The organism is Pseudomonas sp. App30 (assembly GCF_047947025.1).
Lineage (GTDB): Bacteria > Pseudomonadota > Gammaproteobacteria > Pseudomonadales > Pseudomonadaceae > Aquipseudomonas.
The window spans coordinates 4,620,001-4,735,343 of sequence record NZ_CP133165.1 but is presented as its reverse complement, the minus strand read 5'-3'; the positions used below and the strand labels follow the sequence as shown (position 1 = coordinate 4,735,343).

The window sequence follows — 115,343 nt, the reverse complement described above, 5'->3', positions numbered from 1 at the left end:
CCGCTGTCCGCAGTTCCCAGCGAGTCCTATTTCACTGCGCTGAATCTGGATCGAAATGCGTTGACGCGGCTGTATGGTCTGGTCTGCATCATCTGGTTTCTGATGCAGAAGATCGCCCCACGCTCGAATTGGATCAATTCGGTAGCTGACTTGATTGATACCAAGCCAGCACTGCCGGGGTGCACCTTTGCATCGTTCGGATTGCCTGCCGAATCCGGATTCCCCCGAACGGCTTTCGGGATTTAGCTGCCGCCCGCCACGCCGTGCTGGAGTGGAGTAGACCTGGCGGCAATAGTTACAAGGTGCGTATGCGGTTAACGAGCGCTCGACCGCAACGACGGCAACACCTCACAACTCAACCACCGCCGCAACGCTCGGTTCTCTGGAATCAGGTGATATACCAACAACGCAAACGCCCCGCAGTCACTGACCATCACCCGCTCCCGCGCATGCCCGCCACTCATCAGGGTAAGCGTGCACTGCTGGTCGGCGTCCAGCTTGGCAAGACGATGGTCGACCAGCCCAATGCCCATTAGCCGGCCCAGGTCTTGGGCACATAGCCAGGCACGGTCGTTGATCAGCAGGATGCGGAGGATTCGTTCGTTGCGGTGGAAAACGGTGGGGGTAAGGCAAGACGAGGTACCAACTTCAATTTCCATATGCTTGTTCCATTTGCAACCGATGCAGCTTTTGCCGACATCGGTACAGGGCTAGATCGGCAGGCATAATTACCCGCCACGTATAACGCTCTGCTGGTATTCAGGTCGCTAAACCCGGCCATTTTCATGGCAGGGAAAGCCTATCCCGCACGCCCCACTCCGCGATATCCACCCACTTCCGGTTTTGCTGTAGGACGCTTCCCTACCACCGCATCAGATAGACCAACCTTGTCAACTTGATGCCCGTACCAGGAATGAAAAAGCCCCGGTCTCGCAAGAGCCGGGGCTTTTTGTTACACACTGCCCCGGGCGGGCAGATTGACCTCGTTCATGTTGACCTCTACCATCAGATCCAACACGGCCCCTCTCGGCAACGTCACTTCGTGATGCTGCTGCTGAGGGGTTTTTTAATGGCTGGCATTTTTACCACGATGCTTCCCACCCCTCGTGAAGCCCCATGCGCGCCTCTCTCGAACCGATACTTTGGCTCTGTGGGAACGCCTGCAACTGCTGCTTCATTCGCTGCGGCCAACTGGATCGCGGATATATCACCTGAATCAAATGACGAGTGACACACAGCAGCAAATAACACCGCGCCAAGGCATGCCCTTTCCCAAGAAAATGAGTGACCCATGGCACCTCGGCCGCCTTGGGAAGCTTTGGCTGGTCGACAATATTTCGATTCCACAACCGGCTATGATGCGCACAAACGTTGCGTAGATAATTCAAACTACGTAACCACGAAGCGAAGATCCGACCGTTTGAAATCCCGTATTTGGACGAGATCGCGTCTTGGTCGCATGCCCTCATACCGTCGTACAGCGTGGACATCGTTCCAAAGTCCCAAGCTTCTGCTGCTATCCAAAGCGGTAGCTGCGATCCATACCTGGCTTTGCAGGCGAGAATGAAGTCCTCTCGCGAGCGACTTACCAATTGCTCATGGCGTAGCATCCAATCCTGATGCCTGCTAGCTCCAGTCCTGGGATTGATCCTGCCGCTGAACTCCCGATGGAGAAGATCAGGCTTTGTGTGCGCGAAGGGATGAAGCCCGCCAAGGTAATGACCAATATCAACCCTCAACGCTATTTCAATGCGCTCCAGGGCATCCAAGGCCAATAGGCGCAACTGCTTGTCGAAAACATAAAGATCAACAGCATCCTGAAAAGTGGCACCCGGCCTGAAAACATCGATGTCCACCGGCGTGCCAGTGGCCGTGGCCTTCCCTTCGAGCGAAAGCTGATGAGCCCGGTGGTCGCGTAATGCGTACCAGTACCCGCTCAACCGAAAATAACCTACCCGGCTTAGCCAGCTCACCGCCACAGCTTTGTCTGTGATGATCATTCCCCTTTCGGCCAGGTAGTCCAGCTGTTCATTAAAACTAGCCCAGGAATTACCGTACTTAACCATAGGTGGTTCCTTCCATGCCTTGGGTTACATCTGCCCTATCCAGAATTGCGGTCGGGGGAAACCCTGGTTGCTAAACGCCGCCACTTTGACCGCAGGGAAAGCCTATCCCGCACGCCCCACTCCGCGATATCCACCCACTTCCGGTTTCCCTGTAGGACGCTTCCCTACCTCCACCCGAGATAAACCGACTTGACGCCCGTAGCCGCTGCCGCCAGGCTGCGGCAGCGGCTACACCACCCACCCCAACAGACCACGGACATGGCCAAGAAAACCTCCACCTTCGACGACCTCATCTTCCTCGCCAGCAAGCTCCCCTGGTGGTCCAGCCTGATCCTGGCGGTGGCCTCCGGCGTGTACCTGCACGGCGTGGCCACGGCGCCCATCACGGTGGTCAGCGACCCAGCGCAACTGCAATCGGTGATGACCCAAAGCCTGTTCAGAACCCTGGCGACCTTCGGCCAATTCCTGCTGCCACTGATCTTCGTCATCGGCGCCATCACCTCGGTCCTCGGCCGTCGCAAACGCCGCGAGCTGTTGAACACCGGCCAAGCGGTGAACGACTTCACCTGGCAGGAATTCGAACTGCTGGTGGGCGAGGCGTTGCGCCGCCAGGGCTTCAGCATCGAGGAACGCGGCGGCGCCGGGCCCGATGGTGGTGTGGACCTGATCGCCCGCAAGGAGGGCGAGAAGTACCTGGTGCAGTGCAAGCACTGGCGCACGCTGCAGGTGGGTGTGCCGGTGGTGCGCGAGCTGTATGGGGCCATGGCCGCGGAAGGCGCGGTGGGTGGTTTCGTGATCACCAGCGGCCGTTTCAGCGAGCCCGCGCGTGAGTTCGCCAGCGGGCGCAACCTCAAGCTGGTGGACGGCCGCCAGCTGCGGCGCTGGATTGCTGCAGCGCAAAAACAGACAGTACAGCCCCCCAAGCCTGCCGCTGCCCCAGTGCCGCCCCCCATGGTCGAGCCGCAACCCAAGGCGCCCGCCTGCCCCCATTGCCGCAAACCCATGGTGATCCGGGTGGCGCGCACCGGCCGCAACGCCGGCGGCAACTTCTGGGGCTGCAGCGACTACCCCAAATGCCGCGGCATGCGCGCCATCTTCCCGCAAACCCCGCCCCGTAGCAGCGGCCCCTAGGCCGCGTCCGGCCCCAACGCGCTCCTCAGGCAGACCGTGATGGGGCGGGACGCAGCCTTTGGCAGCTGCTACGGAATATTCAATTGATAAGCATTAGCAAATTTACTACTGTCGTGCCCTGCCCTTTTCAAGCGATCGTGGAAGCCTCATGTTCGAATTGCGCTCCGTCAGCTTCAAAGTCCCTGGCCGCACCTTGCTGCAACCGCTGGACCTGCAGATTCCCCACGGCAAGATGATCGGCCTGATCGGCCACAACGGTTCGGGCAAGTCGACGCTGATCAAGCTGCTGGCGCGCCAGCAGGTGCCCGCCAGCGGTGAGATTGTGCTGGACGGCAAGCCGCTGCCGGCCTGGGGCAACCGTGATTTCGCCCAGCAGGTGGCCTACCTGCCGCAGCAGCTGCCGGCCGCCGACAACCTCACGGTGCGCGAGCTGGTGGGCTTTGGCCGCTACCCGTGGCACGGCGCGCTGGGGCGCTTCAGCGACGAAGACCGCGCGGCGGTGGAGCGGGCGCTGGTGCTGACCCACATCAGCGCCTTTGCCGAACGCCAGGTGGACCTGCTGTCCGGCGGCGAGCGCCAGCGCGTATGGCTGGCCATGCTGCTGGCGCAGAACAGCCGCTTCCTGCTGCTGGACGAGCCCACCTCGGCGCTGGATATCGCCCACCAGGTGGAGGTGCTGTCGCTGGTGCACGACCTCAGCCGCCAGCTGGGCCTGGGCGTGCTGGTGGTGCTGCACGACGTCAACATGGCCGCGCGCTACTGCGACCACCTGCTGGCCCTGCACAGCGGCCGCCTGCTGGCCCAGGGCAGCCCCGCCGAGCTGATGCAGAGCGAGACCCTGGAGCGCATCTACGGCATTCCCATGGGCGTGATGCGCCACCCCGGCGACGGTTCGCTTATCAGCTACCTCGACTCGCCGGCCACTGCAGCGGGTATGGCAGGCTGAAGGCCGCGCCCCGCGCCAGCGACAGCGCGCTGCCCCAGCGCGCCGGGTCGAAGAGCATCTTGCGCATGGCGCTGTAGCAGGCCAGCGACGCCCAGATCATATGCGCCTGGGCCCCAGTGGCCTTGGCCGGCACTGCCTCGTCCACATTCACCACCGGCACCTGCACGCCGCGCCCGGCAAACGCCGCCTGGGCCCGTGCGGCGTTGTCGAACGGCACCACGCCGTCGCGGTCGGTGCCGCACAGCATCATCGGCGTACGCGGAGTCCAGTCCAGGGTGCTGTTGCGCGCCAGGTCCTGCTGGAACGGCGTGTTCGGCTGCTCGACAAAGGCCTTGGCGAACCCGGGTTGGCGCATATCATCGATTGAGCGCAGCTGATTGAACGGCGCCTGGCCGATCAGCGCGCGCAGCCCCAGCGGCCCGGGAAACGCACCCTGCACCGCCTGGGCATAAGGCGCCTTGAACACCTCCTCGGGCTGACCATAGAGGTTGCCGTACACCCGCTGCATGCCCAGCACCGTATAGGCCAGCAGGTACGGCGACAGCTGATTGGGCCCGGCACTGGTGACGCCGTTCCACGACTCGCGGAAGGTGTGCGGCAGGTCATAGGCGCCGGACATCGGCGCGCTGGCCACCAGGTTGAATTCGCCCAGGTGGTCGCGCTCGATGGCGCGCTGGGTGGCCATGGTCACGTGGCCGCCTTGGGAGTAGCCGCCGAGCATCACCTTGCCAGAGAAACTCACGCCCAGCTGCGCACCGGCCAGCCTGGCCGCGCGCAAGGCGTCGACCATGGTGCTGGCCTCTGAGTCGGCGTGCAGGTAGGGGTGGAAGGGATAGTGGGAGTTGCCCAGCCCCAGGTAATCGCTGGCGATGACCACGTAGCCACGGGCGGCGTAGACGGAATTAAGAGGGTAACCGGCGGAAGCGGCGGCCAGTTGCGCCTGTTGGCGATGACGATCGGTTTCGGTACCGCGGGCCCAGCCCAGCAGGGGCGCTGGTTGCTGGCAGGCGGCGCCGTCGGGCACCACCAGCGCGGCGGAGGCGTCGGCGGGTTCGCCCTTGACGCCGATGGTGCGGTATTGCACCGCTACCACTTTCACACCGCAGTCGACCTTGTCGACGAACGTCCTTTGGCTTTCCGTTGCCTGGTTGATCTGCGCGGCGCTGTAGCGCGCCACCTCCTTCACCTCCAGCAGCGTCCCGCGCTGCCCTGCCGTTGCATCCGCCTGGGCCGTTCCTGCGCCCAGCATGGCCAACCACGTGGTTATTGCACACACATATCGAGTTCGATCAGACACTGAAGCTCCTTGGTCAAGCAGTCTTCACGCACCTCTGTAGCCGCTGCCGCCAGGCTGCGCCGGCCCTCTGCCTCGCTGGAGATTTCCAGGGTTCATGGCGGCCAGCGCAGCCTGTCGGCAGCGGCTACGGCGGTGCGCAGAAAATGCGCCGGCATTCCTATGCCGGCGCGCGGCTCTCAAGCGTTGCTGGCGGTGGCGCGCTGGGCCGTCTTCGCCGGCGCACCATCAAAGCTCGACTTGAGATTCTCATGCAGCGCCGTCGCCACCTCCTCCGCGCGAATCGGCAGAATCGACAGCAGCGTATCGCTCAGGCCATGGCTGGACTGGCTGAAGCCCTGGATGAACACCGGCGCCTTCAGGCGCGGGTCGGCCTGCACGCGGTATTCGCGGTTCACCTGGTATTCGTCCAGGTACTCGGCCAGCGGCGCGAGGATCTGCTGGTGCGAGATGCGCTCGTAGCCGGTGGCCAGGATGATCGCGTCGTAGCGGTGCACCTCGGTGTCGCCGGTGGCCAGGTCGCGCAGCACCAGTTCGATACCGTTGGCGTCGGCCTTGGCCGACTCGATCGAGCGCCGGCACAGGAAGCCGTGGCGCGGCTGCCCGGAGACTTTCTGGCGGTAGAAGATCGAGTAGATGCGCTCCACCAGGTTCAGGTCCACCACCGAATAGTTGGTGTTGTGGTACTCGTTGATCAGGCGCTCGCGCTCCAGCTCCGGCTGGTTGAACACCAGGTCAGTGTACTGCGGCGAGAAGATCTCGTTGACGAACGGGCTGTCGTCGGCCGGTTTCAGCACGGCGGCGCGCAGCACCATGTCGACCTGGGCGCTGGGGAAGCTGTCGTTGAGGTCGATGAACGCCTCGGCGGCGCTCTGCCCACCGCCGATCACCGCAATGCGCATGGGCTGGCCGTTGGCGCAGGGCTGCTCGTTCATGCGCTCCAGGTAGCGCGAGTGGTGGAACACCCGGGCGTCGCCCTTGAGGCCCCGGAAAACCTCGGGAATGCGCGGCGTGCCGCCGGTGCTCAGCACCACCGAGCGGGTGTGGCGCACCTGTTCGCGGCCCTGGCTGTCCTGGGAAATCACCCGCAGTTGCTCGATGCTGTTGCCGCTGTGCACCGGCTCCACCGCCAGCACGTTCTCGCCGTAGGCGGACTGCTCGGTGAAGTGCCCGGCCACCCAGCGCAGGTAGTCGTTGTACTCCATGCGGCAGGGGTAGAAGGTGCCCAGGTTGATGAAGTCCACCAGGCGCCCGTGCTGATGCAAGTAATTGACGAAACTGAAGGGGCTGGTGGGGTTGCGCAGGGTCACCAGGTCCTTGAGGAACGAGATCTGCAGCTCGCTCTGCGCCACCAGGGTGTTGCCGTGCCAGCGGTAGTCCTGCTGGCGGTCGAGGAACAGCGCGTCCAGGTGCCGGCCGCGCTTCACGCCCAGCTCTTCCAGGGCGATGGCCAGCGCGAGGTTGGAAGGCCCGAAGCCGATGCCCAGCACATCCAGCGGCGTGCTTGTAGTTACTGTTTGAGTCATCTCGCCAATACCTTTCGATCCATTAGTCGATTGGCACGAACACCCGTGGCGGCCCCAAGGGCGGCGCCAGGCGTATCGCCCAGGAACGGCGTCCCCTGTCGGAACGCTTACCCAAGTGGTGACGAGAAGCCTGTGGGAAAATTTAAACGGCACTCATTCGCGATATCCCCCAACGCCGCCAAGAAATTAATTTTTAAGGTTTTACCCCGCTCGTGCGTCCTATCTGGATATGAATCCCATTTGTGACGACAGCCCAATGACGCAGCCCAAGCCCCCCAAAGGTACGCTCTCCGAACTGTTCAGCCTGCTCAAGCCGTTCTGGCCCATCCTGGCGGTGTCCATCACCCTGGGCATCATGGGCGGCCTGAGCATCACCGCGCTGCTGGCCACCATCAACCAGAGCCTGCACGCCGACGGCCCCGCCGCCGGCACCCTGCTGCTGGCGTTCGGCGGCCTGTGCAGCCTGGCGCTGCTGGGCTCGATCTTCTCCGACATCGGCACCAACCACGTCGGCCAGCACGTGATCGCCCAGCTGCGCAAGGACCTGGGCAGCAAGATCCTCTCCGCGCCCATCGAGCAGATCGAGCGCTACAAGTCGCACCGGCTGATCCCGGTGCTGACCCACGACGTCGACGTCATCAGCGACTTCGCCTTCGCCTTCTCGCCCCTGGCCGTGTCGCTGACCGTGACCCTGGGCTGCATGGGCTACCTGGCGCACCTGTCGTTCCCGATGTTCGTCTGCACCGTGGTGGCGATCCTGCTGGGCACCACCGCCCAGTACTTCGCGCGCCTGAAAGGCATCCGCGGCTTCTTCGAGGCCCGCGAGGCCGAGGATGACCTGCAGAAGCATTACCGCGCCATCTCCGAAGGCGCCAAGGAACTGCGCATCCACCGCCCGCGCCGCTTCCGCGTGTACCGCGACCACCTGCAGAAGACTGTGGAGAAGATCTGCGACATCCAGCTGCGCTCGATCAAGCTGTTCGTGGTGGCCAAGACCTTCGGCTCGACGCTGTTCTTCATCGTCATCGGCGTGGTGCTGGTGTACCAGAGCCTCTACCCCAACACCGACAAGGCCACCCTCAGCGGCTTCATCCTGGTGCTGTTGTTCATGAAGGGCCCGCTGGAACACCTGATCGGCAACCTGCCCATCGTCAGCCGCGCCCAGGTGTCGTTCCGCCGTATCGCCGACCTGTCCGCGCAGTTCGCCTCGCCCGAGCCGCACCTGCTGCTCGAAGGCACGGTGAAACCGGCCACGCCGCTGCAAAGCATCGAACTGCGTGACGCGCGCTACACCTTCCCCAGCGTCGAGGGCGTGACGCCGTTTACCCTGGGCCCGGTGAACCTGCGCCTGAACGCCGGCGAGATCATGTTCATCGCCGGCGAGAACGGCGCCGGCAAGACCACCCTGATCAAGGTGCTGCTGGGCCTGTACGCGCCGCAGCAGGGCAGCATCCTGCTGGACGGCAAGGAAGTGGGCGTGGAAAACCGCGACGACTACCGCCAGCTGTTCACCACCATCTTCGCCGACTACTTCCTGTTCGACGACCTGATGGGCCCCGACGAAAAGCTGCCCGACGAGGCCCACCAGTACCTCGACCGCCTGGAAATCAGCCACAAGGTCAGCATCCAGGACGGCAACTTCACCACCACCGACCTGTCCACCGGCCAGCGCAAGCGCCTGGCCCTGGTGCAGGCCTGGCTAGACCACCGCCCGGTGCTGGTGTTCGACGAATGGGCCGCCGACCAGGACCCGGCCTTCCGGCGCATTTTCTACACCGAACTGCTGCCGGACCTGCAACGCCTGGGCAAGACCATCATCGTCATTTCCCACGACGACCGTTACTTCCATATCGCCGACCGCCTGGTGCGCATGGAACCGGGGCGCATCTACGAAGACACCCGCCAGCAACACCCCGTGGAGGCCTGACAACGCGATCATGCACAGGCGCTCATTCCTGCAACTGATGGGCGTGGCGGCACTGGCGGCAAGCCCGCTGCTCCACGCTCAACCCCAGGCCCGGCGGGTAGCCCCGCTGGACTGGCAACTGGCCGAGATCATGCTCGGCCTTGGCGTTTCTCCGCTGGCCATTCCCAGCCTGGACATGTACCGCGCCCGCGTGCCGCAGCCACCGCTGCCGGCCGGCGTGCTGGACCTGGGCGCGTCGTGGGAGCCGAGCCTGGAACTGCTGGCGCGGCTCAAGCCCGACCTGATCCTGCTCAGCCCCGTGCAGCAGATGGCCCAGGCGCAGTACGCCGCCATTGCCCCAGTGCGGGTTCTGGACGTGCCTACCACCCTTGCGCCCATCCCCCGTGGCCTGGCGGCCATCAGCGAAGTGGGCGAGTGGTTGCACTGCCAGCCCGAGGCCCAGGCCCTGGTGGCTAGCCTCGGCGCCCGCCTGGACGCTGCCCGCGCACGCATCCTCGGCCAGCAGCACCGGCCGATTTACCTGGCAGACATCGACCAGGGCGGCAGCCACGTGCGCCTGTGGGGCCACAACAGCCTGCTGGGCGACGCCCTGGCGCGGGTCGGCCTGGTGAACGCCTGGGACGGCGAACTGGGCCCGGCCGGCTTCGCCCTGGTGCCGCTGGAACAACTGGTGGAACGCCCTGAGGCGCGCATGCTCTACCTGAACTTCGGCAAGGCCAGCCAGCGCTCACTCAAGACCCTGGGCGCCAGCACCCTGTGGAACGTGCTGCCCTTCGTGCGCGAAAGACGCCTGAGCGCCATCCCGCCGACCTACGTATTTGGCGGCACGCAGACTGCGGCGCGCTTCGCCGAGCTGCTGGTGGAACACCTGCCCGCCGACCCGGAGTACGCCCATGGCTAGTTCCGCCCTCGATTACGCCGCCACCAAGACCCGCAACCCGCAGCAGCGGCGCTGGCTGCTGGTGGTCGGCCTGCTGGCGCTGGCTGCCGTGGCCCTGAGCCTGCACGGCCTGCTGCGCCACCTGCCGCCCGGCCTGTGGTGGAGCGCCGCCGTGCACCCCAGCGCCAGCGACACCGCGCAGCTGCTGGTGCACCACGCCTGGCTGCCGCGGCTGGCCGTGAGCCTGCTGGCCGGCGCGGCCCTGGGCCTGAGTGGCGCGCTGCTGCAAAGCATTTTGCGCAACCCGCTGGCCGACGCATCCACCCTGGGCATTTCCGCTGGCGCCAACCTGATGCTGGTGGTGGGCCTGCTGTTCGCCCCCGGCCTGCTCGACCAGGGCCGCACCCTGCTGACCAGCGCCGGCGGCGGCCTGGCCATGCTGCTGGTGTTCGCCCTGGCCTGGCGCCAAGCGCTGGCGCCGCTGGCGGTGGTGCTGGCGGGCCTGATTATTGGCCTGTACTGCGGCGCCCTGGGTTCGATCATGGTGCTGTTCAACCACGAATACCTGGGCGAGCTGTTCGTCTGGCAGACCGGCAACCTGGCCCAGAATGGTTGGGGCCTGACCCGCGACCTGACCTTCAGCCTGATCCCCGGCATGCTCGCCGCGCTGCTGTTGGTGCGGCCGCTGGACGTGCTGCAACTGTCCGACGAAAGCGCGCGCAGCCTGGGCCTGTCGCTGTCCTGGAGCCGCACCCTGGGCCTGGCCCTGGCGGTATTCCTCAGCACCACGGTGGTCAGCCACATCGGCATGGTCGCCTTCGTCGGCCTGGCCGCGCCGGCCCTGGCGCGGCTGCTCGGTGCCCGCCGGCTGCGCCAGCAGCTATGGTGCGCGCCGCTGTTCGGCGCGCTGCTGCTGTGGCTGGCCGACCAGGTCATCCAGAACTTCGCCCCGCTGCTGCCCACTGGCACGGCCACCGCGCTGCTGGGCGCGCCGTTGCTGTTGTGGCTGCTGCCGCAGATGCGCCGCAGCCTGCACCCGCCGCGCAGCACGCCCGATGCCCAGCAGCCCAAACCGCGCCACCCGGCACGCATCCTCGCGGTGAGCGCCGTGGCCCTGGTGGTGTGCCTGGCGTTGGCCCTGACCCTGGCCCCCGGCCCCAGTGGCTGGGCCTTCAGCAGCGTCAGTGAAACCCTGCAACTGCTGCCCTGGCGCGCCCCTCGGCTGTTCGCCGCCATGGCCGCCGGCGCCATGCTGGCCATGGCCGGCACCATGATCCAGCGCACCACCGGCAACGCCATGGCCAGCCCCGAAGTGCTGGGGGTCAGCTCCGGCGCCGCCCTGGGGGTGATCCTGGTGTTCCTCGCCAACCTGCCCCTCAACCCCGGCGTCATCCTGCTGACCGCCAGCGCCGGCGCGCTGGTCACCCTGCTGATTCTGTTGTCGTTCGGCTGGCGGCATGGCTTTTCACCCGAGCGGCTGCTGCTCACCGGCATCGCCCTGGCGACCATCTCCGGGGCGTTCTCCAGCATCATCCTGGTCAGCGGTGACCCGCGCCTGGGCACCCTGCTCAGCTGGATGGCCGGCTCCACCTACCGGGTCAGCGCGCCCCAGGCGGTGGTCGCCTGCGCCGTGGCCGTGGTCGGCCTGGCGATGGCGCCGCTGATCCGCCGCTGGCTCGACCTGCTGGCCCTGGGCCCCAGCACCGCCAGCATGCTCGGCCTGAACCTGGGCCGCAGCCGCCTGGCGTTGCTGACCCTGACCGCGCTGCTGACCGGCGCTGCCACCCTGGTGGTCGGCCCGCTGAGCTTCGTCGGCCTGATGGCACCGCACATGGCGCGCCTGCTGGGCCTGCGCCGGGCACTGGTGCAGCTGTACGGCGCGGCGCTGCTGGGCGCGCTGCTGATGGTGGTGGCCGACTGGCTGGGCCGCACGCTGATCTTCCCCTGGCAGATTCCCGCCGGGCTGCTGGCCACCTTCGTCGGTGGGCCGTACTTCATGTGGCTGATGATTCGCCGCCGGGGTGGCGCATGATCGCCGCCTTCGCCAGCGCCTTTCCCGGGCCACTGGCCGGGGTCGGCGAGTCGCTGGCGCTGGCCGACGGCGCCGCACCGGGCATCGTCCTCAGCGACCTGCTCGACCCGCAGCGCTACCAGCCACCGCTGGCAGCGTTCGCCCAGCGCTACCCCGGCGGCGACACCAAGGCGCTGGTGTCACTGTGGACGCAATGGTACTTCTCGGTGCTGGTGCCGCCGGTGGTCATCCTCGACCTGCTGCAGGACCGCCTGCTGCCACTAAGCCTTGATCACACCCGCCTGCACCTGGACGCCGAAGGCAACCCGCAGCGGGTCGAACTCAGCGACGACGGCCAGGTGCGCCAGCCGCGCTCGGCGTTCGAGCGTTTCGCGCCACTGGTGTTCGACCACCTGGCGCCGCTGTGCGCCACCCTCGCCCAATTCAGCGGCCTGTCGCCACGGGTGCTGTGGAGCAACGCCGGGGTGCGCGTGGCCTGGGCCGTCGGCGTGGTCGCCCGCCACCCCCTGGGCGGCGCCGCACGCGCGGCGCCGGGGCGTGAGCTGCTCAGCGCCAAACAGTGGCCGAACGGCTGCAGCAACCCGCTGTTCGAACCCGTGCGCTTCGCCGTAGCCGATGACGAAACCAGCGCCAGCACCCGCCGCGTGTGCTGCCTGCGCTACCGCCTGGACAGCGTGGATTACTGCCCGTCCTGCCCGTTGCCAGCCAATCGGCGGCAGTGCAAAAAAAAGTGAAAAAATCATTCTGGTTTTGCGCTCGGGCTTCGTCTTATTGGAAACGATTCTTATAAGCTAACCTTAACGAGTGCTAATAATGTTCGAGTTTCGACACAACAAAGGGCGTGAAACACAAGGATCCGGTTTCACCAAGACCCTGTTGGCGGCAAGCCTGGCCCTGGCCGCGTACAGCGCCCAGGCCCTGGCGGCACCGGTGGCCGTGCACATCCCGGCGCAACCGCTGTCCAATGCGTTGATGCAGTTCGGTACCCAGACCAACATGCAGGTGCTGTTCAGCGCCGACTCGATCAAAGGCCGCAACAGCCTCAGCGTTGACGGCACCATGGAGCCACAACAGGCCCTGGAACAGATGCTGCGCGGCACCGGCCTGCGCTACGAAGTGAACGGCAACACCATCACCGTGGGCGCCGCCACCGCCGATGGCAACGCCATGCTGCTGCAGAACGTCAACATCAACGCCGCCGGCGACGGCAGCGGCTACACCCCCGAATACAGCATCGTCGCCAAGCGCACCAACACCGCGACCAAGACCGACACGCCCATCGGCGAGACCCCGCAGTCGATCTCGGTGGTCACCCGCAAGCAGATGGACGAGCAGGCCGTGCAGGACGTCAGCTCCGCCGTGCGCTACACCCCCGGCGTGTTCGGCGAATACACCGGCGCCAACAACACCCGCGAACAGTTCCGCATCCGCGGCTTCTCGCCCTACGTGTTCCAGGACGGCCTGCAACTGCCCTACGGCGAGAGCGGCCAGGGCGGCATGTCCGAACCCTACGGCCTGGAAAGCGTGGAAGTGCTGCGCGGCCCGGCGTCCATGCTCTACGGCCAGAGCCGCCCAGGCGGCCTGATCAACCTGACCAGCAAGATGCCCACCAGCACCCCCTACCACCAGATCCAGGTGCAGGGCGGCAGCTATGACCTCAAGCAGCTGGGCTTCGACTTCGGCGGCCCCATCGACGACCAGGGCGTGTTCAGCTACCGCCTGACGGGCCTGGTGAAGGACAGCGGCACCCAGGTCGACCACGTGCAGAACAACCGCAACTTCATCGCCCCGGCGTTCACCTGGCGCCCCAATGACGACACCTCGCTGACCGTGCTGGCCAACTACCAGCGCGACTGGGGTGGCAGCACCGAGCAGTACTACCCGGAGTCGGGCACCCTGCACCACTCCCAGTACGGCAAGATCTCCAGCGACACCCTGCTGGGTGACAGCGACTTCGACAAGCTGCGCCGCGAAAGCTCGCAGCTGGGCTACCTGTTCGAGCACCACTTCAACGACGTCTTCACCTTCCGCCAGAACCTGCGCTACAGCCAGGTCAACATCGAGAACCGCACCGCGTTCGGCAACGGCTACGTCAACGAAGCCACCAGCCCGAACCTGTCGCGCCTGACCTCGGACATCAAGCGCAACCTGCAGATCTTCAACGTCGATAACCAGCTGGAAAGCAAGTTCAACACCGGCGCGCTGGAGCACACCCTGCTCACCGGCCTGGACTACCGCCGCAGCACCCTGGACAACAACGTGGTGAACAGCAGCTACACCACCACCAACCCCTACGCCGGTGGCAACAGCAGCGGCACCCGCACCAACATCTACACCTCGCGTGACATGTACCAGGTGCAGAAGCAGACCGGCGTGTACGCCCAGGACCAGATCAAGCTGGACCACTGGCTGTTCACCCTGGGCGGGCGCTTCGACTGGGCTGACTCGGAAAGCCACTACCGGCCCGACCGCAGCAACGCCACCAACCGCTACATCGACCAGGACAACCACAAGGGTACCTACCGCTACGCCGTGGCCTACCTGTTCGACAACGGCGTGATGCCCTACTTCAGCTACTCGCAGTCGTTCGACCCACAGCTGAACACCGCGGTCAGCGCCGCCACGCCGATCTTCAAGCCCACCGAGGGCGAGCAGTACGAGCTGGGCATCAAGTACCAGCCGCCGGGCCAGGACAGCTACATCACCGCCTCGGTGTACAAGCTCAAGCAAAAGAACGTGACCACGGCTGACCCGACCAACATCAACAACACCATCCAGATCGGCGCCGCCGAAAGCCGCGGCTTCGAACTGGAAGGCAAGGCCGTGCTGAGCAAGAACCTCGACCTGCTGGCGTCCTACACCTACACCGACAGCGAAGTGACCCGCACCGGTTATGTCACCTCGTCGTACACCGACAAGGGCAACGAACTGCCGTTCACCCCACGCCAGCAAGCCTCCGCGTGGCTGGACTACACCTTCCACGAAGGCCTGATGGACGGCCTCGGCGCCGGCCTGGGCGCGCGCTACACCGGCGACCTGTGGGGCAGCAGCGTGTCCTCGCCATCGGCGGTGTACAACCGCATCGAGACCGGCAACTTCACCATCGTCGACGCCGCCGTGCACTACGACCTGGGCAAACTGTCGAGCAAACTGGATGGCACCAAGGTGGCGGTCAACGCCAGCAACCTGTTCGACAAGGAATACGTGGCCAGCTGCAGCAACTACGCCGCCTGCTACTACGGCCCGCGCCGCAACGTGATCGCGACCTTGAGCTACAACTGGTAAGCGCCCCCTGCGGCACAAAAAAACGCCAGCCCCTTGCGGGGTTGGCGTTTTTTTATGCCGGAGAGAAATTGAAATTTCCTGCCATACATCTGGATTTGCTCGCTCCAGCCTTCTTGTCCACTCTCGCACCGCAAGTTGTACAGCTGTAGCGAACGTGAACTAGACAACGAACCAATCCTGAAAGGTATTTCCTTGCCACTTCACAATATCCATGATGCCAAGAAGTATCTGTCGCGGTTGCTGAGGCAAGTGGCGGCAGGCGAGATCATCACCATTACCAAGGCCGGCAAGCCGATCGCCAAAATCATCCCCTACGATGCCCCGCCCCCTGACCGCATACGACGCATAGGCTTCATCCCTGATCTGGTCATTCCCCCTGGCTTCGACGAGATGGACGCCACTGTTGCCGATTTGTTTTAGAGAAATTCGCTCGACCGGTGGTTGCCGCCTTGGCCACCGCAGCGTCTTGGACGCGGCCGGAGGCCGCTGCTACAGCAACCGCGTTGCCTGCATCGCGACTAAAGTCGGCTCCTACGCTGTGCGGGGTAGGAGCCGGCCTTGGCCGCGATCGGTGGGTTGCGCGCGTCCCCGTAGCAGCTGCCGAAGGCTGCGTCAGGCTTTCGCGTGGAGCGCCTGGGCGAGCACGGCGGTGAAGGTTTCGTAGAGGGGCAGCGCCGCCGGGGTGATGCTGGCCATGCGCAGGAAGTCGTGGGTCAGGTCGGCCTGGCAGTGCAGGGTCACCGGCACGCCGGCGGCGCGCAGGTGGGCGGCGTAGGCCCGGCCTTCGTCAAGCAGCGGGTCGAAGCCGGCCACGGCGATGTAGGCCGGGGCGGTGGCCGCTGGGATCTGGGCGCGCAACGGCGAGGCGCGCCAGTCGCTGCGTTGCTCCACGTTGGGCAGGTAATGGTCGTAGAACCACGCCAACGTCGGCGTCTCCAGCAGGTAGCCCTGGTCGAACAGGTCGGCCGAGGTGGTGCTGCCAGCGGCATCGGTCACCGGGTAGAACAGCATCTGCAGGCACGGCTGCACAGGCAACCCGCCCTGCCCGGCCGCAATCGCCGCCACCGTGGCCAGGGTGGCGCCGGCGCTGTCACCCGCCAAGGCCACGCGGTTGCGGTCCAGGCCCAGGGCCGGCGCCTGCTCCCACAACCACACCAGCGCGTCCTCGGCGTCGTTCACCGCCGCCGGGAACGGCTGCTCCGGCGCCAGCCGGTAGCCCACCGACAGCACCGCGCACGGCGTGCGCCAGCAGAACTCGCGGCACACCTGGTCATGGGAATCGAGGCTGCCCACCACATAACCGCCGCCGTGGTAATACACCAGCACTGGCCATGGCTGGCGGCGCTCCGGCACATCGGCGGGCAGGTACAGCCGCGCCGGCACCTGGGCGCCGTCGCGGCCGCTGAACCGGTGCTCGCTGACCGTCACCGGTCCCGCCACCGGCCAGCCCAGCTCCTGGGTAGAGCGTTCGAATTCGGCGCGCGCCTGCGCCACTGTCTGTTCGTGCATTGCCGGGCGCCCGGCGTCGCGGCCCTCGTCCACCAGGTCGAGAAAGGCCGCCAGTTCAGCGTTCAACGCCATTGTCTGTTTTCCATGCGAAAGAAGGTTCATAGCGCGGCCACCGCCAAGGTGCTGTCCACCAGTTGCTCAAGCTCTGCGCGCAAGGCGTCCATCAGCCCCTGCACGGTCTCGGGGCGGTAGCACTTGCGGCTGTACACGCAGCGCAGGCTGAGGCTGCCGTCGTAGACCTGGCCGATGATTTCCAACCAGTTAGCCAACTGCGCCACCGGGCTGTAGACATCGCCCATGGACTCGCGCGCCGGGGTGAACAAGCCGCCCTCGAAGGTCTGGTCGAACTGCCCCAGGTAGTTGAAGGTGATGCGCGGCTGCGCCATGGCCTGCAACTGCTGGCGCGCCTGGGCGCTGCCGGCGTGGCGCAGCAGGCCGTAGCCGATGCCCTTGTCGGGAATGCGCTGCAGCTGCCGGCGCACACGGCCCACCGCCTCGGCGAAATCACTGCCGGTGCCGGGTTTCAGGTGCACCGGGTACATGGTGGTGAACCAGCCCTGGGTGCGGCTCAGGTCGAGGTCGGCGAACAGGTCCTCGCGGCCGTGGCCTTCGAGCTGGATCAACGCCGAACTGTCGCCGGTCCAGCGGCACAGCACGCGGGCCAGGGCGGTCAGCAACAGGTCGTTGATCTGCGCCTGCAACGCCCCCGGCACACGCTTGAGCAGCGCCTGGGTGCGCTCGCGGTCAAGGTTCATCTGCGCGTTGCCGCGCACGCCCACCAGGTTGCGGCCGCGGGGGTTGTCGCGTGGCAGTTCACGAGGGGCGTCGTCCAGCAGTTGCAGCCAGAACGGCAGCCCCTGCTCGTCGGCGGCCATGGCCTGCAAGCGCTCCACCCACAGGCGGTAGCTGCTGGTGCGCGCCGGCAGGCTTGCCGGCACGCCGCTGACCTGCGCCTGGTACAGCGCCTGCACATCGTCCAGCAGGATGCGCCAGGACACGCCGTCCACCACCATGTGGTGGATCACCAGCAGCAGCTGCGCCGTGCCGTCGGGCAGGTGCATTTGCACCGCGCGCAGCAGCGGCCCGCCGTGCAGGTCCAGGCTGCGCTGGGCGCGGTTGGCCAGGGCTTCGATAGCCTCTGCAGACGCCAGTGGTTCGTCCCACAGCAGTGCCTGGCTGGCGTCATGCTCGGCATAACGCTGTTGCCACTGGCCATCGCCGGCCTGTTCGAAGCGCAGGCGCAGGGCATCGTGGTGCTGCACCAGCGCCTGCAACGCCTGCTCCAGCGCGGCGGCGTCCAGCGGCGCGACCATGCTCAGCATCAGCGCCTGGTTGAAGTGGTGCGGCTCGGCCATGCGCTGCTCGAAGAACCAAGACTGAATCGGCAGCAGGCCGAAGCGTTCGCCGGCGCCCTGGGGCTGGCTGTCCAGCGCCACCGGCGGGGTGTCGCTGTCCTCGGCGCTGCGCGCCAGCAAGGCGTCGATGGTCTGGTAGCGCATCAGGTCGCGCAGCTTGATCTCGATGCCCAGGCCCTCGCTGTTGCGCACCTTGGACACCAGTTGCAGGCTGAGGATGGAGTCGCCGCCCAGTTCGAAGAAGTTGTCGAACACCCCCACCTGTTCGACGCCCAGCACCTGCGCCCAGATGGCCGCCAGCTGCGCTTCCAGCTCGTTGCGCGGCGCCACGTAGTCCCCGCCCTGCCACTGCGGCTCGGGCAGTGCCTTGCGGTCGACCTTGCCGTTGGCGTTCAGCGGCAGCTGGCTGAGCACCAGGATCTGCGCCGGCACCATGTATTCGGGCAGCTGGCTGTGCAGGCTGGCCAGCAGCCGCTCGGCCAGGCCGTCGATGCGCGCGGCGGCCACGTAGCCCACCAGCTTCTTGCCGCCGGCGGTTTCCATGGCCACGACAACTGCTGCTTGCACCTGCGGCTCGGCGCGCAGGCGCGCCTCAATCTCGCCCAGCTCGATGCGGAAGCCACGAATTTTCACCTGCTGGTCGATACGCCCCAGGTAATCGTAGGTACCGTCGGCGCGGGCGCGCACCAGGTCGCCGGTGCGGTACAGGCGCCCGCCCTCCTGGCTGAACGGGTCGGCAACGAAGCGCTCGGCGCTCAAGCCCGGGCGTTGGTGGTAACCACGGGCCAGGCCCTGGCCACCGATGTACAGCTCGCCGCTGGTGCCGGCCGGCACCGGGTTCAGGTCCGGGTCCAGCACCCAGGTGGTCCGCGCGCCGACCCGCTCGCCGATGGGCGCGATGGCTGCGCCGCACGGCGTCTCGGGCGCTGCTTTCCACAGCAGCGGGGTGACCACGGTTTCGGTGGGGCCGTAGCCGTTGATCACGTGCTGCGGCCGCAGGTAACGGCGCACCTGGGCCAGGCTGGCCTCGGGCACCGCGTCACCGCCGAAGCAGTAGATACGCACTGGCGGCGGGTTGTCGTCGCGCGCGCCCTGCTCGGCCAGTTGCTGCAGGTAGGCCGGCGGGAAGGCCACCACGCTGATGCGCTGCTCATGCAAGGCCTGCCAGGTCTGCTCGATGCTCCACGGCTGGTTGTCACGCAGCACCACGCAGCCGCCATGGCTGAGCGGCGTGAGCCAGCGCTCGTGGGCGCCGTCGAAGGCGAACGACATGAAGTGCAGCTCGCGGTCTTCGGGCGTCATCTGGTAGCGCTCGCCGATCGCCTGGCAGTGCATGGCCAGCGGCCCGTGGGCCACCGCCACGCCTTTGGGCAGGCCGGTAGAGCCAGAGGTGTAGATCAGGTACGCGAGGCTGTCGGCGTGCAGCTTCGGTTGCAGCGGCGGCAGGCCGGCGCCGTCCACCGGCAGGTCCTCAAGTGCCCAGCATTCCAGCCCTTCAGGCAGCGGCAAGCGGCCCTGGGTGGCGCGGTCGGTGAGCAGCACGCGCATGCCCGAATCGCGCATCAGGTAGGCCAGGCGCTCCGGCGGGTAATCGATGTCCAGCGGCAGGTAGGCAGCGCCGCTCTTGAGCACCGCCAGCAACGCCACCGGCAGCTCCACCGAGCGCGGCAGGGCGATGCCCACCACCGCTTCGGCGCCGATGCCGGCCTGTTGCAGGTGCTGCGCCAGCACCTGGCTGCGCGACGCCAGCTGTTGGTAGCTCAGTTCATGGCCCGCGCACACCAGCGCCGGGCGCTCGGGCTGGCGCGCGGCCCAGGCGTCGATGCGCTCATGCACGAACGCCGTGGCCGCCGGCTCGAAGCGGTTGGCCGCCTCCAGCGCCAGACGCTCGCTGGCGGTCAGCAGGCCGATGCTGCCCAGCGGCCGCGTCGCGTCCTCAAGCAGGGTCTCCAGCAGGCCTTCCAGGTGCTCGCGCAGGCGCAACACCGCCGACTCGGCGAACTGCTCGCGGCGGTACATGTACTCGATTTCCAGGCCTTCGCCCAGGGTCACCATCAGGTCCATGGCGAAGTCGGTCACGCCAAACCCCTGGCCCACGTCGAAGCGCAGCTCGCTGTTGTCCCAGTCACGCAGCAGGCGGTCCACCGGCTGGTTCTCGAAGACGATGATGCTGTCGAACAGCGCCTGCCCGGCCTGGCCGGACCAGCGCTGAATCTGCCCCAGCGGCGTGTATTCGAAGTCGCGGGCGCGCAGGTTGTAGTCCTGCAGCGCGCGCAGCCAGTCGCCCAGGGCCTGCTCCGGGGCCAGGGTCTGGGCGATGGGCAAGGTGTTGATGAACAGCCCCAGCAGGTTTTCCGCCCCCGGCAGGCTGGCCGGGCGGCCCGACACGGTGGCGCCGAAGGCCACGGTGCGCTGGCCGGTATAGCGCTGCAACAGCAGCAGCCACGCGCCCTGGATCAGGGTGTTGAGGGTCACCCGCTGCTGGCGGGCGAACTGGCGCAGGCGCTCGGTGCGCGCCTTGTCCAGGCGCGAGTACAGCGCGGTATGGCCGCGGCCCTGCGGCGCGTCGACCACGGCCTGGGCCAGCAGCGTCGGCTGTTCCAGCACCTGCAACTGCGCCTGCCAGAAGGCTTGCGCAGCGCTTTCATCCTGGGCCTGCAGCCAGGCGATGTAGTCGCCGTAACGGCCACTGACCGCAGGCTTGTCACCGCCCAGGTAGCGGCGCAGCACCTGGCCGATCAGCAGCGACACGCTCCAGCCGTCCAGCACAATGTGGTGGTAGGTCCAGATCAGGCGGTAGTGAGATTCGTCCAGGCGCAGCAGCAACAGGCGCTGCAGCGGTGGCTGCTGCCAGTCGAAGCGCTGGGCGCGCTCGGCCAGCACGTGCTGCTCGATCACCGCCGGGGTCACGGCCTGGCCGCGCAGGTCGATCTCGCGCACCGGCAGTGGCGCGTCGGTGAGCACCACCTGCAACGGCTGGGCCAGGCCCTGCCACAGGAACAGGCTGCGCAGGCTGTCGTGGGCCTGGCTGACCTCGGCCCAGGCCTGGCGGAAGCGCGCGGCATCCAGGCCCTGGATGCCAATGTTCAGCTGGTTGACGTACAGCCCGGCCTCCTGCACCTCGACGCTGTGGAACAACATGCCCTGCTGCATCGGCGACAGCGGCAGGATGGCCTCCACCCGGGCCGGGTCCAGGTCCAGGGCGTCCAGTTGCGCCTGGTCGAGGCCGGTGAACGGGAAGTGCTCGGCCAACAACGGCGTGCCGGGCACATGGCGTACCTGCTCGGTCACCCCGGCCACGGCTTGCAGCGGGCTGGCCTGGGCCGCCAGCTGCTCCAGGCGCTGGTGCTGGAACAGGTCCTTGGGCGTCAGCTGCAAGCCGGCGTCGCGGGCGCGGCTGACCACCTGGATGGAGATGATGGAGTCGCCGCCCAGGTCGAAGAAGTTGTCGTCCAGGCTCACCTGCGCAAGGCCCAGCAGCTCGGCCCAGATGGCGGCCAGCTGCTGCTCGGTGGCGCTGGCCGGGGCGCGGTAGGCGCGGGCCTGCCACACCGGCTCGGGCAGCGCGCGGCGGTCGAGCTTGCGGTTGGGGGTCAGCGGCATGCGCTCCAGCAGCACGATCTGCGCCGGCACCATGTACTCGGGCAGGCGTTCGCGCAGGGCCTCGCGCAGCGCTTGCGGCTCGGCGTCGGCGGCCACGGCGTAGCCCACCAGTTGCTGGCCGTGCGGCGTGGCGCGCACCACCACGGCGGCCTCGCGCACGCCAGGCTGGGCCAGCAGCAGCGCTTCGATCTCGCCCAGTTCGATACGGAAGCCGCGCAGTTTCACCTGCTGGTCGGCACGGCCGACGTACTCCAATGCATCACCTTCACGCCAGCGCACCAGGTCGCCGGTGCGGTACAGGCGCTGGCCCGGCGCGCCGAACGGGTCGGGCACGAAGCGTTCGGCGGTCAGTTCCGGCCGGCCGTGGTAACCCCGGGCCAGGCCCGCGCCACCAATGTACAACTCGCCGATCACGCCCACGGGCACTGGCACCAGGGCGGCGTCGAGCACGTAGAGCGTGGTGTTGGCCAGCGGCAGCCCCAGGTCGGGGCGCGGCTGCCCGGCGCTGAGCAGGTTGCGCGCCGACCAGATGGTGGTTTCGGTGGGGCCGTAGACGTTCCACAGCGGGCCTTGCAGCGCCAGCAGGCGTGCGGCCAGGTCGGCCGGCAGCGCCTCGCCGCCGCACAACAGGGTGCGGCCGTGCAGGCGCGCGAACGCCGGCTGCTCGCTGAGCAGGCGCCAGGTCGACGGTGTCGCCTGCACCGCGTCCACCTGCTCGGCGTCAATCACCTCGATCAGCCGTTGCGGGTCGCGGGCGGTGTCGCGGTCCACCAGCACCACGCTGGCACCGGTGAGCAACGGCAGGTACAGCTCCAGCGCGGCGATATCGAACGACAGCGAGGTCAGCGCCAGCATCTTCTGCCCGGCCGCCAGGCCCGGCGCCTCGGCCATGCTATGGAGGAAGTTGACCAGGCCGCCACGGCTGACTTCGACGCCCTTGGGCTTGCCGGTGGAGCCGGAGGTGTAGATCACGTACGCCAGGTTCGACAGCAACGCCGCGTGCTGCGGCGCTTGCTCGACCGGCTCCAGCGCCAGCGTATCCAGGCTCCAGGTCGCGCCGCCATGGCCCAGCTGCGCCGCCAACGGCAGCAACGATGTCTGGGTCAGCAGCAGCGGGCTGCCGCTGTCCGCCACCATGTGCGCCAGGCGTTCGGCGGGGAATTCAGGGTCCAGCGGCACGTAGGCGCCACCGGCCTTGAACACCGCCAGCAGCGCCACCAGCAAGGCGTTGGTACGTTCCAGGCACACCGCCACCGCCACGTCAGGGCCCACGCCAGCCGCTTGCAGGCGCACGGCCAGGGCGTTGGCGCGGGCGTCCAGCTCGGCGAAGCTCAGCGCCTGGCGGCCATCGCTGACCGCCACGGCCTGCGGCGTGCGCCGGGCCTGCTCGGCCACGCAGTGTTCGAAGTGCAGCGCCGGGTACTGGCGCGCGCTGTCGTTGACCGACGCCAGGCGCGCCTGCTGTTCAGCGGCGTCCAGCAGCGGCAGTTGCCCCACCGGCAGCTCGGGCGCCTGCAACACGGCCGTCAGCAGGCGGGTGAAATGCGCACTCAGGCGCTGCACCGTGGCGGCGCTGAACAGGTCGGTGGCGTAGTTGAAATTGAAGGTCAGCGAGTCGTCGGCGTTCTCATCCATGAACAGCGACAGGTCGAACTGCGCCGTGGCGCTGTCGCCACTCATGGCTTCCAGGCTCAGGCCGTCCAGTTCCACCCGGCGCTCGCGGGCGTGCCGCTCGTGGCTGAACAGCACCTGGAACAGCGGGTTGTGGCTCAGCGAACGGGCCGGCTGCACAATCTCCACCAGCTGCTCAAACGGCAAATCCTGATGGGCCTGGGCCTGCAACGCAGTGGCCTTGACCTGTTGCAGCAGCGCCGCGAACGGCTGCTCGGCGTCGAGCCGCGTGCGCAGCACCTGGGTGTTGACGAAGAAGCCGATCAGGCCTTCGGTCTCGCCGCGCTGGCGGTTGGCGATGGGCACGCCCAGGCACAGGTCGTCCTGGCCGCTGTAGCGGTACAGCAGCACGTTGAACACCGCCAAGGCAGTCATGAACGGCGTGGCTTGCTGCGCCTGGCTCAGCGCGCGCAGGGCCAGGCCGGTCTCGCGCGGCAGGCGCCAGCGCAGGTTGGCGCCGCGGTAGCTTTGTTCGGCTGGGCGCGGGAAGTCGCCGGGCAACTCCAGCACCGCTGGCGCGCCCTGCAACTGCTGTTGCCAGTAGGCTACCTGGCGCTCGCCTTCAGGGCCGGCCAGCCAGTCGCGCTGCCACAGGGCGTAGTCGGCGTACTGCAACGGCAGCGGCGCCGGGGCCACCTGGCGGTACAGGCTGGCCAGCTCGTCCACCAGCACGGTCAGCGACCAGCCGTCGCTGATGCTGTGGTGCAGGGTCAGCAGCAGATGATGTTCTTCTGCGTCCAGGCGCAGCAGCTGCACGCGAATCAGCGGGCCGTTGTGCAGGTCGAACGGCTCGCGGACCTCGTGCAGCGCCAGCTCGCGGGCGCGGGCCTGGCGTTGCTCGGCGGGCAAGGCGCCGAGGTCGATCTGCGGCATGTCCAGGGCGATGCTGGGGTGAATGCGTTGCACCGCCTGGCCATCGACCGTGGCGAAGGTGGTGCGCAGGGTTTCGTGGCGCCCCACCAGTTGCCCGAAGGCCTCGCGCAGGCGCTCGATGTGCAGTGTGCCACGCAGGCGCAGGGCCATGGGCATGTTGTAGGCGCTGCTGCGCGGCTCCATCTGCCACAGGAACCACAGGCGGCCCTGGGCGTGGGACAGCGGCAGCAAGACCGGGCGTTCGCGGCGTTGCAGGCGAATCGACGGGCTGGCGATGCCGCCCAGGGCGCGGGCGAAATCCGCCAGCTGCGGGGTGTCGAAGACCTGCCGCACCGCCAGTTCCAGGTTCAGTGCCTGGCGCAGGCGCGAGACCATGCGAATCGCCAGCAGCGAGTGGCCGCCCAGGGCGAAGAAGTCGTCGCCACGGCCCACCTCGGCCACGCCCAGCACCTCGGCCCACACCTGGGCCACCAGCACTTCGGTGGCCCCTTGCGGCGCTTCATAAGCGCGGCTCTGCCAGTGCGGTTCCGGCAACAGCCGGCGTTCCAGCTTGCCGTTGGGCGACAGCGGCATCTGCGCCAGCGCGATCAGCTGCGCCGGCACCATGTAGTCCGGCAGCCGCGCGCGCAGCACGTCGCGAATGGCGTCCAGCGCCAGCGCCTCGCCCACCAGGTAGCCGATCAACTGCACGCCCTGGGGCGAGGCGCGGTCGATGACCACGGCTTCGCGCACGCCGGGCTGTTCCAGCAGGCAAGCCTCGATTTCGCCCAGCTCGATGCGCAGGCCACGCACCTTGATCTGGTGGTCGATGCGCCCGGCGTACTCGATCACGCCGCTGTCGCGGTAGCGCGCCAGGTCGCCGCTGCGGTACAGGCGGCCGGCGCCGAAGGGGTTGGGCACGAAGCGCTCGGCGGTCAGCGCCGGGCGGCCCAGGTAGCCGCGCGCCAGGTTGATGCCGCCGATGTACAGCTCGCCGGTGACACCCACCGGCACCGGTTGCAGCTCGGCGTCGAGAATATGAATGGCGGTGTTGGCGATGGGCTCGCCGATGGGCACGGCGAACTGGCCGGGCTCCAGGTGGCAGGTCCAGTGGGTGACATCGATGGCCGCCTCGGTGGGCCCGTAAAGGTTGTACAGCGCCGCCGGGTGCTCGGCCAGGCACTGGCTTTGAAGGTCGTGGGACAGCGCCTCGCCGCTGCAGATGATCCGCGTCAGGCTCGGGCAGCCGCCGCGCAGGGCGCCGGCGGCAATGAACAGCTGCAGCATGGACGGCACGAAATGCAGGGTGGTGACCTGCTCGCGCTCGATCACCGCTTGCAGCGCAGCCGGGTCGCGGTGGGCGCCGGGGTCGGCCATCACCAGCGTGGCGCCGGTCATCAGCGGCCAGAAGAACTCCCACACCGACACGTCGAAGCTGAACGGGGTTTTCTGCAAAACCCGGTCGGCGGCAGTCAGCCGGTAGGCCTGCTGCATCCACGCCAGGCGGTTGTGCAGCGCCTCGTGGCTGTTGCCGGCGGCCTTGGGCTTGCCGGTGGAGCCGGAGGTGTAGATGCAGTACGCCAACTGGCCGGGCTGGGTGTCCAGCAGCGGCTCATGGGCGGGCCAGGCGGCGTCACTGCCGTCGTCCAGGCACCAGCGCTCGGCGCCGCCCACCGTCGGCAGGCTGTCGAGCAACGCGCGCTGGGTCAGCAGCAGTTTCACGCCGCTGTCTTCGAGCATGTAGGCCAGGCGCTCGGGCGGGTATTCTGGGTCCATGGGCAGGTAGGCGGCACCGGCTTTGATGATGCCCAGCAGGCCCACCACCAGTTCCACTGAGCGCAGGGCGGCGATACCCACCAGGTCGTCACGGCCGATGCCCTGGGCTTGCAGGCGGTGGGCCAGGCGGTTGGCGCGGGCGTGCAGCTCGGCGTAGCTCAGGCGCTGCTCGCCGTGCACCAGGGCGATGGCGTCGGCGCTGGCATGGCGTTGCTGCACCAGCAGCTCGGGCAGCAGCGCGGTGGCGCTGTAGTCGCGGGCGGTGGCGTTGAAGCCATGGACGATCTGCTCGCGCTCGGCCTCGGTCAGCAGCGGCACGCTGTCCAGCGGCTGCGCCGGGTCGGCCAGCAGCGCGTCGATCAGCTGCAGCCAATGGCCGCCCAGGCGTTCGATGCTGCTGGCCTCGAACAGGTCCAGGGCATAGCTGAGCGCGCCGCGCAGGCCGCCCTCGGCGGTGTCGCGGGTGTACAGCTGCAGGTCGAACTGCAGGGTCTCCTCATGGCTGGGCAGCGGTGCAATCTGCAGTCCGGCCTGACCGATGCGCTCCAGCCCGCGGGTGGCCGGCAGGTGGCTGAACATCACCTGGAACAGCGGGTTGTGGCTGAGGCTGCGCGGCGGTTGCAGGGCCTCCACCAACTGGTCGAACGGCAGGTCCGGGTGGGCCTGGGCCTGCAGGGTCACGTCGCGCACCTGGGCCAGCAGCTGGGTGAACGGCGCGCGGCCGTCGAGCTGGCTACGCAGCACCTGGGTGTTGACGAAGAAGCCGATCAGGCCTTCGGTCTCCAGGCGCTGGCGGTTGGCCTGGGGCACGCCGATGCGCAGGTCGGCCTGGCCGCTGTAGCGGTACAGCAGCGTCTTGAAGGCGGCCAGCAACCACATGAACGGCGTGGCGCCCTGTTGCCGCGCCTGTTCGCGCAGGCGTTCGGCGCGCGCCACGTCCAGTTCGAACGCCCACACCGCGCCGCGATGGCTGGCGCGGGCCGGGCGCGGGTGGTCGCCGGGCAGCTCCAGCACCGGGTGCTCGTTGCCCAGCTGCGTGCGCCAGTAGTCCAGCTGGCGCTGGCCCTCGCCGGCTGCCAGCCACTGGTGCTGCCACAGGGCGTAGTCGGCGTATTGCAGCGGCAACGCCGGCCACTGCGGCTCGCGCTCGGCCGTCAGCGCCGCGTAGGCCTGGGTCAGCTCGTCGATCAGCACCTGCATCGACCAACCGTCGGAGACGATGTGGTGCATGCTCAGCAGCAGCCAGTGCTCCTGTTCCTCCAGTTGCAGCAGTTCTGCGCGCAGCAGCGGGCCTTGCTGCAGGTCGAACGGTTGGCGCAGCAGGTGCCCGGCCTCGGTACGGGCATCGGCGGGCGGCACACGGCGGGCCGGCAGCTCGAACGGCCACGGCGCGTCGATTAGTTGCTGCGGGCCCTGGCCGTCGTCCACCAGGCGCGTGCGCAGGCTTTCGTGGCGGGCCAGCACGCGGTTGAACGCCTGCTCCAGCGCCGGCTGGTCGAGGGCACCCAGCAGGCGCAGGCCGCTGTTGATGTGGTACGCGGTGCTTTCGGGTTCCAGCTGCCAGATAAACCACAGGCGCGCCTGGTTGCTGGCCAGCGGCAGGCGCTCGGGGCGTGGCCCGGCCACCAGCGCCGGCGCTCGGGCCCCGCTGCTGTCGCGCAGGCGCGCGGCGCAGTCCTGCAGGCGCGGCGCGTCGAACAGCAGGCGCACCGGCACGTCCAGCTCCAGCACCTGCTTGATGCGCGACACCGCCTGCACCGCCAGCAGCGAGTGGCCGCCGAGGGCGAAGAAGTCATCGTCCAGGCCCACCTGCTCCACACCCAGCAGGCTGGCCCAGATCTCGGCCAGCAGTGCTTCATCTTCAGTCTGTGGGGCGCGGTAGGCGATGCTGGTCCACTGCGGCTCGGGCAGCGCGTGGCGGTCGATCTTGCCGTTGGCGTTCAGCGGCAGGCGCTGCAACAGCACCAGCCGCGCGGGAATCATGTAGTCGGGCAGATGGCGTTGCAGATGGGCGTCGATGGCAGCCTGCAACTCGGCGCTGTCCTGGCCTTCCAGGTAGCCGATCAATTGCTTACCGGCCGGCGTGTCGCGGGCCACCACCACGGCGGTGCCGACGCCGGGCACTTCGCGCAGGCGGGTTTCGATCTCGCCCAGCTCGATGCGGAAGCCGCGCACCTTCACCTGCTGGTCGATGCGCCCCAGGTAATCGACGGTGCCATCGGCGCGCACGCGCACCCGGTCACCGGTGCGGTACAGGCGCCCGCCCTGGCTGAACGGGTCGGCGACGAAGCGCTCGGCGGTCAGGCCCGGGCGCTGGTGGTAACCACGGGCGACGCCTTCGCCGCCCAGATAGAGTTCACCTGAGACGCCCTGGGGCACCGGGTTAAGGTCCGCGTCCAGCACGTGCAGAGTACGCGCGCCCACGCCGTGGCCAATGGGCGCGTAAGGCGCGCCGCACGGCAGCTCGGCCGGAGCTTTCCACAACAGCGGGGTGACCACGGTTTCGGTCGGGCCGTAGCCGTTGATCACGTACTGCGGCGCCAGGTGCTGGCGCACGTGGGCCAGGCTGGCCTCGGCCACGGCGTCGCCGCCGAAGCAGTAGATGCGTACCGGCGGCGGGTTGCCGTGCACCGCGCCATGCTCGGCCAGCTGTTGCAGGTAGGCCGGCGGGAACGCCACCACGCTGATGCGCTCCTCGTGCAGGGCGCGCCAGGTCTGCTCCACGCTCCACAACGCGTCGTCACGCAGGAACAGGCTGGAGCCGTGGCTGAGCGGGGTCAGCCAGCGTTCGTGGGCGCCGTCGAAGGCGAATGACATGAAGTGGAATTCGCGGTCGGCCGGGGTCATTTCATAGCGCCGGCCAATGCCGGCGCAGTGCATGGCCAGCGGGCCGTGGGCCACGGCCACGCCCTTGGGCTGGCCGGTGGAGCCGGAGGTGTAGATCAGGTACGCCAGGCTGCCGGCGTGCAGGGCCACCACGGGGGCGGTGTCGGGCAGCACGGCGAGGTCCAGCTGTTCCAGGGCCAACGCCGGCACGCCGGCAGGCACCGGCAGCGCATCGAGCAGGCTGGCGTGGCTCAACAGCAGGGCCATGCCCGAGTCGGCCATCAGGTATTCCAGGCGCTGGCGTGGGTAGCTGGCGTCCAGCGGCAAATAGGCGGCACCGGCTTTCATCACCGCCAGCAGCGCGACGATCAGCTCGGGCGAGCGCGGCATGGCCACGCCCACCAGCGTCTCTGCGCCCACGCCCTGGGCGATCAGGTGGTGGGCCAGGCGGTTGGCGGCGCGGTCCAGTTCGGCGAACGTCAGGCTGCGCCCTGCCCCGCTGACGGCCGGGGCGTCGGGCTGGCGGCGGGCCATGGCGGCGATGCTCTCGTGCACCCAGGCGCTGGCCGCTGGCAGCGGCGCATCATGGGCCAGGGCGGTGCTGCCGCCGTCGCCTTGCAGCAAGGCGCCCAGCGCCGTGTCCGGGGCGTCGACCGCGGCGTGCAGCAGGCCGGTGAACGCAGCGGCGATGCGGGCGATGGTGCTGGCGTCGAACAGCGCCTGCGGGTAGGTCAGCAGCGCGTTCACCGCGCCGGCCGGGGTCTCGATGACGTCCAGCACCAGCTCGAAATTCACCGAGCACTCGGGGTTGCTGAACGGCTCGATGCGCAACCCACCCAACTGGCGCTGGGCGTCGACGGTCTGCCGCTGGTGGTTGAACAGCACCTGGAACAGCGGGTTGCGGCTCAGGCTGCGGGTGGGCGCCAGGCTCTCCACCAGTTGTTCGAAGGGCACGTCCTGGTGGCTTTGCGCGTTGATCAGGGTGTCGCGCACCTGGTTCAGCAGGTGCCGGAAGCCCTGGCGACTGTCCAGGCGGGTGCGCAGCACCAGGGTGTTGACGAAGAAGCCCAGCAGCGTCTCGGTTTCGCGGCGGTTGCGGTTGGCCACCGGCATGCCCACGCGAATGTCGTCCTGGCCGCTGTAGCGGTAGAGCACGGCGTTGAACGCCGCCAGCAGCACCATCGGCAAGGTCGCCCGGGCTTGGGTAGCCAACGCGCGCAGGCCCTTGACCAGGCCGGCATCAAGGCTGAAGTGATGGCGCTCGCCCTGCCCTTGCCAGTCACGGCCGCGCGGGCGGTCGATGGGCAGTTCCAGGGCCGGCTGCTCGTCGGCCAGGGTGGTTTTCCAGTAGTCGAGCTGGCGCTCGGCCTCGCCCGCCTCCAGCCACGAGCGCTGCCACAGGGCGTAGTCGCTGTACTGGATGGGCAGTGCCTGCGGGGCGTGGGCTGGGCCGGCCAGGTAGCCTTTAACCAGCTCGTCCAGCAGCAGGTTCATCGACCAGCCGTCGGTGATGATGTGGTGCAGTGTGAGGCTCAGCAGGTAGTCGTCCGCGCCCAGCACGAACAGCTGCGCGCGCAGCAGCGGGCCGCTGGCGAGGTCGAAGGGTTCGCGGCTGGCGGCGCGGCAGCGGGCCTGCAATTGGTCTTCGCTGACCGTCTCCACGGCCAGCTCGACCCTGGCCTGCTCGGCCGGCAGCACTTGCAGGCGAATGGAGGCGCCGTCCTCGACGAAGCGGCTGCGCAGGGTTTCGTGGCGCGCCACCAGCGCCTGCAGGGCCACGCCCAGCGCCTGGCGGTCGACGTTGCCGCGCAGGCGCACGGCGGTGGCCACGTTGTAGGCGAAACTTGCGGGCTCCAGTTTCCACAGCAGCCACATGCGCCGCTGGGCGTACGACAGCTCGCGCTCGTCACCGGCATGGCTGTGCGCGGGGATGGGGAACAGGGCGAAGTCGACACCGTCATTGCGCAGGCTGCTCAGGAACAGGCGGCGCTTTTCCAGGGGCAGGGCAATGAAACGCTTGGCAAGGGCGAGGGATTGGTCTGGGTTCATCACAAGGAATTCCGGGTTCTTTGTGATTCAAGACGAAATGGGAAGGGGAATCGTTAACGGTTGCGGATGCACAAACGCCCGTAGCCGCTGCCGAAGGCTGCGCTGGCCCCAGAGTACGCTGGAGATCTCCAGCGTGGTTCGAGGGCCAGCGCAGCCTGGCGGCAGCGGCTACGGGGTAATGCGCGTCAAAGGGCCTCCAGGCGGGCCATCAGGTCGTCCAGGTCGGTGGTGGGTTGCGGGGCGCGGGCGGCGTCGACCAGGTCGGCGAGCTCGGCGACGGTGGCCACTTCGAACACCTGGCGCAGGCTCAACGACACCTGCAAGGTACTTTGCAGGCGGGTGAACACCTGCGTGGCCAGCAGCGAGTGGCCGCCCAGTTCGAAGAAGTTGTCGGTCACCCCCACCTGCTCAAGGCCCAGCACCTGGGCCCAGATGTCGGCCAGCAGTTGCTCGGTCCCGGTGCGCGGGGCCACGTAGTCGCGCGGTTGCCAGTCCGGCGCCGGCAGGGCCTTGCGGTCGAGCTTGCCGTTGGGGGTCAGCGGCATGCGCGGCAGCGCCAGCAGTTGCGCGGGCACCATGTAGTCCGGCAGGTCGCGGCGCAGCTGCGCCTTGAGCGCGTCCAGGCGGCTGGCGTCGACACCGGTGACGTAACCCACCAGCTGCTTGCCGTAGGCCGACTCGCGGGCAACCACGGCAGCGTCCGCGACGCCAGCCTGGGCCAGCAGGCAGGCTTCGATTTCACCCAGCTCGATGCGCAGGCCACGGATTTTCACCTGCTGGTCGATACGTCCCAGGTACTCCAGCACGCCATCGGCGCGGCGCCGCGCCAGGTCGCCGGTGCGGTACAGGCGCGCGCCGCTGGCACTGAACGGGTCGGCGACGAAGCGCTCGGCGGTCAGCCCGGGCCGCGCGTGGTAACCCCGCGCCAGGCCGTCGCCGCCGATGTACAGCTCGCCGGCCACGCCAGGCGGCGCCGGGTTGAGGCTGTCATCGAGCACGTGCAGCTGGGTGTTGGCCAGCGGCCCGCCCAGGTCCGGGCGGCCGTGCACGCGGTTCAGCGCCGACCAGATGGTGGTCTCGGTGGGGCCGTAGAGGTTCCACAGCTGCGCCGCCTGTTCGCCCAGGCGCGCGGCCAGTTCGGTGGACAGCGCCTCGCCGCCGCAGAAGAACCGCTTGCCGTGCAGGCGGCTGAAGCCCTCGTGGCTGGCGAGCATGCCCCAGCTCGACGGCGTGGCCTGGATCACAGTGACACCATGCTGCTCGATCACCGCCAGCAGGCGCGCCGGGTCCTTGGCCGCCATGCGTTCCACCAGCACCACGGCGCCGCCCACCAGCAACGGCAGGTACAGCTCCAGCGCCGAGATGTCGAACGACAGCGAGGTCAGCCCCAGCACCCGATCAGCCGCCGTCAGGCCCGGCTCGGCGGCCATGCTGTGCAGGAAATTGACCAGCCCGCCCTGGCGCACCGCCACGCCCTTGGGCTTGCCGGTGGAGCCGGAGGTGTAGATGACGTAGGCCAGGTGCTCGGGGTGCCCCACGGCTGGGCCGTTGTCGGCAGCGTAGTGCGCCAGGCCGTCGAGGTCATCCATGCAGAAGGTCGGCACCTGGGTGGGTGGCAGCGCCGCCAGCAGGCGTCGCTCGCTGAGCAGCAGGCTCAGGCCGCTGTCCTCGAGCATGTGCGCCAGGCGCTCGCGGGGGAATTCAGGGTCCATGGGCACGTAGGCGCCGCCGGCCTTCATCACCGCCAGCAAGGCCACCGGCAAGGCGGCGCCGCGCTCCAGGGCGATGCCCACCGCCACGTCGGGGCCCACGCCCTGCTCGCGCAGGTAGCCGGCCAGGCGGTTGGCCCGGGCGTTGAGTTGCGAATAAGTAAGCTGGCCGTCGTCGGCGATCACTGCCACCGCGTCGGGGCTGCGCGCTGCCTGCGCCTCGATCAACTGGTGCAGGCTGTGCGCCGGGTCGTAGGCCATGGCGCTGCGGTTGCAGTCCAGCACCAGCGCGCGCTGGCTGGCGGCGTCCAGCAACGGCAGCTCGCCCAGGGGCCGCGCCGGGTCTTCGAGCATCGCCAGCAGCAAGGTCTGCAGTTGGCTGGCCAGGCCCTGCACGGCCAGCTCGCTGAAATGGCTGCGGCGGTAGTTGAACGCCAGCTTGAGGCTGTCGCCCAACGACGCCATCAGCGTCAGCGGGTAGTTGGTGTTGCCTTGGATACCCGCGCCCGAGAAACGCACCGGGCTGTCGGCGCGCTCCAGCACTTCGGCCACCGGGAAGTTCTCGAACACCAGCAGGCTGTCGAACAGCGCCTCGCCGTCGCCATGGCGGCGTTGCAGTTCGAACAGCGGCGTGTGCTCGAATTCGCGCAAGGCCACGGCCTGCGCCTGCACCTGCTGCAGCCATTGGCCGACAGGCAGCTGCGGCGCCGGCACCGACACCACCGGCAGGGTGTTGATGAACAGCCCCAGCTGCCGGTCGATGCCCGGCAGTTCCGGCGGCCGCCCCGCCACCGTCGCGCCGAACGCCACCGCCGCCTGGCCGCTGTAGCGTTGCAGCACGATGGCCCAGGCCGCCTGCAGCAGCGTGTTGACCGTGACCTGGCGGCTGCGCGCGAACGCGGCCAGCGCGGCCAGCGGCAGGTGGATTTCATGCTGGCCGAAGCCCTCGCCGCCCTGGGGTTTCACCAGGCAGTCGGCGAGCCGCGTGGGCGCCTCCAGCGCTGCCAGCTGCTGGTCCCAGAACTGCTCGGTGGCCGCCGGGTCGCGGCGCTGCAGCCAGCGCAGGTAATCGCCGTAGCGGCCGGGGCTGGCCGGCGGCGCCTCGCCGAGGTAGCGCTGCATCACCTCGCCCAGCAGCTGCGCGGTGCTCCAGCCGTCCATGAGGATATGGTGGTGGGTGTAGATCAGGTGGTAGCGCTGCTCGTCGCAGCGCACCAGGGTCAGGCGCAGCAACGGTGGCTGGTCGAGGGCAAAGCCGCGGGCCTGGTCGTCGGCAGCCAGGCGGTCGAGGGCCTGGCTGTCGAAAGCATTGCGCCAGTCCAGCACCTGCAACGGCAGGGTCAGGGCCGGCTGCACCCATTGCAGCGGGGTGTCCAGGCCCTGCCAGCAGAAGCCGGTGCGCAGGCTGTCATGGGCGTCCAGCGCCGCTTGCCAGGCGTGGCGCAGGCGCTCGGCGTCCACCGCTTCCACGTCCACCCGCAGCTGGTTGACGTACACGCCGTCGCGGTTGTCGAGCAGTTGATGGAAGAGCATGCCGTGCTGCATGGGCGTCAGCGGCAGCGCCGTGCTGACGCCGGCCGGCAAGGCCGCGCGCTGGGCGTCGTCGAGCACCAGCAGCGGCGCGTCGTCCTCGGTGCTGGCCGCCACGGCTTCAACCACAGCGGCCAGGGCACGCACGGTAGGCTGTTCGAACAGTGCCTTGGGGCTGAACACCAGCCCGGCCTGGCGCGCCTTGCCCACCACCTGGATGGTGACGATGGAGTCGCCGCCCAGTTCGAAGAAGTTGTCCAGCACGCCGACCTTGTCCAGCCCCAGCACCTGGGCCCAGATCTGGGCCAGCAGGGTTTCGCGAGGGCCTTCGGGCGCCTGGTACGCCTGCCCTTGCCAGTCCGGTGCCGGCAGGGCCTTGCGGTCGAGCTTGCGGTTGGGGGTCAGGGGCATGGCGGCCAGCTGCAGCAGCTGCGCCGGCACCATGTAGTCGGGCAGCTGCTGCTTGAGCGCTGCCTTGAGGGCGTTCAGGTCCAGCCCCTCGCCGACCACGTAGCCCACCAGCTGCTGGCCCTGCCCCACGCTGCGGGCAACCACGGCCGCCTCGCGCACGCCGGGTTGGCGCAGCAGCTGTGCTTCGATTTCACCCAGTTCGATACGGAAGCCGCGCACCTTCACCTGCTGGTCGATACGGCCCACGTATTCCAGCTGGCCGTTGGCGCGCCAGCGCGCCAGGTCGCCGGTGCGGTACAGGCGGCCGTGCCCTTGCGGGTCCGGCACGAAGCGCTCGGCGGTCAGGTCGGCGCGGCCGTGGTAACCGCGGGCCAGGCCCTGGCCGCCGATGAACAGCTCGCCGGCCACGCCCTGGGGCAGCGGTTGCAGGTAGGCGTCCAGCACGTACAGGCCGGTGTGGGCGATGGGCTCGCCCAGCCACGGCTGCGGTTGCTGCGGGTCGAGGCGGCGGCGCGCCGACCAGATGGTGGTCTCGGTGGGGCCGTAGAGGTTCCACACGTGCCCGGCGGCGGCAATCAGGCGCTGGGCCAGGTCGGCGGGCAGCGCTTCGCCGCCGCACAGCACCTGGCGCCCGGCAAGCTTTGCCGCCAGCTGCGGATGGTCGGCGAGCATGCGCCAGGTCGATGGCGTGGCCTGGATGCTGCGCACCTGGTGCTGCTCGATGGCCGCCCACAGGCGCTGCGGGTCACGGGCGCTGTCGCGGTCCACCAGCACCACGCTGGCGCCACGGGTCAGCGGCAGGTACAGCTCCAGGCCGGCAATGTCGAATGACAGCGAGGTCAGCGCCAGCATCCGCTCGCCCGCTACCAGGCCCGGTTGCTCAGCCATGCTTTCGAGGAAGTTGAGCAACGCGCCGTGGCTGACTGCCACGCCCTTGGGCCGGCCGGTGGAGCCGGAGGTGTAGATCACGTACGCCAGGTGCTGGGGCTGGGTGACGGGGGCAAGGTCGCTGGCGTCCTCGTCGGCCCACAGCGCCTGGTCACGGTCCAGGCACCAGGTGTTGGGGTGCGCGGGCAGCTCGGCCAGCAGGTGCTGTTGGGTCAGCAGCAGGCGCGCGCCGCTGTCGGCGAGCATGTGGCCCAGGCGCTCTACAGGGAATTCGGGGTCCAGCGGCACGTAGGCGGCACCGGCCTTGAGCACCGCCAGCAAGGCCACCAGCAGCTGGCTGTCGCGCTCGCAGGCCACGGCCACGCGGTCGTCGGGCTGCACGCCGGAGGCACGCAGGGCGCGGGCCAGGCGGTTGGCGCGGCGGTTGAGCGCGGCGTAGTCCAGGGTCTGGTCGCTGGCGATCAGCGCCAGGCTGGCCGGCGCCTGCGCGGCCTGCCGCTCGAACAGCGGCACCAGGCTGGCGGCGGCCAGCGCCGGGCCGCCCTGTACGCCACGTTGCAGCAGTTGCTGGCGCTCGGCATCGCCCAGCAATTGCAGCTCGGCCAGCGGCCGCGCGGCGTCCTCGGCCATGGCCAGCAGCAGGTGCTGGAAGTGCCCGGCCAGGCGCGCCATGGCCTCGCGGTCGAAGCTGGCCAGGTCGAAGGTGAAGCGCAGGTGCAGTTGCTCCGCGAGGTTGACCATCAGCATCATCGGGTAGCTGGACTGCTCGGTGGCGCGCGCGTTGGCGAAACTCACCCCCGCTGGCGCGCCCTGCTGCAGGGCTTCGCTGACAGGGTAGTTCTCGAACACCAGCACGTGGTCGAACAGCCCACGGCCGCTGTAGCCCAGCCAGCGCTGGATGTCGTACAGCGGCGTGTGCTCGTGCTCGCGCAGGTCCAGGTTCAGCTGCTGCACCTGGGCCAGCCAGGCGTCAACGCTGAGCAGCGGCTGCGGCGTGGCCGCCACCGGCAGGGTGTTGATGAACAGCCCCAGCTGCTGTTCGATGCCCGGCAGCTGCGCCGGGCGCCCGGCCACGGTGGCGCCGAAGGCCACGGTGGCCTGCCCGCTGTAGCGGTGCAGCAGCAACAGCCACGCGGCCTGCACCAGGGTGTTGAAGGTCACGTGGCGCTGGCGGGCGAAGGCCTGCAACTGCGCGGTGCGTGCAGCGTCGAGCTGCACCTGCACCTCGGCCTGGCCGCTGTCGCCGTTGCCTTCGTAGGCCAGCAGGTTGGCCAGGTAGGTCGGCTCCTGCAGCTCGCCCAGGTTGGCACGCCAGAAGCTTTCGCTGCTGGGGCGCTGGCCAAGCCACTGGATGTAGTCGCGGTAGGCCGGGGCGCTGCGGCTCGGCGCCTGGCCGGCGTAGCGTTGCAGCACCTCGCCCAGCAGCTGCGACTGGCTCCAGCCGTCCAGCAGCAGGTGGTGGCAGGTCCAGATCAGCTGTTGGCCGCCGTCGGCCAGGCGCACCAGGCGCAGGCGCATCAACGCCGGCCGGCGCAGGTCGAAGCCGCGCTGACGTTCGGCGCGGGCCACCTGCTCGGCGTCCTCGACCGCACTGCCCTGCTCCAGCACCAGGCTGACGTGGCGGTGCACGATCTGCAGCGCTGCGTCGCCCTCGCCTTCCCAGGCAAAGCCGCACCGCAGCACCGGGTGCGCGTCCAGCGCCGCCTGCCAGGCCGCGCGGAACCGCGCCAGGTCCAGGCCCTGCACGTCCACCCGCAGCTGGTTGATGTAGGCGCCAGCGGTGGGCGTGAACACGCTGTGGAACAGAATGCCCTGCTGCATCGGCGACAGCGGGTAGATGTCCTCGATCTGCGCGGCGGGCACCGGCAGGTTGTCCAGCTGCGCCTGGGTCAGGCGCGCCAGGGGGAAGTCCGAGGGCGTCAGGCCGCCGGCGGCGGGGCTGATGCAGTGTTCGATCAGGCTGCGCAGTTCCAGCTGCCAGGCGTCGGCCAGGCCCTGCACCTGCGGGGCGCTGAACCACTGCGGGGCGAAGCTCCAGGCCAGGCGCAGGCAGCCCTCGCTGATGCTGCCGTTGATGCTCAGCCAGTTGCCCGGTGGCGCCTCCGGGTCACTGTTGCGGCCACTGCTTTCGGCGGCCGGGTACAGCAGCGCGTCGTCGCCGAAGCTCTGGTCGAACTGGCCCAGGTAGTTGAAGGTGATGCGCGGCGCCGGCAGCGCGCGCAAGGCTTCGCCGTGGGGCGACAGCCAGGCCAGCACGCCATGGCCGATGCCGCGGTTGGGCACCTGGCGCAGGTGTTCCTTGATGGCCTTGATCGACTCGCCCATGTCGCTGGCAGCCTGCAGGCGCAGCGGGTAGGTGCTGGTGAACCAGCCGACGGTGCGGCTCAGGTCGGCGCCGTCGACCCACTCCTGCTCGCGGCCGTGGCCTTCCAGTTCCACATGCACCGCCGCCTGCCCGCTCCAGCGCTGCCAGGCACGGGCCAGGGCGGTCAGCAGCAGGTCGTTGACCTGGGTGCGGTAGGCCGCCGGGGCCTGGCGCAGCAACTGCCGGGTGCGCTCGGCATCCAGGCCGGTCTCGATCACTTGCAGGTCGCGCTGGCAGGCCTGCGCCTGGGGCGTGGCGACCAGCTGTTCAACCTGGTTGTCGGCCAGCTGCGCCTGCCACCAGGGCAGCTCTGCGGCCAATTGCGCGCTGCCGGCCTGGCGGTGCAGGGCCTCGGCCCAGTCACGCAGGGCGGTGGTGCGCGGCGGCAACTGCGGCCGCGCGCCGTCGGCGAGCTGCCGGCACAGGGCCTGCAGGTCTTCAAGCAGGATGCGCCACGACACGCCGTCCACCACCAGGTGGTGCACCACCAGCAACAGGCGCTGGCTGCCGTCCCACAGTTGCAGTTGCACGGCGCGCAGCAGCGGGCCGTTGAGCAGGTCGAGGCTGTTTTGCGCCTGTTCGGTCACGGCCTCCAATTCAGCCTGGTCGGCCACTGCCATTTGCCACAGCACGTTCTGCCCGGGGGCGGCGTGCTGGGCCTGGCCCTGGGCGTCGAAGCGCAGGCGCAGGGCGTCGTGATGTTCGAGCAGCAGGTGCAGGGCCTGGCGCAGGTGTTCGCCGATGATGGTGCGGTTGAAGCCAAGCATCACCGACTGGTTCCAGTGCTGGCGCTGGGCAATCTGGGTGGCGAAGAAACGCGTCTGGAACGGCAGCAGGCGGCTGGCGCCGGTCACGGGGGCCTGCTCTACCTGCGGGGCTTCGGCCTGCCGGGCCGCCTTGGCCAGGGCCGCCAGGGTCTGGTGCTGGAACAGGTCGCGCGGGGCCAGCAGCAGCCCCGCCTGACGGGCGCGGCTGACCACCTGGATGGCGATGATCGAGTCACCGCCCAGTTCGAAGAAGTTGTCGTTGGCGCCCACCTGTTCAATGCCCAGCACCTGCTGCCAGATGCCGGCCATGACGGTTTCACGCTCGCCCTGGGGCGCCACGTAGGCCTGCACCTGGGCCTGGGGCAGTGGTAGCGCCTTGCGTTCCAGTTTGCCGTTGGGGCTCAGGGGCATCTGCGCCAGGCTGATCAGGTGCGCCGGCACCATGAAGTCCGGCAGGCGCTCGGCCAGCCAGGCGCGCAGCGGCACCTCGACGCCGCTGTCACCGACCACGTAGGCCACCAGCTGCTGCGAGCCGGCCACGCCGTCTACTGCCAGCACCACGGCTTCGCGGGTGAGCCCGGATTCGAGCAGGCAGGCTTCGATTTCACCCAGCTCGATGCGCAAGCCGCGAATTTTCACCTGGTGATCGAGACGCCCCAGGTACTCGATGATGCCGCCTTCGCGCCAGCGCACCAGGTCGCCGGTGCGGTACAGGCGGCCGCTGCCGTCGGCGGCAGGCACGAAGCGTTCGGCGGTCAGGGCCTGGCGCTGGTGGTAGCCGCGCGCCAGGCCGACGCCGCCCAAGTACAGCTCGCCGGCCACGCCAATGGGCACCGGTTGCAGGCGCTTGTCCAGCACCTGGGTGCTCAGGCCGTCGATGGGGCGGCCGATGGGCACGCTGTCGCGGCCGTCGAGGCGGCAGGTCCAGTGGGTGACGTCGATGGCCGCCTCGGTGGGGCCGTAGAGGTTGACCAGCTCGGCGTTGGGCAGCGCTTTCAGGGTGCGTGCGGCCAGGTCGGCGGGCAGCGCCTCGCCACTGCACACAATCAGGCGCAGGCTGGTGCAGCGGGCCACGTCGGGCTCGGCCATGAACGCCTGGAGCATCGACGGCACGAAATGCAGGGTGGTGATGCCCTGCTGGCGAATGCGCCGGATCAGCGCCGCCGGGTCGCGGTGTTCGCCGGGTAGCGCCAGGGTCAGGGTGGCGCCGGTCATCAGCGGCCAGAAGAATTCCCACACCGACACGTCGAAGCTGAACGGGGTCTTCTGCAGCACGTTATCGGCAGCGCTCAGGTCATAGGCCTGCTGCATCCACGCCAGGCGGTTGAACAGCGCGCCGTGGCTGTTGCCGGCGCCCTTGGGCTTGCCGGTGGAACCGGAGGTGTAGATCACGTAGGCCAGGTGCTCGGCGTCCAGCGCGGCCGGTGCCAGGGCCACCGGCTGGCGCAGGTCCAGGGCGTCGAGGTCGAGCACGTCCAGCGCGCGGCCACCCAGCGGCAGCTTGGCCAGCACTCGCGCCTGGGTCAGCAGCAGGGTGATGCCGCTGTCGTCGAGCATGTGCTTGAGGCGCTCGGCCGGGTAGTCGGGGTCCATGGGCACGTAGGCGCCGCCGGCCTTGAGGATGGCCAACAGCGCCACCACCAGCTCCGGGCTGCGCTCGGCGGCCACGCCCACCATCACGTCGGCGCCTACGCCGCGCTGGCGCAGCAGCAGGGCCAGGTGGTTGGCGCGGGTGTCGAGCTGGGCGTAGGTCAGCTGGCGGTCGTCGAACAGCACCGCCAGGGCGTCTGGGCGCAGCGCTGCCTGCTGTTCGAACAGGCGGTGCACCGGCGCGCTCATGGCGTGGGCCGGGCCACCCTGGCTCCAGGCCTGCAGTTGCTCGCGCTCGGCTTGGCCAAGCAGCGGCGCGTCGTCCAGGCAAGCATCGGGGTGGTCGAGCATGTAGTCCAGCAGGTGCTCGTAGTGCCCGGCCAGGCGCGCGATGGTGCTGGCGGCGAACAGGTCGCGGTCATATTCCAGGGTGCACAGCAGGTGCTCGCCCAGGGCCACGTCCAGGGACAGGTCGAACTTGGCGGTGACGCTGGGCAACGTCATCACTTCCACGTTCAGGCCCGGCAGCAGCAGGCGGGTGCTGTCGTCCTGGTTGCGCAGGTTGAACAGGGTCTGGAACACCGGGCTGTGGCTGAGGCTGCGCTCGACCTGCAGGTGGTCGAGCAGCAGTTCGAAAGGATAGTCAGCGTACTCCAGCGCCTGCATGGCCTCGGCCCGCAGGCGCCGGCACAGGTCGCGGGCGCTCAGCGGCTGGCTGAAGTCGGCGCGGTACACCTGGGTGTTGACGAAGAAGCCCACCAGCTCCTGGATCTCGCGCTGGTTGCGCGCCGCGTTGGGCACGCCCACGGCGAAGCTGTCCTGGCCGCTGTGGCGCGCCAGCAGCGCCTGCCAGGCGCCCAGCAACAACACGAACGGCGTGCACGCCTGTTGTTGGCAGAACGCCCGCAGGCGCGCCAGCAGGGCATCGGGCAACTGCACTTGCAGCGACTCGCCGCGGTGGCCCTGGATGGCCGGGCGCGGATGGTCCAGCGGCAGGTTCAGCACCGGCAGGTGGCTGCCCAGGTAGCCGCGCCAGTAGTCGGCGGCGGCCTGGGCGTGGCCCTGTTCGTAACGCTGGCGCTGCCAGGCGGCGTAGTCGGCGTATTGCACCTCCAGCACCGGCAGGCGCGCGTCGGCCTGGCCCAGGGCGGCGGCGTAGGCCACCGACAGGTCGCGCACCAGGATGGCGTTGGACCAGGCGTCGGAGACGATGTGGTGCAGGGTGAACAGCAGCACCTGCTCGCACTCGTCGGCGCACGACAGCAGCGTGGCGCGCAGCAGTGGGGCTCGGTCGAGCACGAACGGAATGGCGGCTTCGGCGCGGATGCGCGCGTTGATCTGGCTGCAGTCGACCTTCTCCTCGCGGTGCAGCTGGAAGCTCACATGGGGCTCGATGACCTGGCGCGGCTGGCCGTCGACTTCGACGAAGCGAGTGCGGAACACTTCATGGCGCTGGATCAGCGCCTGGAACGCCTGCTCCAGCGCCGCCACGTCCACCTCGCCCTCCAGGCGCAACGCCCGCGGCAGGTTGTACTGGGCCGCGGCCGGGTCGTAGCGGTGCAGCAGCCACAGGCGCTGCTGGGAGAACGACAGGGGCGCACTGCCTTCATCGGGACGCCTGGGAATGCCTGGCTCGCCCGCTTCCTCGGCAAGCAGCAGCGCCAGCAGTTCGTCGTCCTGATTTTCGATGAATTGGTTCATGTCGTCCCGTCTCTCGACCGTGTCGTTGGTGTCTTTGAAGGACGAAGGGGGGGTGGGGGAATTTAGGATCTGTGGCCTGCGCTGGCCCATGAGAGCGGTGGTGCTCTGACGGGCCAGCGCAGCCTGGCGGCAGCGGCTACGGGTTACCGGCGGTTAAGCAACGCCTCCCGCTGCGCCGGGCTCAACGCCTGCAACTTCAAGCGCAGCCCAGCCGCTTTTTCCAACTGCCCCGGCGCGCTCTCGCGTTCGCGCAGGGCGGCGGCCAGGGCCACCACGCTGGGGTGGTCGAAGACGATGCCCGGCGGCACTTCCAGTTGCAGGCCCTTGCGGATCGCCGCCACCAGTTTGATCACGGTCAACGAATGGCCGCCGGCCTCGAAGAAGTCGCTGTCGATGTCCAGGCTCTCGCGCCCCAGCAGTTCGGCCATGTGGCCGACCAGCAGGGTCTCCAGGGCGTCGCGCGGGGCGCGGCCACTGGCAAGGTCGGGCTGCACGGCGGGGAGTGCCTGGCGGTCGATCTTGCCGTTGGCCAGGCGCGGCAGGCTGGGCAGCCGCACGTAGCGCGCCGGGCGCATGGCGTCGGGCAGGCGCGCCTCCAGCTGCTGGCGCAGCGCGGCTTCGTCGCCGACCACGTAGGCCACCAGGCTGGCTTCGCCATCAGCGTCGTGCAGCACTTTCACCGCCGCTTCCCCCAGGGCTTGCAGGGTGGCCTCGACCTCGCCCACTTCCACGCGGAAACCACGGATCTTCACCTGGCCGTCGCCACGGCCGCGCAGCTCCAGCGCGCCATCGTGGCGGCGCACGGCGCGGTCGCCGGTGCGGTACAGGCGCTGGCCGGGTTGCTCGGGATCGGCAATGAACGACGATTCGTCGCCGCTCAGGTAACCCCGGCATAGCTGCGCGCCGCCCAGGTACAGCTCGCCGATGGCCCCCACCGGCACGCGGCGGCCCTCCTCGTCCAGCAGGGTGGCGACGTTGTTGGCCAGCACCCCGCCCAGCACCAGCGGGTCACCCGCCACTGCCTGGTAGAGCACGCCGACCGTGGCTTCGGTGGGACCGTAATGGTTGAACAGGCGCGTGGCCGGCGACTGCGCTCGAATGCGTTCGGCCAGCGCTGACGTGGTGGCTTCGCCGCCGAGGATGACCGTGGCCGGCAGCGCCCCGCCCTGGTCGTCGAGCAAGGCAGCCAGGTGCGACGGCACCATCTTCAGGCAGTCGATGCGCTGGGCCGCCAGGAACCGCGCGAAGGACGGCGCGTCCTGCATGTCCTCGGTGCTGGCGACCACCAGGCAGGCGCCCTGCTCGAAGGCGCCGAACAGGCAGGTGTTGCCCAGGTCGGCGGCCACCGTGGAGGTCAGTGCAAAGCGCTGGCAAGCGCGCAGGTCCAGGGCCTGGCTGACCGCCTGGACGTAGTTGTGCAACTGTTGATGCTCGATGACCACGCCCTTGGGCTGGCCGGTGGAGCCGGAGGTGAACAGCACGTAGGCAGCCTGGTGCGGCGTGGGCAGCGGCAGCGCTGCGGCCGTCGCTGGCTGCGCCGCCCAATCCGCCCACGACAGCTGGCGGTGGCCGGCCAGCGCCGCGTCGGCACCGATGACCAGCAGCGGCTTGGCAGCGTCGGCCAGTTGCTGGCGCCGGCCCTGCGGCCACTGCGGGTCCAGCGGCAGGTAGGCGGCGCCGCTGCGCATCACGGCCAAGGCGGCGATCACCAGCTCGGTGGAGCGTGGCAGCGCCAGGGCGACGATGGTCTCGGGGCCGGCGCCCTGGGCGTGCAAGGTGCTCGCCAGTTGTTCGATACGTTGCTCGAGCTGGCTGTAGGTGAGCACGCCATCGGCGCCTTGCAGCGCTGCGGCGTTGGGCGCCACCGCTGCCCAGTGGGCGATGCGCGCCAGGGGGCTGCCTTCGCCGAAGGTCTGCACCGGGCCGGGCAGGCGCGCGTCAGCCACCGTCGGCTCCAGCAGCCGCTCGATGCTCTGATCGAGGCCATCGGGCAGGCGCTCCAGCAGTTGCAGGTACTGCTGCAACAGGCCCTGGGCGTCGCCGGGGCGGTAGTGCCGCAGGTCCGCCGACAGCCCCAGGCCGCTGACCTGGCCGTGGGCGTCCTGGTGCACCTGCAGGGCCAGTTCGAAGGGCGACGGCCGCGCGCCGAGCGCACGCCAGCCTGCCGGCACCGCGGCCTCGACGCTGAAACCGGCCCGCAAGCAGTCGCTGCGCAATTGCGCCGGGGCGTGTTCCTGCCAGCCGCGATGGCTGTCCAGCAACGCACTGCACTCGGCCAGCCAGCGCGCGAACGGCTGGCGGCTGTCGAGGCTCAGCGCCAGCGGCAGGGTCTTTTCGTAGACCCCGGTGCTGGCGGCGAAAAAGTCATAGTCGGCGCGGCAGTCGTGCAGCCAGCCGCCCAGCAGCTGGCCCTGGCCGCCGATGCGTGCCAGCAGCGCCCACCAGGCCGCCTGCAACAGGCTGTCGACGGGCACCTGGCGGCTTTCAGCCAGGGCGATGAGGCCATGCACCTGTTCGCTGCCCAAGGCGCTGAACGCCTGGTCCTGGCCGGCCTGGCCGTGCAGGCGGCGCAGGGGCAATTGCAGCGCCTGCCCGGCACCCGCCGCGCGCAGGTGCTCGGCCCAATAGGCTTGCCCGGCGGGGGCATCTTCGTCTTCAGCCATGGCCTGGCGCCATTCGACGAACTGGCCGAAATGGCCGCTCTCCTCGTCTTCGGCCAGCGCTTCTTCAACCATCAGCCGTGCCAGCAGGCGCAGGCTGCCGGCGTCAGCCACCAGGGCGCTGGCGCGCAGGCACAGGCGCCAGTCGTTGTCGGCCACGGCAAACAGCTGGGCGGCCACCACGTCGCCGCGGCTGAGGTCGAACGCCGGCGGTTCGCCGTGCAGCGCCGCCTGGGCGTCGGCCACGCCGCGCAGATCGGTGAACTGCCAGCGGCCGCTGCCGGGCGCTTCCAGGGCCTGCTGGCGCAGGCCGCGGTAGCCGGGCTGCTGGCTGAAGCGGCAGTTCAGGCTCCACTGCCCGCGCACCGCGCGCTCGAAGCCCTGGCGCAGGGCCTGGGCGTCGACAGCGGCCGCAGCGCCCAGCCACAGCACCTGCGGCTCGCCACCGGCGTCCTGGGCAGCCCGCTGTTCCGGGCTCAGGGCCAGGTGTTCGAGTTCCATCACTTCGCTCATTGCACAGTCTCCAGGGGCGCTTGGGCCAGGGCGGCACGCTCTTGTTGCAGGCGTGCGCGGTCATACATGTCGCCCATGGCGACGACGATTTTGCGCGGCCCCTCGTAGGGGTCGCGGGCGTGAGCGGCGATCATGTTGTCGAGCATCACCACGTCACCCTGCTGCCAGTCGAAACGCACCGCGCATTCTTCGTACAGGCGGCCGAGCAACTCCATCACCTCGTCCTCGATGGGCGTACCGTCGCCGTAGTAGACGTTGCGCGGCATGCGCTCCAGGCCAAGCATGTCCAGCAGGTCGCTGCGCACCTCGGGTTCCAGGCAGAAGATGTGGTGCAACTGCACCTGGTTGAAGAACGAACGCTCGCCGGTCAGCGGGTGGACGATCACCGCCGGGGCACGGGTGCGGGTCTGCAGTTCGTCGTCGCCCAGCCAGCGGTAGTCGATGCCGCCGGCCTCGCAGCGCGCTTCCACTTCGGCGCGGTCAGCGGTCTTGAAGAAGTGCTGCCAGCTGACGTCGAGGTTCTGCAGGAAGGTGCGCACGTACAGCAGGCCGCGCTGTTCGAAGCGCTGGGCGACGTCGGCCGGCAGGCGCCGGTACAGCTCGCGGCAGTCGACGATGGGTGTGCAGCCACCGATGGCCGACGGCAGTTCGCAGAAGAACCACTGCTTGCGCGGCCAGCGGTCCAGGTGCGCGCTTTCGTTGTGGTACAGGATCATCTGCCGCTCGGGGAACGGCGTGGAGCGGTAGGTGTTGCGCCCGCCCTCCTTCTTCGGCAGGTCGCCGTAGGCGCCGTAAAGGCCTGGCTGCAGGGCTTCGGCGAAGGCCTCGAAATCAGCCGGGGTGACCACGCCGAAGTTGCGCAGCACCAGGCCGCCGTGGCGGCGCAGCAGGGCCTCGACCTGGTCACGGTGGGCAGCCGCCCATGCCAGGGCGTCGAGGTCCGGGCTGGCCGGTTCGATCAGCAGCGGGAACACTTTGCCAGGCTCGATGGGCCGGGTCTTGATCAGCTCACGCGGGCCCTGGGGCCTGGCTGCCGGCTGCTTCATGAATTTTTTCAGTTTGTCGAGCTTGTTGCCCATGGCCGGCGCTTCGCGGCCAACGGGGGTTTCGCTGCTATCGTGCACGGTGAACTCCTCCAGCGGGGTGTGGGGCGAGGCAATCGCCAGGGCAATCAGTTGCAGCCAGGCCTGGGCCAGGCGCTGGATGCGAGCGGCGCTGAACAGGCCGCTGGCGTAGGCCCAGCGCACCCGCAGGCCGTCGCTTTCGGGCTCGAGGAACAGGCCCATGTCGAACTTGGAGCTGTGCTCCAGCGCTTCCAGGCGCTGGATGTGCAGGCCGTCGATGTCGAACTGGCCCTTGGGGGTGTTCTGCAGCACGAACAGCACCTGCACCAGCGGGTTGCGGCTGCGGTCGCGGGGCACGCCCACGGCTTCGACGATGCGGTCGAACGGCAGCTGCTGGTGCTCGAAGGTGGCCAGGGCGCTGTCACGGGCCTGGGCCAGCAGCGCCTCGAAGGTCATGCCTGGCACGGTGCGCGAGCGCAGCGGCAGGACGTTGACGAAGAAGCCGATCAGGCCCTCCAGCGCCTGCTGCTGGCGGCCGGCAAGGTCGGTGCCCAGCAGCAGGTCGTCGGTGCCGGCCACCCGGTGCAGCAGCCACTGGAAGCTGGCCAGCAACCACATGAACGGCGTGACCCCGGCGCTGCGGCAGTGCGCCTCGATCTGCGCGTACTGCGCCGCGTCGATGCGCAGCACATGCTCGGCACCGGCGGTGGAAGCCACGGCCGGGCGCGGGAAGTCGGTGGGCAGCGCCAGCACCTTCGGCGCCCCTTCCAGCCGCGCCTGCCAGAACCCGCGTTCGCGGCTGAAGGCGTCGCTGGCCAGCCAGCGTTGCTGGTGGATGGCAAAGTCCAGGTACTGCACCGGCAGCGGCGCCCACTGCGGCGCGCGCTGGGCGCCGAGGGCGCGGTAGGCCTCGGCGAATTCACGGATAAGGATGCCCACCGACCAGCCGTCACCGACGATGTGGTGCAGGCTGAACAGCAGCAGGTGCCGTTGCTCGCTTAGGCGCAGCAAGCGCGCGCGCAGCAGCGGCCCGGCCAGCAGGTCGAAGGGCTGCCGGGCGTCGTCCAGCGAGGCCTGGCGCGCCAGTTGCTCACGCTCGTCCACGGCCAGCATCGACAAGTCGGCGAACGGCACGTCGAGCGTGAGGGCGTCGAGCACCTGGGTGTGCGGGTCGCCGTTGTCGTCCTCGGGGTAGTGGCTGCGCAGCACTTCATGGCGCGCCACCAGCAGGTCGAGGGCGGCCACCAGCCGTTGACGGTCCAGCGGGCCGTCCAGTTGCAGGCGGCCGCTCATGTTGTAGGCGTCGGACTGGCCGCCGCTGAGGCGGTCCACCACCCACAGGCGCTGCTGGGCCAGGGACAGCGGCAGCACACCCTGGCGCGGTTCGGCGGCCAGCGCCGGCAGTGCAGGGGCAGTATCGCCGGCCAGCGCGGCGATGCGCGCGGCCAGCTGGTCCAGGCGCGGGGTGTCGAACACTTCGCGCAGCGCCAGGGCCACGTCGAACTGCTCGCGCACCCGCGCCACCAGCTGCGTGGCCAGCAGGGAATGCCCGCCCAGTTCGAAGAAGTGACCGTCGCGGCTCACGCCTTCCAGCCCCAGCAAGTCCTGCCACAGCTGCGCCAGGCGTTGCTCATGGGCCGTGATTGGTTGCTCGCTGCTGCGGCTGTGCAGCACCGGTGCCGGCAGCGCCTTGCTGTCCAGCTTGCCGTTGGCCGTCACCGGCAACACCGCCAGCAGCTGCCAGTGGGCCGGCTGCATGTAGTCGGGCAGCCGGCGCGCCAGGTCGGCCTTGATCGCGTCCAGCGTGGCGCCTTGCGCCAGCACCACGTAGGCCAGCAACTGGCCCGCGCCGAGGATCACCGCGCACTGCTGCACTGCGGCATGGGCGGCGATTTGCGCCTGCACTTCGGCCAGCTCGATACGGAAGCCGCGCACCTTGACCTGATGGTCCTGGCGGCCCAGGTACTCCAACTGCCCCTGGGCATTCCAGCGCACGCGGTCGCCGCTGCGGTACAGGCGCGAGCCCGGGGCGCCGAAGGGGTTGGGTACGAAACGCTCGGCGCTGTGCCCGGGCTGGCCCTGGTAACCCTGGGCGAGGCCTGCGCCGCCAATGTACAGCTCACCCACCACGCCCACTGGCAACGGGTTGAGGTCGGCGTCCAGCACGTGCACGCTGCTGCCGGCCAGCGGGCGCCCCAGGGGTGCCCGCGCGTTGAGGTCCTGCACCACGCCAGCCAGCACGCCGACGGTGGTTTCCGACGGCCCGTAGTGGTTGAAGATGCGGCAGGCCGGGCGCGCCTGGGCGATGCGCTGCAGCAGCGCCGGCTCGCAGGCCTCACCGCCGAGAATCAGCGCATGCCAGGGCAGCGCCGCCGCCTCGTGGCCGGCCACCAGCAGGCTGTGCAAGTGGCTGGGGACAATTTTCAGCACCCCTACCCGGTGCTGGCTGAGGTAGTCGGCGAACAGTTGCGGGTCGCGGGCCTGGTCGTTGTCCAGCAGGTGCAGGGTGCGGCCGCTGCACAGTGCGCCGAACAGCACGGTGTGGCCAAGGTCGGCGGCCACGGTGGAGACCATGGCCATGCTCGCCTCGGGCGCCAGCGCCAGGCGTTGCAGCAGGCCTTGCACGTAGTTGGCCAGGGCGCCGTGGCTGATGACCACGCCCTTGGGCCGGCCGGTGGAGCCGGAGGTGAAGATCAGGTAGGCCGGTTGCAGCCCGTGGCTGACAGGCTGCACCGCAGGCACGGGCTCGGTGGCGGCCAGCAGGTGATCGAGGCGAACCAGCGGCAGCGCCAGCTCGGGTTGCTCGGTGCAGGCCAGCACGCGGCGGGCCTGCAGGTCGGCGCAGATCTGCTGCAGCCGCCCGATCGGCGTCTGCGGTTCCAGCGGCACGTAGGCGCCACCGGCTTTCATCACCCCCAGCAGCCCTGCCACCAGCGCCGGGCTGCGACCGCACACTAGCGGCACGCGCTCGCCGGGCTGGCAGCCCTGGGTCAGCAGCGCCTGGGCGACGCGGTTGGCGGCCTGGTCGAGCCAGGCGAAGGTGTAGGCCTGGCCGCCGTGCATCAGGGCGATGCTGGCGGGCTGCTCGCGCACCTGCTGGTCGAACAGCTGCAGCACCGACGCTTGCGGCTGCTGCAGTGCTTCACCCCACTGCGGTGGCGGTGCCTCGCCCTGCAACAGGTCGAGATCGGCCAGGCGCAGCGACGGCTGTGCCAGCACTTGGCTCAACACGGCCAAGTAGTGCTGTTGCAGACGCGCTACCGTGGCGCGCTCGAACACGTCGGCGCTGAAGCCCAGGCTGGCGAGAATCTCGCCGCTGCCGCGCTGTTCGGTGCTCAGGGTCAGGTCGAATTTCTGCGCACGGCGCTCGCGTTCCACCAGCACCATCTGCACCTGCTCATCCAGCCGCCGCGCGCCCAGGGCGCCCTGGCGCTGATGGTTGAACAGCACCTGGAACAACGGCGTGTGGCTGGCGCTGCGCTCGGGTTGCAGGGCGTCGACGAGCATTTCGAACGGCAGGTCCTGGTACTGCTGGGCCTCCACCGCCGTGGCCTGCACCTGGGCCAGCAAGGTGGCGAACGGCAGGGCGCCGCTGACCTCGCTGCGCAGCACCTGGGTGTTGACGAACAGCCCAACCAGCGGTTCCAGCTCGCTGCGGTTGCGCCCGGCCAGGGGCACGCCGACCTGGATCGCCGGCTGGCCGCTGTAGCGGTACAACAGCGCCTTGAACGCCGCCAGCAGCACGCTGAACACCGTGACCCGCGAGCGTTCGGCCAGTTGTTCCAGCTGCCGGGCCATGGCCGTGGGCAGGGCAAATTCGAGGCTGCCGCCGCGCTCGCTGCGCTGCGCCGGCCGTGGCCGGTCCAGCGGCAACGCCAGGGGCGGATGCTCGTCACCCAGGCGCTGCTTCCACCAGTTCAGTTGGCGGTCGCCCTCCCCCGACTCCAGCCAGTGCCGTTGCCATTGGGCGAAGTCGGCGTAGTGCAACGCAGGCGCCGGCAGTTGCAGTGGCGTGCCCTGGCGCAGGGCCGGGTACAGCTGGGTCAGTTCCTGGATCAGCAGGTTGATGGACCAGCCATCGGCGACGATGTGGTGCACCGCCAGGGCCAGCACCTGCTCGCCCGCCGCCAGCTTGATCAGCGCGCCGCGCAGCAGGCAGTCGCGGGCCAGGTCGAAGGGCCGCGCGGCTTCGGCGTCGAGCAGTTGTTCAAGGCGTATCTCGCGCTCGCCCACCGGCAGCGCGCTGAGGTCCCAGCGCGTCAGTTGCAGCGGCGCTGGCGCCAGGATCTGCTGCACCGGCACCCCGGCTTCGGCCTGGATACGGCTGCGCAGCGGTTCGTGGCGGGCCAGCAACTGGTCCAGCGCCGCCTGCAACGCCGCCTCGTCCAGCGGCCCGGTGAGGCGCAGGGCGCCGGGGATCACATAGGCGGCGCTGGCGGGCTCCAGCTGTTGCAGGAACCACAGGCGCTGCTGCGCGTAGGACAGCGCCAGCGGCGCGTCACGGGGCACCCGTGGGATCGGCAGCTGGCGGAACAGGTCGATGCCCTTCTTGGCCATGACGGCCGCCAGCGCCTTGCGCTGGGCCAGGCTCAGGGTTTGCAACGATTCGAGCACCTTGTTCATGAGTCGCTCTTCTCGGCGGCCAGCAGGGCCAGCTCTTCTTCGGACAAGCCTTGCAGGCTCTGCATCAGCGCCAGCACCTCATCGGCCAGGGCGTCCTGGTCGGGCAGCGCCTCGCCGGCGTCCAGGGCTGCGGCCAACGCTTGCAGGTCGGCGGCTTCGAACACCTGGCGCAGGTCCAGGCGCCGCTGGAGTTGCACCTCGATACGCGAGGCCAGCTGCGTGGCCAGCAGCGAATGGCCGCCCAGCTCGAAGAAGTTGTCGTGCAGGCCCACCTGCTCGACGTTCAGCAGGCTCTGCCAGATCCCGGCCAGGGCCTGCTCGGTGACGGTACGGGGCGCCACGTAGGCCTGTTGCAACCAGGCGTTTTCGTCCAGTTGCAGGGCGCGCTGGTCGAGCTTGCCGTTGGCGGTCAGCGGCAGGCTGTCGAGCTGCTGCAACTGCGCCGGCACCATGTGCAGCGGCAGGCTGGCCTTGAGCTGCTGGCGCAGCTGCAACAGCGCCTGCGCAGCGTCGGGCCACGGCTCGGCGGCCACCACGAAGCCCACCAGGCGCTGTTCGCCCTGGGCGTCGGCACGCAGCAGCACGGCGGCGTCGCGCACCTGGGGCTGGTCGCGCAGGCGCGCCTCGATCTCGCCCAGTTCAATGCGGAAGCCGCGCAGTTTGACCTGGTGGTCGATACGCCCCAGGTACTGCACCTGGCCGTCGGCGCTAAAGCTGGCAAGGTCGCCGGTGCGGTACATGCGCGCGCCCGGGGTGGCGCTGAAGGGGTCGGCCATGAAGCGTTCGGCGCTCAGGCCGGGGCGCTTCAGGTAGCCACGGGCCAGGCCCGCACCGCCGATGTACAGCTCGCCCACCACGCCCGGCGGCACCGGTTGCAGGCTGGCGTCGAGGAAGTACCAGGCGAGGTCCGGCAGCGGCAGGCCGATGGGGCTGGCGCTGCTGCGCAGGTCGGCCTGGGTCAGCTCGCGGAAGGTCACGTGGACGGTGGTCTCGGTGATGCCGTACATGTTGATCAGCCGCGGCTGGCGGTCGCCGAAGCGCGCGAACCAGGGCTGCAGGCTGCTGACTTCCAGGGCTTCGCCACCGAAGATCACCGTGCGCAGCGCCGGCAGGCCTTCAGGGCTGGCCAGCAGCGGCACCATCAGTTGGCGGAACGCCGAGGGGGTCTGGTTGAGCACGGTCACGCCCTGCTCGCGCAGCAGCTCGGCGAAGGCCCGTGGCTCACGGCTGACGTAGTACGGCACGACAACCAGCGTGCCGCCGTGCAGCAGCGCGCCGAAAATCTCCCACACCGAGAAGTCGAAGGCGTAGGAGTGGAACAGCGTCCACACGTCGCGATGGTCGAACGGCAGCACCGCCTCGCTGGCCTGGAACAGCCGCAGCACATTGGCGTGCTCGATCAGCACGCCCTTGGGCGAACCGGTGGAACCGGAGGTGTAGATGCAGTAGGCCAGGTGCCGGGGGCCTGCCGCCGCGGGCGGCGCGGTGTCGGGGTAGCCGTCGCTGGCGAAGCCCAGGCGCTGCACGCCGTCGACCACGGGCAGGCGCTGTTGCAGGTGGTCCTGGATCAGCAGCAGGGCGATGCCGCTGTCGGCCTGCATGTAGGCCAGGCGGTCGGCGGGGTAGTCCGGGTCCAGCGGCAGGTAGGCGCCGCCGGCCTTGAGAATCGCAAGCAGGCCGACGATCAGCTCCAGCGAGCGCTCGGCGGCCAGGCCCACCAGCACGTCGGGGCCCACGCCCTGCTCGCGCAGGCGCCAGGCCAGGCGGTTGGCGCGCTGGTCGAGCTCGGCGTAGCTCAGGTGCTGGTCGTCGAAGCGCACGGCTACCGCAGCGGGATGGCGGCGGGCTTGTTCGGCGATCAGGCCGTGCAGGCTTTGAGTGACTTCGAAGGCCTGGGGCTGTGGGTTCCACTGCGCCAGCAGTTGCGCTTGTTCGTCCTCGCCCAGCAGCGGCAACTGCGCCAGCGGCTGTTCGGGTTGCGCCACCAGCTGCTGCAGCAGCGCGCGCCAGTGGCGGGCCAGTTGGGCGGCGGTGGCGGCGCTGAACAGGTCGAGGCGGTAGGTGAAGGACGCCGACAGCTGCTCGGCGCGCTCCACGGTGTGCAGAATCAGGTCGAACTGGGTGGCCAGGGCTTCCTGGCCCAGGGCCTGCACCTGCAGGCCGTCGAACTGCACGTCGTCGTTGAACCACTGGTGGTCGAACGCGACCTGGAACAGTGGGTGTTCGCCCGGCGTGCGCTGCGGTTGCAACGCTTCCACCAGTGCATCGAACGGCAGGTCCTGGTGGGCCTGGGCCTGCAAGGCGCGTTCATGCACCTGGGCCAGCAGCGTGCTGAACGAGGGGTTGGCCGACAGGTCGGCGCGCAGCACCAGCAGGTTGACGAAGCAGCCGATCAGCGCCTGGGTGTGGGCCTGGTTGCGGTTGGCCACGGTGCAGCCGACGCGCACGTCGGGCTGCTGGCTGTAGCGGTGCAGCAGCACCTGGAAGCTGGCCAACAGCACGGTCGGTAGGGTCACCCCATGGCGCTGCGCCAGGCGGCGCAAGGCCCAGGCCAGGGCGGGCTCCAGGGCGATGGCCAGTTCGGCGCCGGCCAGGCTGGGTTGCGCCGGGCGCGGCTGGTCAGTGGGCAGGGCCAGGCGCGGGTGTTCGTTACCCAACTCCGCCTGCCAGTACGCCAGTTGGCGCTGGGCCTCGCCGGCCGCCAGCCAGTCGCGCTGCCAGGCGGCAAAGTCGCGGTATTGCACCGGTAGCGCCGGCAGCGTGGCCGGGCGCTGCTGGCGCAGGGCGTTATAGTGCTCGGCGAGTTCGGCCAGCAGCAGGTTCATCGACCAGCCGTCGGCGATGATGTGGTGCAGGGTGAGCGCCAGGCGCCAGCTGTCGGCGCCCAGCGTGGCCAGGCTGGCGCGCAGCAGCGGGCCCTGGCGCAGGTCGAACGGCTGGCGGGCGCTGCTGGCCTGGCCGTCGAGGGTCAGCGGCTCGATGGCCGTTTGCAGTGCCGGCAGGACCTGCTGGCGCACCTCGCCGCCCTCCTCGACGAAGCGGCTGCGCAGGCTTTCATGGCGCGCTACCAGCTGGTCGAAGGCCTGCTGCAGCGCGGCCTGGTCGAGCGTGCCCAGCAGCTGCACCGCGCCGTGGATGTTGTAGGCGTGGCCTTCAGGGTCGAGCTGCCATTGCAGCCACATGCGCTGCTGGGCTGGCGACAGCAGGCCTGCGGCGCCATCGCCGGCGCGGGCGGCCTGGGTGCTGGTGGCCACGGGCTGGCGCTGCACCAGGGCGGCGAACTCGGCCAGGGTCGGCGCTTCGAACAGGTCGCGCAGGGCCACCTCGCGACCCTGTTCGTCGCGCAGGCGGGCGAGCATCTGCACGGCGGTGATGGAGTTGCCGCCCAGGGCGAAGAAGTTGTCCGCGGCGCCCGGCTCGATGCCCAGGCAGTCTGCCCACAACGGGGCAATCAGCTGCTCGCTGGCGGTCAGCGGGGCGCGGGCCTGGGCCTGTACCTGGCCTTGTTCGCCCAGGCGGTCGATGGCGTAGCTGTCGAGGCTGCCGTCCTGCAGCATGGCGCGGCAGGCGGAGCGTTGCAGCTTGCCGCTGGAGGTCTTGGGCAGCGCGCCGGGGTTGAGCAGCGCGACCACCGCCGGGGCTTCCTGGCAGACCTGGGCCACGGCCAGGCGGATGGCCTCGGCCAGGGCCTGGGCGCTGATCTTGTTCTGCGTGCCGCGGCCGATCTCGGCGGCCACGCCGATGGCCTCGCGGCCCTGGTGCTCGATGGCGAACACCCCTACCCGGCCCTGGCGCACGGCGGCCACGTGGGTTTCCACGGCGCGTTCGAGGTCCTGGGGGTAGAGGTTCTGGCCACGCACGATGAGCATGTCTTTCAGCCGCCCGGTCACCCGCAGCTGGCCCTGGACCAGGCTGCCCAGGTCACCGGTGCGCAGCCAGGCCTGGCCGTCAGCCTGCACGAAGGCCTGGGCGCTGGCCTCGGGGTTGCGCCAGTAGCCCTTGGCGATGCTCGGCCCGCTGGCCCAGATCTCGCCCACCTGGCCGTCGGCCAACGGCTGGCCGTGCTGCGGGTCGCAGATGCGCACGGCGTGCCCGGGCTGGGCGCTGCCGCAGTCCACCAGCGGCGAGCCCAGGCCCGCCTGCAAGCGGTTGTCGGCCAGCGCCTGGCTGTCGAATTCGTCCACGGCGATGCCCTGGCCACGTTGGCTGCCGGTGACGAACAGGGTCGCCTCGGCCAGGCCGTAGCAGGCGAAGTAGGCGCGTTCCTGGAAGCCGCAGGGAGCGAAGCGCTGGGCGAAGCCTTGCAGGGTCTCGCGGCGGATGGGCTCGGAGCCCGAGTACGCCAACTGCCAGTGGCGCAGGTCGAGCTGCGCCAGCGCCGCGTCGGCGACGCGCTCAGTGCACAGGCGGTAGGCGAAGTCCGGGCCGCCACTGAGGGTGCCCTGGTAGCGGGTCATGGCCTGCAGCCAGCGCACCGGGCGCTCGAGGAAGTGCCGCGGCGACATCAGCACGCAGGGCACGCCGCTGTAGATGGGCTGCAGCAGGCCGCCGATCAGGCCCATGTCGTGGTACAGCGGCAGCCAGCTGACCAGGGTGTCCTGGGCGTTGATGCCGAAGCCGTGGGCGATCAGGCGCTCGTTGGCCACCAGGTTGCCGTGGCTGACCTGCACGCCCTTGGGCCGCGAGGTGGAGCCGGAGGTGTATTGCAGGAAGGCGATGTCATCGGCAGCCAGCAGCGGCATCTGCCAGTCGGCGGCCATGCTCGCTTCCACCTGGTCCACGGCCAGCACCTGGACCTTGCCGGCGAAACTGTCGCCCAGCAGGCCGGCCACCGTGGAGTCGGTGAGGATAACCTTGGGCTGGGCGTCTTCGATGATCGATTGCAGGCGCTGCAAGTGCTGCGAGCGGGTGGATTCCGGCGGGTAGGCCGGCACCGCGATGACCCCGGCGTGCAGGCAGCCGTAGAAGCTGGCCACGTAGTCCAGGCCACTGGGGAACAGCAGCACCGCGCGCTCGCCGGCCCCCGCCTGCTGGCGCAGCCACACGGCGATGGCCTGGGCCCGCTGTGCCAGCTGCCGGTAACTGAGCGCCTCGAAGGCCTCTTCACCGTCCACCAGGAAGCGCAGCGCCTCGCGGTCCGGCGTTGCGGCCGCGCGTTGCTGCAAGGATTCCACCAACGAGCTTGCGAAGCGCTCGGTCATTTCGATCACCTTTGGTTCAAATGGCTGTTGCGTGACGGTGCAGCAGGGGTTGCAGCCGGGCCTGGAGCAGCGCGAGGACGTCGCTGGCCTGGTCGTGGATGAAGAAGTGGCCGCTGTCGAACAGGCTCAGGTCGAAACCGCCCGTGGTCTCCTGGCGCCAGGCCTGCAACTGCGCAGGCGTGGTCGAGTCCTGGCGCCCGGCCAGCACCTGGATGGGGCAGTTCAGCGGCGCCCGCGGGCGGTACTGGTAGCCACCGCAGAGGGCGAAGTCGGCGCGCAGCACCGGCAGCGTCAGGCGCATCAGTTCTTCATTGGCGAGGATGTCCTCGGGGGTGCCGTTGAGCTCGCGCAGGTCGGCGATCAGCTGGGCGTCGGTCTTGTCCGCGGCGAAGCGCTCGGTGTCACGCAGCGACGGCGCGGCGGTGCCCGAGGCGAACAGCAGGCGCGGCGGCGGGCAGCCACGCTCGCGCAGGGCGTGGGCCAGCTCGTGCACCAGCAGGCCGCCCAGGCTGTGGCCGAACAGGGCGTAGGGGCGGTCCAGCTCGGGGCTGATCTCGGCGGCCAGCTGGCGGGCCAGCGCCACCATGTCGGTGGCCAGCGGCTCGCCGAAACGCCGGCCGCGGCCGGGCAGCTCCAGCGGGCGCACCTCGATGTCGGCCGGCAGGCTGCGGCGCCAGCGGCCGTAGACCATGGCGCTGGCGCCCGAGTACGGCAGGCAGTACAGGCGCATCAGCGGGCCGCCTGCTGTTCCATGTGCTGGCGCAGGCTGAGCGGGCGCATGTCGGTCCAGACTGCCTCGATGAACGCCAGGCATTCGGCCTTCAGGCCGCTCTTGCCGGCTTCGCGCCAGCCCTGGGGAATGGCCTTGTATTCGGGCCAGATGGAGTACTGCTCTTCGTGGTTCACCACCACGGTGAACACGGTGTCTTCGCGATCAAAAGCCATTGCCGACCTCGTCAGTATTGCGTTGCTGGGGGATTGCCGCTTGCACGGCTTTGGAACCACAACGAAGTGACGAGTCAGCCAGAGGGAAAATTAATGAGAGGCGTTTCTGATAATGGCGTGGGACGTTTCGCTAACGCGCTCCATGCCACAAACGGTTACACATCCGTGCTGAACCGCCCGGGTGGAACTACAGTCTCATCGGTTTGCCCACAAGGAGTCCCCCCATGCATTCCCTCAGTCGCAGCGCCGCCTTCCTCCTCGGCGCCGGCCTGCTGGCCAGCCTTCCCGCGTTGGCCGACGAACCCCGCTACAACCAGGTTTCCCTGCGCGCCGAGGTCAGCCAGGAAGTGCCCCGCGACCTGATGCTGGTGACCCTGTACAGCGAGGAACAGAACGCCGACCCGGCCAAGCTCGCCGCCCAGGTCACCGAAGCCATGAACAAGGCGCTGGGCAAGGCCCGCGCGGTGAAGGAAGTGAAGATCAGCCAGGGCAGCCGCAACAGCTACCCCATCTACGACGACAAGGGCCAGAAGATCACCGGCTGGCGCGAGCGCGCCGAGCTGCGCCTGGAAAGCGCCGACTTCCCTGCCCTGTCGACCCTGACCGGGCAGCTGCTGCAGGACCTGAAGATGGGCGGCATGAGCTTCACCATTTCGCCCAAGGCTCGCACCCAGAGCGAAGACGCCCTGCTGAAGGACGCCGTGGCGGCGTTCAAGGCCCGTGCGCAACTGGCCACCGAGGCGCTGGGTGGCAAGGGTTACAAGGTGGTGAGCATGAACCTCAACAGCAGCGGTTATCAGCAGCCGTTCCCACGCGCGGCGATGATGATGAAATCGGCCATGGCCGACTCGGCGCCCGCGCCTGAAGTGGAGGCCGGCACCAGCCAGGTGACCATGAGCGCCGACGGCGCCATTGAAGTGCAGATGCCGTAACACCGCCCGGCACAAATGATGAAGGTTTTGTGGGAGCTGGCTTGCCAGCGAGCTTTGGGGATTTAGAAGCTCGCTGGCAAGCCAGCTCCCACAAGTGTGTTCGGCGAGGTAATCTGCCAGGCACTCACTCCCCTAGAGGCTTTCATGGACAAATCCGCCTTCACCCCGCTGCTGCTTGCCGCCGCGCTGCTTGGCGCAGCGCCCCTGGCCCAGGCGGCCAGCACCCTGGTCTATTGCTCGGAAGCCAGCCCCGCCGGCTTCGACCCCAGCCAGTACACCAGCGGCACCGACTTCGATGCCTCGGCCGAAACCGTGTTCAACCGCCTGACCCAGTTCAAGCGCGGCGGCACCGAGGTGGAACCGGGCCTGGCGACCTCCTGGGACGTGTCCAAGGACGGCCTGGTGTACACCTTCCACCTGCGCGACGGGGTGAAGTTCCACACCACCGACTACTTCACGCCCACCCGCACCTTCGACGCCGATGACGTGCTGTTCACCTTCGAACGCCTGCTCAACCCAGAGCAGCCGTTCCGCAAGGCGTACCCGTCGGAGTCGCCGTACTTCAACGACATGGACCTGAACACCACCATCAAGTCCGTGACCAAGACCGACGACCACACCGTGGTGTTCACCCTCAACCACATCGACGCCGCGTTCGTGCAGAACCTGGCCATGAGCTTCGCCTCGATCCAGTCGGCCGAGTACGCCAACCAGTTGCTCAAGGAAGGCCGGCCCGCCGACATCAACCAGAAGCCCATCGGCACCGGCCCGTTCGTGTTCAAGCGCTACCAGAAGGACGCGCAGATCCGCTACGTGGGCAACAAGGACTACTGGAAGCCCGAGGATGTGAAGCTCGACAACCTGATCTTCTCCATCACCCCGGACGCCGCCGTGCGCCTGCAGAAGCTCAAGCGCAACGAGTGCCAGGTCAGCGGCTACCCGCGCCCCGAAGACATCGAAGTGGCCAAGCAGGACCCCGACCTGAAGGTGCAGAGCCAGCCCGGTTTCAACCTTGGCTTCCTCGCCTACAACGTCACCCATGCGCCGCTGGACCAGCTGAAAGTTCGCCAGGCGCTGGACATGGCCATCGACAAGCCGGCCATCATCAAGGCGGTGTACCAGAGCGCCGGCCAACTGGCTCAGAACGCCCTGCCACCGGCGCAATGGTCCTACGACCCGACCATCAAGGACGCCCCCTACGACCCGGCCAACGCCCGCAAGCTGCTGAAGGAAGCCGGGGTCAAGGAAGGCACCAGCATCAACCTCTGGGCCATGACCGTGCAGCGCGCGTCCAACCCCAACGCGCGCATGTCGGCGCAGATGATCCAGAACGACTGGGCCAAGGTAGGCATCAAGGCCAACATCGTCAGCTATGAATGGGGCGAGTACATCAAGCGCGCCAAGGCCGGCGAGCATGACGTGATGATCTACGGCTGGACCGGCGACAACGGCGACCCCGACAACTGGCTGGGCGTGCTGTACAGCTGCGCGGCGGTGAAGGGCAGCAACTACGCCAAGTGGTGTGACCCGGCCTACGACAAGCTGATCCAGCAGGCCAAGCTGAGCAGCAACCGCGACGAGCGCATCAAGCTGTACCAGCAGGCCCAGCACATCCTCAAGGCCCAGGTGCCGATCACCCCGATCGCCAACTCCACGGTGTTCCAACCCATGCGCAAGGAAGTGCAGGACTTCCGCATCAGCCCGTTCGGCCTCACCCCCTTCTACGGCGTGAGTGTGCAACAGTAAATCGTATTGTGGGAGCTGGCTTGCCAGCGAGCTTTTGACTGCCCCGAAAAGCTCGCTGGCAAGCCAGCTCCCACATTCCTACAGGTGCACTATAATGGCGCACAAAGCTGACCAAATGATCAGCTTTAGTGCGCCTCGTGCACCATTTAAAACGTACGCAAACGTTCAAATGGATGGTTTTTTATATCCATGCGACATTCTTGTACGCGTGTTCCACACTTTGCCCTTTCGCTGGCGTCAAAGTATTGCTTTGGGTATGCCGCCTGCATAAGTATCGGCGGGTAGACCCACAAGGTCCCCTCAATCAAAAAACACAACAACTGAGGCCACCATGCTCAAACACGCGGTCATTCCGTTCCTGATCGGCGCCGGCATGCTTGCCAGCGCTCCTTTTGCCCTGGCAGCACCCACCAGCCTGGTGTTCTGCTCAGAAGGCAGCCCGGCGGGCTTCGACCCGGGCCAGTACACGACCGGCACTGACTTCGATGCCTCGGCCGAGACCATGTTCAACCGCCTGAGCCAGTTCGAGCGCGGCGGCACCGCCGTGGTGCCAGGCCTGGCCACCAGCTGGGACATCAGCCCCGACGGCCTGACCTACACCTTCCACCTGCGTGAAGGCGTCAAGTTCCACACCACCGACTACTTCAAGCCGACCCGCGAATTCAACGCCGACGACGTGGTGTTCACCTTCACCCGCATGCTCGACAAGGACATGCCGTTCCGCAAGGCCTACCCCACCGAGTTCCCGTACTTCACCGACATGGGGATGAACGACAACATCACCAAGGTGGAGAAAGTCGACGACCACACCGTCAAGTTCACCCTCAAGACCGTGGACGCCGCGTTCATCCAGGACATGGCCATGAGCTTCGCCTCCATCCAGTCCGCCGAGTACGCCGCGCAGTTGCTCAAGGAAGGCAAGCCGCAGGACCTCAACCAGAAGCCGATCGGCACTGGCCCGTTCGTGTTCAGCAAGTACCAGAAAGACGCGCAGATCCGCTTCAAGGGCAACAAGGACTACTGGAAGCCTGACGATGTGAAGGTCGACAACCTGATCTTCGCCATCACCACCGACGCCTCGGTGCGCATGCAGAAGCTGAAGAAGAACGAGTGCCAGATCACTGCCTACCCGCGCCCGGCCGACATCGAGCCGCTCAAGGCCGACCCGAACCTGAAGATGCCTGAGCAGGCCGGCTTCAACCTGGGCTACATCGCCTACAACGTGACCCACAAGCCGTTCGACAACCTCAAGTTCCGCCAGGCCCTGGACATGGCCGTGAACAAGCAGGAAATCATCAAGTCGGTGTACCTGGGTGCGGGCCAGCTGGCCGTCAACGCCATGCCGCCGACGCAGTGGTCCTACGACACCACCATCAAGGACCCTGCCTACGACCCGGCCAAGGCCAAGGCGCTGCTCAAGGAAGCCGGCATTCCCGAAGGCACCACCATCAACCTGTGGGCCATGCCCGTGCAGCGCCCCTATAACCCCAACGCCAAGCTGATGGCTGAGATGCTGCAGTCGGACTGGGGCAAGATCGGCATCAAGGCCAACATCGTCAGCTACGAGTGGGGCGAGTACATCAAGCGCGCCCACAACGGCGAGATGGACGCCATGCTGATCGGCTGGAGCGGTGACAACGGTGACCCGGACAACTGGCTGGGCACCCTGTTGGGCTGCGACGCCATCAACGGCAACAACTTCGGCAAATGGTGTGACGCCGACTTCGACAAGCTGGTCAAGGCCGCCAAGGCCACCTCTGACCAGGCCAAGCGCACCGAGCTGTACAAGCAGGCCCAGCATCGCGTGAAAGACCAGGTGCCGATCACCCCGATCGCCCACTCCACGGTCTACCAGCCGATGCGCAACAGCGTGGTCGACTTCAAGATCAGCCCGTTCGGCCTGAACTCGTTCTACGGCGTGGGCATCGACGAAAGCAAGAAGTAAACACCCTGTGGGAGCCGGCTTGCCGGCGAGTTTTTGATGGCCCCGAAAAGCTCGCTGGCAAGCCAGCTCCCACAGCCTCAAGTCGGAAATCCCTGAAGACAATGATGACTGCATTTTCACGCAGGGCCTTCGTGCATTTCAGATTTTTCCTACAGGTCGCAGCGATTTCGCGCATTTACGGTCACGGCTCGCGCCCCTAGTTTCGAACCTCGGCCCGACTACCCCTCAGGCCGCCTCGATCCAGACAACAAGGAATAGACCGTCATGCGTCAACACCATCTGGTTGCATCCCTGCTGAGCCTGGGCCTTTTGGCCGAGGTGCCGCTCAGCCATGCCAACAACAAGAGCCTGGTGTTCTGCTCCGAAGGCAGCCCTGCTGGCTTCGACATCGCCCAGTTCACCGGTGGCACCGACAACGATGCCGCGGAACCGCTGTACAACCGCCTGACCGAATTCGAACGCGGCGGCACCGCCGTGATCCCCAGCCTGGCCACGCGCTGGGACGTGGCCGAGGATGGCCTGACCTACACCTTCCACCTGCGCGAAGGCGTGCGTTTCCACAGCAACAAGGAATTTACCCCCAGCCGTGATTTCAACGCCGACGACGTGCTGTTCACCTTCCAGCGCATGCTCGACCGCGACCACCCGTTCACCCGCGCCTACCCCACCGAGTTCCTGTACTTCGTGTCCATGGGCCTGGACAAGAACCTGGTCAGCGTCACCAAGGCCGACCCCATGACCGTGGTGTTCAAGCTGCGCACGGTGGACGCAGCGTTTGTGCAGAACATCGCCATGAGCTTCGCCGCCATCCAGTCGGCCGAGTACGCCGAGCAGCTGCTGAAAGCCGGCAAGCCCAGCGACCTTAACCACAAGCCCATCGGCACCGGGCCCTTCGCGTTGCAGCGCTACCAGAAGGACTCGCAGATCCGCTACAAGGCGCACGAGCAGTACTGGGAGCCGAGCCAGGTCAAGGTCGACCAGCTGATCTACGCCATCAACGTCGACTCCTCGGTGCGCGTGCAGAAGCTGCGCAAGAACGAGTGCCAGGTCACCCTCAACCCGCGCCCCGCCGACCTGGCCGCGCTGCGTGCCGACCCCAGGCTGAAAGTCATCGAGACCCCGGGCTACAACCTCGGCTACATCGGCTACAACGTGCAGCACCCGCCGTTCGACCAGCTCAAGGTGCGCCAGGCCATGGACATGGCGGTGAACAAGCAGGCGATCCTGCACGCGGTGTACCAGGAGGCTGGCCAACTGGCGATGAACGCCATGCCGCCAACCCAGTGGTCCTACGACACCAGCATCAAGGACGCGCCGTACAACCCGGAAATGGCCCGCCAGCTGCTCAAGGAAGCCGGGGTCAAGGACGGCCACGAGATAACCCTGTGGGCCATGCCCGTGCAGCGCCCCTACAACCCCAATGCCAAGCTGATGGCCGAGATGCTGCAGTCCGACTGGGCCAAGGTGGGCATCAAGGCGCGCATCGTCAGCTACGAGTGGGGCGAATACCTCAAGCGCACCAAGAACGGTGAGCACGACGTGGCCCTGATGGGCTGGACCGGCGACAACGGTGACCCCGACAACTGGCTGGGCACCCTGTACAGCTGCGGCGCCATCGGCAGCAACAACATCGCCATGTGGTGCGACCCGACCTTCGACGCTTTGGTGACCAAGGCCAAGACCCTCAACGACCGCGAGGCCCGCAGCGAGCTGTACCGCCAGGCCCAGCAGCGCCTCAAGCAGGAGGTGCCGATTACCCCGATCGCCCACTCCACGGTCAACCAGCCCATCAGCGCCAAGGTGCAGGACTTCAAGGTCAGCCCCTTTGGCCGCAATACCTTCAGCGGAGTGTCACTGGCCGACTGAGCCCCAGTGCAGGCAAACCGCGGCCAATTGAACGAGGCCAAACGTTTGCAAACACAGTTGTACCCAAAGTTGACCGAGCACCCGAATGTGCCCGGCATAAAAAAAAGAAAAAACCAAGGAGCTTCACCCATGAACATTACAAGAAAAACACTGCTGGCCCTGTCCATCGGCGGCCTGTCCGCCCTGGCCAATGCCGATGACGCCAGCCAGGCGTTCACCCCCACCACGCTCAAGGACAGCAGCGCCCAGGCCGACGCCAAGGGCTTTGTCGAGGACCAGAGCCTGTCGGGCTGGACGCGCAACTGGTACGCCCGCGAACAGTCCAAGCGCGGGCCGCTGTTCAGCCACGCCAAGAACGGCACCCGGGAGCCCATGAACAACCGCACCAACTGGCTGCAGAGCACCACGGTCGACTACACCTCGGGCTTCACCCAGGGCACGGTCGGCTTCGGCGTGGAAGCGGCGCTGTACAACGTGGTGGCGCTGGAGCGCGGCAGCGCGCGCAACGGCGGCTCGAACAACCGCACCCTGGCGGACAGCGACGGCGACACCATCGGCCAATGGAGCAAGCTGGGCCTGGGCAACGTCAAGGCGCGGGTGTCCAACACCACCCTGACCCTGGGCCGCCAGGCCATGGACACGCCCATGGTCGCCACCATCGGCAACCGTGCCCTGCCCTCCAGCTTCGAAGGCGTGAGCATCGACAGCAAGGAGTTCAACAACCTGTCGTTCCAGGCCGGCACCTTCGACCGCGTGTCGCCACGTACCGAGCAGAGCCTGAGCAAGTTCCGCAGCGAGTACAGCGCCACCGGCGTGGAAACCGACCGGGTGACCACCGCGGGCGTCAACTACCAGCCGTTCGAAAGCGTCACCACCACGCTGTTCGCCACCCAGGTCGAAGACTTCTGGAACCAGTACTACTTCGGCGGCACCCACGTGCTGGGTGACAGCGCCGTGGTCAGCCTGACCACTGGCCTGAACTACTACAAGACCCGCGACACCGGCGCCCGCAAGATGGGCGAGATCGACAACCAGGCCGGCAGCCTGTCGCTGACCGCCACCCACCAGGCCCACAGCCTGACCTTCGCCTACCAGCAGATCAACGGCAACGAGTACTTCGACTACCTGCACGAAACCAACGGCATCTTCCTGGCCAACTCCCTGCTGTCGGACTTCAACGGCCCGAACGAGAAATCCTTCCAGGTGGCCTACGGCCTGAACATGGCCCAGTACGGCGTGCCGGGGCTCAAGTTCAACGTCTACAGCGCCCGCGGCTGGGGCATCGACGGCACCCACTACACCGGCACCGCCTATGACGTGAAGAACATGGACGGCGAACACCACTATGAATACGGCGTGGGCACCTCCTACGTGATTCAGAGTGGCGCCCTGAAAGACACCAGCGTGCGGGCGACCTACACCGCCCACCGCGCCAGTGCCAACCAGGCTGATGGCAGCCTGGACGAACTGCGGATCGTTACCACGATTCCGTTCAACATCCTGTAACCGACCTGGCCTGCGCGCGGTGCGATCCACCGCCGCAGGCTAATCTGGCTATTGATCACAGAGGGACCACATGAAAGCGCTACCCCTTCGAGCCGCAATCGCGGCAGCACTGTTCAGCGTTGCCGTCGGCATTTCCGCCAAGCCCCTGGTGGTGTGTACCGAGGCCAGCCCGGAAGGGTTCGACATCGTCCAGTACACGGCGGCCACCACGGCCGACGCGTCAGCGGAAACCCTCTTCAACCGCCTGGCCAGCTTCAAGCCCGGCACCACCGACGTCGAGCCCGACCTGGCGCAGAGCTGGGACATCAGCGCCGACGGCAAGACCTACACCTTTCACCTGCGCCACGGCGTGAAGTTCCAGACCACCGACTACTTCAAGCCAACCCGCGAATTCAACGCCGATGACGTGCTGTGGAGCTTCGAGCGCCAGCTCGACCCCAAGCATCCCTGGCACGACAAGGCGCCCATGGGCTTCCCCTACTTCGAAGCCATGGGCATGAAAGACCTGATCGACAGCATCGACAAGGTTGACGACTACACTGTTCGTTTCAACCTCAAGCGTCCCGAGTCACCTTTCCTGCGGGACATGGCCATGGGCTTCGCGTCGATCTACTCCGCCGAATACGGCGACCAGCTGCTGAAGGCCGGCAAGACCGGCGACATCAACAGCAAGCCCATCGGCACCGGGCCGTTCATCCTCACGCGCTACAACAAGGATGCGATGATCCGCTACAAGGCCAACCCCGACTACTACAAGGGCGTGCCCCCCAGCGAAGCGCTGGTGTTCGCCATCACCACCGACAGCAACGTGCGCCTGCAGAAACTGCGCGCCAACGAATGCCAGATCGCGGTGTACCCCAAGCCTGACGACATCCCCGGCATGAAGGCCGACCCCAACCTGCGGGTGGACGAGATGGAAGCGCTGATGACCAGCTACGTGGCCATCAACACCTCGCACAAATACCTGGGCGACATTCGCGTGCGCCAGGCCATCGCCATGGCCCTGGACAAGCCCACCCTGGTCAAGACCCTGTTCGGCGAGGGCAACGCCACCCCCGGCACCGGCCCGTACCCGCCGACCCTGCTGGGCTTCGACAAGAGCATCAGCGACCTGCCCCACGACCTGGACAAGGCCCGCGCCCTGCTCAAGGAAGCCGGGGTGCCGCCAGGCACCCGCTTCACCGTGTTCGCCCGCAACGGCGGCGGCCCCACCAACCCCAACCCGACCCTGGCGGCCCAGTTATTGCAGGCAGACCTTGCCAAGATCGGCCTCAACCTCGATATTCGTGTGTTCGAATGGGGGGAAATGGTCAAGCGTATCAAACAGGGCGAACATGACCTGGCGTTCTACGGCTGGGCCGGCGACAACGGCGACCCGGATAATTTCCTCAGCCCCAACCTGAGCTGCGACGCAGCCACAAGCGGCGAGAACGCCGCGCGCTGGTGCAACAAGGAGTTCGACGGGTTCCTCGCCAAGGCACGTGCCAGCAGCGACCCGGCCGAGCGCGAGCAGGCCTACAAGCAGGCCCAGGCTATTTTTGCCAAGGACATTCCCTGGCTGAGCCTGGCCTACCCCCGCTTGTTTACCGCCGTGCGCAAGAACGTCGAGGGTTATCACATTAGCCCCCTGACCAATAACAACTTCGCTACCACCCTGGTGAAGTAACAAGAAGAACGCCCGCCCGCACCCCAACCGGGTAGTGGGCGGGAACTGCCTAACCGGCTGACGAGGTACCACTCAAGATGTTTAGTTTTATAGCCCGCCGCGTGGGGTTGTTGATCCCCACCTTCTTCGGCATCACGTTGCTGACATTCGCACTGATACGCCTGATACCGGGCGACCCCGTGGAAGTGATGATGGGCGAACGGCGCGTCGACCCTGAAATGCATGCCCAGGCGATGGAGCGCCTGGGCCTGAACAAACCCCTCTATGCCCAGTACCTGGACTACATCGGCAACCTGGCGCATGGCAACCTGGGCGAATCGCTGCGTACCCGCGAAAGCGTCTGGCACGAATTCCTGCAACTGTTCCCTGCCACCCTGGAGCTGTCGATCGCCGCGCTGATCTTCGCCGGCATCCTCGGGCTGCTGGCGGGGGTGATCGCCGCGCTCAAGCGCGGGTCACTGTTCGACCATGGGGTGATGGGCATCTCCCTGGCCGGCTACTCCATGCCCATCTTCTGGTGGGGCCTGATCCTCATCATGTTCTTCTCGGTGAGCCTGGGCTGGACGCCGGTGTCCGGGCGCATCGACCTGCTGTATGACATCGAGCCCAAGACCGGCTTCATGCTCATCGACACCCTGCTCAGCGACGAGCCGGGCTCGTTCGTCGACGCCCTGCGCCACCTGATCCTGCCGGCCATCGTGCTGGGCACCATCCCGCTGGCGGTGATCGCGCGCATGACCCGCTCGTCCATGCTTGAAGTGCTGCGCGAGGACTACGTGCGCACCGCCCGCGCCAAGGGCCTGTCGCCCGCCCGCGTGGTGTTCGTGCACGGCCTGCGCAACGCGCTGATCCCGGTGCTGACCGTGTTCGGCCTGCAAGTGGGCACCCTGCTGGCCGGCGCCGTGCTGACCGAGACCATCTTCTCGTGGCCAGGCATCGGCAAGTGGCTGATCGAAGCCATCGGCGCCCGCGACTACCCGGTGGTGCAGAACGGCATCCTGTTGATCGCCTGCCTGGTGATCCTGGTCAACTTCGTCGTGGATATCCTCTACGGCCTGGCCAACCCACGCATCCGTCACCAGCGCTGAGGCCCGGACAATGACTACTGAAAACACCGCGGTCACCGTTGACCAAAGCCTGCTGTACCCCTCGCCCTACAAAGAGTTCTGGCAGGCGTTCGCCAAGAACAAGGGCGCCGTCGCCGGCCTGGCGTTCATGCTGCTGATCATCTTCTGCGCGATCTTCGCGCCGTGGGTGGCGCCCCATGACCCCAGTGAGCAGTTCCGCGACGCGCTGCTGACCCCGCCCGTGTGGCTGGCCGGCGGCCAATGGCAATACCTGCTGGGCACCGACGAGCTGGGCCGTGACCTGCTGTCGCGGCTGATCCACGGCTCGCGCCTGTCGCTGCTGATCGGCCTGTCGTCGGTGGTGATGTCGCTGATCCCGGGCATCATCATGGGCCTGCTGGCGGGCTTCTTCCCGCGCATCATGGGCCCCACCATCATGCGCCTGATGGACGTGATGCTGGCCCTGCCCTCGCTGCTGCTGGCCGTGGCCATCGTCGCCATCCTCGGCCCTGGCCTGATCAACACCGTGATCGCCATTGCCGTGGTCTCGCTGCCTTCGTACGTGCGTTTGACCCGCGCCGCAGTGATGGGCGAGCTGAACCGCGACTACGTCACCGCCGCGCGCCTGGCCGGTGCCGGCCTGCTGCGCCTGATGTTCGTCACCGTGCTGCCCAACTGCATGGCGCCGCTGATCGTGCAGGCCACCCTGAGCTTCAGCTCGGCCATCCTCGACGCCGCGGCGCTGGGCTTCCTGGGCCTGGGCGTGCAACCGCCGACCCCCGAGTGGGGCACCATGCTGGCCTCGGCCCGCGACTACATCGAACGTGCCTGGTGGGTGGTGAGCCTGCCTGGCTTGACCATTTTGCTCAGCGTGCTGGCAATCAACCTGATGGGCGACGGGCTGCGCGATGCGCTGGACCCCAAACTCAAGAATGCCGCCTGAGGAAACGACCATGTCACTGTTGCATATCAAGAATCTGAACGTGCGCTTTGGCGATGCCAAGGCCGTGCCGGTGGTCGATGGGCTCGACCTGTCGGTGGACAAGGGTGAAGTGCTGGCGATCGTCGGCGAATCGGGCTCGGGCAAATCCGTGACCATGATGGCGCTGATGGGCCTGATCGATCACCCTGGCATCATCACCGCCGACGCGCTGAATTTCGACGGCCGCGACATGCTCAAGCTCAGCGCGCGCCAACGCCGGCAGGTGGTGGGCAAGGACCTGGCAATGATCTTCCAGGACCCCATGACCGCGCTGAACCCCAGCTACACCGTGGGCTTCCAGATCCAGGAAGTGCTGCGCCAGCACTTGGGCATGAACAACAAGCAGGCGCGCCAGCGTGCCCTTGAACTGCTGAAGAAGGTCGAGATCCCTGGCGCCGAAAGCCGCCTGGACGCCTACCCGCACCAGCTGTCCGGCGGCATGAGCCAGCGCGTGGCCATTGCCATGGCCATCGCCGGCGAGCCGAAACTGCTGATCGCCGACGAACCCACCACCGCCCTGGACGTGACCATCCAGGCGCAGATCATGGAGCTGCTGCTCAACCTGCAGAAAGAGCAGAACATGGCGCTGATCCTGATTACCCACGACCTCGCCGTGGTGGCCGAAACGGCCCAGCGGGTGTGCGTGATGTACGCCGGCCAAGCCGTGGAAGTGGGCCAGGTGCCGCAGCTGTTCGACATTCCCGCGCACCCCTACAGCGAAGCGCTGCTGGCGGCCATTCCCGAGCACAGCGAAGGCGCCGAGCGCCTGGCCACCCTGCCCGGCATCGTCCCCGGCCGCTATGACCGCCCGCAGGGCTGCCTGCTGTCACCACGCTGCCCCTACGCCCAGGACAACTGCCGCACCCAGCGCCCGGCGCTGGACCCCAAGGCCCATAGCCTGGCCCGTTGCTTCTACCCGCTGAACCAGGAGGTGGCTTGATGGCCGTCGTACTTACTGCCCGCGACCTCACCCGTCACTACGAAGTCTCCCGCGGCCTGTTCAAGGGCCATGCCCTGGTGCGCGCCCTCAACGGCGTGTCGTTCGAGCTTGAAGCCGGCAAGACCCTGGCCGTGGTCGGCGAGTCGGGCTGTGGCAAGTCCACCCTGGCCCGCGCGCTGACGCTAATCGAGGAACCGTCCTCGGGCTCGCTGAAAATTGCCGGCCAGGAGGTGCATGGCGCCAGCAAGGCCGAGCGCAAGCAACTGCGCAAGGACGTGCAGATGGTGTTCCAGAGCCCCTACGCCTCGCTCAACCCGCGGCAGAAAATCGGCGACCAGCTGGGCGAACCGCTGCTGATCAACACCAGCCTGAGCAAGGCCGAGCGCCGCGAGAAAGTGCAGGCGATGATGCAGCAGGTGGGCCTGCGCCCCGAGCATTACCAGCGCTACCCGCACATGTTCTCCGGTGGCCAGCGCCAGCGTATCGCCCTGGCCCGCGCCATGATGCTGCAACCCAAGGTGCTGGTGGCGGACGAGCCGACCTCGGCGCTGGACGTGTCGATCCAGGCGCAGGTGCTGAACCTGTTCATGGACCTGCAGCAGCAGTTCAACACCGCCTACGTGTTCATCTCGCACAACCTGGCGGTGGTGCGCCACGTGGCCGATGACGTGCTGGTGATGTACCTGGGCCGCCCGGCGGAAATGGGCCCCAAGGAGGACATCTACAAGCGCCCGCTGCACCCCTACACCCAGGCGCTGCTGTCGGCCACCCCGACCATCAAGCCGGACCCGGCCAAGCCGAAGATCAAGATCGTCGGCGAGCTGCCCAACCCGCTGAACCCGCCGTCGGGCTGCGCCTTCCACAAGCGCTGCCCGTACGCCACCGAGCGCTGCGCCATGGAAATACCGGAGCTGCGCCAGGTTGATACCCGCCAGGTGGCCTGCCACTATGCGGAGCAGTTCCTGAACTGATGCCATGACGCGGCCTGCGGCCGCTGCTACGGGTTCGTAGCAGTGGCCGCAGGCCGCGTCCGCATCCACCACCGGTGCCTGCATGCCAACCGACACCCTCACCACCGTCACCCGCTACCACCTGTGCTGGAAGCACCGCGACCTGGACGGCGTCATGGCGCTGTACCACCCGGCTATCCAGTACCACGATTTCTTCCAGAACCGCACCCTGGCCCTGGCCGAGCTGCGCGACTACGTGCAGGCGAACATGCCGCGCAACGCCGACGAGGCGCTGGAACACAGCGACCGCATCCGCGTGGACGGCGACACCGCCTTCATCCAGTACACCCTGACCCTGCGCGGCGGCGCCCAACTGGTGTCGTTCCACGCCAGTGAAGCCATCACCGTGCGCGACGGGCTGATCTGGCGCATCAACGAATACGCCGCCCTGGTGCGCGAACCCACGGCCGACGCACCACGCCCGGCCACCTCGCGCCTGGGCCTGTCCCCCCGCCAGCTGGGCATCATGGCCGACGACCTGCAGCAGTACTTCGACCAGCGCCAGCCCTACCTGGACCCCGAACTGGACCTGCAGGAAGTGGCCCGCGTGTGCGGCTACAGCCGCAACCAGATGTCCTACCTGCTCAACCAGGTGCTGGGCCAGACCTTCTACGCCTACGTCAACCAGGCGCGCCTCAAGCACCTGCTGCAGGCCCTGGAAACCAACCCCGAGGCGCGCATCGACACCCTGGCCTTCGCCGCCGGGTTCAACTCGCTGTCGGCGTTCTACAAGTGCTTCCGCCAGCACACCGGGCTGTCGCCCACCGCCTACATGAAACAACGCAAGCTTGTTACATCGCCTGCCTGTGTGGGAGCTGGCTTGCCAGCGAGCTTTTAGGGCCCCAACATCTCGCTGGCAAGCCAGCTCCCACAAGGGGGTGATGTGCCATCTGCCGCCAGGTGGCTTATGCTGTACCCGCCCCCACCCGCAAGGCTTGCCCTGATGCTGCGTTCCCTGATTGCCACCTTGCTGCTCGCCACCGGCGCCACCCAGGCGGCCGAGACGGTCAAGATCTACAACTGGTCCGAATACATTGCCCCCGACACCCTCAAGCAGTTCCAGGCCAAGACCGGCATCGTGCCCAGCTACGCGGTGTATGACAGCAACGAGTTGCTGAACAGCAAACTGATGGCGCGCAACTCCGGCTACGACGTGGTGTTCCCCTCCACCCACTTCATGGCCCGCCAGGTACAGGCCAACGCGCTGATGGAACTGGACCGCAGCAAGCTGCCCAACTGGGACAACCTCAACCCGGTGCTGCTCAAGGTGCTGGAGGTCAACGACCCCGGCAACCGCCACGGCTTCCCCTACCTGTGGGGCACCACCGGCATCGGCTACAACATCGACAAGGTCAAGGCCGCCCTGGGCGACAACGCGCCCACCGACTCCTGGGACCTGATCTTCAAGCCGCAAAACCTCGACAAGCTCAAGGCCTGCGGCGTGGCCTTCGTCGACAGCGGCCCGGAGCTGCTGCCCATCACCCTCAACTACCTGGGCCTGCCGCCCCACAGCAAAAAGCCCGAGGACTATGACAAGGCCGAGGCCGCGCTGCTGAAAATCCGCCCCGACGTGGCGTACTTCGACACCGCGAAATACATGGCCGACCTGGCCAGCGGCAAGGTCTGCGTGGTGGTGGGCTATTCCGGCGACGTGCTGCAGGCCGCCACCCAGGCCAAGGCGGCGAAAAACGGCGTGAACATCGGCTACTCGGTGCCCCGCGAAGGCGCGCCGCTGTGGTTCGACATGGTCGCCATGCCCGCCGACGCCCCCGACCCCAAGGCCGCCTACGCCTTCATGAACTACCTGCTGGAGCCCAAGGTCATCGCCGGCATCAGCAACTACGTGCACTACGCCAACGGCAATGAAAAGGCCGATGCCCTGATCGACCCGGTGTTGCGGGGGGATAACAAGGTGTACCCGGACGAGGACATCATGAGCAAGTTGTTCCCGTTGGAGGCGATGCCGGCGGATATCGATGTGATTCGCACGAAAGTAATGACAAAGGTGATCGCGGGGGGCTAAAGCCCCCCACCACAAGCCGCGCCCGAGCCTGTGATCTGCTTGTGATCTGGCCCTTGATCTGGCTCTTGATCTTGATCTTGATCTGGCTTTTGACGTTGATCTTGGCCCCGTAAAGCGCCAGGGCCGACTGGAGGCGTTGATCAAGCGGTCCACGGCGTAGCCGTGGAAGACGGAACCGGAGGCGCTTCTATTCCGGGCCGTCGTCCGCTTGAGCGACGCCGGAGGGAGGGGACCCGTAGCGCAGCGGAGGGCCCAAGCAGGGGCGAGCCCTTTTTGGTGACTTTTTGGGGCGACCGGTACGTGTCAATGTACCTGTCGCCTAATTCCTGCCTCAACTCACGATAGCAACCCCGGCATCAGGCCGCTCCGGGTTCAAATACACCGCCTCGGCAAGCTGCCAATTACGCGTGTTCCGGCTCCACCGAACCGGGTTCCTTTCCCGGGCAGCTGCATACAACCTATCTCGGGCCTCCAGTAATTTGGGGGCCAAGCCTTCGTGACGCTCGTTCGGTGTTACGTACTTCAGGCCGCTATGGCGGTGTTCCTCGTTGTACCATTCAACAAATTTCTGCACCCACAGCCTCGCTTCAAGCAAGCTGTCAAAGGGACGTTCAGGCCATTGCGGGCAGTATTTGGCCGTGCGGAAAAGCGTCTCCGCATAGGCATTGTCATTGCTCACCCGCGGACGGCTGAACGAAGGCTCGACACCTAGTGAAATCATGCTCTCGCGCAGCAACGAGCCCTTCATCACATGGCCGTTGTCCGAGTGCAGCACCAGCGCTCGACCGGCCGTACGCTCGCGTAAACAGCCCTTTTCCAGCAAGACACAGGCATGTTCCGCACATTCGGATTCGTGCACTTCATTGGCCACCAGCTTGCGGCTGTAGATGTCCTTGACCATGTACCAGTAGAAAAAACGACCCTTCACCGTGCTCGGCAACCAGGTGATATCCCAGCACCAGACCTGGTTGGGGCCATCCGCCCGATGCGTGGTCAAGATGCGACGCTTGGGGGCCTTTGCACGGCCGCGTCGCGTGAGCTGGTTGTGCGCTTTCAATACTCGGTAAAACGTCGACTCCGAGGCCAGGTAAATCCCTTCGTCCGCCAGCTTTGGCACAATCTGATGCGGCGTCAGGCTCGAATAACCCGGCTGGTTGGCCGCGTCCATCACAGCCTGGCGCTCGGCTTCGCTGAGCTTGTTCGGCGGCGGTTTGCGCGGGACTGTCTGACGCTTGTCGGCGTCGCTGTGACGCCAACGCTGCACGGTCCGAAGGCACAATCCCAGCTCGTTGCAAGCACGAAACCGGCGTGCGCCGGCGTCGACGGCAGCAGCGATCAATACCAGAGCCTGCATGCGATCGGGGGCGCTGATCAGCCTTCCTTGTCCTTGCCCCAGATCGCATTGGCTTTTTTTCTGAGTTCCAGCAAAGCCTCCGCCTCCTTGCGACCGGCATCAGAGCGCGATAATTGTCGCTCCAACTCCTTGATTCGCCGTGAATCGGCAGTCTGCTTTTTGCTGGGTTGAACATCGAGCGCCGCGTTGGCGTTCTGACAGGCCAGGCGCCATTGCTGGATCTGCTCGGGAAAAATACCCTTGATCCGGCAGTACTGGGAAAGCTCGACCTCGCTCAGCGGCGCGGTCTCCATGACAGCGTTGAACTTGTCAGCGCTGGACCATTGATCGCTGGTCTTGTTGTTTCCAGGAACGATCAACCCTTTATCTCTAGCCATTTGTCTCCAGTTCCTAAGCGACTGTGGAGTGACGCCGATTGCGACGGCGAGCTCTGCCACGGAGCGGTTCAGGGGCGGCATCATTTGCTGAACCGCCCAGTCTCTGAAGTCATTGTCATAACGCTTCGTCATTGCCTTGCACCTTCGCCCCCTTGGATGATTGAGTCAATCAACAAAGGTGACAGGTAGGCTGACACGGGGGGCGACTGCCAAAAAGTTACTCGCCGTAAGGGCGAAACGGTCGGTGGTCGCACCACGAAAATGGATATGTTCGAAATCGCCGAAGCGGGATACAGAATCGGTGAATATATCCATTTTCGCGGGGATACCACCGACCGTTTCGGCCTTACGCCGACTCACTTTTTGTCAAACGCCACAAAAAGTAAGCAAAAAAGGCTTGCCCCTGCTTGGGCCCTCCGCTGCGCTACGGGTCCCCTCCTTCCGGCGTCGCTCAACGGGCAGACGGCACCCGCTATAGAAGCCTGCGGGTTACCGTCTCTTCGGCCTGCGGCCTCGGCCCTTCGGGCAGCCCGTTGATCGACGCCTCCAGTCGGCCCGGGCGCTTTACGGGGCATACAATCAAGATCAAAAGCCAGATCAACAGCAGATCAACAGCAGATCACAAGCCAGATCACAGGCGACCGCAACGGCGCCGGCGGCGCCGGGCTCAACTTCGTAGCTGCGCGATCACCTCCAGGCAATACCCCACCGCCGGCGACACATCCCCCACCCTGCGGCTAAGAATAATCGGCGAGGTCGCATTGGCCTCCGCCAACGGGCTATAGCCAATATCATCCCGATGCAGAATCTGCACCGACTCCGGCACCAGGGTAATGCCAATACCCGCCCCCACCAGGCCGATGGCCGTCTGCAGTTCGTTGGTCCACTGCGCCACCTTGATGCCCAAGCCGTGCGCCGCGAACAGCGCCAGCACGTGGTCGGCATAACTGGGCCGCGGGTTGCCGGGGTACAGCACGAACGGCTCGCGCGCCAGCTGGGCCAGGGTGGCGGTGTGGCCCAACAGCGGGTGGCCGGTGGGCAGCACGGCGATCAGGCGGTCTTCGCGCAGCACGGTCTGGGTAATGGCCGGGTCGTCGATGTGAATGCGGCCGAAGCCGACGTCAATGCGCCCGGCCTTCAGGGCCTCCACCTGCTGCACCGTGGTCATCTCCGACAGGCCCAGCTCCAGTTCGATCGCGGCGTCTTCGCTGCGCAGGCGGCGGATCATCTCCGGCAGCACGCCGTACAACGTCGACGGCGCAAAGCCGATGCCCATCCAGGTCTTCTGGCCCAGGCCGATGCGCCGGGTGTTTTCACACAGGGTATCAAGCTGGTGCAGCAGCGCGCTGCTGTGTTCGAAGAAGTACCGCCCCGCCTCGGTCAGCCGCAGCGGCCGGGCGCGCTCGATCAGGCTGACGCCCAACTCGTCCTCCAGCTGCTGGATCTGCCGGCTCAGCGGCGGCTGGGCGATGTGCAGGCGCTCGGCGGCGCGGGTGAAGTTCAGGGTCTGGGCCAGCACCTGAAAATAGCGGAGATGCCTGAGTTCCACGGCTTACCTCATCAGCGACAATACCTGGCAGGTATCAGACCAGACCAATTCTATATTGGATTGCAAGAAAACGCCGTATCACTATCGGGTCAGACAAGAACATAACCTGACGGGTATCGAAATGAGTCATCCCACGATCGAGTCGCTCGAAACGATCATTGTCGATCTGCCAACCATCCGCCCGCACAAGCTGGCCATGCACACCATGCAGCACCAGACCCTGGTGCTGTTGCGCCTGCGCTGCAGCGACGGCGTGGAAGGCATTGGCGAGGCCACCACCATCGGCGGCCTAAGCTATGGCAACGAAAGCCCCGACAGCATCAAGGTGAACATCGACAGTCACATCACCCCGCTGCTGATCGGTCAGCCCGCCGACAACATCAACGCCGCCATGCAGCGTATCGAGCGCAGCGTGCGTGGCAATACCTTCGCCAAGTCCGGCATTGAAAGCGCGCTGCTCGACGCCCAGGGCAAGCGCCGTGGCCTGGCGGTGAGCGAGCTGCTGGGTGGGCGCCTGCGTGACGGCCTGCCAGTGGCCTGGACCCTGGCCAGCGGCGATACCGCCCGCGATATCGCCGAGGCGGAACAGATGCTCGACGTGCGCCGCCACCGCATCTTCAAGCTGAAGATCGGCGCCGGCGAGGTGAACAAGGACCTGGCCCACGTCATCGCCATCAAGAAGGCCGTGGGCGACCGCGCCAGCGTGCGCGTAGACGTCAACCAGGCCTGGGACGAGGCCGTGGCCCTGCGCGCCTGCCGGGTGCTGGGCGACAACGGCATCGACCTGGTGGAGCAGCCGATTTCGCGCTACAACCAGGTCGGCCTGGCCCGCCTGAGCGCCAGCAGCCCGATCCCGATCATGGCTGACGAAGCCATCGAATCGGTGGAAGATGCCTACAACCTGGCCCGCCTGGGCGCCGGCACCATCTTCGCGCTGAAAATCGCCAAGACCGGCGGCCCCCGCGCGGCCCTGCGCGCCGCCGCCATCGCCGACGCCGCGGGCATTGGCCTGTACGGCGGCACCATGCTCGAAGGCGGCATCGGCACCCTGGCCTCGGCGCACGCGTTCATCACCCTGCCGAAGATGGCCTGGGATACAGAACTGTTCGGCCCACTGCTGCTGACCGAAGACATCCTCGCCACCCCACCGGTGTACAAGGACTTCCAGCTGCACGTGCCCAGCACCCCGGGCCTGGGCCTGGAACTCGACGAAGAGCGCGTGGCCTTCTTCCGCCGCGACAAAGCCACCAAGGCCTACAGCCACAGCTGAGAGAGAACTGCCATGCTGTTCCACGTAAAGATGACCGTGAACCTGCCCCTCGACATGGACCCGGCCAAGGCCACGCGCCTGAAGGCCGACGAGAAGGAGCTGGCCCAGCGCCTGCAACAGGAAGGCACATGGCGCCACCTGTGGCGCATCGCCGGGGCCTACGCCAACTACAGCGTGTTCGACGTGGCCAGCGTGCAAGAGCTGCACGACACGCTGATGCAGCTGCCGCTGTTCCCCTACATGACCATCGAGGTGGACGCCATGTGCCGCCACCCTTCCTCGATCCACGAAGACGACCGCTGATAGGCGCCTGCCCCTGGCGCGCTGACTAATAAATATAAGATGAGGCCACACCCATGACTGTCAACATCTCGCAGACCGAACCGGTACAGCAGTTCCTGAAAGAAGCCAGCGGCGTGTTCAACGACGCCGGCAACCCACGGGTGAAAACCCTGATCCACCGCATGCTCAAGGACTCGGTGAAAATCATCGAGGACCTGGAGGTCACCCCGGAAGAGTTCTGGGCCGCGGTGAACTACCTCAACGTGCTGGGCGCGCGCCAGGAGGCCGGGCTGGTGGTGGCCGGCCTGGGCCTGGAACACTACATGGACCTGCAGCTGGATGCCCAGGACGAGGCCGCCGGCCAGTTGGGCGGCACCCCGCGCACCATCGAAGGCCCACTGTACGTGGCCGGCGCGCCGCTGAGCCAGTACGAGGCGCGGCTGGACGACGGTAGCGACCCGGGCACCGTGCTGTTCATGCAGGGCCAGGTGAAAGACGTCGACGGCCAGCCGGTGCCCGGCGCCATCGTCGATGTGTGGCAGGCCAACACCGGCGGCACCTATTCGTATTTCGACCCGTCGCAGAGCGAGTTCAACCTGCGCCGCCGCATCCAGGCCGACGGCCAGGGCCGCTATCGTTTCCGCAGCATCGTGCCCTCGGGCTACGGCTGCCCGCCCGACGGCCCCACCCAGCAACTGCTCGACCAGCTGGGCCGCCATGGCCAGCGGCCGGCGCACATCCACTTCTTCATCTCGGCACCGGGCCATCGCCACCTGACCACGCAGATCAACCTGGCCGGCGACAAATACCTGTACGACGATTTCGCCTACGCCACCCGCGACGAATTGGTGGCCGAGATCCGCTTCAGTGAAGATCAGGTGCAGGCGCAGAAACATGGGGTGAGCGGCCGGTTCGCCGAGATCGACTTCGACTTCACCCTGCAGGCCAGCGAAGTGCCGAAGGCGCAGCAGCGCGGCGAGCGCGTGCGCGCGTTGGAGGATTGACGCACACACCGTAGGAGCCGACCTTGGTCGCGATGCAGGCACTGCGGTGTGCCAGGCGGGGCCTCATCGCGCGCAAGCGCGGCTCCTACCGGAATCATTGCGGGGTGTAAAAAAAGGGCAGCCCGTGGGCTGCCCTTTTTCGCTTAGTGGTGCTCGCGCGTCGCGCGGAATTTCACGTCAGGCCAGCGCTCTTCCATCAGCGCCAGGTTCACCCGGGTAGGCGCCAGGTAGGTCATGTGACCACCGCCGTCCACCGCCAGGTTTTCCACGGCCTTGTTCTTGAATTCCTCGAATTTCTTCTTGTCGGCGCAATCAACCCAACGGGCCGACCACACGGTGATCGGCTCGTAGGAGCACTCCACCTTGTATTCTTCCTTCAGGCGGCTGGCCACCACGTCGAACTGCAGCACGCCCACGGCGCCGAGGATGATGTCGTTGCTGCGCTCGGGGAAGAACACCTGGGTGGCGCCCTCTTCGGCCAGCTGCTGCAGGCCCTGGCGCAGTTGCTTGGATTTCAGCGGGTCACGCAGGCGTACGCGGCGGAACAGCTCCGGGGCGAAGTGCGGGATACCGGTGAAGCCCAGGGCTTCGCCTTCGCTGAAGGTGTCGCCGATCTGGATGGTGCCGTGGTTGTGCAGGCCGATGATGTCGCCGGCGAACGCCTCTTCCAGCTGCTCACGCTCGGACGAGAAGAACGTCAGGGCGTCGCCGATGCGCAGGTCCTTGCCGGTGCGCACGTGGCGCATCTTCATGCCTTTCTCGTACTTGCCCGAGCAGATGCGCATGAACGCGATGCGGTCGCGGTGCTTGGGGTCCATGTTCGCCTGGATCTTGAACACGAAGCCGGTGAACTTCTCTTCCACCGGTTCCACGGTACGCTCGTGGGCCACCCGGGCCAGCGGGCGCGGCGCCCAGTCGACAACGGCGTCGAGCACGTGGTCGACACCAAAGTTGCCCAGGGCGGTGCCGAAGAACACCGGGGTCATCTGGCCGTTCATGAACTCGTCCTGGTTGAAGGTGTGGCATGCGCCCTGCACCAGCTCCAGTTGGTCGACAAAACGGTCGTACTCGTCACCCAGGTGCGCGCGCGCCTCATCGGAGTCCAGCTTCTCGATGATCTTGGTCTCGGTGCGCTCGTGGCCGTGGCCGGGGGTGTAGACGATGATGTAGTCGCCGGCCAGGTGGTACACGCCCTTGAAGTCGCGGTAGCAACCGATCGGCCAGGTGATAGGCGCTGCCTTGATCTTCAGCACCGCCTCGATTTCGTCGAGCAGCTCGATCGGGTCGCGAATGTCACGGTCCAGCTTGTTGATGAAGCTGACGATAGGCGTGTCGCGCAGGCGGCACACGTCCATCAGGGCGATGGTCCGCGGCTCTACGCCCTTACCGCCGTCGAGCACCATCAGCGCCGAGTCCACCGCGGTCAGGGTGCGGTAGGTGTCTTCGGAGAAGTCTTCGTGACCGGGGGTATCGAGCAGGTTGACCATGTGGTCGCGATACGGGAACTGCATCACCGAGGTGGTGATGGAGATGCCGCGCTGCTTCTCCATCTCCATCCAGTCGGACGTGGCGTGACGGTCGGACTTGCGCGACTTCACGGTACCGGCCACGGCAATGGCCTTGCCCATCAGCAAGAGTTTCTCGGTGATGGTGGTTTTACCGGCGTCCGGGTGGGAAATGATGGCGAAAGTGCGGCGTTTCGCGACTTCGGCGGCCTGTTGGGTCATGGGAAATCGCCTGCGAGGTGATTCAAAAAAGGGCGCCGATTATAGCTGAACCCGGGCCGAGCTGGAACCATGCGTCCAACTCGCCCGTCGCCAGGGCCTCAAGCCGTGGCGGGTGCGGCCTGGGGCAGCGTGTCGGTGGCGGCCTGCGGGCGGTACAGCATCACGTAGTAGGTGCCCAGGCAGATCAGCCAGCAGAAGATCGCCGCCCAGATGTTGTGCGACAGGAAGTGCGCGCCCTGGATCATGCGACCGATGGAGAACACCGTGCCCAGGCCAAAGGCGAACACCAGGCCGGCGCGGGCCATACGCGGGCGGCGGTCACGCAGCACGAAGAACAGCGAGAACAGGGTGAAACCGGTGGCCGCGTGGCCACCCGGCCAGCAGCGGCCCGGGCTGGAAGTGGCGGGGCGGTGCTCGAACAGTTTGCTGTAGGCCTGGGTGCCGCCGAACTCGGTCACGCTCCAGGGACACTGCACGCCGGTCAGCGCTTTCAGCGGCGCGGTGTAGCTGGTGGACAGCGACATGGCCACCACCAGGCACGCCAGTTCACGGCGGATCGGCAGCAGGCCCTTGACCAGGAAGCTGGCCAGGTAACCCAGGGCGCCCAGCACGCCAATGGCGATCACCACGCGCTTGGCCTGGTCATGCAGCACGTTTTCCAGCCAGTAGCTGTGCCGGCCGGCGAACGCCTGCTGCACCGGGTCGTAGAACCACTGTTCGATCACCATGTCGATGTCGGTCAGTTCCAGCAGGCACAGGGCGATGGCGATGACGGCAGGAATGCCGAGGCCGATCCAGAGGTTCAACGGGCGTGACGTGGGTCGCGGCAAGGTAGGTAGCATTTTATGGGGTAGTCCACGAGCGGAAGAAGCGGCACCCGGAGCGTCGGGCGCCCAGGGTTCAAATGACGCAGGCGTGCGGCCCCATGGGCCGCGCGGCGTGGACTATACGCTTTTGACTGGTCAAAATTTCGTCAAAAACAGGCAGGCGATTGTAGTCGTGTTTTCCACGCCTGCCACACCGCTGGGTCAATTAAGGGTGGCCAAATGCTGCCGCAGATGGGAACCTTTTAATAAGCGGAGACGTCCACTCCCCTGATTCGACCATTCGTCAGGGTGTTGCAAGAACGGCAAGTCAGCCTGACGAGGCTGCGCTTATGGCGCGCATCGACGCTGTTTCACAGCCGTCCGCGCGCTGCTTCTCGCGAACCCACCGTTGACCGCCAGGCATGGCTGTCGCCACCGACGGTGAGTGCGCCGACTGAAAAAATAGGAGTCCGCCTGTGGCTATTCGCTATGGCAAGGGGCTGATGGGGTGTGCGGCTGCCGTCGTCATCCTGGCCCTGCTGGTCCACTGGATCGGCATCAGTACCATCGAGCAGTACCAAGAAGATTTACTGTTTTACCTGCAAGCGCATCTGATCCTGGTAGTGGCCTCCATGGCCGCCGCACTGCTAGTGGGCATCCCCGCCGGCATTGCGCTCAGCCGACCGAACATGGTTGGCCGCGCCGAACGCTTCATGCAAATCTTCAACATCGGTAACACCGTCCCTCCCCTGGCCGTACTGGCCATCGCCCTGGGCATACTTGGCATCGGCAGCGGTCCGGCCATCTTCGCCCTGTTCCTCGCTTCCCTGTTGCCCATTGTGCGCAACACGTACGAAGGCCTGAAAAACGTTCAGGGCTCGCTCAAGGAAGCCGCCGTCGGCATCGGCATGACCCCGCGCCAAGTGCTGTTCCAGGTCGAACTGCCCAACGCCGTGCCCATCATTGTCGGTGGCGTGCGCGTGGCCCTGGCGATCAACGTCGGCACCGCGCCGCTGTCGTTCCTGATTGGCGCCAACAGCCTGGGCAGCCTGATCTTCCCCGGCATCGCCTTAAACAATCAGCCGCAACTGTTGCTGGGCGCCGCCTGCACGGCGTTGCTGGCATTGCTGCTGGACGGCCTGGTGTCGATGGCCAGCCGCCTGTGGCTGGAACGCGGCCTGACTCGCTGAGCGAAGGAAATCACATGAAAGTACCAAGCATGCTGCTGGGCCTGGCCCTGCTGTGCGCGGGCGCTGCCCACGCTGCGGAAAAACCGCTGGTGCGCCTCGGCGCCCGGGTGTTCACCGAACAGTCGGTGCTGGCCGCCATCACCGCGCAATACCTCGATTCGAAAGGCTACAACGTGCAGGTCACCAGTGGCCTGGGCAGCAACCTGGCGCGCAGCGCCCAGGAGACCAACCAGCTGGACATGGTGTGGGAATACACCGGCGTGTCGCTGGTGTCCTACAACCACGTGACCGAGAAACTCGACAGCGCCGCCACCTACCAGCGGGTCAAGGAACTCGACGCCAAGAAAGGTCTGGTGTGGCTGACCCCGTCGAAGTTCAGCAATACCTACGCCCTGGCCCTGCCGGAAAACATCGCCAAGGCCTACCCCCAGGTCAACACCATCAGCCAGCTGAACCAGGTGCTGCGCGATGAACCGAAAAAAGGCCACGTGCTGGCCCTGGACACCGAGTTCGCCAACCGCTCCGACGGCCTGGTGGGCCTGACCCAGACCTATGACCTGCAGTTCACCCGCCGCGATATTCGCCAGATGGACGCCGGCCTGGTCTACACCGCGCTGCGCAACGGCCAGGTGTTCACGGGGCTGGTGTACACCACCGACGGCCGCCTGAACGCCTTCCACCTCAAGCTGCTGGAAGACGACAAACACTACTTCCCCGACTACACCGCCGCCCCCGTAGTGCGCCGGGACTTCCTCGACGCCCACCCGGACCTGGCCGCCGACCTGAAACCGCTGGCCGAGCTGCTGGACGACGAGACCATGCGCCAGCTCAACGCCAAGGTCGACGTGCAGCACCTGAGCCCGACCGCCGTGGCGGCCGAGTTCCTGCGTGACCACCCCGTGCCCGCCGCCGCGAAGGAGCAGCCATGAGTTTCCTCGATACCTTTTCCCACCTGGACTGGGCGCAGGTGCTGCACCTGACCGGCCAGCACATCGCCCTGGTGGGCGTGGCGGTGAGCCTGGCGATTCTGGTGGGCGTGCCCCTGGGCATCGTCATGACCCGCTTCCCCGCCGCCGCCGGGGTGATGCAGGCCAGCGCCACGGTGCTGCTGACCATCCCCTCCATCGCGCTGTTCGGCCTGCTGCTGCCCTTCTATTCGAAGTTCGGCCAGGGCCTGGGGCCGCTGCCGGCCATCACCGCGGTGTTCCTCTACTCGCTGCTGCCCATCATGCGCAACACCTACCTGGCGCTGACCGGCGTGGAGCCGGGCATCCGTGAGGCCGCGCGCGGCATCGGCATGACCTTCGGCCAGCGCCTGCGCATGGTCGAGCTGCCCATCGCGGTGCCGGTGATCCTGGCCGGCGTGCGCACCGCCGTGGTCATGAACATCGGCGTCATGACCATCGCCGCCACCATCGGTGCCGGCGGCCTGGGTGTACTTATCCTCACTTCCATCAGCCGCAGCGACATGTCGATGTTGATCGTCGGCGCCGTGCTGGTGAGCGTCCTGGCGATCATCGCCGACCTCTTCCTGCAATGGCTGCAACGCGCCCTGACTCCCAAAGGATTACTCAAATGATCGAACTCCAGAACCTGACCAAGACCTTCACCAGCAACGGCAAGGAAGTAAAGGCCGTGGACGCCGTGAGCCTGACCGTCAACGAAGGCGAGATTTGCGTGTTCCTGGGCCCGTCGGGCTGCGGCAAGAGCACCACGCTGAAAATGATCAACCGCCTGATCACGCCCACCTCGGGCAAGGTGCTGATCAACGGCGAGGACACCACCGGCCTTGACGAGGTGACCCTGCGCCGCAACATCGGCTACGTGATCCAGCAGATCGGCCTGTTCCCGAACATGACCATCGAGGAAAACATCACCGTGGTGCCGCGCCTGCTGGGCTGGGACAAGCAGAAATGCCACGAGCGCGCCCGCGAGCTGATGAGCATGATCAAGCTGGAGCCCAAGCAGTACCTGCACCGCTACCCGCGCGAACTGTCGGGCGGCCAGCAGCAGCGCATCGGCGTGATCCGCGCGCTGGCGGCGGATGCGCCGTTGCTGTTGATGGACGAGCCGTTCGGCGCGGTCGACCCAATCAACCGCGAGATGATCCAGAACGAGTTCTTCGAGATGCAGCGGGCGCTGAACAAGACCGTGATCATGGTCAGCCACGACATCGACGAGGCCATCAAGCTGGGCGACAAGATCGCCATCTTCCGCGCCGGCAAACTGCTGCAGATCGACCACCCGGACACCCTGCTGGCGCACCCGGTGGACGACTTCGTCAGCAACTTCGTGGGCCAGGACAGCACCCTCAAGCGCCTGCTGCTGGTGAAGGCCGAGGACGCCGCCGACAACGCGCCGTCGGTCAGCCCGCAGACGCCGGTGGCCGATGCCCTGGAGCTGATGGACGAGCACGACCGCCGCTACGTGGTCATGACCGACGCCCAGAATAAAGCCATGGGCTACGTGCGCCGCCGCGACCTGCACCGCCAGCAGGGCACCTGCCAGGATTACCTGCGCCCGTTCAACGCCACCGCCGCCTACGACGAGCACCTGCGCATCCTGCTGTCGCGCATGTACGAGTTCAACCGCGCGTGGCTGCCGGTGCTCAATGCCGAAAACGTATTCCTGGGTGAGGTGACCCAGGAATCCATCGCGGCGTACCTGAGCTCGGGCCGCTCGCGGGGGATGAAGACCAACATCGTGTCGCCGGCGGAGTTGGTGGAGCAAACCCCAGCCTGATTGGCAGGTAAATGTGCGGTGGCCTCATCGCGACCAAGGTCGGCTCCTACCACGGTTGGCGTAGGAGCCGGCCTTGGCCGCGATGAAGGCGACACCGACGCCAATCAGAACCCGACACTGGCCTGCACATAGAACGTGCGCGGCTCACCCAGGTAGATGCCCGAATTGTTGTCGCTGGAACGGGTGAAGTACTGGCGGTCGAACAGGTTGCGCACCCCGGCGCCCAGCTTCAGGTTCGACAGCTGCTGGCCGAAGTCATATCCCCCGCGCACCTGCCAGGTCACGTAGCCGGGCATATCCCCATACTGGCCATCGGCACTGGGCTGGGTGATGTAGTTGCCGTTGAAGCTGCCGTCGGCGTTCATGCCGGTGCCCGGCGCGCGCTGCTTCGATTGGGCGAAGGCGTCGAGGTTCCAGGTCCAGCGGTTCACTTCATAGCGCAACCCGGCGGTCGCCACCTGGCGTGAGTAGAACGGCAGGTCGCGGCCCTTGAAGCCCGGGATATCGCCCTGATAAGTGGCGCGGGTGTAGGTGAACCCGGCGTTGGCGCTCAGGCCGTCCAGGCGTGGGTCCAGCGCGGCCAGGTCGTAGTGCACCGAGGCCTCTATGCCCTGGTGCTGGGTGGCGCCCAGGTTGGTCCAGCCGATGTCGTTGCTGATGTACTGCAACTCGTGGTCGAAGTCGATGTAGAACGCCGTCAGCTCGCCACCCCAGGTGCCGTCGTCATAGCGCGTGCCAATCTCGTAGGTCTTGGCCTTCTCGGCCTCCAGGCCGCTGGCGGTCTGGTTGCCGATGCCGCCCTGGGCCAGCTGGAAGTATTGCAGGCTGCCGAACGAGGTCTCGTAGTTGGCGAACAGCTTCCAGGCATCCGACAGGTGATACATCACGCTCAGCGCCGGCAACGGTTCGTTGCTCTCGACGCTGCGGTCCTTCGCCTGCACGCGCACGCCGTTGGTGCCGAGCACCGGGCGCTCGTGCCAGTCGGTGCTGATGTGCTCGAAGCGCACGCCGGGGGTGATGGTCCAGTTGCCGACGTCGATCTTGTCGTCGATGTAGAACGCGGTGGCCTCGGTGCCGCCGGTGCGGTCCTGGGAAATATGGCCGTCGGAAGTCGGGGTGACCGTGGGCGTGTTGTCGATCAGCGCCAGGCGGCTGCTCTGTTCGTGCATGGCCTCCTTCAGGTAGCGCACGCCAATGCTGGCCTCCTGGCTGACGCTGTCGCCGATGAACAGGTGCGACAGCCGCGGCTCCACGGCGAAGGTGTGGTAGCTGCGCGGGTAGGACGACAGGGTTTTCTGGTCGCGGGCGGCGATGGTGCTGCCGCGGAAGCTGTCGGTGTAGTAGGTCAGCACTTCCAGCTGGGTGGCGTCGTCGATCTGGTGCAGCCACTTCAGCGAGACGTCCTTGCGGCGGCCGGTGAAGTTGTCGTAGTCGCGGTCGGACTGGTACGGGTTGTGGTCGTACTGGGCCTGGGTGAGGCCGCCGGGCATGTCGGCACGGGCGTCGTAGTAGTGGAAGTTCAGCGACAGCTCGTCGCTGTCGGTCAGCGCCCAGTGGGTCTTGAACAGCACGTCGTCGATGTCGTTGCCGTTGTTGCTGCTGCGGTAGCCGTTGCCGTTCACCCCGGTGTACAGCAGGGCGGCGCCCAGGCCGTTGTCGGCGGTGCCGCCGAGGAAGGTCGACTCGGTGTGCTTCCAGCCGCCGTGGGCCGAGGTTTCCAGGGTGGTGCTGACGTCACCGCTGAAGTCCTTGGGGATGGCGCGGGTGACGAAGTTGATCACCCCGCCGACGTTCTGCGGCCCGTAGCGCACGGAACCGGCGCCGCGCACCACGTCGATGCTGTCGAGGTTGCCGGCGGAAATCGGCGCCATGGACAGCTGCGGCTGGCCGTAGGGGGCGAACGCCGCAGGCACGCCATCGATCATCACCGTGGAGCGCGGCGACAGCCGTGAGGTCAGGCCGCGCACGCCGACGTTGAGGGAAATGTCGCTGCCACCGGTGCCGTTGGAGTCCTGCACCTGCACGCCGGGGATGCCGCGCAGCACGTCGCGCACGTTCATCGCGCCCTGCTCCACCATGGCTTCGCGGCGCACCACGGTGCGCGCGCCGGGGTGGTTCTGCACCACGGTCTTGTCGGCGTCGCCCAGCCAGTCGCCCACCACTTTCACGTCGGTGGGCGCCAGCTCGACGCTGCCTGTGGCGGCGGTCGGCTGGGCGGCGTGCAGCACCGCGCTGCCCTGGTTGATCTCATAGGTCAGGCCGCTGCCCGCCAGCAGCGCCTTCAGGGCCTGCTCGGGCGCCAGGTTGCCGGCGACGGCCGGGGCCTGCTTGCCAGCCACAAGGTCGGGGCTGAAGAACAGTTGCAGCGCGGTCTGCCGCCCCAGCTGGTTCAGCGCCGCGGCCAGGGGCTGGGCCTGGATCTGCACGCTGACCGGCGCCTGGTCGGCAAACGCCAGGGGGGCGACACTGCCGAAGGTAATGGCCAGCAGGGCCAGGGTTAACGCATTGAGCTTGTTGTTGTTCACGTCGTGGCTTGTCCTGAAGTTACAGTTGGCCAGGAAGACGAACAAGGGCAAAAAAACCTGAATCAGCGCGCGATAATTTCTGCCGAACCGTCGGCCAGGGTGCGCACGCTCACCGGCAGGATGCTCGGCAAGGCGCGCAGCAGGGCGTCGGTGTCATCGGCCTTGAACACGCTGCTCAGGCGCAGGTGGGCGGCCTTGCCGCTGACGTGCAGCGGTTGCTGGCGGTAGCGGGACACTTCGCGCACCACCTCGCTCAGCGGCGCGGCGCTGAACACCAGCTTGCCGCTGCGCCAGGCAGTGAGGTCGGCAGTGTTCACCGGGACGGCCGGGCTCACCTGGCCGTCCTCGCCAATGCGCGAACCCAGGCCTGCAGTCAGCACCACCGGCGCGGCATGGCCCTGCACGCGCACGGTGCCGGACTCCACCGCCACCTGCATCTGGTCGGGGTCGCGGCGCACGTCGAAGCGCGTGCCAGTGACCGTCACCGTGCCGGCGCCAGCGCTCACCACGAACGGCCGCGACGGGTCATGGGCGACGCTGAACATGGCCTCGCCTTCCTGCAGCGTGACCTGCCGCTGGCCGTCGACGAAGCTCACCGACAAGCGCGTGCGGCTGTTGAGCTCCAGGTGCGAGCCGTCCGGCAGGTCGAACTGCCGCCGCTCGCCCAGCACCGTGGCGAACTGGCCCTGGTAGGCCGGGTCATGACGCAGCTGGGTGAACCAGCCCAGCCATACCGCCGCCGCGACAATACTGGCCGCCACCACGTAGCGAATGGCCTGGTGCCCGCGCAGGTGCTTGAGCGCGCGCATCATGTAGCGCTCCACCATGTTGCGGCTCAGGCCCATGCGCTCGGCGATCTCGGCCTGGCTCAGGCCCTCCAGCTTCTGCCAGACGAACACCTTGCGGCAGTTGGGCGGCAGCTCGTCCAGCGCCTTTTCCACAGCGTCGGCCAGCTGCACCGCCTGCACGAAGGCTTCGGGGTCGGCGCCGGCGGCCGCGTCGGGCGCCAGCGCCAGGCTCTCCAGCGCGGCGCGCCGGTCTTCGCGGCGGTATCCATCCACGGCGATGTTGCGCGCGGCCTGATGCAGGTAGGCACGTGGCTGCTGCACCTCCGCGGCCGGGGTTTCCAGCACGCGCACAAAGGCGTCGTGGGTCAGGTCCTCGGCGCGCGCACGGTCGCGCAGGCGGCGCGTCCAGGCGCCCAGCAGCTCCTGATAATGCTCGAGAAAACCGGGGTGGCCGCGCAGCTTGGAGGTCATGGTCGGCAGCTACTGAGGGGAGAGAGGGCGCGAATGGTAATGGTTACCATTAATGTATTGCAACTGTTACAGAGTGCCGTCTGCTGAGTGACAGGCGACCCGCCGAAGTGGCAGGGACGCCACTTCGACGGGGCATTGACCTACCCGTGATCAATGGTCGTCATTGTGCTCCTTGCCCAGTTGCTGGATGTGCAAGGTGAGCTCCATGGCGGGGCCTGACTCGTCATTGACGTAGCAGTACCAGCTGCGGTGGGCGTCGTAGCGTTTGTAGGGCTTGAGCGTGCGGCCGTGGCGGGTTTCGATACGGACGTTGTCCAGCCGGCCATTTTTCAGCACCTCCAGGATAGGTTGTGGCTGGCCGTCGGCGAATATATAAGGTTGCCACAGCATCTCGGGCGTGGGCTTCAACGGAGACAGGGCGATGTAGCCGCCGCTGCTGAAGCCGAAACGCTGGCCGATGCTGTTGAAGCGTCGCCCTTGGCCGTAGGTGTAGGAACGGATGTCATAGCCGGCGTAGCCCTTTTCGTCGTAGAAGCAGTCGAACTGGAACAAGTGGCGCTCACCTTCGGCGTAATTGGTCACGGTCAGCCATTCAACTGACTTGCGCCGCTCCTGCCCTGGCCCGTCCAGCAGAATTTCCGCGCAGTCCCAATGCCCTTCGAAATGTGGCGTCTGGCACTTGACCTCGGCCACGAACGATTTTTCTCGATTGATCCAACCCATGTCGATAGTTCCCTGTGCTTGCGCACGCAGTGTTTTGGCGTCAGGCGGCTTGCCCGGCGTTGCTGTGGAGCGGGGGCCAGTGTGGGTATCCTGGCGGGCGATAGTCAGCGTGAAACGTCTCCCGCCGGCCAAACACCGGGAACATCAGGCTGTCATGTGGGTCGGTTACTAAAGAGGTGAAAAGGACGCCACGACGAACGCGTGTAAAAACGCGACATTTTTAGTTGATCTTGAGCCCCTCACGTCCTAAAGTTCGCGCCGACCGTCCATGCTGGAAACGATCCATCCGGCTCAAGTACTGACGACGAGACAGCAAGGCCATGAGGAAGCATGCTTCCAGTGGCCTTTTTGCTTTCGGCGACATGCCTTGGGAAGTAGGCGAACCAAAGTGGGGATACGGAGGGCGGTCAAGAGAGGTGTGCACCGGGTGCCACCTTCACCCATGAAATTTTCAACGTTTGCCAGCAGGAGTCCCCAGCATGTCGATCCAGGTCGAAGACTATTTCGCGCGCGAAACCTTCCAGAAAATGAAGGCGTTCGCCGACAAGCAAGAAACCCCTTTCGTACTCATCGACACCCAGATGATCAGCCAGGCCTACGACGACCTGCGCGCCGGCTTCGAATTCGCCAAGGTGTACTACGCGGTCAAGGCCAACCCTGCGGTCGAAATCATCGACCTGCTGCGTGACAAGGGTTCGAGCTTCGACATCGCCTCCATCTACGAGCTGGACAAGGTCATGGGCCAGGGCGTTGGTCCTGAGCGCATCAGCTACGGCAACACCATCAAGAAGTCCAAGGACATCCGCTACTTCTACGAGAAGGGCGTGCGCCTGTTCGCCACCGACTCCGAAGCCGACCTGCGCAACATTGCCAAGGCCGCCCCGGGTTCGAAAGTCTACGTGCGTATCCTCACCGAAGGCTCGACCACTGCCGACTGGCCCCTGTCGCGCAAGTTCGGCTGCCAGACCGACATGGCCATGGACCTGCTGATCCTGGCCCGAGACCTGGGCCTGGTGCCTTACGGCATCTCCTTCCACGTGGGTTCGCAACAGCGCGACATCAGCGTGTGGGACGCCGCCATCGCCAAGGTGAAGGTGATCTTCGAGCGCCTGAAGGAAGAAGACGGTATCCACCTGAAGCTGATCAACATGGGTGGCGGCTTCCCGGCCAACTACATCACCCGTACCAACAGCCTGGAAACCTACGCTGAAGAAATCATCCGCTTCCTGAAGGAAGACTTCGGCGACGACCTGCCGGAAATCATCCTGGAGCCAGGCCGTTCGCTGATCGCCAACGCCGGTATCCTGGTGAGCGAAGTGGTACTGGTTGCCCGCAAGTCGCGTACCGCCGTCGAGCGTTGGGTATACACCGACGTGGGCAAATTCAGCGGCCTGATCGAAACCATGGACGAAGCCATCAAGTTCCCGATCTGGACCGAGAAGAAAGGCGAAGTGGAAGAAGTGGTCATCGCCGGCCCGACCTGCGACAGCGCCGACATCATGTACGAGAACTACAAGTACGGCCTGCCACTGAACCTGGCCATCGGTGACCGCCTGTACTGGCTGTCCACCGGCGCCTACACCACCAGCTACAGCGCCGTGGAGTTCAACGGCTTCCCGCCGCTGAAGTCGTTCTACATCTAAGCGTTTGCGGCAATGAAGAAGCCCGGGCCATGTGCCCGGGCTTTTTTGTGAGCATCAGGCCACCACCCGTTCGTAGCCGCTGCCGCAGGCTGCGCTGGCCCTTGCGTGCACCGGAGATTTTCAGGGTACACGCCGGCCAGCGCAGCCTGCGGCAGCGGCTACAGGGTGGCGGCCTTGGCGGCGTAGTGCGCCGCCATCGCCCGCACGCGCGCGTCATTGGCCTGCAGCAACGCCGGCCCGCTCACCCGCAGGAAGTTCAGGTTGCCGCCCTCCAGCGCCTGCTGCAGCCAGTGCAGCGCCTCGTCCACCCTGCCCGCCTCGGCCAGCACCGCCGCGTGGCTGAACTGCCCGCGAAAATCCCCGGCCTCGGCCGAGCGCCGGTACCAGTCATGGGCCTGGGCCACGTCGGCCGCGCAGGCCATGCCGTTTTCCAGGTAGCGCCCCAGCAGGTTCATCGACTTGGCGTGGCCCATCAGCGCCGCGCGGCGGTAGCACACCAGCGCCAGCTCATGATCCAGCGCTACCCCACGGCCGGTGCCCAGCAGGTTGGCGTAGTTGTACAGCGCCCAGTCCAGCCCAGCGGCGGCCGCTTCGCGGTAATGCAGCGCCGCCTGCCCGGCATCCGCCGCACCGCCCCAGCCATGCTCGCAGCAGCGCCCGAGCATGTTGCGCGCCATCAGGTGGCCGCCGTTGGCGGCAATCTCGAACCAGGTGCGCGCCAGCGCCGGGTCGCGTTCGATGCCCTGGCCGTCGAGCAGGATCTGCCCCAGCAGCGCCTGGGCATCGACGATGCCGGCGCGGGCCGCGGTCAGGATGGCCTGGGCGGCGCGCGCCGGGTTGGCATCGAGCATGGCGCTCAGGCGCTCGGCGTCGAGGATCTCTTCGCGGCGCAGCTCGAAGCCCATGTCAGACGTCCACCCAGCGGCGCAGCAGGTTGTGGTAGGTGCCGGTCAGGCGCACCAGCGACGGGTGGTCGGGCACGTCGCGGGTCAGGCTCTGGATGGCGCCGTCCATCTCGAACAGCAGCGCGCGCTGGCTGTCCTCGCGCACCAGGCTCTGGGTCCAGAAGAATGAGGCGAAACGGGTGCCGCGGGTGACGGCGTTGACCTTGTGCAGGCTGGTGCCGGGGTACAGCACCAGGTCGCCGGCCGGCAGCTTGACCCGCTGGGTGCCGTAGGTGTCCTGGATTTCAAGCTCGCCGCCGTCGTACTCGTCGGGGTCGCTGAAGAACAGCGTTGAGGACAGGTCGGTGCGCACCCGCTCCGGGTTGCCGCGGGCTTGGCGCACGGCGTTGTCGATGTGGAAATCGAAATTGCCACCGGCCGTGTAACAGTTCAGCAACGGTGGGAACACCTTGTGCGGTAACGCCGCTGACATGAACAGCGGGTTCTGCCACAGGCGCTCCAGCATCGCCGCGCCGATTTCCACCGCCAGCGGGTGCCCCTCGGGCAGCTGCAGATTGTGCTTGGCCTTGGCCGACTGGTGCCCGGCGGTGATCTTGCCGTCTGCCCAGTCCGCCTGTTCCAGGGCCTGGCGAATGCGCGCTACCTCCTCAGGGGAGAATATTCCGGGGATGTGCAGCAGCATGGCAAAGGCACCTGAAAACGTGAGGGCGCTAATGGTATTGATTCTTATTGACTGTGTACAACTGTCTGACGTACGAAATTGTAAAAACCGTAAGCAAAATGTGTAAAGAATGTAAATTCAGTGCGGATAGCACCGTGTCGCAATTGATACCTAATTTCATTTACCCTACATTCCGCCGCCTCGAACACCTTGGGGAAGGCCAAAAACAATGTCACGCCAACACGTTTATGTTCCTGTCAGCTCGCCACGCCTGCTAGTTTCCGCCATCGGCATGGCGCTGGGCGCCGCTTCGGTCGCGCAGTTCGCACAAGCCGCCGAAGACACCGACGCCAAGCAGACCGGCGCCATTTCGCTGGGCGCCACCAGCATCACCGGCGAGGCGCAAGAGCCTTCCTACCAGACCACCAAGTCGGCTTCGAGCAAATACACCGCACCACTGACCGACACCCCACGCTCGGTCACCGTGATCCCGCAGCAGGTGATCAAGGACACTGCCGCCACCTCGCTGCAGGACGCCCTGCGCACCGTGCCCGGCATCACCTTCGGCGCCGGCGAAGGCGGCAACCCCCAAGGCGACCGCCCGTTCATCCGCGGCTTCGACGCCCAGGGCGACACCTACCTGGACGGCGTACGTGACACCGGCGCGCAGACCCGCGAGATCTTCGACATCGAGTCGGTGGAAGTCAGCAAGGGGCCGAACTCGGCGTTCGGCGGCCGCGGCTCGGCCGGTGGCAGCATCAACCTGGTGAGCAAGCTGCCCCAGGACCGTGACTTCCTTGACGGCGGCTTCACCTACGGCTCCGACCAGACCCGCCGCTACACCCTGGACGTGAACCGCAAGTTCCTCGACACCGCGGCCTTCCGCCTGAACCTGATGAGCCACGAGCAGAACGTGGCCGGCCGCGACGCGGTGAACTACGACCGTTGGGGCGTGGCACCGTCGGTGACCTTCGGCCTGGGCACCGAGAACCGCCTGAACCTCAGCTACTACCACGTGGAAAGCAACGACCTGCCGGACTCGGGCATTCCGTACGGCTACAGCTCCTCCACCGCCACCGCCCACGTGCACGACAAGCCCACCGACGGCGGCGACAGCAACAACTTCTATGGCCTGAAGGACCGCGACTTCCGCAAGACCCGCGCCGACATCAGCACCATCGCCTTCGAACATGACTTCAGCGACACCATGACGCTGAAGAACACCCTGCGCCACGGCAACACCGGCCAGGACTACATCCTGACCCAGCCAGACGACAGCCAGAAGAACGTCAACAAATACGGCACCGTGTGGCGCCGCGCCAACGCCCGGGTCAGCACCACCGAGACCACCACCAACCAGACCGACCTGTTTGGCGAGTTCAACGTGCTGGGGTTCAAGAACAGCTACTCCACCGGTGTCGAGTTCACCCGTGAAGAAAGCAAGGTCAGCGGCTACGCCTTCAGCAACCCGGCCAACACCAACCCGACCGCTGCCTCGCCAGGTGGCGTGGGTTGCCAGCCAGGCGAAACCTACGGCGGCACCTGCACCTCGCTGAGCAACCCGAACCCCGATGACGCCTACACCGGTACCATCACCCGCAGCCACGCCAGCGATGTCGACACCGTGGCCAACACCCGCGCCATCTATGCCTTCGACACCATCGAGTTGGACCCGCAATGGCTGCTGAACCTGGGCGCGCGCTACGACAGCTTCCGTACCACCGCGGACGCCGCCGCCACCGGCAAGACCACCAACAATTCCAACTTCTGGAACTGGCAGGCTGGCCTGGTGTTCAAGCCGACCGACAACGGCAGCATCTACGCCTCGTTCGCCACCTCGGCCACCCCGCCGGGCGCCATGCTCAACGAAGGCATCGACGGCAACCCGCTGACCGCCAACGGCAGTGTGCTGCAGAGCGACCTGGAGCCCGAAACCACCAAGAACTACGAGATCGGCACCAAGTGGGATGTGTTCCAGGACCGCGTGTCGCTGACCGCTGACATCTTCCGCACCGAGAAGGAAAACACCCGGGTACTGACCGCCACCAACACCTACGAAAACGCCGGCAAGACCCGCGTCGACGGCTTCGAGCTGTCGGCCACCGGCAAGATCACCGAAAAATGGCAGGTGTTCGCCGGCTACAGCTACCTGGACAGCGAGATCCTCAGCGGTGGCTTGTCGGGCCGTAACGGCGCGGTCACCGGTGGCGCCGCCACCGATGGCAAGGAACTGCCGAACACGCCGAAACACAGCGCCAGCCTGTGGACCACTTACCAGGTGGCGCCGAAGCTGACCATCGGTGGCGGTGCCTTCTACGTGGGCGAAGTGTGGGGTGACACGGCCAACACCGTGTACGTACCGTCCTACACCCGCTACGACGCCATGGCTGCGTACAAGCTGAGCAAGAACGTCGACTTCCAGCTCAACGTGCAGAACCTGACCGACAAGGTCTACTACGACAAGGCCTACGCCGCGCACTTCGCCAACCAGGCAGCCGGCCGCACCGTGTTGTTCAGCACCAACTTCCACTTCTGATAACCCGGAAGTGCCCGCAAGCCCCGCTCACTGGTTGAGCGGGGCTTTTGCGTGTTTGAGACGTGTTCGCAACTGATGCGGCATACTGCACGCCTGATCTGGCAAGGTGAATTAAGGTGTTGAAGAAAACACTGTTTCAAGTGCACTGGTTTTTCGGCATCACGGCAGGCCTGATCCTGGCCCTGATGGGCGTGACCGGCGCGATGGTGTCCTTCCAGGACGAAATAATGCAGGCCCTGAACCCCACCACCCTCAAGGTGCAGGTGCAGGACAGCGGCGTGCTGCCGCCTGCGGTGCTGGTGCCCAAGCTATCAGCGGCCCAGGGTAAATCGATCGCCGCGCTGTGGGTGGAGACCGACACCGGCCTGGCCTCGCGGGTGTTCTTCAGCCCGCCGCCGGGCGAGCGTCGCGGCGAGCTGCGCTACTTCAACGCCTACACCGGCGAGCTGCTGGGCAAGGTCACCGGCGAAGGCTTCTTCGGCTTCACCCTGCAACTGCACCGGTTCCTGGCCATGGGCGAGGTGGGCAAGAACATCACCGGGGCGTGCACGCTGATTCTGGTGTTTTTCTGCCTGTCCGGGCTGTACCTGCGCTGGCCGCGCCAGGCGTTGAACTGGCGCGCCTGGCTGACCCTGGACTGGGCCAAGAAAGGCCGCGCGTTCAATTGGGACCTGCACGCGGTGGCCGGCACCTGGGTGCTGTTCTTCTACCTGCTGCTGTCTGTTACCGGGCTGTTCTGGTCCTATGACTGGGTGCGCGAGGGCCTGACCGCCATGCTGGGCGATGCCCCCAAGGGCCAGCAACGCGGTGGCCGCATGCAGCGCCCCACCCCACCCAGCGGCCCGGTGGACATCAACTACGACGCGGTGTGGGACAGCATTCGCAACGAAGCCGGCCCGGGCCTCAGCGCGTACAACCTGCGCCTGGCGCCACAGGGCCAGCCGGTGACGGTGTTCTACCTGCTGAAGGATGCGCCCCATGAGCGGGCGTTCAACAGCATGACCATCGAGCCCATGACCGGCAAGGTACGCCGCCACGAGCGCTTCGCCGACAAGGCCTTGGGTGGCCAGTTGCTGGACAGCGTCTACGCGCTGCACGTGGGCAGTTACTTCGGCCTGGCCGGGCGCATTTTGAATACCCTGGCCGCGCTGACCATGCCGCTGTTCTTCGTCACCGGCTGGCTGCTGTACCTGGACCGCCGCCGCAAGCAACGCCAGGTGCGCGCTGCACGCCAGGGCCTGGAGGCCGGCACCGGGCAAGGCGACGCCTGGCTGATCGGCTACGCCAGCCAGAGCGGTTTCGCCGAACAACTGGCCTGGCAGAGCGCCGGCCAGCTGCAGGCGGCCGGCATTGCCGTGCGCGTGGAACCGCTGGCCCGCCTGGGCGAGCAGGACCTGCGCCAGGCCAGCAACGCGCTGTTCGTGGTCAGCACGTTCGGCGACGGCGAGGCGCCGGACAGCGCCCGTGGTTTCGAGCGCAAGGTGCTCGGCCAGGGCGGGTCGCTGGCGCAATTGAACTACGCCCTGCTGGCCCTGGGTGACCGCCAGTACCCGCACTTCTGCGGCTTCGGCCAGCGCCTGCACCAATGGCTGGACGCGAGCGGCGCACGCCACGCGTTCGCTCCGGTGGAGGTGGACAGCGGTGATGCGCAGGCGCTGCAGCACTGGCAGGAGCAACTGGGCCAGCTCACCGGCGCCCAGCCGATCATGGCCTGGCAGGCGCCGCTGTATGAAGAGTGGACCCTGAGCGAGCGCCGGCTGCTCAACCCGGGCAGCCAGGGCGCACCGGTATACCTGCTGGGCCTGACGCCGCCGGCGCCGCACAGCTGGGAAGCCGGCGACCTGGTGGAAGTGATGCCGCGCCTGAGCACCGACGTGCCGCTGCAGACCCAGGCGCGGGAATACTCCATTGCCTCGCTGCCCGCCGACGGCCGCCTGGAACTGATTGTGCGCCAGGAGCGCCACCCCGACGGCAGCCTGGGTTTGGGCTCCGGCTGGCTCACCGAGCATGCGCCAGTGGGCGCGGCCATCAGCCTGCACCTGCGCCGCAACGCGGGCTTCCATGCCCCGCGCGACGCCGCGCCGGTCATCCTCATCGGCAACGGCACTGGCCTGGCGGGGCTGCGCAGCCTGCTCAAGGCGCGGGTGGCCAAGGGCCGTACACGCAACTGGTTGATCTTCGGCGAGCGCAACGCGGCGCATGACTTCCTCTGCCAGGGCGAGCTGCAAGGCTGGCTGGCCAGCGGCGAGCTGCAGCGCCTGGACCTGGCGTTCTCCCGCGACCAGGCCAGGAAAATCTACGTGCAGGACCGCCTGCGCGAGCAGGCCCGCGAGGTGCGCGAGTGGGTGGCCGACGGCGCGCTGATCTACGTGTGCGGCAGCCTGCAGGGCATGGCCGGCGGTGTCGACGAGGCGCTGCGCGAGGTGCTGGGCGAGGCGACGGTAGAGTCACTGAGCGAGCAGGGGCGTTATCGGCGGGACGTGTATTGATTCTGCCGTAGCAACTGACTTCTGTGGGAGCTGGCTTGCCAGCGAGCTTTTCGGGCCTCAACAACTCGCTGGCAAGCCAGCTCCCACAGATGCGTTTGAGATTTATGCAGGCTGCAACTTCTGCGCAAATACCGCCACGCCATCCAGGTCGCGCAAGGTCACCGTCAACTCCCCGCTCTGCCCTTCAATGCCCACCTCGCCAAAGAACTGGAAGCCGGCAAGCGGCGAGCTGTTCTGCGCCGGCGGCGCCTTCTGGAACACCACCTCGGGGCCGAAGGTCTTGTCCAGCGCATTGGGCCCGAACGCCCCGGCGTTCAGCGGCCCGGCAACGAACTCCCAGAACGGTTCGAAATCCTGGAACGCCGCGCGGTCGGGGTGGTAGTGGTGGGCTGCGCAGTAGTGCACGTCCGCCGTCAGCCACACATGGTTGCGCACTTTATTGTCGCGCAGGAACGCCAGCAGCTCGGCCATTTCCAGCTCGCGCCCCTTCGGCGCGCCCGGGTCGTTGTTGGCGATGGCTTCCCAGCGTCCCACGCCTGGGCTCACCTCGCCGTCCGGCACGCCCAGCCCGATGGGCATGTCGGCCGCCACCACTTTCCACTGGGCGGTGGAGGCCTTCAACTGCTGCTTCAACCAGTCCAGCTGCGCGCGGCCCATGAAGGCGCTGTCGGCGCTCATCTGCTCCTGCAGGTTGGCGCTGTTGCCGCCGCGGTAGCTGCGCATGTCCAGCACGAACACGTCCAGCAGCGGCCCGTAGCTGAGCTTGCGGTAGATGCGCCCGCCGTTGTCGGCCTGCTGGCGGCGCATGGGTGAATACTCCAGCCACGCCTGGCGCGCGCGGCTCACCAGCACATTGATGTCGCGGGTCTGGTAGCGCTCGTCCAGTTGCTTGCTGGGCGACCAGTTGTTGATCACCTCGTGGTCGTCCCACTGCCAGATCTGCGGCACCTCGGCGTTGAAGCGGCGCAGGTTTTCATCCAGCAGGTTGTAGCGGTAGTTGCCGCGGTATTCGTCCAGGGTCTCGGCCACCTTGCTCTTGGCCTCGGTGGTGATGTTGCGCCAGATGCGCCCGCCTTCCACCGTGAGCTGCGCCGGCACCGGGCTGTCGGCATAGATGGTGTCGCCGCTGTGGATGAAGAAGTCCGGCAGGCGCAGGCGCATGGCCTCGTAGATGCGCATGCCGCCGATGTCCGGGTTGATGCCGAAGCCCTGCCCTACCGTGTCACCGCTCCACACGAAGCGGATGTCGCGGCGCTGGCTGGGCGCGCTGCGCAGGTGGCCGAACCAGGGCTCGCTGGCGACGCCGGTCTGGGCGTCCTCGAAGGTGACGCGGTAGAAAATCGCCTGGTCCACCGGCAGCCCGCTCAGCTCTACCCGCGCGGTAAAGTCGGTGCGCGCGTCGGCCAGCGCCGAGACGAAGCGGCGCGGGTTGCTGAACACGCTGCGCGTGTCCCACTCCACCACCATGCGCGCCGGCCGGTCGGTGCGGCTCCACACCATGGCCTTGTCGCCCAGCAGGTCACCGGACTGCACGCCGTCGGTGAGCTGCGGGCGGTCCTTCACCGAAGCGATCACGGCGGGCGCCAGCCCTGGCAACAGCAGGCCGGCGCCAGCCACTTGCAGCAGACGGCGGCGGGGGAAGGTGAAATCGGTCATGGCGCGCGGCTCCCTGTTCGCGGAAAAGGGCTCAGTAGAGCGCATGCGCGTGAAGGGGGTGTGACAACCCTGCGGGCACGACCTGACCGTGCCTGGGGAGCAAGGCGTTTCCCATCAATGTGTTTGCAGAAGGTGAAGCCAGCTGGTTCGAGCGGGAAATGCAGGGCAGTGCGGCGTGTGATTAAAGCGCTGCTTGCCCACGCTGCAGGCGTTGGCCGTAGACGTTCAGGGCGTCGCAGCCGTTTTCCAGCAGCAGCGCGCAGCCGGTGGCGAAGTGGCTCAGGTCATCGTCGTCCAGGGATCGGTAGCCCATGCACGACAGGCTCTTGAGCATGTCACGCACGGCGCGCACGCGGGCATCGGCGAACTGGAACAGGTCGGCCATGGGCGCATCGGCGTCGATGAACAGGACGGGGTTGGAGGTGCAGTTGCTGTCGCAGGGTAAAAAGTCAGACATGGGACATTCCGTTGAAAAAGTGGGCCACGCCCGAAATGGGTGGTGGCTGTGCGCGGGTTGACAGACCGAAGTATCTACCACCCTACGGCGCGCCCATATGGGCGCCCCGCGCACAGCTACCGCTACGTGCATGGAAATAGTAGATAGGGATTCGAGCTGTCAAACCCGGCCATCCGTGTGGATGACGGAGGGCAATATCCCCCTGTTTGGAGGCACCTACAACCCCCAGAAAGCAACTTGGGAAACGTCCTACAGCCCGGGTTCCATGGGGTCTGACAGGCTGTCGATGTAGCCCCACCCAGATCTGCTGCCGAACAAACAAGGCAGGCAACGCCTATCCATCAGGCCATGGTGCGTTGCAACAAATGTGGGAGCAAAGCTTGCTCGCGACAGGCCGCGCGGGCGGCCGGTGGTGGCCGTGATTGAATCGCAAGCCGAACACCCTCAGCCCCATCACAACCCCGTAGCAGCTGCCGTAGGCTGCGTCCGCGGTTTGCAGGGAACCCGATCATTGCGCGGGGCCCTCGGACGCGGCCTCGCGGCCGCTGCTACGGGATTGTGTTCAACAGCCCTAAACGAAAAAACCCGCCAAAAGGCGGGTTTTTTCTAGGCGTTAAACGCACTAGGTGAAGCAAAGGGCTCAAAGGCCAATGCCAGCACTCTAGCAACCATCACCTCACAAGTACAGCCGTGGTCACGTAGCAGCTGCCGCAGGCGGCGTCCGCGATTTGCAGGGTGCCCGATCATTGCGCGGGGCCCTCGGACGCGGCCTCGCGGCCGCTGCTACGGGATTTTGGTGTTGCTTGGATGCGCCAAGCTTCAGACCTAACCACGGCCACCACCGGCCGCCCGCGCGCCCTGCCGCGGGCAAGCCCGGCTCCTACATCTATTGCACCGTACCATGGCCTGATGGTTCGGCGTTGCCAGCCTTGTTGGCCTGGCACCCGATCCCATTGCACCGTTCACGCCTTCACGCCGGCTCCGCCGTCAGCTCCACCACTTCGGCCTTCTTGATCACCGCATACACCACCGCTGTCACCACCGCGCCAGCGATGATCGCCAGCAGGTACAGCAACGCATGGTTGATGGCGTTGGGGATGAGCATCACGAAGAGGCCGCCGTGGGGCGCCATGAGTTTGCAGCCGAAGTACATGGACAGCGCGCCGGTGAGCGCGCCGCCGGCGATGCTGGCGGGGATGACGCGCAGCGGGTCCTTGGCGGCGAAGGGGATGGCGCCTTCGGAGATGAAGCACAGCCCCAGCACCAGCGCCGCCTTGCCGGCTTCGCGCTCGCTTTGGGCGAACTTGCGCCGGGCCAGGAAGGTGGCGATGCCCAGGCCGATGGGCGGCACCATGCCGGCGGCCATGGTGGCGGCCATGGGCGCGTAGCTTTGCGAGGCCAGCAGGCCCACCGAGAAGGCGTAGGCGGCCTTGTTGATCGGCCCGCCCAGGTCGACGCACATCATGCCGCCCAGCAGCACGCCCAGCAGGATGGCGTTGGTGGTGCCCATGCTGTCGAGGAAGTGAGTGAGCGCCTCGAGCATGCCGGCCACCGGCTTGCCCACCACGTAGATCATCACCAAGCCGGTGAACAGGCTGGCCAGCAGCGGGATGATCAGGATCGGTTTCAGCGCCTCCAGGCTGGCCGGCAGCCGCGCGTAGCGGTTGATGGCCTTGGCCGCGTAGCCGGCAATGAAGCCGGCGACGATGCCGCCGATGAAGCCTGCGCCCAGGGTGCTGGCCAGCAGGCCGCCGATCATGCCGGGGGCCAGGCCCGGGCGGTCGGCGATGGAATAGGCGATGTAGCCCGCCAGCAGCGGCACCATCAGCTTGAAGGCGCTGTCACCGCCGATCTGCATCAAGGCGGCGGCCAGGGTGCCGGGCTCCTTGAACGCGGTGATGCCGAACACGAACGACAGGGCGATCATCAGGCCACCCGCCACCACCATGGGCAGCATGTACGACACGCCGGTGAGCAGGTGCTTGTAGGCGCCGGTCTTTTCCTGCTTGGCCGGGGCGGCGTTGCCCGCGGCCGCTGCCGACTCGGGTTTGCCTTCGGCCAGGGCCTTGTCGAGGATCGACGCGGCCTGCTTGAGGGCGATGCCGGTGCCGCAACGGTAGATGCGCTTGCCGGCGAAACGCTCGGTGGCCACGTCGATGTCGGCGGCCAGCAGCACCACGTCGGCGTCCTGGATGGCGGCGGCGCTGAGCGGGTTGCGCGCGCCGACCGAGCCTTGGGTCTCGACCTGCAGGTCGTAGCCCTTCTGCTTGGCAGCGGTCTGCAGGGCCTCGGCGGCCATGAAGGTGTGCGCCACGCCGGTTGGGCAGGCGGTGATGGCCACCAGCCGTGGGGCGCGGTCGCTGACTACGGCAGCCGCGGCCACCGGCGCTTGCGCCTCATGCACGCGGGCCTGCTCGGCGGCCTGGCGCAGGAAGCCGTCGGCGTCCTGCAGGGCGGCGGCCGGCGTGCTCTGGAACAGGCGTTTGCCAACGAAGCGGCTGAGGTCGATGGGCCCGGTGTTGACTACCAGCACCCAGTCGGCGGCTTCGATGGCCGCCGGCGAGAGTTTGTTTTCCGGGTGTTGCGGGTCGTGCACTTCGACGCTGGTGCTCCAGCCCTGGCGCTGGGCCACGGCATCGAGCAGGCGGGCGCTGAGCACGCTGGAGACGCGGCCGCTGGGGCAGGCCGTGACAATGGCAAGTTTCATCGCAATCCCTCTTATTGTTCTGTCAGCGTGCGTACGCAGACGCCGCTTTCGAGCCGCGCCAGCAGGGCGTGGTCACTGATGCCGAAACCGATCTGGCTGACCGCCATGGCGGCGATGGCCGTGGCGGTGCACAGGGCTTGCTCAGGCGTGCTACCGCTGAGCAGGCCATGCACCATGCCGGCCAGCAGCGAATCGCCGGCGCCCACGGTGCTGGCGATGTCGACGGTGGGCGGCAACGCTTGCAGGGTGGGCTGGGCGCTGAACCAGGTGACGCCCAGGGCGCCCTGGGAGATGACCACGTTGGCGATGCCCTGGGCCAGCAGGCGCTTGGCCACGGCGGCCTGTTGCGCCGGCGTGTCGATGCGCTCGCCGAACACTTCGCTGAGCTCGTCGGTGTTGGGTTTGATCAACCACGGCTGGGTGGCCAGGCCGGCGCGCAGGGCGGCACCGCTGGTGTCCAGGGCCACCTTCAGGCCCATGCCCACCAGTTTTTCCAGCAACGCCTGCAGCCACTGGGCGCTGATGCCCCGCGGCAGGCTACCAGCAACCACTACGGCATCGTGACCAGGGGCGATTTGCACCAGGCGCGCCAGCAGCGCGGCCTGGGCGTCGTCGTCGACGAAGGCGCCGGGGCCATTGAGGTCGGTGATGCGCCCGCCGCTTTCGGCCAGCTTGATGTTGCTGCGGGTCTCGCCCGGCACGCGGATGAACTCGTCGGTAAAGCCCCGGGCCTTGAACAGCGCCTCGAACGGCAGGGCATTGTCCTGGCCGAGGAAACCGGCCACGGTCAGTTCATGGCCCAGGTCGGCCAGCACCTGGGCGACGTTGACGCCCTTGCCGGCGGCGTGGCTGTGCATGGCGGTGCTGCGGTTGACGTCGCCCACCAGCAGGCTGTTGAGTTCCACGGTCAGGTCCAGCGCCGGGTTCAGGGTGAGGGTCAGAATCTTGGCCATCAGGCGTTCTCCACCAGGGCGCGCACTTCCAGGGCGCTGCCCAGGCCCAGCGCGGTCTGCGCCAGGCCTTTCGCTTCGCTCAGGGTCAGCTCGCGGACCCCGGCCTTCACCTCGGCAATGCTGCGCGCCGAGACACTCAATTCATCCACGCCCAGGCCCACCAGCAGCGGCACGGCCACGGGGTCGGCGGCCAGTTCGCCGCAGATGCCCACCCATTTGCCATGGGCGTGGGCGGCCCGCACGGTGATGTCGATCAGTTGCAGCACCGCCGGGTGCAGGCCGTCGGCCTGGGCCGACAGGGTCGGGTGGCCACGGTCGATGGCCAGGGTGTACTGGGTCAGGTCGTTGGTACCGACGCTGAAGAAGTCCACTTCCTTGGCCAGCACCGGCGCCAGCAGGGCGGCAGACGGCACCTCGATCATGATGCCCAGTTGCAGGTCGGCCACCGGGATTTCCAGGCGCAGGCGCTCGGTCATGTCGCGGGCCTGGCGCCACTCGTCGACGCTGCCGACCATGGGGAACATGATGCGCAGCGGGCGGTTGTCGGCGGCGCGCAACAACGCGCGCAGCTGGCTTTCCATGACGTCGGGGCGTTGCAGGGTCAGGCGGATGCCGCGCACGCCGAGGAAGGGGTTTTCTTCCTTGGCGATCGGCCAGTACGGCAGCGGCTTGTCACCGCCCACGTCGAGGGTGCGCACCACCAGCGGCCGGCCGGCCAGGCCGTCGAGCACGCGGCGGTATTCGGCTTCCTGCACGGCCTCGTCGGGGGCCTGGGCGTGGGCCATGAAAATCAGCTCGGTGCGCAGCAGGCCGACGCCTTCGGCGCCCTGCTCCACGGCGGCCTTCACGCCGGCGCTTTCACCGATGTTGGCGAATACCTCCACGGCGTGGCCGTCGCGGGTGACCGCAGTTTCCAGGCGGCGGGCGTTGGCGGCTTCCTGGCGGCGGGCGCGCTGTTCACGTTCTTCGATGGCCTGTTGGCGCACCGCGTCGCTGGGGTCGACGATAAGTTGGCCGCGCTGGCCGTCGAGCAGCAGCGGGCAGCCGGACTTCAGCAGCAGCACGGCGTCGCCGGCACCGACGATGGCCGGGATGCCCAGCGCGCGGGCGACGATGGCGCTGTGGGCGGTGGCGCCGCCACGGGCGGTGAGGATGCCGGCCACGCGGGCCGGGTCCAGGCGCGCCACGTCCGAGGGGCCGACTTCATCCATCACCAGAATGTAGGGTTGGCTTGGTTCGTCGAGGCTGGCCACGCCACACAGCTGCGCCAGCACCCGGCGGCCGATGTCGCGCAGGTCGGCGGCGCGCTCGGCCAGCAGCGCGTCGGCCAGGCTTTCCTGCTGCACGGCGGCGGCTTCGATCACGCTGATCCAGGCGGCGGGGGCGCTTTCGCCCTGCTTGAGGCGGCCGGCCACTTCGTCAGTCAGGGCCGGGTCGTCGAGCATTTCCTGGTGGGTGACGAAGATCTCGCGGATGGCCTTGGCCGGGCTGCGGCGGATCAGGCCTTCGATGTCTTCGCGCACCTGCACCAGCGCGCCTTGCAGGCGCTGGTGTTCAATGTCATGGGATTCACCGCGCAGCGGGTAATCGAACGTCTGCAGCACGTGCACATGGGCCGGGCCCATGGCGATGCCCGGCGCGGCGGCGATGCCGTTGATCTGCTGGCCGGCCACCGGCGCCTGCACCTTGGGGGTGATGACCGCCACTTCCTCGACCTGCACCACCGTGGTTTCCACCACCAGCGGCAGCGGCTCGACTTCCTCGCCCAGGCCAGCTTCCACGGCGGCCAGCAGCGCTGGCAGGGCGTCGTCGGCAATGATCGGTTCGGCGATGAACTCCAACACCTGGCCACGACGGGCGCCCAGGCTCAGCAGCTTGCTCAGGCTTTTCGCCGACACGGCCGGCTCGTGGCTGTCGACCACGCGCAGGCGAATCTCGCCGTCAAAGCTCTTGGCCAGTTGCGCCAGCTCTTTCGCCGGGCGCGCATGCAGGCCGTGGGCGTTGGGCAGGCCGATGCGCGCGCTGGGCCAGTCGGCTGGCAGCTCGCCACCCAGCACTTCCAGCACCGCGCGGGTGCTGGTGGCGCGGCCCAGTTCCTGGCCACGGCCTTCGATCAGCAGGGCGCACAGGCGTTCCAGCAGCGCCTGGTGGGCCTCGCCCAGGCTGGCCAGGCAGAACAGCCCGGTCAGCGGCTGGCCCAGGTAGCGCAGCGGTTGTTGCGGGGTAACGAAGGCCAGGCCGGGCTTTTTCACCGTCTGTTCGCTGTGCAGCCACCACAGGCCATCGCCCAGGGGCAGCGCCTCGACCTGCTGCAGAATAGCGGCGAAGCCGTTGCTGACGCAGTCGGCCTGGCGCAGCAGGCGGGCGCCGCGCCACACCAGTTCTTCGAAGTCTTCGGCGGCCACGCCGAGGCTGATCATCTGCGCGTCCAGCGCCAGCTCTTGCGGCGCACCCTGCAGCAGTTTCAACAACGCTTCGGGGCTGCTGGCGCGGCGCAGCGCCTGGCCCAGGTCGGTCTCGCCCAGGGCGCGGGTCAGCAGTTGCAGCAGGCGCAGGTGTTCGTCGGACTTGGCGGCGATGCCGATGGCCAGGTAGACGATCTGGCCGTCGCCCCAGTCCACGCCGTCGGGAAACTGCAGCAGGCGCACGCCGGTGGCGTGCACCAGGTCGCGGGTGTCGGGGGTGCCGTGGGGAATGGCGATGCCCTGCCCCAGGAAGGTCGAGCCCTGAGCTTCACGGGCTTGCAGGCCGGCCAGGTAGCCCTCGGCAACCAGGCCATCAGCCACCAGTTTGTCGGCCAACAGGTGCAGGGCGGCGGGTTTATCCACCGCCGTCTGGCCCATGGATATCTGCTCTATAGTGAGCTCGAGCATGCCAATCTCCTTTGCGGCATCCGGCGGATGCAGAAGTCTTGTTTTAAGGGTTCAGCATAGGGCCGAAATCACGGCCTGGTCAGCCCCTGGCTGGTTGACGCCCATCAGCTGGTATTCCACGAACCATAACCTGACCGGTCCGACAGAAAATTTTCGGCAGAAAACGTCCAAGCTGAATCGTTTAACCTAGAATGACAGGCACGTTACCCGATAATCTTCAGGCATTGAAGCCCAACTGACGGTGGCGCTGCGACATTGGTCGGCTGCCACCGCGCCTCATGATCGTGAAAAATGCGTAGGCCTGCGCGTTTAGCGCGCCGTATAACAAGGAATACTCGGTTGAAACTCAGTGATATTGCCCGCCTCGCCGGAGTGTCGGTGACCACCGCCAGCTATGTGATCAACGGCAAGGCGCAACAGCAGCGCATCAGCAAGACCACGGTCGAACGCGTGCAGGCGGTGGTGCAAGAGCACGGCTTCACGCCCAACCCCCAGGCCGCCGGCCTGCGCAGCCGCCACACCCGCACCCTGGGCTTTATCCTGCCCGACCTGGAAAACCCCAGTTACGCACGCATTGCCAAGCGCCTGGAAAAACGCGCGCGCGAGCACGGCTACCAGCTGCTGATCGCCAGCTCCGACGACGAGCCGGCCAGCGAGCTGCAATTGCAGCAGCTGTTCAAGGCCCGCCGCTGCGACGCGCTGTTCGTGGCCAGTTGCTTGCCGCCCGGCGACACCAGCTACCTGGAGTTGCAGGACAAAGGCATGCCGGTGGTGGCCATCGACCGAGTGCTGGACGAAACCCGGTTCTGCTCGGTAGTCAGTGACGACCGCAACGCCGCCCTGCAACTGACCAGCAGCATCCTGCGCCCGGCGCCCAAGGACATCGCCCTGATTGCCGCACGCCCCGAGCTGAGCATCAGCCGCGAGCGGGCCGCCGGTTTCCACCAGGCGGTGGAAGGCTTCAAGGGCAAGGTGCTGGTGGCCGAGGGCGAGTCGTTCAGCCGTGAGTGCGGCCGCCAGTCGATGCTGCAACTGATCGAGCAACTGGGGCACCTGCCCGAAGCACTGGTGACCACCTCCTACGTGCTGCTGCAAGGGGTGTTCGACGTGTTGCAAGGCCACCAGGCCGAGTTCCCGTCGCTGCACCTGGCCACCTTCGGCGACACCCAGTTGCTGGACTTCCTGCCCCTGCCCATAAACGCCATGGGCCAGCAGCACGACCTGATCGCCAGCACCGCGCTGGAACTGGCGCTGGCAGCGGTGGAGCGCAATGAGTACCGGCCCGGCGTGCACGCCATCGCCCGTACCTTCAAACAGCGCATTTTCGAGGCCTGAACCATGGGGCTGATCGACACCCACACGCATCTGGATTTCCCGGATTTCGACGTCGATCGCCCTGCCCTGCTGGCCAACGCCCGCGCCCTTGGCGTGGAGCGCATGGTGGTGCTGGGCGTGCACCAGGCCAACTGGCAGCGCGTGTGGGACCTGGTGCAAGGCGACGGTCAGCTGTACGCCGCCCTGGGCCTGCACCCCGTCTATCTGGACGAGCATTCACCCGCCCATGTGCAGGCGCTGCGCGACTGGCTGGCGCGCCTGGCGGGCCACCGCCAGCTGTGCGCGGTAGGCGAGTTCGGCCTGGACTATTTCCTTGAGGACCTGGACCGCGACCGCCAGCAAGTGCTGTTCGAAGCCCAGCTGGCCCTGGCGGCCGAGTTCGAGTTGCCGGTGTTGCTGCACGTGCGCCGCAGCCACGCAGCGGTGATCGCCACGCTCAAGCGCTTCAAGCTCAAACGCGGCGGCATCATCCATGCCTTTGCCGGCAGCTACGAAGAAGCGCGGGAATATATAAAGCTGGGCTTCAAGCTGGGCCTGGGCGGCGCGGCCACCTGGCCGCAGGCCGCCAAGCTGCGCAAGACCGTGGCGCGCCTGCCGCTGGAAGCCGTGGTGCTGGAGACCGACGCGCCGGACATGGCGCCGGTGATGTTCGCCGGCCAGCGCAACAGCCCCGAGCACCTGCCACGGATTGCCCAGGTGCTGGCCGAACTGATGGGGGTGGAGGTGCAGGCGCTGGGCGCGGCCAGCACGGCCAATGCCTGCGCGCTGTTCAACTGGTAGGGCGTTATTCGAACAGGGTGCAGGCCATCACCAGCGCGTCTTCGCGGCCACCGGCAATCGGATAGTAATCACGGCGACGGCCGATCTCGTTGAAACCGAAGCGCTCGTACAGGCGGTAGGCAGAACGGTTGCTGTCGCGCACTTCCAGGAAGCACTCGCGGCCGTTCATTTCGTAGGCGCGGCTCATCAGCCGTTCCAGCAGGCGCAGGCCCAGGCCGCGGCCCTGGCTTTCGGGCTTGACGGTGATGTTGAGCAGGTGCGCCTCGTCGATGATCACGTTGATCACGCCGTGGCCCACCTGCTGTTCACCCTCGAACATCAGCCAGATCTCGTAGGACTTCAGCCCGTCAAGGAAGATGCCGCGGGTCCAGGGGTGGCTGTAGGCGGCGTATTCGATCTTCAGGACGGCTTCAAGGTCCGCCTCGGTCATGCGGCGGAAGGATACGGCATCACTCATTATTCGGTTTCCAGCGCGCCATCAGTTGGCGCATGGCTTTCCAGACGTCCGCCTTGCGGTGCGGCTCGTCCATCAACAGTTCCAGGCCCGGCAGGCACCAGGCGCTGCCCAGCCCTTCCACCTGCAACTCACGGTAATAATCTTCGGCAGCGGCCTCGCCGGCGAAACGCACGGCCGGCAGGCCGACCAACCACAAGCAAGTGCAGGGGGCGTCTTCCAGGCGTGCCAGGACGAAGCCCTGGACGAAATCGCGCGCCGCTTCCGGGCCCTGGTCGAGGTTGCCGCGCACCAGCAGCGGCCAGCGCACCGGCTCGCCGATGATCTGCGGGGCGTCGGGCAGGCCGGCGGCGCGCAGCATGTCCTTGAGCAGCAGGTAGGCCGGATCGCGGCTCTGGAACGGCTCGCCGGTGGGCAGTTCCACCAGGATCAGGCAGGCACCGGCGCGCAGCAGCTGCAAGGCGAAGCGCGGCGGCGGCGCCTGCACTACCTTGGGCGCCACGGGCGCGGCTTCGGGCTCGGCCACGGGCTTGCTGACGGCCTTGGCCGTGGGCCGCGGCACTTCTATTTTCGGGCGCTCGATTTTCGGCCGCTCCGGCGCGCGGGCCACGGCGGCGCCGGCTGGCGGCTGCTCGACGACGGGCGGCTCGAGGGGCGCAGGCGGCGCCAGCAACTCGGGGCGCGACGGCGCGGCGAACGGCAATTCGGTGCGCGGCAGCCATTGCACCACTTGCATGGCGGCCAAATAAGCGCGGCGACTGGATTCGATCAACAAAGCGCGGCCATCTGTGGATAAGTTAAACGCCAATTCTACCGCCGTTCTGTGCGCCGCGCCGCAGTTGATGCGCACAAAGCGCCGGCAAGTCGATCAGGGGCTCAATGATCGGGCGATTGATGCAGTACAATCGGCGCTTTTATTTGGCAACGAGTCGGCCATCCAATGATCGAACCCAAGCGCGTCTTGCGCGCACTCGCCGAACACTGGGCCTTGCTGGAACCGCTGTGCGCCCATTTTGACCAGGGCACGCTGAGCCTGAGCGAACTTCGCCAGCAGGTCGCCGCCCAGCAACTGGACGCCACGCCGCAGGACATTACCGCGGTGCTGGACGTGTGGATCCGCCTGGACATCCTGGTGCCCGTGGCCAAGAGCCCGAACCGTTTCGAGCTCAACGCCCAGATCCACGACTTCCTCGCCTACCTGCGCCGTGAGCACCGGCTGGGCCTGTGCCTGGAGATCGAAGCCTACCTGCGCCACCTGGAGCGGCTGGCCGGGCATATCCAGGACGCCTTCGACATTCGCGATGGCAACGACCTGGCCCGCCAGCTGCGCCTGCTGGACATGCGTATCCGCGACGTGCTGAAGAAGCTCGACAACGACGAGCAGGCCCTGGTGGCCGTGGCCGAGCGCGCCAAGACCAGCGACCGGCAGATCCCGCTGCGCCAACGCTACGCCGAGGTGCTGGCCACCTGGGACGAGTACGTGGAGCCGATGATCCAGCTGGTGAACGCCGATGGCGCGTTCGAGCAGGGCGTGCGCAAGGTGGAGAACGTGCTGCTGCGCATGCTCACCGAGCAGCAGCGCCTGGGCCACCTGGTGGACGACGACATGCTGCTGCGCACCCACGCGCGTATCCTGGAAATGCAGACCCGCGCCCAGCTGACCCTGCGCCATGCGCGCGAGCTGCTGCTGCCGCTGCGTGAAGAAGCACGCCGGCACAACGCCGTGACCCGCGGCGCGGCGCTGGCCCTGTCGGCCATTCGCCGCAAGGGCCTGGACGCCGTGCCCCAGGCGGCCATGCCGATGTTCACCCGGCCGCAGAGCACCTTCCTCGGCAGTGCCAGCCAGGTGGAAGCCTACGTGTACGCCCTGGCGCGCTTCGAGGCCAAGCCGGCGCAGTTCCCCAAGGCGCACAAGGTGCGCGACGGCGAGGCGCCCAAGGCGCCGCGCACGGTCAAGGAAATGCTCGACCGCTGCGAAGACGCCCTGCCGCTGCCCGACCTGATGGTGTGGCTGCTGGAACAGGAACCCGAGGGCGCCACCGACGAGTTGCTGTATTGGTTCTCGCGCCTGTCGCGGGACAAGCGCTTTGCCCGCGAGCGCCTGGAGCGCCGCGAATATCACACCCTGGAGCACCGCGTCAGCCTGCGCTCCTTCGCCCTGCTTTCCAGCGCCGACACGCCGTTGCCGGCCCCGCTGGAACCCTCTGCGAGCACTGCACATGAATCTTGATCTGTCCGAAATGTCCCAGCTGGCGCCGATCTTTCGCGAGCTGTACAAGGGCTTCCACATCAGCCGCCGGGACCCGGAGCTGTACGCGCAGCTGTCCAACCTGCAGGACCAGTACCGCGGCCTGTTCCGCGCCCTGGGCTTCGACCTGGTGTGCGACACCCGCGGCTTCTATTACTTCGTGCCCGAGCAGGCGGCCGCGCAGGTCAACAAGACCGCCCAGCGCCTGTCGCTGTTCACCTTCATTTTGGTAGAACACCTGGCCGACCAGGGGCGCGACCCCATGGCCGTGCTCGACGGCGGCAGCATCGGCCGCGACGAGCTGCCTTCGCTGCTGGAAAAATACCGTGACCTGTTCCTGCAGGCCGAGGTGCAGACCCCGGAAGAGCTGGAAGAGAAGATCATGCGGCGCATGACCCAGCTGGGCTTCGCCGGCGAGGAGAACGGCGTGTACCGCTTCCTGCCGCCGATGCACCGCTTCCTCGACGTGTGCCTGTCGGTGCAGCAGGACCGCAACCTGGCGGCCAGCCTGCACAGCGACCTGCCGTTGCCGACCCCAGTGCTGGTGGATGACGACGACATCATTGTCATCGACGACGAAGAGTCGGAAGAAGATGCGCTGGCACGCGCCATCGCCGAAGAACAGGAGATCGACGCATGAGCCAGGAACGCTACGGCATCCGCCGCTTCGCCCTGCTGAACACCGCCGGCTACAGCCTGGGCCTGTTCCCGCTGGAAAACCCGCTGTCGGTGTACGGTGCCAACAACCTGGGCAAGTCGGCCTCGATCAACGCGCTGCAGTTCCCGATTCTGGCGCGCATGTCGGACATGAGCTTCGGCAAGTACAGCCTGGAGCAGTCGCGGCGCTTCTACTTTGCCAGTGACACCAGCTACATCCTCTGCGAAGTGTCGCTGCCCCACGGCCCCCACGTGATTGGCGTGGTCGGCCGCGGCCCGGGTGGCGGCTTCGGCCACCAGTTCTTCGCCTACAAGGGCGAGCTGGACCTGGCCCACTACCAGAAGAACGACACCTGCCTGCGCCAGAAAGAGCTGTTCAGCAACCTGGAGCGCAACGGCCTGAAAGCCTACGAGCTCAAGCCTGACGAACTGCGGCGTTTGCTGGTGGGCGGCCACACCTCGGTGCCGCTGGACCTGACCCTGATTCCGCTGCGTTCCACCAGCGAGCAGAGCCTGAAGACCTTCCGCGCGCTGTTCATCAACCTGCTGCACATGCGCGAGATCACCGCGGCCAAGCTCAAGCAGCTGTTCCTCGATGCCTTCGAGCACAGCCTGCGTTCGGGCAGCGTCGACTACATCGCCGCGTGCGAAGAAGCCTTCCGCGACGTACGCCGCATGGAGCAGGACTACAACTCGCTGGTGTCCGCCGGCCCGCTGGTCGAGGCCCTGGCCAACGGCGTGCGGCAGCGCGACATCCTGCGCGGCAAGCTGCACCGCATCTCGCCGGTGCTGGATTCGCTGCTGGGCACCTGGCAGGACTACTCCGGCGCGCGCAAGGAAGAGCTGGTCATCCAGGCCGAGCACTACCGCAAGGAACAGGACTCGCTGCAGAACAACCAGCGCGGCGGCACCCAGGAGCTGATGCGCCTGGAGCGCGAGATCACCGGCGTGCAGCGCTGGCTGGGCGAGCTGTCGGTGCTCAAGCACCGCTTTGCCCTGGTAGACGACGTAAAGGTGCTGGAGCAGCAACTGCTGGCCGCCAAGGACGCCCACGACGAGCTCGCCGGTGCCCTGGCGCAGTCCCGTCAGTTCAGCGCCGAAGACCTGGAAGAGCGCCTGCGCGACCTGGAAAAACGCCTGAAGTCGGTGCGTCAGCAGCTGGACCATGCCGACAACAACAGCTACGCCCGCCTGCGTGAAGAGTTCTCGCAGCAGGACGTGGAACGCCTGATGCGGCTGTTCAACAGCGCGCTGTTCAGCCTGCCGCTGGGCGAGCAGGGCATTGCCCTGGATGACAGCGACGCCTGGGTGAAATCCCTGGAAGCCATCCTCGACAGCTTCAAGGGCGAGCGTTTCGAAGTGCCGGGCATTTCCATCGACCTGTCGCACATCGAGCCCCCTGCCCTGCAGGCGCTGGCCGACCGCGCCGCCCTGCGCGAGCAGAAGGAGCGCCTGGAGAAAGAACTCAAGCAGCTCAAGACCCAGCAGGCCGTGGCCTCCGACCGCGCGGCCAGCAAGGAACAGACCGAGGCCCTGTACCAGCAGGTGCTGGATGCCCAGAAAGCCCTGGAAGACTTCCGCCGCGCCCAGACCCTGGGCGCCGAGGAAGGCGACAAGCTGGAACAACTGGCGCAGATGGAAGCCGCCCAGGACGAGCTGAAGCGTTCGAGCGACGCCTTCACCGAGCGCGTCCAACAGCTGTCCGCCAAGTTGCAACTGGTGGGCCGGCAGATCGCCGACATGGAAGCCAAGCAGCGCACCCTGGACGACGCCCTGCGCCGCCGCCAGCTGCTGCCTGCCGACCTGCCGTTCGGCACGCCCTTCATGGAAGCCGTGGATGACTCCATGGACAACCTGCTGCCGCTGCTCAACGACTATCAGGACAGCTGGCAAAGCCTGCAGCGCGTCGACGGTCAGATCGAGGCGTTGTACGCGCAGGTGCGCCTGAAGGGCGTGGCCAAGTTCGACAGCGAAGACGACATGGAGCGCCGCCTGCAACTGCTGATCAACGCCTACGACCACCGCAGCGAAGAAGCGCTGACCCTGGCCAAGGCCCGCCGCGCAGCCGTTACCGACATTGCCCGTACCCTGCGCAATATCCGCAGCGACTACGACAGCCTCGAGCACCAACTGGCACTGTTCAACCGCGAGATCAACAAGCGCCAGGTGTCGAACCTGCAGAGCTTCCGCATCGTGTTGGCCCCCAACAAGGAAGCGCTCAAGCACATCGACCAGATTATCCACAGCGCCGGCCAGTACGAAGAAGGCGAGACGTTGTCGGTGTTCGACCTCAGCCAGAGTGCCGAGCAGGACAACAAGAACGAAGAGGCCAAGGAATACCTGGCCCGCCTGGTGGCCGCCAACCACAACCAGCTGGGCCTCAAGGACCTGTTCGAACTGGCCTTCGAGATCACCAAGGTGCACGGCCAGCCGGTGATACACACCGATATCGACGGCGCAGCGTCCAACGGCACCACCATGACCATCAAGGCGCTGACCAACATGTACCTGTTGCTGCACTTGATGGACCGCGACCTGGCTGGCCGCATTCGCCTGCCGTACTACCTGGACGAGGCGGCGGACATCGACGAACGCAACCAGTCGGCGCTGCTGGAAACCAGCCAGCAGCTGGGCTTCGTGCCTATCCTGGCCAGCGTGAAGCCGCAGGTGTCGGCCCACGTGGCCATCGACCTGGAAGGCGGTAGCGGGCCTAACGGCATCTACATCGATGAGTCGGACTGGAAGTACATCCGTCGTCACGATGCGGTGAAGGCGGTGGTCGTGGATGATGAGGCTGAAGAGGTTTCGGCCTGATGTGAGCTTGATGGCATGACAAAAAACCACCCTCTTGGGTGGTTTTTTTGTGCCTTTGAGGGGGGCCCGATCTTTACGTGGGGCCTGCGGACGCGGCCTTTGGCCGCTGCTACGAGAGGCGTTCGTGGGATTTTCGGGCGCCGAAAAGACAAAACCCCCACCTGCCTGCGCAGATGGGGGTTTCGGAATTTAATCTTGACGATGACCTACTCTCACATGGGGAAACCCCACACTACCATCGGCGATGCATCGTTTCACTGCTGAGTTCGGGATGGGATCAGGTGGTTCCAATGCTCTATGGTCGTCAAGAAATTCTGTAGCCAGGATGCCCTTTGGGTGGCATTCCAGCGAATCGGGTATGTGATGGTATTTGTGAAATGCAAACTTTCGGTTCGTATCATCTTCACAACACCGCAATCTGGTCTGTTCGATCAAATTGCTTGGGTGTTATATGGTCAAGCCTCACGGGCAATTAGTATTGGTTAGCTCAACGCCTCACAGCGCTTACACACCCAACCTATCAACGTCGTAGTCTTCGACGGCCCTTTAGGGAACTCAAGGTTCCAGTGAGATCTCATCTTGAGGCAAGTTTCCCGCTTAGATGCTTTCAGCGGTTATCTTTTCCGAACATAGCTACCCGGCAATGCCACTGGCGTGACAACCGGAACACCAGAGGTTCGTCCACTCCGGTCCTCTCGTACTAGGAGCAGCCCCTCTCAAATCTCAAACGTCCACGGCAGATAGGGACCGAACTGTCTCACGACGTTCTAAACCCAGCTCGCGTACCACTTTAAATGGCGAACAGCCATACCCTTGGGACCGGCTTCAGCCCCAGGATGTGATGAGCCGACATCGAGGTGCCAAACACCGCCGTCGATATGAACTCTTGGGCGGTATCAGCCTGTTATCCCCGGAGTACCTTTTATCCGTTGAGCGATGGCCCTTCCATACAGAACCACCGGATCACTAAGACCTACTTTCGTACCTGC

64 protein-coding genes and 2 rRNA genes (2 of these 66 only partly in view) are annotated in these 115,343 nt (G+C 67.0%); 36 read left to right on the top strand and 30 right to left on the bottom strand.

Features of this window, described 5'->3' with window-relative positions:
* Positions 1–246: the 3' portion of an Abi family protein gene (locus RAM80_RS21835; protein WP_416422504.1), read on the top strand. The gene continues 372 nt to the left of window position 1, outside the view; 246 of the gene's 618 nt are visible here — the last part of the coding sequence; its start codon lies off the left edge, out of view; it ends in the stop codon at positions 244–246.
* A 68-nt stretch (positions 247–314) separates the two neighbouring features.
* Here RAM80_RS21835 and RAM80_RS21830 read toward each other — a convergent pair whose 3' ends face one another.
* Both RAM80_RS21830 and RAM80_RS21825 read right to left on the bottom strand, forming a co-directional pair.
* The gene (locus tag RAM80_RS21830; protein ID WP_416422503.1) at positions 315–659 is read right to left on the bottom strand and encodes a Bro-N domain-containing protein; all 345 of its coding nucleotides are present in this window, start codon (positions 657–659) and stop codon (positions 315–317) included.
* 423 nt (positions 660–1,082) lie between these two features.
* Positions 1,083–2,066: an Abi family protein gene (locus tag RAM80_RS21825; RefSeq protein WP_416422502.1), complete on the bottom strand. Its 984-nt coding sequence runs from the start codon at positions 2,064–2,066 to the stop codon at positions 1,083–1,085.
* Between the two features lie 258 nt (positions 2,067–2,324).
* Between RAM80_RS21825 and RAM80_RS21820 the strand changes: the two genes are divergently transcribed.
* Both RAM80_RS21820 and RAM80_RS21815 read left to right on the top strand, forming a co-directional pair.
* Entirely contained in the window at positions 2,325–3,197 is an 873-nt protein-coding gene (locus RAM80_RS21820; RefSeq protein WP_416422501.1) for a restriction endonuclease, read from the top strand.
* A gap of 148 nt (positions 3,198–3,345) precedes the next feature.
* Positions 3,346–4,143 carry an ATP-binding cassette domain-containing protein gene (locus RAM80_RS21815; RefSeq protein ID WP_416422500.1) on the top strand — a complete coding sequence of 266 codons (798 nt, stop codon included), beginning with the start codon at positions 3,346–3,348 and terminating at the stop codon, positions 4,141–4,143.
* Here RAM80_RS21815 and RAM80_RS21810 read toward each other — a convergent pair.
* Positions 4,097–5,392: a lipase family protein gene (locus RAM80_RS21810; protein ID WP_416422499.1), complete on the bottom strand. Its 1,296-nt coding sequence runs from the start codon at positions 5,390–5,392 to the stop codon at positions 4,097–4,099. The two genes, RAM80_RS21815 and RAM80_RS21810, sit on opposite strands and share 47 nt — an antisense overlap.
* A gap of 224 nt (positions 5,393–5,616) precedes the next feature.
* Positions 5,617–6,963, bottom strand: a complete 1,347-nt coding sequence (locus tag RAM80_RS21805) for a lysine N(6)-hydroxylase/L-ornithine N(5)-oxygenase family protein (protein WP_416422498.1) — start codon at positions 6,961–6,963, stop codon at positions 5,617–5,619.
* 256 nt (positions 6,964–7,219) lie between these two features.
* On the opposite strand from RAM80_RS21805, the gene RAM80_RS21800 reads away from it, so the two are divergent.
* The 6 genes from RAM80_RS21800 to RAM80_RS21775 all read left to right on the top strand — a co-directional run bounded on the left by RAM80_RS21800 (position 7,220) and on the right by RAM80_RS21775 (position 15,507).
* Positions 7,220–8,890 (top strand): cyclic peptide export ABC transporter, encoded by a 1,671-nt coding sequence (locus RAM80_RS21800; RefSeq protein ID WP_416422497.1) that lies wholly within the window; start codon positions 7,220–7,222, stop codon positions 8,888–8,890.
* Positions 8,891–8,900: 10 nt separating this feature from the next.
* Complete coding sequence (locus RAM80_RS21795) at positions 8,901–9,791, top strand: ABC transporter substrate-binding protein (RefSeq protein ID WP_416422496.1); 891 nt, start codon at positions 8,901–8,903, stop codon at positions 9,789–9,791.
* A complete protein-coding gene (gene fhuB / locus RAM80_RS21790) occupies positions 9,784–11,802 on the top strand; it encodes a Fe(3+)-hydroxamate ABC transporter permease FhuB (RefSeq protein ID WP_416422495.1) in 2,019 nt (672 codons plus the stop codon). Before RAM80_RS21795 ends, fhuB begins: the two co-directional genes overlap by 8 nt.
* Positions 11,799–12,536: a siderophore-iron reductase FhuF gene (gene fhuF, locus RAM80_RS21785; protein ID WP_416422494.1), complete on the top strand. Its 738-nt coding sequence runs from the start codon at positions 11,799–11,801 to the stop codon at positions 12,534–12,536. Before fhuB ends, fhuF begins: the two co-directional genes overlap by 4 nt.
* 79 nt (positions 12,537–12,615) lie before the next feature.
* Positions 12,616–15,087 (top strand): TonB-dependent siderophore receptor, encoded by a 2,472-nt coding sequence (locus RAM80_RS21780; RefSeq protein ID WP_416422493.1) that lies wholly within the window; start codon positions 12,616–12,618, stop codon positions 15,085–15,087.
* Positions 15,088–15,279: 192 nt separating this feature from the next.
* A complete protein-coding gene (locus RAM80_RS21775; protein ID WP_416422492.1) occupies positions 15,280–15,507 on the top strand; it encodes a type II toxin-antitoxin system Phd/YefM family antitoxin in 228 nt (75 codons plus the stop codon).
* Between the two features lie 192 nt (positions 15,508–15,699).
* On the opposite strand, the gene RAM80_RS21770 is transcribed toward RAM80_RS21775, so the two are convergent.
* From RAM80_RS21770 to RAM80_RS21735, 8 genes are all read right to left on the bottom strand, one after another.
* Entirely contained in the window at positions 15,700–16,668 is a 969-nt protein-coding gene (locus RAM80_RS21770) for an alpha/beta hydrolase (RefSeq protein ID WP_416422491.1), read from the bottom strand.
* Between the two features lie 26 nt (positions 16,669–16,694).
* A complete protein-coding gene (locus tag RAM80_RS21765) occupies positions 16,695–30,728 on the bottom strand; it encodes a non-ribosomal peptide synthase/polyketide synthase (RefSeq protein ID WP_416422490.1) in 14,034 nt (4,677 codons plus the stop codon).
* Positions 30,729–30,913: 185 nt separating this feature from the next.
* On the bottom strand, positions 30,914–41,689 hold the full coding sequence (locus RAM80_RS21760; protein WP_416422489.1) for an amino acid adenylation domain-containing protein: 10,776 nt from the start codon (positions 41,687–41,689) through the stop codon (positions 30,914–30,916).
* 143 nt (positions 41,690–41,832) lie between these two features.
* The gene (locus tag RAM80_RS21755; protein WP_416422488.1) at positions 41,833–44,862 is read right to left on the bottom strand and encodes an amino acid adenylation domain-containing protein; all 3,030 of its coding nucleotides are present in this window, start codon (positions 44,860–44,862) and stop codon (positions 41,833–41,835) included.
* The gene (locus tag RAM80_RS21750) at positions 44,859–50,549 is read right to left on the bottom strand and encodes an amino acid adenylation domain-containing protein (RefSeq protein WP_416422487.1); all 5,691 of its coding nucleotides are present in this window, start codon (positions 50,547–50,549) and stop codon (positions 44,859–44,861) included. The genes RAM80_RS21755 and RAM80_RS21750 overlap by 4 nt, the downstream gene beginning before the upstream one ends.
* On the bottom strand, positions 50,546–55,750 hold the full coding sequence (locus RAM80_RS21745) for an amino acid adenylation domain-containing protein (RefSeq protein WP_416422486.1): 5,205 nt from the start codon (positions 55,748–55,750) through the stop codon (positions 50,546–50,548). Before RAM80_RS21745 ends, RAM80_RS21750 begins: the two co-directional genes overlap by 4 nt.
* Before the next feature lie 16 nt (positions 55,751–55,766).
* On the bottom strand, positions 55,767–56,480 hold the full coding sequence (locus RAM80_RS21740) for a thioesterase II family protein (protein WP_416422484.1): 714 nt from the start codon (positions 56,478–56,480) through the stop codon (positions 55,767–55,769).
* A complete protein-coding gene (locus tag RAM80_RS21735) occupies positions 56,480–56,695 on the bottom strand; it encodes an MbtH family protein (protein WP_416422483.1) in 216 nt (71 codons plus the stop codon). Before RAM80_RS21735 ends, RAM80_RS21740 begins: the two co-directional genes overlap by 1 nt.
* Positions 56,696–56,919: 224 nt before the next feature.
* Here RAM80_RS21735 and RAM80_RS21730 point away from each other — a divergent pair, with 224 nt between their 5' ends.
* The 12 genes from RAM80_RS21730 (at position 56,920) to RAM80_RS21675 (ending at position 72,378) form a co-directional block, all read left to right on the top strand.
* Entirely contained in the window at positions 56,920–57,627 is a 708-nt protein-coding gene (locus RAM80_RS21730; protein WP_416422482.1) for an SIMPL domain-containing protein, read from the top strand.
* A 144-nt stretch (positions 57,628–57,771) separates the two neighbouring features.
* Positions 57,772–59,373, top strand: coding sequence for an ABC transporter substrate-binding protein (locus RAM80_RS21725; RefSeq protein ID WP_416422481.1), 1,602 nt, complete (start codon positions 57,772–57,774; stop codon positions 59,371–59,373).
* A gap of 331 nt (positions 59,374–59,704) precedes the next feature.
* Entirely contained in the window at positions 59,705–61,318 is a 1,614-nt protein-coding gene (locus RAM80_RS21720) for an ABC transporter substrate-binding protein (protein ID WP_416422480.1), read from the top strand.
* Between the two features lie 264 nt (positions 61,319–61,582).
* Complete coding sequence (locus tag RAM80_RS21715; protein ID WP_416422479.1) at positions 61,583–63,184, top strand: ABC transporter substrate-binding protein; 1,602 nt, start codon at positions 61,583–61,585, stop codon at positions 63,182–63,184.
* Positions 63,185–63,313: 129 nt separating this feature from the next.
* On the top strand, positions 63,314–64,690 hold the full coding sequence (locus RAM80_RS21710) for an OprD family porin (RefSeq protein WP_416422478.1): 1,377 nt from the start codon (positions 63,314–63,316) through the stop codon (positions 64,688–64,690).
* Between the two features lie 70 nt (positions 64,691–64,760).
* Positions 64,761–66,356, top strand: a complete 1,596-nt coding sequence (locus RAM80_RS21705; protein ID WP_416422477.1) for an ABC transporter substrate-binding protein — start codon at positions 64,761–64,763, stop codon at positions 66,354–66,356.
* 77 nt (positions 66,357–66,433) lie between these two features.
* Entirely contained in the window at positions 66,434–67,444 is a 1,011-nt protein-coding gene (locus tag RAM80_RS21700; RefSeq protein ID WP_416422476.1) for an ABC transporter permease subunit, read from the top strand.
* A 10-nt stretch (positions 67,445–67,454) separates the two neighbouring features.
* Positions 67,455–68,366, top strand: coding sequence for an ABC transporter permease subunit (locus RAM80_RS21695; RefSeq protein WP_416422475.1), 912 nt, complete (start codon positions 67,455–67,457; stop codon positions 68,364–68,366).
* Positions 68,367–68,376: 10 nt separating this feature from the next.
* Complete coding sequence (locus RAM80_RS21690) at positions 68,377–69,345, top strand: ABC transporter ATP-binding protein (RefSeq protein WP_416422474.1); 969 nt, start codon at positions 68,377–68,379, stop codon at positions 69,343–69,345.
* On the top strand, positions 69,345–70,316 hold the full coding sequence (locus tag RAM80_RS21685; RefSeq protein ID WP_416422473.1) for a peptide ABC transporter ATP-binding protein: 972 nt from the start codon (positions 69,345–69,347) through the stop codon (positions 70,314–70,316). Before RAM80_RS21690 ends, RAM80_RS21685 begins: the two co-directional genes overlap by 1 nt.
* Positions 70,317–70,398: 82 nt before the next feature.
* Positions 70,399–71,193, top strand: coding sequence for a helix-turn-helix domain-containing protein (locus RAM80_RS21680; protein ID WP_416422472.1), 795 nt, complete (start codon positions 70,399–70,401; stop codon positions 71,191–71,193).
* Between the two features lie 105 nt (positions 71,194–71,298).
* Positions 71,299–72,378: a polyamine ABC transporter substrate-binding protein gene (locus RAM80_RS21675; protein ID WP_416422471.1), complete on the top strand. Its 1,080-nt coding sequence runs from the start codon at positions 71,299–71,301 to the stop codon at positions 72,376–72,378.
* Positions 72,379–72,709: 331 nt separating this feature from the next.
* Here the strand turns inward: RAM80_RS21675 and RAM80_RS21670 are convergent.
* Together RAM80_RS21670 and RAM80_RS21665 are read right to left on the bottom strand one after the other, a co-directional pair.
* Positions 72,710–74,241 (bottom strand): IS3 family transposase gene (locus RAM80_RS21670; protein ID WP_416422263.1). Its coding sequence is split into 2 segments (ribosomal slippage): positions 72,710–73,800 and positions 73,800–74,241, totalling 1,533 coding nucleotides; the frame shifts between segments, so codons are not numbered across the junction.
* A 535-nt stretch (positions 74,242–74,776) separates the two neighbouring features.
* Positions 74,777–75,658, bottom strand: coding sequence for a LysR family transcriptional regulator (locus tag RAM80_RS21665; protein ID WP_416422470.1), 882 nt, complete (start codon positions 75,656–75,658; stop codon positions 74,777–74,779).
* A gap of 121 nt (positions 75,659–75,779) precedes the next feature.
* Here RAM80_RS21665 and RAM80_RS21660 point away from each other — a divergent pair, with 121 nt between their 5' ends.
* Genes RAM80_RS21660 through catA form a run of 3 tightly spaced genes read left to right on the top strand, consistent with a single transcriptional unit; the run spans position 75,780 to position 78,214 of the window.
* Positions 75,780–76,928 (top strand): muconate cycloisomerase family protein, encoded by a 1,149-nt coding sequence (locus RAM80_RS21660; RefSeq protein WP_416422469.1) that lies wholly within the window; start codon positions 75,780–75,782, stop codon positions 76,926–76,928.
* Positions 76,929–76,940: 12 nt separating this feature from the next.
* Positions 76,941–77,231 carry a muconolactone Delta-isomerase gene (catC, locus tag RAM80_RS21655; protein WP_416422468.1) on the top strand — a complete coding sequence of 97 codons (291 nt, stop codon included), beginning with the start codon at positions 76,941–76,943 and terminating at the stop codon, positions 77,229–77,231.
* A 53-nt stretch (positions 77,232–77,284) separates the two neighbouring features.
* Positions 77,285–78,214: a catechol 1,2-dioxygenase gene (gene catA, locus RAM80_RS21650; protein WP_416422467.1), complete on the top strand. Its 930-nt coding sequence runs from the start codon at positions 77,285–77,287 to the stop codon at positions 78,212–78,214.
* Between the two features lie 143 nt (positions 78,215–78,357).
* Here catA and RAM80_RS21645 read toward each other — a convergent pair whose 3' ends face one another.
* A complete protein-coding gene (locus RAM80_RS21645) occupies positions 78,358–79,941 on the bottom strand; it encodes a peptide chain release factor 3 (RefSeq protein WP_416422466.1) in 1,584 nt (527 codons plus the stop codon).
* Positions 79,942–80,039: 98 nt separating this feature from the next.
* The gene (locus RAM80_RS21640; protein WP_416422465.1) at positions 80,040–80,783 is read right to left on the bottom strand and encodes a phosphatase PAP2 family protein; all 744 of its coding nucleotides are present in this window, start codon (positions 80,781–80,783) and stop codon (positions 80,040–80,042) included.
* A gap of 467 nt (positions 80,784–81,250) precedes the next feature.
* Here RAM80_RS21640 and RAM80_RS21635 point away from each other — a divergent pair, with 467 nt between their 5' ends.
* The 4 genes from RAM80_RS21635 to RAM80_RS21620 are packed head-to-tail and all read left to right on the top strand — an operon-like array spanning position 81,251 to position 84,679.
* Positions 81,251–81,937 carry an ABC transporter permease gene (locus RAM80_RS21635; protein WP_416427535.1) on the top strand — a complete coding sequence of 229 codons (687 nt, stop codon included), beginning with the start codon at positions 81,251–81,253 and terminating at the stop codon, positions 81,935–81,937.
* Between the two features lie 14 nt (positions 81,938–81,951).
* Positions 81,952–82,866, top strand: a complete 915-nt coding sequence (locus RAM80_RS21630; RefSeq protein ID WP_416422464.1) for a glycine betaine ABC transporter substrate-binding protein — start codon at positions 81,952–81,954, stop codon at positions 82,864–82,866.
* Complete coding sequence (locus RAM80_RS21625) at positions 82,863–83,516, top strand: ABC transporter permease (RefSeq protein WP_416422463.1); 654 nt, start codon at positions 82,863–82,865, stop codon at positions 83,514–83,516. The genes RAM80_RS21630 and RAM80_RS21625 overlap by 4 nt, the downstream gene beginning before the upstream one ends.
* A complete protein-coding gene (locus RAM80_RS21620; protein ID WP_416422462.1) occupies positions 83,513–84,679 on the top strand; it encodes a betaine/proline/choline family ABC transporter ATP-binding protein in 1,167 nt (388 codons plus the stop codon). The genes RAM80_RS21625 and RAM80_RS21620 overlap by 4 nt, the downstream gene beginning before the upstream one ends.
* Positions 84,680–84,783: 104 nt before the next feature.
* Here RAM80_RS21620 and RAM80_RS21615 read toward each other — a convergent pair whose 3' ends face one another.
* From RAM80_RS21615 to RAM80_RS21605, 3 genes are all read right to left on the bottom strand, one after another.
* Positions 84,784–87,204 carry a TonB-dependent siderophore receptor gene (locus tag RAM80_RS21615; RefSeq protein ID WP_416422461.1) on the bottom strand — a complete coding sequence of 807 codons (2,421 nt, stop codon included), beginning with the start codon at positions 87,202–87,204 and terminating at the stop codon, positions 84,784–84,786.
* A gap of 62 nt (positions 87,205–87,266) precedes the next feature.
* Positions 87,267–88,463 carry a sigma-70 family RNA polymerase sigma factor gene (locus tag RAM80_RS21610; RefSeq protein ID WP_416422460.1) on the bottom strand — a complete coding sequence of 399 codons (1,197 nt, stop codon included), beginning with the start codon at positions 88,461–88,463 and terminating at the stop codon, positions 87,267–87,269.
* A gap of 150 nt (positions 88,464–88,613) precedes the next feature.
* A complete protein-coding gene (locus RAM80_RS21605) occupies positions 88,614–89,186 on the bottom strand; it encodes a hypothetical protein (RefSeq protein ID WP_416422459.1) in 573 nt (190 codons plus the stop codon).
* 479 nt (positions 89,187–89,665) lie between these two features.
* Here RAM80_RS21605 and RAM80_RS21600 point away from each other — a divergent pair, with 479 nt between their 5' ends.
* Complete coding sequence (locus tag RAM80_RS21600; RefSeq protein ID WP_158152702.1) at positions 89,666–90,829, top strand: type III PLP-dependent enzyme; 1,164 nt, start codon at positions 89,666–89,668, stop codon at positions 90,827–90,829.
* 158 nt (positions 90,830–90,987) lie between these two features.
* On the opposite strand, the gene RAM80_RS21595 is transcribed toward RAM80_RS21600, so the two are convergent.
* Positions 90,988–91,734, bottom strand: coding sequence for a tetratricopeptide repeat protein (locus RAM80_RS21595; protein WP_416422458.1), 747 nt, complete (start codon positions 91,732–91,734; stop codon positions 90,988–90,990).
* A gap of 1 nt (position 91,735) precedes the next feature.
* Positions 91,736–92,416: a Fe2+-dependent dioxygenase gene (locus RAM80_RS21590; RefSeq protein ID WP_416422457.1), complete on the bottom strand. Its 681-nt coding sequence runs from the start codon at positions 92,414–92,416 to the stop codon at positions 91,736–91,738.
* 208 nt (positions 92,417–92,624) lie between these two features.
* Between RAM80_RS21590 and RAM80_RS21585 the strand changes: the two genes are divergently transcribed.
* Both RAM80_RS21585 and RAM80_RS21580 read left to right on the top strand, forming a co-directional pair.
* Positions 92,625–94,931 (top strand): TonB-dependent receptor, encoded by a 2,307-nt coding sequence (locus RAM80_RS21585; RefSeq protein WP_416422456.1) that lies wholly within the window; start codon positions 92,625–92,627, stop codon positions 94,929–94,931.
* A gap of 116 nt (positions 94,932–95,047) precedes the next feature.
* Entirely contained in the window at positions 95,048–97,420 is a 2,373-nt protein-coding gene (locus RAM80_RS21580) for a PepSY domain-containing protein (protein ID WP_416422455.1), read from the top strand.
* 102 nt (positions 97,421–97,522) lie between these two features.
* Here the strand turns inward: RAM80_RS21580 and RAM80_RS21575 are convergent, their stop codons facing one another.
* The 5 genes from RAM80_RS21575 to ptsP form a co-directional block, all read right to left on the bottom strand.
* Entirely contained in the window at positions 97,523–99,076 is a 1,554-nt protein-coding gene (locus RAM80_RS21575; protein WP_416422454.1) for an alkaline phosphatase D family protein, read from the bottom strand.
* Positions 99,077–99,257: 181 nt separating this feature from the next.
* The gene (locus RAM80_RS21570) at positions 99,258–99,533 is read right to left on the bottom strand and encodes a hypothetical protein (protein WP_416422453.1); all 276 of its coding nucleotides are present in this window, start codon (positions 99,531–99,533) and stop codon (positions 99,258–99,260) included.
* A gap of 970 nt (positions 99,534–100,503) precedes the next feature.
* Complete coding sequence (locus tag RAM80_RS21565) at positions 100,504–102,240, bottom strand: PTS fructose-like transporter subunit IIB (protein WP_416422452.1); 1,737 nt, start codon at positions 102,238–102,240, stop codon at positions 100,504–100,506.
* 11 nt (positions 102,241–102,251) lie between these two features.
* Positions 102,252–103,193, bottom strand: a complete 942-nt coding sequence (pfkB, locus tag RAM80_RS21560) for a 1-phosphofructokinase (RefSeq protein WP_416422451.1) — start codon at positions 103,191–103,193, stop codon at positions 102,252–102,254.
* Entirely contained in the window at positions 103,193–106,066 is a 2,874-nt protein-coding gene (gene ptsP, locus RAM80_RS21555) for a phosphoenolpyruvate--protein phosphotransferase (RefSeq protein ID WP_416422450.1), read from the bottom strand. The genes pfkB and ptsP overlap by 1 nt, the downstream gene beginning before the upstream one ends.
* Before the next feature lie 339 nt (positions 106,067–106,405).
* On the opposite strand from ptsP, the gene cra reads away from it, so the two are divergent.
* The gene (gene cra, locus RAM80_RS21550) at positions 106,406–107,401 is read left to right on the top strand and encodes a catabolite repressor/activator (RefSeq protein WP_416422449.1); all 996 of its coding nucleotides are present in this window, start codon (positions 106,406–106,408) and stop codon (positions 107,399–107,401) included.
* A gap of 3 nt (positions 107,402–107,404) precedes the next feature.
* Entirely contained in the window at positions 107,405–108,181 is a 777-nt protein-coding gene (locus RAM80_RS21545; RefSeq protein ID WP_416422448.1) for a TatD family hydrolase, read from the top strand.
* A 4-nt stretch (positions 108,182–108,185) separates the two neighbouring features.
* Here the strand turns inward: RAM80_RS21545 and rimI are convergent, their stop codons facing one another.
* Positions 108,186–108,638, bottom strand: coding sequence for a ribosomal protein S18-alanine N-acetyltransferase (gene rimI, locus RAM80_RS21540; RefSeq protein ID WP_416422447.1), 453 nt, complete (start codon positions 108,636–108,638; stop codon positions 108,186–108,188).
* Positions 108,631–109,410 (bottom strand): energy transducer TonB, encoded by a 780-nt coding sequence (locus tag RAM80_RS21535; RefSeq protein WP_416422446.1) that lies wholly within the window; start codon positions 109,408–109,410, stop codon positions 108,631–108,633. Before RAM80_RS21535 ends, rimI begins: the two co-directional genes overlap by 8 nt.
* Before the next feature lie 165 nt (positions 109,411–109,575).
* Here RAM80_RS21535 and mksB point away from each other — a divergent pair, with 165 nt between their 5' ends.
* From mksB to mksF, 3 genes are read left to right on the top strand one after another with little or no spacing between them, the layout of a single operon-like run.
* The gene (gene mksB, locus RAM80_RS21530; protein ID WP_416422445.1) at positions 109,576–110,865 is read left to right on the top strand and encodes an Mks condensin complex protein MksB; all 1,290 of its coding nucleotides are present in this window, start codon (positions 109,576–109,578) and stop codon (positions 110,863–110,865) included.
* Positions 110,855–111,523: an Mks condensin complex protein MksE gene (gene mksE / locus RAM80_RS21525; RefSeq protein ID WP_416422444.1), complete on the top strand. Its 669-nt coding sequence runs from the start codon at positions 110,855–110,857 to the stop codon at positions 111,521–111,523. The genes mksB and mksE overlap by 11 nt, the downstream gene beginning before the upstream one ends.
* On the top strand, positions 111,520–114,354 hold the full coding sequence (gene mksF / locus RAM80_RS21520; protein ID WP_416422443.1) for an Mks condensin complex protein MksF: 2,835 nt from the start codon (positions 111,520–111,522) through the stop codon (positions 114,352–114,354). Before mksE ends, mksF begins: the two co-directional genes overlap by 4 nt.
* Before the next feature lie 193 nt (positions 114,355–114,547).
* On the opposite strand, the gene rrf is transcribed toward mksF, so the two are convergent.
* A 5S ribosomal RNA gene (gene rrf / locus RAM80_RS21515) occupies positions 114,548–114,663 on the bottom strand.
* 142 nt (positions 114,664–114,805) lie between these two features.
* Positions 114,806–115,343: ribosomal RNA gene (locus tag RAM80_RS21510) — 23S ribosomal RNA — on the bottom strand; it runs 2,355 nt beyond the window's last position.

Coding starts and splice junctions, on each gene's coding strand:
- RAM80_RS21640 (WP_416422465.1), bottom strand. CDS start 80,783: ATGCTACCTACCTTGCCGCGACCCACGTCACGCCCGTTGAACCTCTGG.
- RAM80_RS21765 (WP_416422490.1), bottom strand. CDS start 30,728: ATGAACCCAGACCAATCCCTCGCCCTTGCCAAGCGTTTCATTGCCCTG.
- RAM80_RS21545 (WP_416422448.1), top strand. CDS start 107,405: ATGGGGCTGATCGACACCCACACGCATCTGGATTTCCCGGATTTCGAC.
- RAM80_RS21630 (WP_416422464.1), top strand. CDS start 81,952: ATGAAAGTACCAAGCATGCTGCTGGGCCTGGCCCTGCTGTGCGCGGGC.
- RAM80_RS21725 (WP_416422481.1), top strand. CDS start 57,772: ATGGACAAATCCGCCTTCACCCCGCTGCTGCTTGCCGCCGCGCTGCTT.
- RAM80_RS21645 (WP_416422466.1), bottom strand. CDS start 79,941: ATGACCCAACAGGCCGCCGAAGTCGCGAAACGCCGCACTTTCGCCATC.
- RAM80_RS21800 (WP_416422497.1), top strand. CDS start 7,220: ATGACGCAGCCCAAGCCCCCCAAAGGTACGCTCTCCGAACTGTTCAGC.
- RAM80_RS21825 (WP_416422502.1), bottom strand. CDS start 2,066: ATGGTTAAGTACGGTAATTCCTGGGCTAGTTTTAATGAACAGCTGGAC.
- RAM80_RS21590 (WP_416422457.1), bottom strand. CDS start 92,416: ATGCTGCTGCACATCCCCGGAATATTCTCCCCTGAGGAGGTAGCGCGC.
- catC (WP_416422468.1), top strand. CDS start 76,941: ATGCTGTTCCACGTAAAGATGACCGTGAACCTGCCCCTCGACATGGAC.
- RAM80_RS21745 (WP_416422486.1), bottom strand. CDS start 55,750: ATGACCGAGCGCTTCGCAAGCTCGTTGGTGGAATCCTTGCAGCAACGC.
- RAM80_RS21810 (WP_416422499.1), bottom strand. CDS start 5,392: ATGCTGGGCGCAGGAACGGCCCAGGCGGATGCAACGGCAGGGCAGCGC.
- RAM80_RS21750 (WP_416422487.1), bottom strand. CDS start 50,549: ATGAACAAGGTGCTCGAATCGTTGCAAACCCTGAGCCTGGCCCAGCGC.
- RAM80_RS21575 (WP_416422454.1), bottom strand. CDS start 99,076: ATGACCGATTTCACCTTCCCCCGCCGCCGTCTGCTGCAAGTGGCTGGC.
- RAM80_RS21625 (WP_416422463.1), top strand. CDS start 82,863: ATGAGTTTCCTCGATACCTTTTCCCACCTGGACTGGGCGCAGGTGCTG.
- RAM80_RS21605 (WP_416422459.1), bottom strand. CDS start 89,186: ATGGGTTGGATCAATCGAGAAAAATCGTTCGTGGCCGAGGTCAAGTGC.
- mksB (WP_416422445.1), top strand. CDS start 109,576: ATGATCGAACCCAAGCGCGTCTTGCGCGCACTCGCCGAACACTGGGCC.
- RAM80_RS21675 (WP_416422471.1), top strand. CDS start 71,299: ATGCTGCGTTCCCTGATTGCCACCTTGCTGCTCGCCACCGGCGCCACC.
- RAM80_RS21680 (WP_416422472.1), top strand. CDS start 70,399: ATGCCAACCGACACCCTCACCACCGTCACCCGCTACCACCTGTGCTGG.
- RAM80_RS21805 (WP_416422498.1), bottom strand. CDS start 6,963: ATGACTCAAACAGTAACTACAAGCACGCCGCTGGATGTGCTGGGCATC.
- RAM80_RS21570 (WP_416422453.1), bottom strand. CDS start 99,533: ATGTCTGACTTTTTACCCTGCGACAGCAACTGCACCTCCAACCCCGTC.
- mksF (WP_416422443.1), top strand. CDS start 111,520: ATGAGCCAGGAACGCTACGGCATCCGCCGCTTCGCCCTGCTGAACACC.
- RAM80_RS21780 (WP_416422493.1), top strand. CDS start 12,616: ATGTTCGAGTTTCGACACAACAAAGGGCGTGAAACACAAGGATCCGGT.
- RAM80_RS21610 (WP_416422460.1), bottom strand. CDS start 88,463: ATGACCTCCAAGCTGCGCGGCCACCCCGGTTTTCTCGAGCATTATCAG.
- RAM80_RS21700 (WP_416422476.1), top strand. CDS start 66,434: ATGTTTAGTTTTATAGCCCGCCGCGTGGGGTTGTTGATCCCCACCTTC.
- RAM80_RS21620 (WP_416422462.1), top strand. CDS start 83,513: ATGATCGAACTCCAGAACCTGACCAAGACCTTCACCAGCAACGGCAAG.
- RAM80_RS21585 (WP_416422456.1), top strand. CDS start 92,625: ATGTCACGCCAACACGTTTATGTTCCTGTCAGCTCGCCACGCCTGCTA.
- ptsP (WP_416422450.1), bottom strand. CDS start 106,066: ATGCTCGAGCTCACTATAGAGCAGATATCCATGGGCCAGACGGCGGTG.
- RAM80_RS21695 (WP_416422475.1), top strand. CDS start 67,455: ATGACTACTGAAAACACCGCGGTCACCGTTGACCAAAGCCTGCTGTAC.
- RAM80_RS21830 (WP_416422503.1), bottom strand. CDS start 659: ATGGAAATTGAAGTTGGTACCTCGTCTTGCCTTACCCCCACCGTTTTC.
- RAM80_RS21660 (WP_416422469.1), top strand. CDS start 75,780: ATGAGTCATCCCACGATCGAGTCGCTCGAAACGATCATTGTCGATCTG.
- RAM80_RS21635 (WP_416427535.1), top strand. CDS start 81,251: ATGGGGTGTGCGGCTGCCGTCGTCATCCTGGCCCTGCTGGTCCACTGG.
- RAM80_RS21690 (WP_416422474.1), top strand. CDS start 68,377: ATGTCACTGTTGCATATCAAGAATCTGAACGTGCGCTTTGGCGATGCC.
- pfkB (WP_416422451.1), bottom strand. CDS start 103,193: ATGGCCAAGATTCTGACCCTCACCCTGAACCCGGCGCTGGACCTGACC.
- RAM80_RS21820 (WP_416422501.1), top strand. CDS start 2,325: ATGGCCAAGAAAACCTCCACCTTCGACGACCTCATCTTCCTCGCCAGC.
- RAM80_RS21815 (WP_416422500.1), top strand. CDS start 3,346: ATGTTCGAATTGCGCTCCGTCAGCTTCAAAGTCCCTGGCCGCACCTTG.
- RAM80_RS21710 (WP_416422478.1), top strand. CDS start 63,314: ATGAACATTACAAGAAAAACACTGCTGGCCCTGTCCATCGGCGGCCTG.
- RAM80_RS21760 (WP_416422489.1), bottom strand. CDS start 41,689: ATGAACCAATTCATCGAAAATCAGGACGACGAACTGCTGGCGCTGCTG.
- mksE (WP_416422444.1), top strand. CDS start 110,855: ATGAATCTTGATCTGTCCGAAATGTCCCAGCTGGCGCCGATCTTTCGC.
- RAM80_RS21565 (WP_416422452.1), bottom strand. CDS start 102,240: ATGAAACTTGCCATTGTCACGGCCTGCCCCAGCGGCCGCGTCTCCAGC.
- RAM80_RS21715 (WP_416422479.1), top strand. CDS start 61,583: ATGCGTCAACACCATCTGGTTGCATCCCTGCTGAGCCTGGGCCTTTTG.
- RAM80_RS21755 (WP_416422488.1), bottom strand. CDS start 44,862: ATGAGCGAAGTGATGGAACTCGAACACCTGGCCCTGAGCCCGGAACAG.
- RAM80_RS21730 (WP_416422482.1), top strand. CDS start 56,920: ATGCATTCCCTCAGTCGCAGCGCCGCCTTCCTCCTCGGCGCCGGCCTG.
- rimI (WP_416422447.1), bottom strand. CDS start 108,638: ATGAGTGATGCCGTATCCTTCCGCCGCATGACCGAGGCGGACCTTGAA.
- RAM80_RS21685 (WP_416422473.1), top strand. CDS start 69,345: ATGGCCGTCGTACTTACTGCCCGCGACCTCACCCGTCACTACGAAGTC.
- fhuB (WP_416422495.1), top strand. CDS start 9,784: ATGGCTAGTTCCGCCCTCGATTACGCCGCCACCAAGACCCGCAACCCG.
- RAM80_RS21795 (WP_416422496.1), top strand. CDS start 8,901: ATGCACAGGCGCTCATTCCTGCAACTGATGGGCGTGGCGGCACTGGCG.
- RAM80_RS21595 (WP_416422458.1), bottom strand. CDS start 91,734: ATGGGCTTCGAGCTGCGCCGCGAAGAGATCCTCGACGCCGAGCGCCTG.
- RAM80_RS21720 (WP_416422480.1), top strand. CDS start 59,705: ATGCTCAAACACGCGGTCATTCCGTTCCTGATCGGCGCCGGCATGCTT.
- catA (WP_416422467.1), top strand. CDS start 77,285: ATGACTGTCAACATCTCGCAGACCGAACCGGTACAGCAGTTCCTGAAA.
- RAM80_RS21705 (WP_416422477.1), top strand. CDS start 64,761: ATGAAAGCGCTACCCCTTCGAGCCGCAATCGCGGCAGCACTGTTCAGC.
- RAM80_RS21735 (WP_416422483.1), bottom strand. CDS start 56,695: ATGGCTTTTGATCGCGAAGACACCGTGTTCACCGTGGTGGTGAACCAC.
- RAM80_RS21600 (WP_158152702.1), top strand. CDS start 89,666: ATGTCGATCCAGGTCGAAGACTATTTCGCGCGCGAAACCTTCCAGAAA.
- RAM80_RS21740 (WP_416422484.1), bottom strand. CDS start 56,480: ATGCGCCTGTACTGCCTGCCGTACTCGGGCGCCAGCGCCATGGTCTAC.
- RAM80_RS21770 (WP_416422491.1), bottom strand. CDS start 16,668: ATGGCGTTGAACGCTGAACTGGCGGCCTTTCTCGACCTGGTGGACGAG.
- fhuF (WP_416422494.1), top strand. CDS start 11,799: ATGATCGCCGCCTTCGCCAGCGCCTTTCCCGGGCCACTGGCCGGGGTC.